We start from the raw sequence: 115343 nt of genomic DNA on the forward strand, positions 1-115343 counted from the left end.
CCGCAGATAGTTTTGAGTGGCTAGATTCAGCGTTCGAGCATCGGGTTTGTTCATACCTCTATGCTAACAATTTCTCTCCTAATCCTGCCCTCTCTTTCCTTGCCGGGTTAATAACTGCACCTTACGCCAGCGAGTATCACGGTTAGTGAGGAAGACGTTGTCGTTTTTTAAGAAATTAGAGAACCATATTGGAGCAATTTGGTACTTTGTTCACCACTACAACGCATCCTTACCGATTTAGCACTGCCTGCAGGAATATTTATGGGGATATCTCAAGCCCTATATTTTAGTCCGTTATTGATTTACGCAACTCGCGCACGAAAGTGGAATTTAGTTAAAGGTGCAGCTTCAGAAGGTATCGTAACTGCGCTGCTAAATGTCGTTCTTCTGCTCATTCTTCCCAAGGGATAACGCTGTTAGCTAGGTAACCTTGTCAGTTAGATGCTGTATGAGGTTCAGTCCTGGTTGCCGCACCCCAACCCTTCATTGCACCGGACTGTTGAGTGCGAATCGGTTAGGATTGAGGGGTTACTGGCAACCGGTGAATATCGCCGTTATGTAGCAGATTCAGATGATAAACGAATTTTAGTAACCGTCTCCGCTTCATTCCTCCTCAAACTTCTGTTCATTGCCAACGTTGCGATCGCATTCCTAGTTCTACAGGCAGTTTTAAGTGAAGCGTTGGTCTTTATTCTTGCCCATCCCATTGGTAGAACGGTTCCCACTGGTTTAAGTTCATATTAATGGCGATATGCATTGCCCAAAACGGTGAATACTAAGCCCGATCGCCTTTATCAGGAGAACAAAGATGGGCTTCATTTCATCGCTGATCACAACATTGGTTGCCATCCTGCTTTTCTTGAACAGCAGCCGAATTTCGCAAAAGCAGGGCCGCACTGCAATTCGGGTTGTGACGGGTCTGATTGCAGGAGTTGCCGCCTTTTCGACGATCGCCAAGAGCCTTGTAGTGATTCCTGCGGGGTCGGTGGGCGTGGTGCAGTTTTTTGGCAAAGTCGATCAGCGTCCGTTGAATCCGGGAGTTCATCTTCTGAATCCGTTTTCAGATGTCGAAAAGCTATCAACTCGTCTCAAAGATGTGAAAGAAACGATCGAATCGACATCCCAAGAAGGGTTGGCATTCACAGTGGATGTGAGTTTGCAATATCAGCTTGATCCGCAGAAGGCATCGGATGTGTTTGCTAAAATCGGCACGGATGAATCTGAAATTTTGATTTCTCAGTTTCGATCGATCGTGCGTGAAGTGACGGCAAGCTATCCCGCAGAAGCCATCTACTCGAATAAACGGCAAGAGGTCGCCAATCGCATTCGGGAGCGGTTGACCGAGCAACTGTCGCCGCTGGGATACACCGTGCAGGATGCATTTTTGCGAGAAATCAAATTACCTGAGACGCTGCAAGCTGCCATTCAGGAAAAACTCAAAGCAGAACAGCAAAGCCGGCAGATGATCTTCACCCTGGAGCAGACCCGGCAAGAGGCAGAACGCAAAAAAGTGGAGGCACGCGGCATCGCTGAGGCGCAGGCAATTATTGCCCGCAGTTTGACCGGTGAAACCCTGCAACTAAAGGCGATCGAGGCAACGCAGCAGCTTGCAAGTTCAGACAATGCCAAAGTGTTGATTTTGAACGGTGGTCAGAGTGGCACGCCCCTAATGTTTCAGCTCGATTCGAGCACTTTACAAAACGCTAGACAATAAACGTTTTAGCCCCTCCAGTGCTACTTTTCTTTAGCGCGGTGTCCTCTCAATTTCTCAGTCGTTTGTCCTGTTTTTAATCCTCTTTTTGGATCGCCCGATCGGGTGAGATGGAATTGCCTAAACGGGCGAGGTGTTAGCGGATTCGTAGCGAATAACCTGGTACACGAACGAGGGTGAAAAACACCTGAAGCCAAGTTAATCAGGGTATTACTTCAGTTTTGATAATTCAGGTGAAGTTAACTTTTATGAATTGATTGAGCTAGCTTTAAGGATCAACACGCCGATCGCTTTGTTAACTCATTAAGGTCAATTCGACGTTTATTCGATCGAATTTTGAATTGGTGAACTTGTCTTTGTATTGAGTCAATAAGCTAGACAAATCCGAAATTCAAATCTTGCAATTCCAATTATCCTTTCCATCCATCAACAAAGGGGAGTTTTTATGACAGCTTCTAAAGCATTTAATCCGGCTCAGGCAAACGCTGCATCCGATCCGATTTTGCGTCGGGGCGATCGAGGAGCGGCAGTCATCGAGCTGCAAAAACTGCTGAACACGAAAGGAGCAACGCTGGCAGTAGACGGAGATTTTGGTTCGGCAACCGATGCGGCAGTTCGTAAGTTTCAGCGCGACAATCAGCTGGTAGCAGACGGAATTGTGGGTCCGAAAACCTGGGTAGCTTTGCGATCGGTTCCGGTGCAGCCGCTTCGCCTGGTGGATGTTGTAACCTACTACGACCCGGCAAAGCATCCGCATCAAAGAGAAGCCTTGTTCTGGCTGCAAACGCAGATTCCGCTGCAAACCCTAGCAGAATTTGCTCGTCGCTGGCGTAATGCTCCGCCCATTAGCGATCCGACCCTTCAGCAAGGCAGCAGTGGCGCGGCCGTCGTCGAACTGCAAAAGCTGCTGAATAAGTTTAATTCTGGTCTGACCGTAGATGGTACATTTGGTCCCGCAACTCGTGCGGCAGTTGTGGCATTTCAAGCAAAGAATGAGCTTGAGGCAGACGGCATTGTCGGTGCTAAAACCTGGATGGTGCTGCGGTTTATCCCGATCATGCTTGTTGATTTGAAAGCGAATTACAACCCGCAACAAAATCCTCATCAGCCTCAGGCATTGAACTGGCTGCAAACCCAGATCTCCGCTGCAACGCTGAATGAATTTACTCGCCAGTGGCGCAATCAAGCCTAGATTCAAACATGAATTGAATGGCTCGATCGATGCCTTAATTAAGACAACTGAATGATGAGAACTGTCCTCTTGCTTATAAAGTGAGGGGACATTTTTTGGGCATTGCTGAATCAGGATATGAAGGGTGCAAATTTAGCTTCTGTATCGCCCCCTAAATCCCCCAATGCTGGAGGACTTTGAATTCTGGTTCCCCCAAAAGTTGGGGGGCTAGGGGGGCGAATCATAAGCTTATTCAGCAACGCCTTTTTTTCTGGGTAATTCAGCTTGGAAGCGACGACCATTCCTGCCTGCATTTCTATTCAACCTGTTCAGGGCAGGCTTCAAATTCAGAACGTATCTAAGTTTCTGTTTCTGGTGCTAGTGGCTCGTCTGAAACGCGCATGGCTTCGATCGTGCTTTTAATTGTGGCGGCGATCGGCATTGCCAGCACCACGCCCACAAATCCGGCGACTCGTCCACCAATGAGCAGGGAAATAATAATCCAAATAGGATTGAGTCCGGTGAAATCACCTCGTAGCCGGGGCGCGACAATGTTGTCGATAATTTGCTGATAAATGACGCTGGCGGCGAGCACCTGAACCGCAGGCACAAAGCCCTGAAGTCCCCAGATCAGCAGGCAAACCAGGCTAATACCGATCGTTGGACCGATCAGCGGAATGACTTCAAATAAGCCCACAATCAGCGTGAACAGCAGGCTGAACTTGATCTGCAAAAACAGCAGGGTTGGGATCAGACAAGCCACCATAATCAGTGCCAGCAAGACCTGACTCAGGAAAAACTGGTGAAACTGTTGCTGAAGCGAGTGGCTAAGTGCATCGCCAAATTTCTCAGGCAGCAGCCGGATCAAGCCTTTCCAGAACCGATCGCCGTACAGCAGCATATAAAACGCCAGCACAATCCAAAACACTGACGCAAACAATTGTCCCAGCGTGTTGAGGGCAAGTTCGGGCAAGCGGGCCAGAATTCCCTGAATCTGGGTGGCAAGCTGATTGGTAATTTGAGCGAGATCTAGCGGCAAATTGTTGCGATTGATCAGCGATTCCAGCCAGGTGATGTTTTGATTGCTTGCCCGTAACAAGTCGGGCAGTCCTTGCAGGAGTTGATTGGTCTGATCGATCAAAATGGGAATCAGCGTCGATGCCAGCACAATCAGCAGCACTATAAACAGCATCAGCACCAGAAAAACTGCCTGGGTTCGGCTGGAGCCAAGTTTCTGAAAGCCCTGCACCAGATAATTGAGAATCAGTGCCAGCACTGCACTCAGAACAACCAGAGTGATCAAGCCCTCAAAATACTGAAAAACCTGCGCCAAAACCCACAGATTCAGCACGATCGCAGGACCGCTCAATCCGTAGAGCAAATAGCGGCGCAGCAGTTCAGAAGTTCGCATCGATCGCTACGAGGTTTCCAGGCTTCAAGACTGCATCACTTCAAGTACCTGCCGAATCACCTCAGCTGTGGGCTGATCGGTCACCGTCACCGAGCCGATCGCCGTCGGTAGCACAAATCGAACGCGCCCATCTTTGACTTTTTTGTCGCTTTGCAGAGCAGTGACGATCGCTTCCAGATCCATTCCGGCAGGTAATCGGGTGGGTAATCCTGTTTTCTGAATCAGCGCATTCTGGCGATCGGCGGACTCCTGATCCCACATTCCCAGGGCCACGGCAATTTGTCCGGCAGCCACCATGCCGATCGCGACTGCTTCGCCGTGATTCACCACTTTGTAGCCTGTTAGACTTTCGACTGCATGACCGATCGTGTGTCCGTAGTTGAGAATGGCACGCAGTCCGGCTTCTTTTTCGTCTTTGCTAACAACGTGTGCCTTTGCCTCACAGGATGCCGAGAGAATTTGGTGCAGCAGTTCCTCGCTGACATAACGCTGCTGATCCAGTCGCTTGGCGGCTTCAAGCTGCTCAAATAGCCCCGCGTCCCAGATGACGCCATATTTGATGACTTCTGCCATGCCTGCCCGAAATTCCCTTGGCGGTAGGGTTTGCAGTACTTGCGGATCGATCATCACCAAGCGCGGCTGATAAAATGCGCCAATCAGATTCTTGCCCTGCGGATGGTTCACGCCCGTTTTGCCTCCGATTGAGGCATCTACCATTGACAGCAAAGACGTGGGAACCTGAACAAAGTGAATTCCCCGCATCCAGGTCGCTGCCGCAAAGCCTGCCATATCGCCAATCACCCCGCCACCCAGGGCGACAATTGTAGACGATCGCTCCAGTCGATCTTCCAGGGCAACGTCATAAATTTTCTGAATCGATGCCAGCGTTTTGTAGCGTTCGCCCGCAGGCAGCATCACCGTCGCTACATCAAACCCGGAAGCGGTGAGGGAGCCGATCGCCTGCTGCCCATACTGCTTAAAAATCATGGGGTTCGATACCAGCAGCACTTTCTGCCCCAGCTTGAGCGGCTGCATCCAGTGTCCTAGCTGTTCCAGTCCGCCCGACGCGATCGCGACTTCGTAAGACTGCTGCGGTAACTCTACTCGAACGATCGACTTCATGACTTGCTTCCACAAATGCCTGTGGGCTGATCTTACTCCACATTGATAGGGACTGTCGGGCAGTTCGGCGAAAGGAGGGGGGCGAAAAATGCTTGAATAGGGATGTGATGTTTACTGCTTTAAAGACGGAGAAAGGTCAATGGGAGCAATTGCATATCTGCTGATTGTGGGTGGTACTACGGGATTTGCACTGGCACTGTATTTTGGACTTCGTGCTGTAAAGCTGATCTAAGCGATCGTTGTCATCGTTTAAGCAGTGGCAGCGATCTGGCATCGCCCCCTAAATCCCCCATGAATGGGGGACTTTGAGTTTTAAAAGGCGGATTCTATTTCATCAATGGCATTGTCAGGTGTTGCTTGAGCGGCAATTCCAAGTCGGCTCACGTTGAAGCTGCATTTTCAGTTCCATTTTCAATCTGTGTTAGTTCCGGTGTTAGTTCCTGGGTTAATTCGATGACGTTTCCATCTGGGTCTTGTGTGAAGGCAGCCGATCGCCCGGAAGCACTCATTTGCAGCAGGTATCCGTGTTGCTGAAGCTGTGCTTTTGCGGCTTCGAGATCTGCGACGGCTAGAGCCAGATGCGAATTTCGCCCCCATTTTTCTGCGTTGGGAATCGTTTGGTTCAGCTCCTCATGCACAATGAGATGAATCTGCACGTCGCCAATCTGATACCAGCGTCCTGGAAATTTAAGCGATCGATCGACCTGAGGCAGTCCCAAAACGGTGCCGTAAAAGAAATCGGCTTTCTCCAGGTCAGAGACAAGAATTGCGGTGTGAAGGTAGCGGCTAATTTGAATCATTGCTTTGCTGAAAGAACTCGGTTGAACTGGCAGATGTGGCGAGCCTCTGCACGTTTATCTTGAAATTCTCTTCTGCCTTCCATCTTAAAGAACAGGGCAAAGCCTGGATCGCTCTAGAGAAGTCCTCTGGCTCTAAAGAACTTGTTAGGATAAAGTCTGAAATCGATCGCGCTACCCTTGCCTGCGAGAGTTCCTGTCAACTTACTCCTTTTCCTGACGCTGTTCATGAATATTTTCACCGATCTCCTGTCCAAGTCTCCCGCGTTGTCCGTTCGTCCTCAAAAGCAGCGACGTACGGTGGAAATCAAAACGCCTCAAGAAATCGAAATTATGCGGCAGGCGGGGGCGATCGTTGCCACAGTTCTCAAAGAAATCTCTGAGCTGGTCGAGCCGGGCATGACAACGGCAGATCTAGATGCCCATGCGGAAAAGCGAATTCGCGAAATGGGCGCAACGCCGAGCTTTAAGGGCTATTACGGGTTTCCAGCTTCCATCTGTGCCTCGATTAACGATGAAGTGGTTCACGGCATTCCCAATCCCAAGAAGGTGATCCGGCGCGGGGATGTGCTGAAGGTCGATACTGGGGCATTTTTTAACGGATTTCACGGGGATTCCTGCATTACGATCGCCGTTGGCAAAGTTACGCCTGCTGCCCAAAAGCTAATTCAGGCGGCGGAAGCAACGCTTTACAAAGGTATTGAGCAAGTGAAAGCCGGGAAGTGTCTCTTAGATATTGCCGGAGCGGTGCAGGATCACGCCGAGGCAAACGGCTTCAAAATCGTAGAGGACTATACGGGGCACGGTGTTGGGCGCAATCTGCACGAAGAACCTTCGGTGTTCAACTTCCGCACCCACGAAATGCCCAATGTCCGCCTTAAACCCGGTATGACGCTGGCGATCGAACCAATCATTAATGCAGGCTCCAAGCACACCCGCACCCTTTCCGATCGCTGGACGGTGGTCACGGTTGATCGCAGCCTTTCTGCCCAGTTTGAACATACGGTGCTGGTCACGGAAGAAGGCTACGAGATTTTAACCGATCGATCGAAGGTGTGATTGCTCGGGGCTTGGATTGAGCGTCGGGTCAGGGGCGGTTTGAGAGCCATTTTGATGATTCAAACTGCCCCTTTGGGAGGGTTTTATTCCTGGTTTGTCTTAATTGCCTGCCCAACTCGCGCTTTTGCGGCTGCAAGTGCCTGTCTCACCTGCTCAAACCCCGTTCCGCCGTAGCTATTGCGCGCTGCAACCACCTGACGCGGAGCGATCGCCTCATAAATGTCCGACTCAAACTTGGGGTGAATGCTCTGCCATTCTTCGAGCGTTAGATCCTTAAGCAGTTTGCCTGCGCTGAGCGAGGTTTTGACGACTTTGCCCACAAGATTGTAGGCTTCGCGGAAGGGAACGCCCTTGGCTGCCAGGTAGTCGGCGACATCGGTGGCGTTGGAGAAGTCTTCATCCACAGCGCTATTGAGGCGATCGACCCGAAACACTAAGCCTTCCTGCATCAGAATGGTCATTGCTTCCAGGCAAGCCTGCACCGTTTTGACCCCATCGAAGAGGGCTTCTTTGTCTTCCTGTAGGTCTTTGTTGTAGGCGAGGGGCAGTCCTTTCATCAGCACGAGCATGGCTTGCAGATGCCCAAACACGCGCCCGGTTTTGCCCCGTACCAGTTCCGGCACGTCGGGGTTTTTCTTTTGCGGCATGATGCTGGAGCCTGTGGCGCAGCTATCGGTGAGGGTGACAAAGCGAAACTCCTCTGATGCCCAAAGAATCACTTCCTCCGACAGACGGGACAGGTGAACCATGATCAGACTCGCTGCCGCCAGAAACTCGATCGCAAAATCTCGATCGCTCACCCCGTCCAGGCTGTTGGCATACACGCGACCAAAGCCTAGCTGTTCTGCTGAGTAGTGGCGATCGATCGCAAAGGTCGTTCCTGCCAGTGCGCCGCAGCCCAGAGGCGAGATATCCACTCGCTTGTAGACATCGCCAAGCCGTTCCCAGTCGCGATCGGTCATTTCTACATACGCCAGCAGGTGATGCGCCAAACTGAGGGGCTGTGCCCGTTGCAGATGGGTATAGCCAGGGATCAAGGTTTCGATATGCTGGTCTGCCAGGGTGAGCAGCACGGTTTGAAACTGGCGAATCTGTTGCCGGATGATCTGGATCTGGTCGCGCAAATACAGCCGGGTGTCAGTTCCGACCTGATCGTTCCGCGATCGAGCCGTGTGCAGCTTTTTGCCCACATCGCCCACCAGCTCGGTCAGCCGTCGCTCGACTGCGAAGTGAACGTCCTCAGCATCCACTCCCGGCTTAAAAAAGCCCTGCCGATGCTCCTGCCGGATTTGCTCTAGCCCTGTGACCAGGGTTTCTCCTTCCTCTGGGGAAATAATGCCTGTTTTTGCCAGCATTCTAGCGTGTGCTTGCGACCCGGTGAGGTCGTACTCGATTAGCTCAAGATCAAAGCTGATACTGGCATTAAAGCGAGCAATTGCCGGATGGAGAGCTGCCTCAAACCGCTGGCTCCAGGTTGCAGGTGGAGAAGATAGATTACTCAAAGCGCGAATCTCCAATCAAGAGCGGGTCAATCATCGCATTCAGGGTGCGTTCAAATCGCGTGCATTGCGAAATCCTAGCGATTGTACCGCGATCGGTTTTGCGAGAACTGTTCGCTGGGAAACGAGCAGATTAGAACCTCGTATTGCGCCCAACTGCGAAAGACAATTTCTTAATGCTGCCCAACCGTAGTTTTGCCTAACCAGAATGCTGCCCAATCGTAGTTTTGCTCAACCTGATGCTGACGAAGTGGAACTTTTAGCCGTAGGTGGTGAGTCCCCGGACGATATAGCCAATCACAAACCCGGCGAGCATTGCCCAGGCTTGACCCGATTTGACAAAGTTATTCAAAGTGGTACGCGTTCCCTTAAACACATCGGTTTCAAACTGCTCCGCCAGGAGTGTCTGCATGGCATCGAAGGGATGGTGGAAATCGATCGAAACCTGTCCGAGCAGGTGATGGCTAGCATCGCTCCACGAAGCATCAGGCAACCAGAGCAGGAGTGGGTCGATCAAATGATCAATCATGTGAATAACGGACATAAGCAGAGATAATCGGGGAATAGAAGGAAATGAAACGAACCTAGTTTGCCACAGTTCTGGAATTGCGGCACAGGAATTTGGGAAAGCGTTGCAGAAGGGGCTGCCTTAACCAGGTCTGTTCCTGATTCTTCCTCATTTCTGCGGATTTCTGCGGAACGGTTCGTGCGATTGAAGGAGTTCGGGTCGATGAGTTTCAAAATGGCAACTCTCAATGGGCGATTTGGGATGGCACTTTAGATAGCCTGGATGATGAGATAGTCTGGATGATGCCGCGAGGTTCTGTTTGCAGCGGTGCGATCGCCTGAGCCCTCAGAGTGAGTCCTGCCGCAATCGATTGGTTAGGGCAATCTTTCTGATGAAATAGGCATCTTTTTTAAGCAGTTGAGTAGACGGTTGAGGACAGCCAACCCTCGATCGCTTGAATCTGCACTTCGTAATTTGTGCCTTACGGAATTGAAACTCCCTATGGTTTCTTTTACACGGTTTTCCTTTATATAGGCTTTATTAAGGAAGGATGAGGTAACGATTCTAGGGAGAAAAAACGTGGAAGCAATCCGTAAAAATCGTTAGAAACGATACATTTAGAACGAAAAAAATTTCACTTTTTCCACATAGTCAAACGAAATTTATAAAGATACTTCTATTCGCTTTCACCTGCTATAGTAAGTGCTCGTTGCTGCCGGATATTTTGAATTCAACTCCGCAACCTATGTAAATTCCGAATAAAAAGATCCGTACTGTGCTGAAGTTACGGATTGTTCTCGTATAAACAAGTAGACCGAGCCGATCGACTGATTCGTTGTTTCTACACGAGTTCACTGAAAATCATGGCTACTTCACGCTCCTTGCTCCTTTCCGTATGTCTATCGGGCTTCGTTTTTTCGGCTGCAACGCTGCCCCTGCTCTTCCTGGGTTCTCGTCCGATTACCGTTGAAGTTGAGGAAAAACCGCTGCTGACGGGTCGAATTCAAGACCTGGCATCCCCTTATCTGGGGCTTGTGGCTGGGCTGAGTGCCGGAGTTGGGCTGCTTGCTCTGTCGCTCACTGAATGGCGAAACACGGCTCGAACGCTGAATCAAACCCGCGATCGGGTATCTGCGCTAGAACAGCAGCTTCGACAGCAGGAACACCAGGTTGAAAGTCTCAAGTTTTCTGAGTCCAGGCTTCAAAGTCAAGGACTCAGCTTTTTTTTAGATCCGGGTGATGCTGTTTTGCCGGGGGCAGCCTCCCTTCATTCTGCATCTACCTTTGCACCGGTTCATGCAAATCCGGCGCACTATGCTGCCTCGCATAACTCGAACTCACACAGCTCCAATTCACACAGCTCGATCGCCCATCAGTCCGGTTTCCACCATCAGGCATCTGCTCAGATCGAGGAATTAAAGACTGCTTTAAAGCAGTTAACGAATCAGGTTGAACAGCTCCAAAACCCTGAATCCAGAGATTCGATCGCTCACTCGATCAATCCTTCGGTCAATGCTTCGGCTCGTGCTTGAGTCAGGAAAAATAATTACTTGTGTTCGTTGAGTTAGGTTTGCGATCGTCAATTTTTGCTGCTTACTTCTGTTGATTTTACTGATAGTCTTCGGTCTACACTCCATTCTGTTCGCAATTGCTATTTAATTCGATTTATTGGATTGGTTTTTGTTTTGCTTCATGTGATTTCACGGTTTCATTCTTCGACTGTTTTGTGGCGAATGTCTAAATCATGTGCTTGAGTTAAGACAACAATAAGTGGAGGCGATCGTCTTGGTCATTGGTCGCTGGTCATTGGTTATTCGTGACTGATAACTGATAATTGATCTGTTGTTGCTCAATAACGATTTCATTCTTTTGGGTTTAATTGGGTTCCCTGCTGGGTGTGCTGCAAAACTTCAGTGATTCAGAATTAATAGATTTCGCACTGATTCGTTGCGTCCATTCAGGAATTGTGTCTTTGGAAATTTATTCCAACTGGAATTAGCCGTATGAATTCCTCTCTTCCCTTTCGTCCGCGACTACCCCGGCAGGGGAACCGCTTCGCCTCAAGTCTGCCCCATCGCCTGTCCTATCACCTCGCCTGGAGTGCGGTTTTGAGTCTGGGACTCTGGAGTATGGGAAGCTCGACCCTTGCTTTGCTCAGTGCCTCTGCCCAAACTGTTCCTTCTTCTGTGCTCAATGCCTATACGCTGCTGGATCAGGGCTTAGTGAATCAGGCAATTGCCCGGTTTGAACAGCTACTTCAGCAAATGCCCCAGTCGCTTGAAGCACGTTTGGGTTTAGCGATCGCCTATCGTCGTGCCGGACGGGATGCTGATGCGTTTCAGGCATACGAGCGAGTCTTGGCGATCGATCCCAATAACCGCTTAGCCCGGCTGAGCCTGGGAACGTTAGGCGGCTATCGTCCTGAATGGCACGAGCGCGGCATCGCTGCCCTGAGCGAACTGATTCAGCGCAATGCAGAAGACGCGGAAGCCCTTGCCCAGCGTGCTTTGCTATATATCTACCAGGGACAGTTTGACGCTGCCGTCGCAGACTACGAAAAAGTGCTGCAAAAAGACCCCACTCCCGAAGTGCTGCTGGGAGCGGCGCAGGCATACGGCTATCAAGGTAACTTTACTCAGAGTCTTACGCTGTTCGATCGTTATCGACAGACGGGTAAACCGCTTCAGGGCGATCCTGCGATTGCCTATGCCAGGGTTTTGCGCTTGACCGGAGAACCGACCGCTGCCGTTCAGGTGCTAGAAAATCAGCTTCGATCGCAGCGCAGGCTCACGCCGGATGCCATTCGTATGCGGGCAGAGCTTGCTTTAACCTATGCCGCCCTGCAACGGTTCGATCGCGCTACAACTGCGCTGGCCCCTCTGCGGGAACGATCGGATTCGCGCATGATACTAGGGCGGACTTTGATGGCGATCGGACAAATCCCGACTGCGCCGATTAGGAATCGAGAAGCGTTCTTGAATGAGGGAATTGCGCTGTTTCAGTCGGTGCTGACAGATCCAGAAGTGTCAGTCCAGACGCAGCGAGAAATTGCGGACGTGCTGGCAGGTGTTCCTCAGTCCCAATCCATTGCCCTTGCGGTTTATCAGCGATTGGGACAAATTCAGCCGGATGATCGCGGCTTGCAAACTCGGCTTGCGGTGCTGGAGTATGAGAGCAGCAAACGTTCCGAGGCGGATCTGCTGACGCGGCTGACTCAGCTATTGCAAACGCTGCCCCCAGAAGCAGACCAACAGCAGACGATCGCTGACGCATTAATCCAGATTAAGCAGCCCAACCCGATGCTGCTGCCGCTTTACGAAAACCTGGTGCGATCGGGCGTGGCTCAGCCAATGCTCTATTTCCGAATTGCTCAGATGTATCTGCGGCAGGGCAAATACGACACGGCGCGATCGGTGCTGGCGACCTATAAGCAGGCATCCCCTGAGCAGCCCAATCTGGTCGCAGAACTGCTGCTGGCGGCGATCGATCAGCGCGAGGGCAATCTGGAAGACAGTATTCGCCGCTATCAAGCCATTATTGATAGCAAACCCCAGAACCCGGACATTCTGGGTGGGGCACTGCAAGGGTTAGCCGGAGTGCGGCAGGCAGAGGGAGCGTACCGGGAGGCACTGCTGCTTTATAACCAGGCGATCGCTCTCAATCCTCAAGACCCAGCCCAGCAGCTTGGACAAGCCAGCCTGCAATATCAGGCAAATATGCTGTCGCGATCGGAGGCAGAAGCGATTCTGCGGAGCTGGTTAACCAGTCAGCCGCTCACGAATACTCCGCCAGAGCTGTATAGTCTGGTTGCCGCGCTGCCCGCGAACCCGGCTTACGAAATGCTCTATCGGGCTTTGGTCCAGGCAGACCCAACCCAAATTGGGATACAGGTGCGGCTGGCGGAAGTCATTGCAAAGCAAAATCAAACGGCGGCAATGGCATACGTCGATCAGCTAATTGCCCGCGACCCTGATGATTTGACCGGTTACTTTCTCAAGGGTCAGATTGCTCAGCAGGTCGATGATTTGAACCAGGCAGCCGCCGCCTATGAGGAGATTCTCAAGCGGGAGCCTCAAAATGTGGACGCTCTGTCTGCCCTGGGCGGCGTGAGATTTCAGCAGCGACGCTATTATGCCGCCGTGGATCTCTACAGTGAAGTGCTGGCAATCCGACCCAATCACACGATCGCCCGCAATGCCCTCTCCAGCCTGGAAGGCGTTTTGAAGCGCAGCATTCCGGCACTCCGGCAGGCTCAGCAAAGGCGTCAGGCAGAAAATCAAATCCCTGTCAGTCCTGTGCCGACTCCGCTACCCTCCGCCGAATTTCAGCCGCAGGAAGATACGCCGCTGCCGTGGGAAAGCCGCTCTTGATTGATCTGTTGATTCGCTGTTGATTGGTCTGTTAATTCACCTGTTACTTCATTGCTGATTCATTTGGCGATTCACGCATGACAAAACTGCTGCTTTTCCTAACAGGAATGACCGCGCTGGTGCTGGGTGGATGTACGCCCGCTGCTCCACCTGTGGCAGCCCCTTCGCCGATTCTGATTGTCTCGCCTGCTGGCGAACCCGATGCGTCTGCGAAACGGGCAGAAATTTTGTCGCAAAGCTGGCAAACCTATAAGCAGCGATTTATTCAGGCAGATGGCAGAGTCATCGATCGCGAAGCAAACGATCGCACGGTGTCTGAAGGACAGGCATATGCCATGCTGCGAGCGGTGATGATGGACGATCGCCCTACGTTTGAGCAAACCCTTGCCTGGGCGGAGTCCAACTTGCAGCGTCGGGATGCTCAGGGTCGTCCCACCGATTCGCTGTGGGCATGGAAATGGGGCAAGACGGATCAGGGCAGCTGGGGGACGATCGACGGAAATTTTGCCAGTGATGCGGATATTGATGCGATTACTGCGCTGATTTTGGCGGCGCGGCGGTGGAACCGTCCTGAATATTTGGGTCTTGCCCGTACCAAGCTAGAGGATTTGTGGGAAGTTTCGACCTTCTACGTGCCTGCGGCTTCTTTCAATCAATCTGGTCGTCGCTATCTGCTGCCGGGACCGATCGCCGCCTTTCTGCGGTCGGATGATCCTACAGGGTCTACTGCGCCCGATCGCTTGGTGCTGAATCCGTCTTATTTTGCTCCGGCTGCGTTTCGGCTATTTGCCGAGATTGACCCGGAACGGGACTGGATGAGTCTGGTAAACAGCAGCTACGAAATTCTCAACGATGGGGCAGCGATCTCGAAACTTGGACTACCGAGCGACTGGATTGTGTTGAACCTGAGTACGCGAAGGCTAGAACCCGCCCCGCCCAATTTTTCCCTGCGATCGCTTTATAGCTTTGATGCCTACCGGGTGTGGTGGCGCGTTGCGCTTGATGCGGTCTGGTATCAGGAGCCGCTTGCCCAAAGATTTCTGCAAACCCATCTAGAACCCTTGAAAAAACAGTGGCAGACCGAGCAAAAAATTCTGGCGCGGATTGATCTTGAGGGACAAGCGATCGTCTCTTATGAATCGACCGCACAGTATGCCATGCTGTATGCCGCTTTTACTGCCATTGATTCATCGATCGCATCCCAGATTGAGCAGCAAAAGCTAATTCCCACTTATCAAAACGGTTTTTGGGATAACGATATCGCTTATTACACGCAGAATCTTGCCTGGTTTGGGCTGGCGTTTCCCTATGGTTTAACGGTCGATTGGCGCAAGGCGCAGCATGGTTTCACTCAGGCTCTGACTTCAGGTGTTTAGTTTTGTTCTTCAGCTTGTTCTCTAGTTTGTAATCCGCTTGTGGTGTGTCGGTTTCTGGTTTTTTCACGACTTTATCAACGAATCGAATGTCAGTTAATTAGTTCAAGCCTGTAGTTGATTTTTGCACTTTCCAAGTCACTGTGCATTTACTGTTTGATTCGATGGTAAGTGCATCATTCATTTACCCTTCCTAAAATCTATGATGTCTGACTGGTTTAATTTGTTTCGATTCTGGTTCTCTCGAAAATCATTCCGGTTTGCAATTTTGCTGCTGTTATTTTGCTGTAGCACGATCGCTGTGAGCTTAGTTGCGGTTGGCGATCGCGCCCAAGCAACTCAGCCACTTCAGCAAGCAGAAGAACAAGTGATTCGCAAATTTGCTCTGCCTGAAGATCCTGCCCCGGCTCCGGTATATCGTCCTGCCCCAGCTCCGGTGTATTCCCCTCGCTACTCACCCGAACCTGCCTATTTCCCGGAACCGCCTGCTCCTGTTTACTCAGCTCCGCGTCGTGCGATGAGTGCGCCTGCTCCGGTTGCCCGGACGGAAAGCAGCGATGTGAAAAAGGCTGACACTTCTGCAAAACCAAATCCGGTGGAATATGTGTGGGAGTTTAACCGTAGCCCGGAAACCGGAAATCGGCTGCGGCTAGAAGGCGTTTATCCTGAAGTGCGGCTGGGCTTTACCCGCGCGCGCAACTGGCAGGTGCAGTCCGCAAAGGCAATTATCGAGTTTCGCCAGTCAGCATCGCTGTTGCCCAAAAAGTCGAATCTGACGGTGCGGATTAACGATACGACGTTGGGCACCGTGCCGCTGAATCGCACAAATAATCAGACGGGAAAGGTTGCCTTTAACATTCCAGTCAATTTAATCCAGAACCAGAATGAGATCTCGATTCTGGCAGAGCAGCAAACCGACGAAAACTGTACCAATCCCAACACGCCCACGCTATGGACAGAGATTTTGCCCACGTCGAAGATTGTGTTCAGCTTTTTGCCGCAGCCCGTCACGCTGGACTTTAGCCGCTATCCTTATCCGATCGCCGATGAGTTCAGTCCTGAGCCAAACCAGATTGCTTATCTGCGTCCAAAAACGATGCAGTCTGACTGGTTGACGGCGATGACTCGCTATCAGGCAGAGCTGGGACGGCTGATAGGCTTTCATCCGCTCAAAACCCGCGTAGTAGACAATATTAGCCAGCTTAAAACCGAGGAACGCCTCGTGATTATGGGCACACCCGCAACCCAACCTTTGCTAGTGACCTTGAAGCTACCTTTTACGCTGAAAGAGGGACGTATGCTCGACGGGGAGCAAAAGCCGCTGCCCGATGATGTGGGCGTGTTGATGCTGACCACGCTGCCCGAAAAGCAGATTCCCGTCCTGGTGGCTGCCGGAAACGGCACTGCTGGAATGAACAAAGCCGTTCAATTTCTGGTACAGACCAAAGATCGTCAGCTCGGAACCGGGCAGGCTCTCTTAGTAAACAATCTAGAGTCGCCCCAATCACCAGAACCAAGGGATTGGGCAGGCTATTTGCCCAACGCCGATCGCTTTAAACTGAGCGATGTCTCGATCGATCGCAACGCATTCTTCGTGGATAAAACCGTACGGGGAACCAGAGCGGCTCCTGTCGAGATTCCTTTTCAGACCTTACCGGGCGATCGGGTGCTGCGCGGCAGTACAGTGACGCTGAATTACAGCTACAGCCCTCAGGTCAACCCCCGCAATTCCACGGTGGAAGTCGCGCTGGACAATATTACGCTGGGCGCAGAGCCGCTTCGCGCTCGAAATGGAGGTCGCCATTCGTTTACGGTGAATCTGCCTGATGATGGGGTGCGTCCTGACTCGAAACTGTATGTCCGGTTTATGCTGCATCCGCAGGACAATCAAGTGTGCGGACTGGAAGCCGATCGCCAGCTTTGGGGTACAGTTCACAGCGATACGGGTGTTCATCTGGTGCGTGATACGGTGATTCGCCTGCCCGATCTGAATTTGGTAAAGGCGGGCTTTCCCCTGGCTGCGCCGCAGGATCTCTCGACCACCGCAGTGGTTTTACCCGATCAACCCTCGGATGCTGAAATGAATTTGCTGCTGGCGCTAAGCCGCAGACTGGGGCGCATTACCCAATCAGAGTCAATCCAGCTTCAAACCTATCTTGCTAAAGATGTGACGCCGGAAGTGAAAGCCGAGAAGAGTTTGGTGGCGATCGGGCTTAGCGATCGGCTCCCAGTTCCCGAAGCTCTCACCAGCAAAGGCTTAAACCTGAATACTGCTTTTCTACGGGAGTTTGGCACAACCCAGGTGCAGGCATTGCCAGACGGCGAAGGCGTGGTGAAATCAGTGGTGTCACCCTGGAACGATCGCCATGTGCTGCTGGCTCTCACGGCTCAGCGTGAACAGGGTTTGCGAGATGTGCAGGATTTGTTTGAAATCGATCGTCTGTTTGGGCAGCTTCAGGGCGATACGGTTCTGATCCACCGCAATCAGCCGAACCCTTCTCCATTCGATCCAGATGGCTACAGTCTGGAGTTTCTTAACCGTGCTCCCCGCGAAAAAGTGGTGACGCAGGCAAGCCTGATGGGACGGATTGTGCTGTTCCTGCAAGACCACTGGCTGCTGCTGCCCCTGGGAATTGTGCTGCTGCCGCTGCTGATGTACGGCTTTTCTCAAATCTTTCTGAATCGCGTTGCTGACCGAGGTGCAGAGTCATGACCCATTCACCCAATTTTGCTGCCGAAGCATTCACCAATTCTCGCTTTCCTTTGCTGAAGCGGCTATTTCTCAACGTTCCCATTGCGATCGATCGCTTATTGCCCAACGCAGGTAAATGGACGCTGTTTGCGATCGTGATCGGGCTGCTGATTGTATCTGTGCCGCTGATTGTCACACCTTTAGCCCCGATTCAGCAAGGCATTATTGCCGCAATTCTAATTGTGATCGGCTGGACGATCGTGCAGTCTGAAGAGCGGCAGATCAATCGGCGGGTCAGTGAGCATCTACACCTGTTCCTCGCCTGGATCAGCGTAATTACAACGCTCCGCTACCTTTATTACCGCAGCAGCTACACCCTGAATCTAGATGGCTGGCTGAACGCGACCTTTAGTATCCTGCTGTATGCCGCCGAACTCTATGCCGCTGGAACGCTGCTGATTTCCTACTTTCAAACGCTGCGATTGCGCGATCGATCTCCTGTAGACCTTTCTGCTTTCCCGGAAGCAGACTGGTTCACCGTGGATGTGTACATCCCGACCTATAACGAAGAAGTGGCGATCGTGCGAAAAACGGCTCTGGCAGCGATGGCACTCGACTATCCAGCAGACAAAAAGCGGGTTTATGTGTTGGACGACGGGCGCAAGTTTCCAGAGCGGCGGCTGAAGCTGCAACGAATGTGTCAGGAACTCGGCTGCACGCTGCTGACTCGCGACAACAACGACCATGCCAAAGCCGGAAACATCAACACGGCACTGCGGCGTACAGCGGGCGAACTGATTTTGATTCTCGACTGCGATCACGTTCCATCGCGCCAGTTTCTCAAGCACACCGTCGGTTTCTTCTATCAGCCCAACGTGTCGCTGGTGCAAACGCCCCACTGGTTTTATAACGCCGACCCTTTCGAGCGCAATTTGCTTACTGGGGGACAGGTTCCGGTTCACAATGAGCTGTTTTACAAAGTGATCCAGAAAGGAAATGACTTCTGGAATGCGGCTTTCTTCTGTGGCTCGGCGGCAGTGATTCGCAAGCAGCACTTGCTGGAAGTGGGCGGCATTGCCGTGGAAACCGTGACCGAAGACTGTCACACCTCGCTGCGGCTGCACGATCGCGGCTATCGATCGGTTTACTACGACAAGATCATGGTGGCAGGTCTGGCTCCCGAAACCTTCTCGGCGTATGTAGGGCAGCAGGTACGCTGGGCGCAGGGCATGGCGCAGATTTTACGGCTAGAGAATCCGCTGCTGAATCCCCGGCTGAATCTCTCGGTTCCGCAAAGACTGTGCTACTTTTCCGCCTGCTCGCACTTCTTTTTTGGCTTTCCGCGCCTGATGTATGCCTTTGCGCCAATTCTGTATTTGCTGTTTGGCATTAGCCTGGTACGCGGCTTGGGTCTGGAAACCCTGGCCTATGCCATGCCCCATGTGGTGCTGGGCCTCTACGCCAACTACATCACCAACAAAACGACCCGCTTCTCGTTCTGGAATGAGGTGTTTGAGAATGCGATGGCGTTCCATGCCGGAATTGTCACCTTCCTAGCACTGCTGAATCCGCGCATGGGGTCGTTCAAAGTCACCGACAAAAGCCTGCAAATGACGAATCGCCGCCATTTTGACTGGCGATCGAGCTGGGTGCCCCTGATGGTTTGTGGCCTGCTGGTGCTATCGCTGCTGGTGGTTCCCTTCTGGCTGATTGACTATCCAGCGGCAAAAGAAGCGATCGTCATCAACGCTTTCTGGGCGTTCTTCAGCCTGACGTTGCTGGGTGCAGCCCTGCTGGTCGGCTTTGAGCAGCCCCAGGTGCGGCGGGCACATCGACTTCAGCGGCAGTTGCGATCGGCGGTTTACTGTGGTGAGCAGCTTACCTGCAACGGCATTACGCTCGATGTCAGTGAAGCGGGAGCAAATCTTCTGCTCGATCGCTGGACGGATCTGCCGGATATTGTTGAGCTGGAGCTATGGGGTGATTTTGAGGCGCGGGTTTCGCTCAGTGCCCACATCACTCGCATCACGCCCATGCCGCAGGATCAGGTCAAGGTTGCCGTGGAGTTTGTCGATCTGAGTCAGGCCCAGGCAGATGCCCTCGTGCGCGTAATTTATTCTGATGTGGCAGAGTGGTACGCCCAGGAGCGAACCATTATTGACCATCCGCTTGCCTCCTTTGGGTTCTTGCTCACTGGACCGCTGCGTGCCCTGACCGATCGCCACCCCGCCGAAAAATCGACCCGATTCAAATCCATTCAAACGCTGGCACAAATCTATTGGGGTGGTCAGTTTTATCCTGCTGTCGCAACCGGAGTCAACTCGCGATCGATTCGCCTGGAACTCCTGCCCGATGCCCCGATCGATTCCAGCCTGCTTCAGCTCAACCAGCCTGCGGTTGGATTGCTGCTTGGTTCTCCCAATCCTGAAGCTCAGCCGATTCGTCTGGTGGCTCAGGTGGAATCAGTCATGTGTAGCGATCGAGCCTTTAACGGAGCGATCGACCCCAGCGGCAACTCGGCAACCCAATGCTTGCAAACCCCCGGACTCCGCCTGGAACTGACCTTTCCCCAGCAACTCGACCTCCAACAGCAGTCCAAAATTCGCCAACTGCTCAGAACGGTCTAGCTGTGAGCGATGCAAAGCACTTTCCTGATTAGGGCGATCGGGATTTTGATATCCATTCCATGAGAAATCAAAGGGGCTACATTGCCCCTTGAATACCCCAGTTTTGGGGAACTTTGCAACCCGCAGGCGAGCTACCTTTCGCTCAGAGAGCGGTAAATTCCCCTTGAATTCAGCCGCCCAAAGCGTGACAGCTTGTGCCTTGCCCCCAGATGCAGATTACCTGCTCATCAGATGCTCGACCACTGCCTGCGCGATCGCCTCATTGCCGTGTTTGGACACCGTTTTTCCGGTGCGGGGCGGGTTCAGCGGCTGGTTGAGAAAATCCCAATTGCTGTTAAAGAATTCTTCGGGCTCTAGAATTCGATGGGTCGCGTAATCCTGGAGTCCATCGAGCAAAATGGGCGATTCGGCAAAGTCTTGTCGCGTGATAGTAACGACGGGCAGCTCCAGGCGGCAGGCTTCTGAGAAGGTGCTGAATCCGGGCTTGGAGACGACGCAGCAGCAGAAGGGCATCAGGTCTACCGGGCGATACTGGTATTCGGTAATGGCAACCAGATTCGGCAGGGCGGGCGCATTGCGATCGAAGGTAATAAACTGCCAATCGGGAAAGCGCGTCAGGCTGTCGTAAGGGAGACGATCGATTCCTAGTCCGCCAAAGGTGAGCATAACGGTGCGTTCTTTGGGGGCAGTCAGGTTAAATTTCTGCCGCAGGTCTTCCAACGGAAAGCGAGGTGAGCCGCCTGTTAATCCGACATCAGTAATGTGCGGAAAAGCGGACATTGGCTCGTGAAACGGTAAGCGAAACAGTCGATCGCACTGGTTAAACTGCTCAGCGATCCAGTCGGCTTCTGCCACAAAGTCGCCGCCCCAGGCACGATAAATAAAATCCCAGCCGAAGTTGCTCATCATCCAGCAGGGTACGTCAGCCGCTTTTGCGATCGCGCTTGCTAAAGGCGGAATATCTGCCAGCACTAAACCAACTCGATTTTGCTTAATGAAATTCACTTCGCCTGCGATCGTCCGGTTTGCCTTTGCCCGGATCTGCCGCAGCTTTTCCAGGGTGGCAACTTTGTCCATTGTCAGGCTGTCGGATTGAATAATGCCAATATCCAGCGCGACAGGACGGTGAATAAAATCCTGCGTGATGTAGCATTCCAGCAGCCAGCGCGGGGCAGTGGTGGCAATCATCACCAGCACGTCTGGGTAAAGGGTTTGAATCGCGGCAATGACAGCAGCGGTGCGGGTAGCGTGTCCAAAGCCGTGATTCGTGATGGCAGCGTAGAGAATGGGCTGAGGCATTGAGCGGCGTTTAGTGTAAATCTTTATCCCACACTGCAATATAAACCCGATCGCGATCGTTGCGCTCTACAATGCCTTCTAAATTGCCGCGCTTGAAGGAATATTGATTAGTTTGTCGATCGCGCACTGACATCAGTCCTGCCGCAATTTCTGAACTCATCTTGCCATCGAGCATGCCATCAAGCGTAGACTCCATGATCTCTGGGTCGATCGACTGGTCAAAAGAAGCTTCGGTCTGGCGAATTCGATCGCTGTCCTGGTCATAGATATACGCCAGCGTGATGCGATCGGGCACGACGGTATAAAGGGCAGTTCGCGTGTTGTCCCAATAGCCCACAGAATTTCGCACGGTGGGTTCTCCCAGTTCACGCACAACCGATCGCTCGTCGGTTCCCACGGGAATGCCGGGAATGTTGCGGGCATCATTGGCGGGTGCGGCGGGTCGATCGCTATTCATCGCATCCCGGTATTCTTGCTCGCGTCTGACACTGTTGGATGCCAGTCGTCTGGGCTGGTCTGCGTTCTGGTCTTGAGCCTCTGAGTCAGAATTTTCTCCAGATTCAAACAAGTCTCGAACCAAGCCGGGCAAGTTAGCCGTGGGCGTGGCACTGGGAGAAGCTTCTGGTGTGGGAGACGGGTCAGGAGCCTCAACCGAAGCAGCAGCTTCAGGCGATTCGGCCGGAGCCGGAGCCGTCGTCACCTCAGTCTCGCTTGCTGGAGGCGTTTGCGGAGAATAGTTCCTTACTGCTATCACCGAGACAAGCGCAATACTGGCGATCGTGACTGAACCCAAAAAGGCAAGCGCTCTGGGATTAAATCGACGGGCAGCCGGACGGACAGGGGTGGAGGAAGGGGCAATGGGAGCCGGAGCGGTTGGCTCGTTGGCATTGAAATAGGTGGGAAAGGGAGGAGCCGTGGGCGCAGCAGGCGGGGTCGGAGTCGCAGGGGTCGGATTCGCAAGATTTGGAGCCGCATAATGAGGGCTGACTGCTAGCGTTGCCGCAGTTGAAGGACTGGGCGGGACTGCCTGCGGAGTCGTTTGAGAATTTGCTTGCGTTACATGGGGCAGCATTGCCAGCCAATCTGCGACCGATGCGGGACGATAGTGAATATCAAGTGCCATGCCGCGCATCACCGCTTGATTGGTCGCCGGACTGATTTCGGGACGCAGATCACGAGGTGCAGGCATCGGCTGACGATCGCGCAACACCGAAGACACCGGAACCTGAGTTGTGAGCAGGGCATAGAGCGTTGCTGCCAAGCCGTAAACATCAGTTGCGGGAGTTCGTTTTGCCTGCGCCATGTATTGCTCGATCGGCGCGAATCCTTCGGTGATAATGCTGGTGTGAACCTGGGTTGCGCCTGGCGTAAATTCTCGCGCAATGCCGAAATCAATCAGCACGACTTGATCGGTTCCTTCCCGCAGAATTATGTTTTGCGGCTTCACGTCTCGATGCAGCAGTCCGTTTTGATGCACGGCTTCCAGGGCGGCTCCCACCTGCCGGATGTAGTTAATGGCGATCGTTTCGGGCAAGGGCTGATTGGGAAGGACGATCGCATCTAGAGTCCGCCCCGGCACGTAGTCCATTACCAGATAGGGCACTTCGTCCTCGATGAAAAAGTCATTCACCCGCACGATATTCGGATGCACACAAAGCGCGAGCCGCCGCCCTTCGTCCTGAAACTGCTTTTCGAGCTTGGCATACTGGGGATGCTGCCGCAGATTGGGGTTCATGGTTTTGATCACCACGACGCGATGCAGGTAGTGGTGGGTTGCCTTGAACGTAATGCCAAACCCGCCCTGTCCTAACGGCTGATCAAGGGTATATTTACCGCCCTGTAAGGCTTGCCCGACTTGGATCGTCATGAGTCTTTAGCCGCTTCTCCAAAACACCAATCTGAAGACACCCATTCGAAGACACTCATTAACTGATCCACTCTAGCCGATTGTGTCGAGCGATGCCCCTTCACCGGGACAGATCGATCGGCTGGATTAGAGCCGTTCTGTTCCTTGTTGTACCATGTTTGTCGAGCAATTCGGCTGTATGGGGATGAGTGCTGCGGTGAGGTTGCTCGCTCTAAAATAAACGCATGAATATCGACTACGATTCGGCTTGATGATGCCGGAATGATGCCGAACTCTGGAGAATCTTAACCATAAAACTTCCAGGTTTGCTGGAACCGATATAGGCATTGCTGCCTCCGCTACCGCATGCTTAAAACAGCAAATCCTTGCCTGTCTTTGACAAAGCGATTGGGAAAACTAAATCTTGGCAGTACACTAGTTCTCAATCTATCTGTAAGGATTCGGGCAATATTAATTTGCTAAATGCTCTGCTCCTTTGCTAAATGCTCTGCTTCACTGTTCATAACCAGAACCCTGCCAAAGTTGCCTTATCCCATTCGATCGCCACTAAGCCGTTTATCTGCCTATGTCGCTTGATTTGAACCCGGCGGGTCTCAATTCTGAATTAGATCCCCAATTAAATCCTCTATCAGATTCCAAGCTCAGTTCCGAACAGCTTCAAACGCTGGCACTGAAACAGCAAATGCTTCAGCGATTGCGATCGGGTCTGCGATCGGGTCAGCAGCGGATGGCGGATTGGAAAAGCGGGTCATTGGCAGTTTCAGCGGTTCCGGGATCGGGAAAGTCTACGGGGATGGCGATCGCAGCGGCGATTTTGCTGGCAGAGCGATATTTAAGGTTGAGCAGCACTGCACCGCTTCAGGCAGGAATTCTACCGACCGAACCGTTACCAAATGGGCAGCCCTTTCCCACCGGACAACTGCTGTTGGTGACGTTTACGCGATCGGCGGTGGCGAATTTGAAGGGTAAGATTCGGCAGTATTTGCGCGAACTGTCTTTGCCGTCGCAGGGGTTTCAGGTTTATACGCTGCACGGATTGGCATTGAATATTGCATCGCGGCATCCTGATTTATCGGGCATCCATCTGGAACGGCTGATGCTAATTTCGCCGAATCAGAGCAATCGTTTGATTCGGATTTGTGTGGATCAGTGGATTGGCGCAAATCCTCAGTTTTATCAGCGGCTTCTGGAAGGCAGACAGTTTGACGGCGAAGAAACCGAGCGGCTGCGGCGGCAGTCTGTGCTGCGAACTGAAGTTTTGCCAGAATTGGCGTTTACGGTGATTCACGAAGCCAAAAGCTCTGGCCTGATGCCTCAGGATTTGCTGAAGCTAAGTCAGCAGGGACGCTCGATCGGGGAAGTTGACGACTACAATGTGCTGGAAATTGCGGCAGGCTTATACGATCGCTATCAAGATCTGCTGCGGCTACGCGGATTTATTGACTACGACGATATGATTCTGGCAGCACTGCGGGTTTTAGAAAATGAAAGTGCCTGTCGGTTCTGGCGATCGCAAATCTATGCGGTGTTTGAGGACGAAGCGCAGGATTCTTCTCCTTTGCAAACGCGCCTGCTGGAGATTTTGGCGGCTGATGCGATCGATCCCCATGCGCCGCTTAATCTAGTGCGGGTGGGCGACCCCAATCAAGCAATCAACTCCACCTTTACGCCCGCTGATCCGCTCTTTTTCCGGGAGTTTTGCGAACGCTGTGGCGCAGAAGGAACGCTGGCAGAAATGGATCAAGCCGGACGCAGTAGTCCGATCATCCTTCGCGCGGCAAACTTTATGCTCGACTGGACGAATCAACGCTACAAAGTTGAGCAGTCCCGCGAACCGAGCCTTCCCTTTCGTCCGCAAAAGATTCAGCCTGTGCCGCCAGATGATCCGCAGCCTGATGCCAATCCTGCCCCGGAAGGGAACGGTCTCGAAATTCGCTTTCCGGCGGACACCTACCACACGGTTGATTTGATCGCGCAGCGCGTCGGCGATTTGCTGACTCAGCATCCAGCGGCAAGAGCGGCAATTCTGGTACGGGAAAATCGACAGGGACGGTTTATTGCAGAACGCTTGCGCTATCCGCAGGAATTTGGCATTGACACCGACCTTCAGCAGCTTGGGATCACGATTTACGATGTGGGCGATCGCGATCGACAGTCTCATATTCCTGCTGAAATTCTGGCGTTGCTGCAATTTCTCGATCGTCCTCACTCGCCGGATTTCCTCAAAGCCGCGTTGCAGGTGTTTGTCGATCGTCAGGTGATTCCCACGCAGGATCTCAATTTGCTGGTGAGTTTGCCGGAACAGTTTCTTTATCCGGGACCGCTCGATTCCCCTCAGCCCGAACCTGTCCTGAAAGCTCGCCGCTACTGTACTGCGCTGCTGCGGGCCCGTCTGGAACTGCCACATTTTCAAATCATTCCGTTTCTGGCGATGACGCTGCAATACGAGCAGGCAGAACTCGCTACCGTCGATAAACTTGCAGAGCGACTGGCACAGCAAACCGCCGCCAATCCTTCGCTGTCTGCCGTGATCGAGGCATTGGGGGAAATTGTGCGATCGGAGCGGTTTGAGCCCGTGGAAACCGATGACCCGGAGGAACGCTACATTCGTGCCAAACAGGTGACCATTATCACAATGCACAAGGCAAAGGGTCTGGACTGGGATTTTGTGTTTATTCCGTTTCTGCATGAGCCGCTCATTCCCGGTAGTATGCGCGTGTTGCCCCAGTCGCAGTTTTTAGGAGATTTTGCCCTGCCTGAAATTGCCAGAGCGCAAATTCGCGCCAGCATCCACGGCGAATATCCTTTGCCGGAAACGATCGCTGCCTGGGAACGGGCAAAACAGCTCAAGGTGGCAGAAGAATTTCGCTTGCTTTATGTGGCAATGACCCGCGCTAAGCGACTGCTGTGGATGTCTGCCGCCCGCAAAGCTCCCTTTACCTGGAGTAAGCCGGATAATTTGCAGGATCAGGTTCCCTGTCCGGTGCTGCCTGCCCTTTGTCGGCAGTTTCCGCAAACGTAATTTCCAGCAATGTTTCCAGTAATATCTTCAGCAATACTTTCAATACTTTCAGCAATGTTTCCAGTAATACTTTCAGTAATGTTTCCAGTAATACTTTCAACAATGTTTCTAACAGTAGTTTCAACTATATCTTCAACAATCGTTTCAGTCCTAAAGTCGCCAGTTTTCTCAGAGTAGAATGATCGATACCTTCTTTAGGAGTGCGAACCGTGAACCCGACCGATCGCGATTACACCCTGCTCATCGACAAAAGCGGCAGTATGTCTACACCCGATCAGCGCGGCGGAAGAACTCGCTGGGAAGAAGCTCAGGAATCGACGCTAGCACTTGCGCGCAAATGCGAACAGTTTGGCCCGGACGGCATCACGGTTTACCTATTTTCGGGGCGGTTTAAGCGATACGACGCTGTTACCTCCAGCAGGGTCTCGCAGGTTTTCTTAGAGAATGACCCGATGGGCACGACGAATCTGGCAGCAGTGCTGTATGATGCGCTGGAAAATTACTTTCAGCGAAAGTCTGCCGGACAAACAAAACCCGGAGGAGAAACAATTCTGGTGATTACTGATGGAGAACCAGACGATCGCAAAGCGGTGATGGAAGTAATCGTTAACGCAACGCGCAAAATGGATCGCGACGAGGAATTAGCCATTTCTTTTGTGCAGGTCGGTGATGATGTGCAGGCAACCCGCTTCCTGAAAGCACTGGATGACCAGTTGCAGGGAGTTGGCGCAAAGTTTGACATCTGCGATACCGTCACGATCGATGAAATGGAAGAGATGACGATCGCAGAAGTGCTGTTGAAGGCGATCGAAGATTAGGAAAAGACAGGGAACTCTCTTGTTTGTAGAGCAGCTTTATAGGGCAGCTTTGTAGAGCAGCTTCAGGGAGCGGCTTCGTGGAGCGGCTGGAACCCTAATCCCTCGAAAATTCCCCCTCTCCTCCAACCCCTTTTCTCACAGTCTTTTCCTTCAAGGGGTTTCTTGTGTAACGACTCCGACACACTGACCCTCAGGGAGGCAAAGTGAAATGTCTATACTGAGGACATTACTGAGGACGTTACTCAGGATATTACTCAGGACGTTACTTAAGGCGTTAAGGCGGCTTTGCCTACTAGCACGGGAAAGGGAATAAGGGTAAGGAAATAACCGTATGGACGACTTTTTTCGGGAACTAGAAGAGCTGGTCGATCAGGGATTTGAAGGATTGCTGGAGTTCGTTCGCGTGATCGAAGGCAGAGCCGAACCGGACGACGTGCGAAACGATCGCAACCCCGATGGCAGCAATGTGCAGGTTCAATCTCGCCCAGACACGCAGACAACCCGCCCCACCGCACCGAGCCAAGTGCCGACTGAACGAACCCCTGTCCCCTTTAGCGACTGGTTTTCTCCGCCTACACAGTCACCGACCGTTTCGCTTTCGGGCATTGGCGGACTCTCTGAAGTGCTACGCGAACTGCGTGAACTGGTCGAACTGCCGCTCAAGCGTCCCGAACTCCTGTCCATGCTGGGCTTAGAACCGACCACAGGCGTACTGCTCGTCGGACCACCGGGCACGGGAAAAACCCTGACGGCTCGTGCCCTGGCAACCGAACTGGGAGTGAACTATATTGCGATCGTTGGTCCTGAAGTAATGGGCAAATACTACGGCGAAGCAGAACAACGGCTGCGAAACATTTTTCAGAAAGCGGCTCGCTCTGCGCCCTGTATTGTGTTTATTGATGAAATTGATAGTCTCGCGCCCGATCGCGCCAGTGTTGAAGGCGAAGTCGAAAAACGAGTCGTGGCTCAGCTCTTGAGCCTGATGGATGGCTTTGGCAAAACCCCTGGTGTGATTGTGCTGGCAGCTACCAATCGTCCCGATCAGCTGGATATGGCATTGCGTCGTCCAGGACGATTCGATCGCGAAGTGCAGTTTCGAGTGCCCGATCGCCGGGGACGCATGGAAATTCTGCAAATTCTGACGAAGTCGATGCCGTTAGACGACACGGTCAACCTGGAAGAGATTGCTGATTTGTCGGTGGGCATGGTGGGCGCGGATTTGAAGGCACTCTGCCAGAAGTCGGCATATTTGGCACTGCGGCGACTTCTGCCAGAGTTTGATAGTCCTGTTCCTGCCTGGATGAAGGTGACCCAGGCTGATTTCATGCTGGCGATCAAGCAAATTAAGCCTGCGGTACTGCGATCGGTTGAAGTGGAAGCACCGAAGACAACCTGGGATGACATCGGCGGGCTAGAAACAATCAAACAAACCCTTCAGGAATCCGTTGAAGGGGCACTGCTTTATCCAGAGCTGTATCGCCATACAAAGGCAAAGGCTCCACGCGGCATTTTGCTCTGGGGTCCGCCGGGAACCGGAAAAACGCTGCTTGCTAAAGCGGTTGCGGCTCAGGCACGGGCAAACTTTATTGCGGTCAATGGTCCTGAACTGCTGAGCAAGTGGGTTGGTGCATCAGAACAGGCAGTGCGAGAGCTGTTTACACGGGCACGTCAGGCGGCTCCCTGCGTTGTGTTTGTCGATGAGATTGATACTCTGGCTCCGGCACGGGGCAGCTTTATCAGCGACTCCGGCGTGAGCGATCGCGTCGTGGGACAACTCCTTACCGAACTCGACGGCTTGCAGGATTGCCCAAATGTGCTGCTCGTTGGCGCAACGAACCGACCAGAGGCACTTGATCCGGCTTTACTGCGATCAGGGCGACTCGATCTGCAAATTAAGGTCGATCTCCCCGATCAAAATAGTCGTCTCTCAATCTTGCAGGTGCATAACGGCGATCGCCCCCTTGCCGAAGAAGTGGATTTAAACCACTGGGCAGCCCATACCGAAGGCTGGAATGGGGCAGATCTCGCGCTGCTGAGCAATCAGGCAGCTCTGGAAGCAGTCCGCCGCTATCGCAACGAGGGACAAACCGATCCCAGCAGTCTGCAAATTACCACCGCAGACTTTACCACTGCCCATCGGCGATTAGCAGATCAGAGAGGTGAGGGGGTTGCTTCGGGAAGTTTGTAGGGCGGAAAGTTTATTGTGAAAGCACGGCAATAAAAAACCCGATCGCCTCAGATCGGGTAAAGCTTGATTTTGCAGACCGCCCTGATTCAAATAGGATGACCTGAATCAATTTCTAGCGGCTCATCGAATCATTTAGCGCATCCGTCGATTCGTCGATTAGTTCAGTTCCACTTTGACGACTTTGTTGCGCTCTTCCTGCTGTTTAGGCAGGGTCAGGTGAAGAATGCCGTCTTTGTATTCGGCTTGAACCTGCGTATTTTGAATTCGTGCAGGCAGCGGAATCACGCGCTGGAATGTTCCATAGTAGAACTCGCTGCGGCTCATTCCTTTATCTTCAGAGCGAATCTCAGACTTGCGCTCACCTTTGATCGAAACTATATCCTCAGTAACTTCAACGTTGAGGTCTTTGGCATCCACACCAGGAACTTCAAGCTTGAGCTGAACTACATCTTCGGTTTCGCTCAGTTCTGCCGCAGGCATTCTGCCAAATGTCTTCCAGTCGTCACCAACTGTGGGAGCGATCGTATCCGCAAAGAGGCGGTCGAACTGACGTTGAAGCGTGTCAATTTCCTGCCAGGGATTCCATCGAATGATTGCCATAGGGTTCTTCCTCTAATCAATTTTTCAATGGTTTAGTGATTGAACAAGCGTTTCACCTGTTCCTTAATTGTTATTCTAGGCAGTGTTTTCATTGAGGGCAGTACGGTCAAACCGATCGTATTCGTTGGGATTGCCGAACTCCTGCATCGCTTCAGGCAAGAGTGGCTGAAAAACAGAGCTGGTCACGATAGGAACTCGGTTTTGATCCATCTCTGTAATTGGCACAGAGCGTGATATTGGTGTATCCACACTCTCGCAGACACATCATAAATTCTTCGCGCCCAAACCAGTGCAGCGGAAGATGCTGTAATTCTGTATCGATCAGCTTTCCATGTTTCCATTTCTCGTATCGAATGAGCGTATGCTCAACTTGCGCTATCCAATCAATCCAGGATGACGTTTGCATGACAATGACTGAGCCATCTAAGCACGTAATGGGCTCTCGCTGTTGCACAATGTTTTCTGTTTTGAAAGAGCCAACAGGTAATTCTAAATCGATAAAGATTTTTCCATTAGGTTCTAAATGCCTAGCAAATGCTTGTAATGCCGCGATCGCTGCTGTGCGATTTCCTAGCAGCATAAACGAACCAAAAGTCACAACAATCGCACTAAACTTACCCGGAAGATCCAGGTTTTCTATCGAACCCTGATAAAGCGCAGGCTTTAAACCTCTGGCTGCGCAATTTCGTTTGCAAGCGGTAAGCATATCGGCTGATGCGTCAATTCCCTCGACATTCAGCCCCGCCTCTAGTAGAGGAATGAGTAAGCGTCCTGTACCAACCATTCCCTCTAAAATTCTTCCGTCAATTTGGGAGAGATGCTGTATGAAATAAGGAACATCAACATATTCCCCAGCAACAGGTTTGGTAAGCTCATACACTTCTGTACAAAGGCTTCCATAGGTAGTTAGCGTCATCCTGCTATCATCCTGTCGCGATCGCCAGAGGGTTGATCCTTCACCGCTTCACTCGTCTCCTTCGTTTTCTTCGTTAACCTTCCACTGTCCAGCAGTTTCCGCAGCGCGGTATGGCGCAACCTCATAGGGCGAGGCTTCGCCGTTCTCCCTCTGGGGTAATCGAGTGGGGACTAGCTCTAGCTGTGTGGGTGGGTTGGGCTGATAGGACGGGGCGGGCGCACGGCGACGGCGAGAAACGTTTTCTTCGGTGGTTTCTTCCGCGACGACTTCATAGAGAATTGCTCGCTTTTGATCCTGTCCTTTTCGCAAAATCCGCCCTAACCGCTGAATATACTCCCGCGCTGAACCCGTTCCCGATAGCAGAATTGCAACGCTCGCTTCAGGAACATCTACGCCTTCGTTCAGCACATGGGAAGCGACCAGCGTTTTATAGGTTCCTTCGCGGAAGTGCTGCAAAATTTCGTGGCGTTCTTTCACAGGCGTTTGGTGCGTAATTGCCGGGATCAGGAATGATTGTGAGATCCGGTAAACCGTCGCGTTGTCGTTCGTAAAAATCAGCGTTTGCTCAGGATAGTGTTGCGCCAGCAAATCGGCTAACACGCGCAGTTTGCCTTCGGTTCCCAGAGCAATCGATCGCGCTTCTCGGTGTGCCAGCATTGCCCGCCGTCCCGCCTGAGATTGGGCACTTACCTGCACAAATCGCTGCCAGCCATCCAGCGACCCCAACCGCACATTCATCCGCTGCAAAAAGCTGTTGCGCGTTTGAATCAGCGTATCGTAGCGGCTGCGCTCCTGCTCCGAAAGTTCCACCTTAATTTGCACAATCTCATGGTGTGCCAAAGCTTTTCCAGCAAGCTCTTCGGCTGTGCGGCGATACACTACCTTTCCCAGTAGCAGATCCAGATCCGCGTGTCTACCGTCTGATCGATCCGGAGTTGCCGTCAGTCCCAGCCGATAGGGAGCGATCGTAAATTCTGCAATCACTCGATTAAAGTCGCTCGGCAAATGGTGGCACTCATCGCAAATTAGCAGTTCGTAGCGGTTTCCCAGTGATTCGGCATGAATTGCAGCACTGTCATAAGTGGCAACGAGGATAGGCGAGCGATCGCGGGAACCGCCCCCCAGCAAGCCGACTTCTGCATCAGGAAACGCCGCTAGCAGATGGGCATACCACTGGTGCATCAAGTCCAGCGTTGGAACTGTGATCAGCGTACTGCAACCCGTCGCCTGCATCGCCATCTGCGCCAGATAGGTTTTTCCCGCCGCTGTGGGCAGCACGACCACTCCTCGCCGCTGAGCCGCAATCCAGGCAGAGAGGGCTTCTTGCTGATGCGGATAGGGCTGACGCTCGAGCTTCGCCGCCAGATTCACCGAAGCAAAATCAGGCACAGAATTATTAAAGGCAACCGCTTCAGCCTTGAGGCGATCGATCAGCTCAGAATACTGAATTGCCGGAATCCGAAACTTCTCAATGCGATCGTCCCAAGTGGCAAAGTCAACCCAGGCTTTTCCGCGGGGTGGCGGATGTAGAATAAGCGTTCCGCGATCGAAGGTCAGGGTAGGAGTGCGCCCCATAGGAAAGGAAAGTTGCTGATGGTTATGAATTCTATAAAGCTAACAGTTTAGAAATTGGAATAACGTTCCGTGGCTCGGTAATCTTTACGGAAGAGATTAATCGGATAAATGTTAGAGACAATTTAGTCTTTGGCAAAGTAGATAAATTGCCGCCAGAAATACAAAAATCTCGGCAAGGAATTCAAACGAACGAAACCGAGGCTCCTTCCCATTTTGCCGATGAACCCCGTTTCATTAGCTGATTCAAGCTTGTTATTTTTCTAGGTGTAATCAAATTTCTTATTTTTCTTCTGAGATAATTGTGAGAAAGCGGAATGACGAGGGGTGCAAGAATGCAGCTTAAAAGTCGGGCAAGTGGTTTGAGCAGGGCTGTCCTGATTGTTTCGATTCTGAGTTTATCGATCGCCGCATTCGTTAACCGCGCCGCCGCCCGTCCCGCAGACCTTTTTTCACCCTATCTAGAGCAAATTCGGCAAGCAATCCCGCCCCGTGCCGAAATGCGTTTACCGTCGCAAATTCTGCTCGGAGGTCTGGGTGGGCTAGATCCAAATACCTTAATTGTGAAAGTGTTGCCCACCGCAACACCGCCTCGCCTCACAATTAGCCTGTTCACCTGCGAGCGGGGACAATTTCCCTGCTTGGTGGGGAGCTTTGCCGCCGAACTGGCTACCTCTGCTAATGCGCAGCGCGAACTCAGCCGACATCAGGCAATGGTAGCCCCGATTACGCTGACGGAAGGTGTGCGTGGATATTTAATGGAAGGAAGCAACCAAGCGCCGCCCTCGGATTTCTCTTCTTTAATGTGGCAGCAGGATGGGATGACTTACACCGTGAGTTTTCTCGCAGCAGAGCGGCAAAATATCCTTGATATGGCGCGTCAGATGGCAACCGCCCCGCCTCTCAAATCGCTTCAAATTCAGTAACATAAAAAAGGCTTATCATTTGAGCTAGCCTTCCTGGTTCACCCACGGCAGAACGGCAGCGAGTATTTTTACCTAAAATTTTTTAAGAGAGCCGATCGCCCCAAAAGCCTTTACCTGCGGTCGATCGCCGATTTTCTCTAGCTCTGATTTATCCTGCTGCCGCATTTTTTACTATTTTTTAGTGATCCCTTGGGTGATAAGCTGAGGTTGGCGAATTTCAAACGTTCAGGCTGTTTTCAACCTTTTATTAAGCTGATCACACGATAGGCGCAAGCATGGTCACCACAGCAGAAAAAACCAACGTTGGTTACATTACACAAATTATTGGTCCCGTAGTCGATGTCCGGTTCCCGGCGGGACAAATGCCCCGGATCTACAACGCGCTGCGCGTGACGGGCAGAAACACCGCAGGCGCAGATGTTGCCGTTACCTGCGAGGTACAGCAGCTTCTGGGCGACAACCAGATTCGTGCAGTGGCAATGAGCACCACCGATGGCTTGGTGCGCGGTATGGAAGCGTACGATACGGGTGCGCCTATTAGTGTGCCCGTGGGTAAAGCCACCCTCGGTCGAATTTTTAACGTGCTGGGCGAACCGGTAGACAATAAAGGTCCGGTCAACGCAGAAGAAACTTCTCCGATTCACCGTGCAGCTCCCAAGCTGACCGACCTGGAAACCAAGCCCTCTGTGTTTGAAACAGGCATCAAAGTGATCGACCTGCTGACCCCCTACCGTCGGGGCGGCAAGATCGGTCTGTTTGGCGGTGCGGGCGTGGGCAAGACCGTCATTATGATGGAGCTGATCAACAACATTGCAACCCAGCACGGTGGTGTGTCTGTGTTTGCAGGGGTAGGTGAGCGGACTCGCGAAGGCAATGACCTTTACAACGAAATGATCGAGTCTGGGGTAATCGACAAAGAAAACCCTGAGAACTCGAAAATTGCGCTGGTCTATGGTCAGATGAACGAACCGCCGGGTGCCAGAATGCGCGTCGGTCTGTCGGGTCTGACGATGGCAGAATACTTCCGCGACGTGAACAAGCAGGACGTACTGCTATTCGTTGACAACATCTTCCGCTTCGTTCAGGCAGGTTCCGAAGTATCAGCTCTGCTCGGACGGATGCCTTCTGCGGTAGGATACCAGCCGACTCTGGGAACGGATGTGGGCGACCTGCAAGAGCGCATCACCTCCACCACCGAGGGTTCGATTACGTCGATTCAGGCCGTTTACGTGCCTGCGGACGACTTGACCGACCCCGCTCCGGCAACCACCTTTGCTCACCTCGACGGAACCACCGTACTCTCTCGTGGTCTGGCAGCAAAAGGAATCTACCCGGCAGTAGACCCGCTCGATTCCACCTCGACCATGCTCCAGCCTGGCATTGTAGGCGATGAGCACTACAACACGGCGCGATCGGTGCAGTCGACGCTTCAGCGTTACAAAGAGCTTCAGGACATCATCGCAATCCTGGGTCTGGATGAGCTGTCAGAAGACGATCGTTTGATTGTGGCCCGTGCCCGCAAGATCGAGCGATTCCTGTCGCAGCCGTTCTTCGTAGCAGAAGTATTTACCGGTGCGCCTGGTAAGTACGTCACCCTGGAAAAAACGATCAAGGGCTTCCAGATGATCCTCTCCGGTCAGTTGGATGATCTGCCAGAGCAGGCATTCTATCTGGTGGGCGACATTGATGAAGCGGTCGCCAAGGGTGAAAAGCTCAAGTCTGAAGGGAAGTAAGGGTGAAACGGTTCGGGCATTGGAACACTAGCTCTGATGCCTGAATCTGCCCGATTGAACGCTGAGGAAAACTATGCCACTAACAGTTCGTGTTGTCGCTCCAGATAAAACGGTTTGGGATTCAACGGCAGAAGAAGTGATTTTGCCCAGTACGACCGGACAGCTTGGAATTCTTCCTGGTCACGCTCCCTTGCTTTCTGCGCTTGATGTTGGCGTAATGCGTGTGCGGGCTGGCAAAGACTGGACTGCGATCGCACTCATGGGCGGATTTGCTGAAGTCGAATCGGATGAAGTCACGATTCTGGTGAATGCTGCAGAGCGGGGGGATGGGATCGATCGTGAGGCTGCCCGGACTGCTTACAGCGAAGCCGAGGCAAAGCTCAATCAGGTGCGCGGTAGCGGTTCCCGCCAGGAGCAATTCCAGGCAGAAAGAAACGTTCGTCGCGCTCGTGCCCGATACCAGGCAGCAGGCGGAATGGTTCAGGTTTAACTTATTCTCAAGTAATCTGAATAACCAATCAGGGCGTAGAGCAATCTGCGCTCTTTTTTGTTTGCATAAAGTAGAGCTATGACTGAGACAAGAGAACGTTTAAAGTTACAGCTTCTTAGCCAGGAGTAGAAATTCATTTTGTTCTGACTCTAGAGACATACTTTACGTCCTCGTGAAGAATTACAAAGCGTCTCTACTTCTTTCATACACTGAAGAAATAAAGAAGCTCCTCTGTCCAGTTTTCGGGGTACATCATATACACAGCTTATGAGGATGAAAGATGAATGACCCAACTCTTGCATTTCTTGTGTCACTGCTGCTGAGTGTAGGTGTTCCGCTTATTCCTCAGCGGCAGGCAAGGTGGATTACTGCTATCATTTTGACGATTATTGTAGGGTACTCAGGATATTCAGTGGGCTACAGGCAGGCTTCTAAAGGTGAGAAGAGCTTTTTTAATCTCATTCAACCAAACTCTCCCCAGACGCCTCAGGAGAAGAGGAATGATGGTGCACTTTCCTTTAGTCCACCTCCTGTCTCTGCTCCTTCCCCCTCTCCTAGTCAAACTGCTAGTCCCTCTGTTAGCCCAACTCCCCCTCCTCCTACCATCCCAACGGCTTCGCCTGAGTCTAAAAATAGGTTTCAGGTAAAGTATGAGAATAGAGAATATCCTCAGAGTCAGTGTGGACGAATTATAGGTGCACCTGTCTACCCTGTATTCATTGCAGGTAGTTGGAGCAATTACCAGAGAGTGAGAAGAGAGTTTTGCAGAGATGCCTACTATGACTATGTAGGAGGTAGAATCCAAGTCGCCTCTTTTAGCGATGAACCAGAAGCAAATGACTTTGTCGTCTTTATGAAGCAGCATTTCAATGAAGCATGGAAGGGCGAACCTCAATAGCGTGCATCACATCATGTAGATGTTGCACAATACTCCAGTATCTAATTTAGAGAGTAGCTCTATGCTAGAGTTACCCGCTTGAAATATTAGTCATTCTCTATATTGCTGTAAACAATACATATCTTTTAGATTTCAATGCATGGATTGACGAAACTGTCTGTGAGCTGCGCGATCGCTGCTGGCATGAGATCGATATTGAGCATTTGATCGACGAGGTTGAAGATTCGGGCAAGTGGGAACGGAGAGGAATAACGAGTCAACTTGTCCGTCTTTTGCTCCACCTACTCAAATGGCAGTATCAGCCGCAGAGACGATCGGATAGCTGGCTCGACTCAATTACCGATGCGCGAACTCAGATTGACTTGACGATTGAGGATAGTCCCAGTCTGAAAAACTATCCAGCAGAGCAGCTTCAGGCAAGCTACGATCGGGCCCGACAACAGGCAGCGAAGCAAACAGGTCTGGCAATTTTCACCTTTCCCGAAGAATGTTCTTATACGATTGAGCGAGTTCTCAATGAGGATTGGTTGCCGGAAGATGAATTGTGACGGCTGCTGATTTAACCGCCTCAATTAACTAGTAACCGCCTATATTAAGATCTGACTTTCATTCAAGATCATCATGAGCATCGCGGCGGAACTTTGGGAAGCTAATCAGGATTTGGCGATCGGCTGTCTCAATAACGCTTTTGTGCAGGGAATTGGCAACGGCAGTTTACCGAGGTCAAACTTTGCCTATTACGTGGGACAGGATGCTTTTTTTCTAGAGGCGTTTGCCCGTGCCTACAGCATTGCGGCGGCGAAAGTGCCCGACTGGAAAGGATTTGGCGTGTTTCACGGTTTGGCAGCAGGCGTATTGCAGGAATTGCAGCTTCACCAGAGCTATGCGACGCAGTGGGGCGTGAATTTACAGGACGTGCAGCCGGGAACTGCGACTCGTCGATATACAGATTTTTTGCTGGCAACAGCCTGGAGCCAGGAAGTGGGAGTGACGATCGCCGCGATGCTGCCCTGCATGAAGCTCTATGCGTTTCTCGGACAAAAGCTAGCCGCGAATGGTATCCCTGACCACGCCTACGCTGACTGGATTCGCATCTACAGTAGCAATGAGTTTGAGCCGCTTGCCGATCAGCTTGCTGCCCTTGCCGATCGCTACACGGTAGACTCTCCGCTTGCCCGATCGACCTATCGCTATGCGATGCAATGTGAGCTGGACTTCTTTCAGGCAGCCTGGGAAGTGGCATGAATCGGGAAAAATCGATGCGTAGCAGCTTCCCTGGGCGTAATCATAACGAGTTTGGTAAGAAATCGCTAATTTTCTGTTGTATGCGTTACCATAACAAGTAAAGGTTACTCATCTGCACAATGGTAGATGAAGAACCAAATTAGCTCATTGAATGGGGTAAAAGAAACGCTCTTCGTTCCTTTTGAAGTGACCTTTTAGGGTGCATTGGTAGCTCTTTAAGCATTAAGATTGCTGGACAAAATCTCGCTTCAAGACGTAGTTCACAATTTTATCGTGCTGCACCTTTTGATGATTGATTGCTATCAAACTTCTCTCCCTTTGAGAAATTAATTCAGGAAATGCTTACTGCTTTTTAATTGGGCTGATTACACTTCAAATATCAGTAGTACTCCACGCAGAAACCGTAATTAACCTTTTCGAAAACTCTTTTTGAAAACTATAGTATTTAGGTTTAGCTCTTGAATTATTACTCAACGATACGGTTAGTAATCAAGGCATGATCTCTTTCAAACGGCACTTGCGAAAATGAATTAGTTTTTACAACTCAAATTTTGGAGTCGATGCGTAAATTGCCTTGTTCAAATCCTTCAGGCTTGCCATCATCCCCCAGTCAAACTTGACCATTATCCACGAAGATAAAAGCTCATTGAGGATCCCTATGTCGCACTCTGTTAACACAATTTCTAAGCAAGAATCTGTTATCAGTGCTGGTCGATCGGCTCAACAGATTAAGGCAGAAATAGAGGCAACATTTGGGTTCATTCCTCCATTTTTTGAGCCAGCAGAGCATGCTCCTCAGGTATTAGAAAACCTTTGGCAGCACACGCTCACTGCTTACGTTTATAATCCTTTACCTGCTCTGTTTAAGGAAAAGCTTTCTGCTTACCTTTCGCGATTTTGTGGCATTCCTTACTGCATGATTTGCCATAGCTGCACTCTGCGTCCGCTGGGGCTGGCAGCACAGCAAGTTTTAGCATTACTGGAGGCACCCCCACCCTCACCAGAGGAGCTAGAAGCTCACCTCAGAAGACTTTCAGCCCAAACTTATCCGCTGTTGGACTGGTCAACCTTAACTCCATTGATGGAAGAGAGCCTGCTACAGGCAGCAATTTTTATTGCCCTCGATAGCGAGCAGTCAGAACATTGTCGAAGTGCTTTACAGGATTTTCTAGGTGCTGCAAATTATAAGCATTTGGTTGCCTTTATTGCTTATGTCAAAACTTGTCATACCTGGATGGAGTTTCATCCGGAGGTGGCGTACGAAGCAGACCAGCGCGTGCAGGACAACCTGAGCGCACTACTCGCAGATGAGCCGAATTTGGCTGACTTCTTTCGCAACTATCGAGAGCGGGTGAAGCAAGAGCGCCAGAGCCGGGCGGAACAGCTTGCCGAGCTTGCAAGGCAGCAATGGCGAGAAAAAATGCTGCGTCAGCAGGTTGAGCGTGAGCGGATGATGACGAAAATTGCTCAGCGCATTCGTCGATCGCTCAATCTAGAAGAGATTTTAAGAACTGCCGTATGTGAGGTTCAGCAGTTTCTGCAAGCGGATCGCGTGTTTATCTACCGCTTTGAACCTGATTGGAGCGGTGAAGTAACGGTCGAATCCGTTGTTCCAGAGTTTTTATCGATCGAGGGAACCAAAGTTACCGATTCTTTCTTTATCCAGCCCGGCAACCGCAAGCTATATCAGCAAGGGCGTATCCAGGCGATCGATGATGTTCGTGCTGCAAATCTCTCCCCATGCCATCTTGAGCTGCTGACTCGGCTCCAGGTGCGGGCAAATTTAGTTGTACCGATTGTGCAGGGCGAACAGCTCTGGGGCTTGCTCGTTGCAAATAGCTGTATCGATGCTCGCCAATGGCAGCCGATCGAGCTTGATTTGCTCAAGCAGCTCTCCACTCAGTTAGCGATCGCCATCCAGCAGTCTGAACTGCATCAACAGGTGCAGACCGAACTGATTGAACGTCAGCGATCGGAGGAGAAAATTCGTGAGCAGGCTGCTCTGCTGGACATTACAACCGATGCAGTTTGGGTATTAAATCTAAACAACCAAATTCTATTTTGGAATCAGGGAGCTGAACAGCTATACGGTTGGCAGAAAGCCGAGGCATTCACCATGAGTGCTAGACATCTTCTTGCTCCGAATAGTTCTCCTCAGCTTGAAGACATCCAAAAAGTAGTGTTTGAAACTGGAAAGTGGCAGGGAGAGCTGCGCCAACTGACCAAAGATGGCAAAGAGATTTTGGTCGAGAGCCGCTGGACTGCGGTGTTTGGAGAGAACCAGCTAAAATCTATCCTCGTCGTTAATACAGACATTACTCAAAAGAAACAGCTTGAAAAACAGCTCCTTCATGCCCAGCGATTAGAGAGCTTGGGAACGTTGGCAGGCGGCATTGCCCATGACCTGAACAACATTTTGACGCCGATTCTCGCGATCGCCCAACTGCTTCAGATGAAACTAACGGACGCGGATGCATCGACTCTTGAATTCCTGAAGATGCAGGAAACGAATACGAAACGCGGAGCCGCATTAATTAACCAAATTCTGGCGTTTGCGCGCGGGTCTGAGGGTCAACGCCAAGTACTTCAATTGCAGAATTTAATTTCAGAGGTGAAGCAGGTTACTGCCGGAACTTTTCCAAAGTCGATCGGAGTTCATACCCATATTGACCCTGATCTTCATCCGATTTCTGCTGATCCAACGCAATTGCACCAAGTGCTGATGAACCTTTGTGTCAATGCTCGTGATGCCATGCCCACAGGAGGTTCCTTAAGCATCTCTGCTGAAAATTTATTCATTGACGAAAGCTATGCCCATGTTCACTTAGATGCCAAAGTTGGTCCTTATGTGCTGACGTCTGTTGTCGATACGGGGATGGGTATCTCGCCTGAAGCGATTGATAAAATCTTTGATCCTTTTTTCACCACGAAAGAATTGGGAAAAGGAACAGGACTCGGACTATCAACGGTGAATAGCATTATCAGAAGTCATGGGGGATTTTTAAACGTTTACAGCGAAGTTGGACAAGGAACCCAATTCAAGGTTTACCTCCCCGCAATTCAGGGAGTGGAAGCCCAATCGGCAGCAGATCTGGAACAACCGCTTGGACATGGAGAACTCGTTCTGGTCGTCGATGATGAAGCCCTGATTCGAGAGGTGACAAAAACGTCCCTAGAAACCTCTGGCTACAAGGTTTTAACTGCCAGTGATGGCATTGATGCTGTTGCTGTCTTTGCGGAACACAAGGATAAGGTAGACATCGTCTTAATGGATATGATGATGCCGAATATGACAGGTTCAGCAGCAATGCAGATCCTCAGAAAAATGAACCCGCTGGTCAAAATTGTTGCGTTGAGTGGGCTACCTTCCAGTGAAAAAGTGAGGGAAGTGATGAATATGGGAGCGACTGAATTTCTCGCAAAACCCTACACAGCGCAGGAATTACTGAAAACAATGCATGTCGTTCTTCAAAAAAATCGATCGCCCGAAACTCCAGATCTAAATTGACTTGTGGCACATTGAGCAGCAGCATTTTTCCTTTATCGTGCGGCCAATGCTTAGACCGATCGTTTTTCTAAATAATCATTTTTCTAAATAATTGTGTTTGCGGGCTTTAGCGTCTAGTAGATGAAAGTGCCTGTAATGCACAATTATTTTTTTGCGGCAATGCTGCTAGCGGGTGCAGGTTAAGACAAACTCTCTGGCATGAAGAAGGTTAATGTCTTGCAGGACTGTTAACAATTTGCCGCACACCCTATAGAACTTGGACATCCTTAGTTTCAAGAATGCTCGGTGAACGAGTATTGATATTCGGATTTCAAAAGCTTTAAGATCGTGCAGGAATCGTAGTGGATAATGCCGGGAACTCTCTGAATCTTATTAAACAACGCTAACAGGTCTTCGTGGGTGCCAAAGCAGGCATCCATAATGATGTTGTAGTGTCCGGTGACGATCGCCACAAACTGCACTTCTGGCAGGGTAGATAGAAAATCTGCAACGGCATCAATGCGATCGCAGGCGACGTTGATTCGCATCGTGACAATATGAGGGACACCGAGCTTGCGGGGGTTAAGCTGGGCACGGATTTGCATTACGCTCGACTGAAGCAATCGCTGCACCCGATAGCGGACGGTGGATTCGGGCAGGGACAACTGCTTGGCAATATCGGTAAATGCCTTGCGTCCATCCTCCTTCAGCAGATTAATAATGTCTTGATCAACCTCATCCAGCGGCACAACTTCTAGCGGAAACGGGGTTTGAGTCATGAGTGCAATCCTACTTGCAATCCGGAATTAGCCAAAGTCGCAAAGTGATTCATAAATGCTTGCGATATCAACAATAAATCAAAGATGAATTAACTTTGTATCAATTAAAACGGTTTTCGGTTACGGTTGTCACTAAGTTGTTGAATGTGACTAAGTTGTTGAATGTCACTCAAATGTCACTCAATCGTAAAAGTGTAAAAGTGACATTTCTCCGAACAGTGGAGCGTTTGCCCCTGCCGTCTTCTTTCTAGAGGCATTCGCTTCGATCCCACCTTCAAAATCAGGAAAACTGCTGTGCCGCGCTACCAGCCTCTTAATGCCCTTGAATTTGCTCGCTTTATCGGGATTCGTACCTTTGCCCGTCTGCCCCACATTCAAACTCTGGATGCAGTGGATGTGGCGATCGTCGGGCTGCCGTTTGATACTGGAGTGACCTACAAGGTCGGAGCACGGTTTGGACCCGAAGCAGTTCGCAGCGCGTCGGCAATTTTACGTCCCTACAATCGGGAACTCAAGGTAGATGTGTTTGACACCCTATCCTGCATTGACTACGGCGATGCGCCTGTCGTGCCGGGTTACATTCACGATAGCTATGCGGCAATCGCAGACACCGTTCGGCCGATCGCTGAAGCAGGTGTGATTCCGCTGGGCATTGGCGGCGATCACAGCATCACCTTAGCAGAACTGCGGGCACTGGCAGCCGTCCACGGACCCCTCTCGCTGGTGCATTTTGACGCCCACTGCGATTTGTGGGACAGCTACTTTGGGCATCGCTACACCCACGGAACTCCCTTTCGGCGCGCGGTGGAAGAAGGCTTGATTGTGCCTGAGCGATCGATTCAGATTGGAATGCGTGGACCCGTTTACGACGAAGACGATGTGCAGTTGTCGACGCAGTTGGGATTCCTGGCTCTGTCTACCACGGAGCTGCTGAGCTACACACCAGCGCAAATTGGGGCGATCGTGCGCGATCGAGTTGGTGATACGAAAGCGTTTCTTTCCTTTGATGTGGATTTCTTTGATCCGGCATTCGCTCCTGGCACAGGCACTCCTGAAGTTGGCGGACCCACTAGCTTTCAGGGACTTGCTTATCTGCGATCGTGCGTTGGCTTAAACTGGGTCGGGGCAGACGTGGTAGAAGTGCTTCCCGCTCAAGATCACGCCCAGATTACCGCTCAGCTTGCCGCTCAGGTCGGCTATGAGTTTCTATCGCTGGTTGCCCTGAATCGACTCAAGCAACAGACCGCCGATCGCCCAACCGTGCTGGCAGAGTTCTAAAAGAACACGATTTTCCGGCGTTGCTGAATCGGAGTATGATACGCCCCACTAGCCACCTAAAGTTGGGGGGAACCAGAATTCAAAGTCCCCCAGCATTGGGGGATTTAGGGGGCGATACAGAAGCTAAATTTGCACCCTTCATATCCCGATTCAGCAATACCAATTTTCCTTATCCCCTCATCTCGTCATCTTTCCATTTCCTGATCTCCCTACCCCCTTATTTATCCACGCACCCACCTACCCCTATGCCCTCTGTTTGCGAAAGCTGGTTCTCGACCCAAAAAATTTCCGATCGCCTTTATCTGATCACCGAGCCGCACTATTACTGGTTTAATCGAGCAAATTTGTGGCTGATTAAGGGACAAAAGCAGGACTTGCTGATTGATACGGGGCTGGGCGTTTCCAGTTTGCGGCAGTACATCGCGTCGCTGATCGATAAGCCGCTGCTGGCGATCGCCTCCCACATTCACTTTGATCACGCAGGCGGAATGCACGAATTCGATCGACGGGCAATCCATGCGGCGGAAGCCTCTGCGCTGCGAACTGGAGATGACTATGAGGCACTCTGTACGCCTAATCAGGGCTGGGTGCGGCAGGAAGATTTTCACTGTTTGCCTCATACCGGATTCACCGTGGAGCAATATACACTACACGGCACTGAGCCGACTGATATTCTAAACGAGGGAGACGTGCTGGATTTGGGCGATCGAGTGTTTGAGGTGCTGCATCTTCCAGGGCATTCTCCGGGTTGCATCGCCCTATACGACCCACAGGCAAAAGAGCTGTTTTCTGGCGATGTGGTCTACGATGGCGAACTGCTCGATCAGCTTCATTGCAGCCATGTGTCCACCTATCTCTCGACTTTTGAGCGGCTGAAAAAGCTGCCGATTGAAACGGTTTATCCGGGGCACTATACGGTCTTCAATCGAGAACGCTATCACCAAATTTTGGATGAATATCTGGCGGCAAAACGTCAGCCCGGATGTCCGTCTGAGGTGCGTCAAATCAGGATGCAGTCGGTTTAGCTGCCATTTTCATCCGTCCTGCGCTTGTGTCTTTGAGGTCAATCAATGCAAAGAAGAAATTTCCTGAAGTGGGTCAGCTTTTTTTCGGCAGGTGCGGCATTGCCCAATTTTCTGGCTGCCTGCAATGCTCAGCCTTCGGTAGGGACGGGTGCAGGTGAAAATGCGGCAAGCAAACCTCTAACTATTGGGGTGCAGCCCTGGGCGGGTTTTCTGGGACAATACATTGCGCTGGACAAAGATTTCTTCAGTGCCGAAGGGGTAACGGTCAATGAGGAATACTTTCAGGTGGCGACGGATACGAATACTGCGCTTGCTGCCGGAAAGGTTGATCTTGCCTGGGTCGGTGTGCCCGATTTGATGACGCTGGTGGCGCAGGCCCCCACACTGAAAATTCTGATGATTTCGGACTACTCGAATGGCGCAGACGGCATTCTGGGACGCAATATCAATCGTGCGGCAGATCTGCGCGGTAAGAAAGTCGCTCGTGAAGATGCGCCCTACGCCAAGATTTTTCTCGGTAGCTATCTGAAGCAGGCGGGACTCAGCGAAAAAGATGTGGAAGTGGTGTCGCTCTCGGCGAGTGATGCAGCGACGGCGTTTGCGGCTGGCAGGGTTGATGCAGCAACCACTTATGAACCGTGGCTAAGCAAGACAGTCGAGGAAGCGAACGGGCAAATTTTGTTCACCTCGAAAGACACTAACGTTATTCCAAATGGTTTGGCGGCAAGCGCAGAAACGATCGCCTCCCGTCGTGACGATATCTTGAAATACATGCGGGCGATTGACAAAGCACTTGCCTTTGCCAAAACCAACCCTGAAGAAGCCAATCAGATTTGCGCCAAAAAGCTGGGCATTACGGCTGCTGAGATTCCGCCGCAGTTATCGGGCATCCGCATCTTTGATGTGAAAGGCAACCAGGAAGGCCCAATGAATCTGTCCAGCCCCTATAGTTTGGTGAAAAGCCTGCAATCGGGAGAGCAGATTATTACTCAACTTGGCTTGATTTCCAAACCCATTGATGCCGCTTCTCTGGTGGATGATTCCCTGGTGAAGTCTCTCTAGTAGCTTGGCCCAGGGCAAAACTTAATGCAGTGATTTGATTCATTCGTACCTCACGATACGGAATCGATCGCTTCATTTCGATTACCACAGCATAAGATTTGAGGTGTCATCAACTCGCTTGCCCCTCTAACCCTTTGCCTATGAATCGTCCTCTTCGATCGCTGGGTGTGCCCCCCAATGCCTGGGCAGTCGATGCTCAAGTCGCCGATATCACTCGTCCGCCGATTCCCCCGCGCCCGATCGAGCTGCCCACCGATAGCAAAACCCTGCGCCTCGATCTCTCAAAAGCTGCGCTGATTGTGGTCGATATGCAAAACGACTTTTGCCATCCTGATGGCTGGTTAGCGCATATTGGTGTGGATGTGACTCCGGCTCGTGAGCCGATCGCCCCGCTGAAAACCCTGATCCCCGAACTGCGATCTGCGGCGGTGCCAATCGTCTGGCTTAACTGGGGCAACCGTCCCGATTTGCTCAACATCAGTGCAGGGCTGCGTCACGTCTATAATCCGACCGGAGAAGGCATCGGCTTAGGCGATGGACTTCCAAAAAACGGTGCGCCCGTGCTGCAAAAAGGAAGTTGGGCGGCGGCGGTCGTTGATGAGCTAATTCAGGAATCGGAAGACATCTCCGTCGATAAATACCGCATGAGCGGCTTCTGGGATACGCCTTTAGACAGTATTCTGCGAAACCTGGGCAGAACTACGTTATTCTTTAGCGGCGTGAATGCCGATCAATGTGTGCTGGCAACGTTGCTTGACGCGAATTTCCTGGGCTACGACTGCATCCTGCTGCGCGACTGCACTGCCACCACTTCGCCAGACTATTGCCTGAAAGCGACTTTTTACAATGTGAACCAGTGTTTTGGCTTTGTGGCTGATTCTGCGGCTTTACTGAGTGCCCTGTAAGTGCTGTTTGAGTGTGATATTTGCCCTTCCCCTGACCTGTGCTTTGCAGTTCCCCAACGGGTAATTACCTATGGACTCCTCCTGCATCATTCCGCTGATCAAAACGCCGAAGGACTATCAGGCTTTTCGCATCAGTCCCCAAGATACGAATCGACTGGCGATCGTCTTTGACCCCTCCAGCGCGAATATGTCGCTAACCTACTGTGTCGAAATCTTTGACGTGGGCGGAAAAACGCCACCCAATCGCCATCAGCTCGCAGTCGAAATGTTTTTTGTGCTCAAGGGCGAAGGCGCGGCAACCTGCGACGGCAAAACCGTTCCGATTCAGGCAGGCGATAGTCTCCTCGTTCCCCCCACCGGAACCCATGTAATTGAGAATACGGGAAGCGATCGGCTCTATGCTCTCTGCATTATGGTTCCCAACGAAGACTTTGCTGAACTCATTCGGAGCGGCATCCCGGTCGAGCTAGACGATCAGGATATGGCGGTTTTGCGGCGAAGCGAAGCAGTTCCCCCGGTGGGGTAAGCAGAATGAGTTGGTGAAAGGGTAGTGATGCTGCTTAATTTACGGGCTGTGACAGTTGCCTAGAATGTAAAAGGAGAAGGAATAACACGAGTGGAGTTTGCTATGCCCGATCTTGCTACCTTTGGTCTCTTCCTGACAGCCGCTTTCATTCTCAGCATTACTCCAGGACCGGGTATTCTTTATACCCTGATGCGTAGCCTCAATGGGGGTAGATCTGAGGGAATTTTGTCTGCTCTCGGTCTATTTGTAGGCGGACTCGTTCATGTTGTTGCTGCTGCGATCGGTATTTCTAGCCTGCTGATGACTTCTGCTGTTGCATTCACAATTGTGAAGTATGTGGGAGCAGCTTATCTCATTTACTTAGGACTACGAACTCTTTTGAGTCACGATGCCTTATCAATCAATACTAATGCAGTAGTACAGCCAAAACGCCGCGAAAGTGCATTTTACCAGGGCGTAATGACCGAGGTTCTCAATCCTAAAACAGCATTGTTTTTTCTTGCGTTTATTCCTCAATTTATTCATGTTGCAAATGGAAACGTTTTAACTCAGTTTTTATTTTTAGGTCTAATTACAGATTTTTTGAATCTTACTGTTGATATTGTTGTTGCTACATTTGCAGGATCGATTGGGCAGAAATTGCGAACAAGCTATAGGTTCAGGCAAGGTCAGCGCATTACTTCAGGCTGCACCATGATTGGGCTTGGTGCGTATGTTGCTGTTGCTGAACAGAAGTAGCGTATTTCAAACAAAAAAGCTGTCGTTTCGCAGCATAGTGTTTCCATCGAGCGGCTGCAGGAATTCCCGATCTTATGTAAGCAGATGTTCTCCCTCAGGACGCTTTTAGAGAGCTTATTGAGTTAGGAATTTGAGAACGCAAGGTCACTAGCGGCAGATGAACCGGAATGTTAAGTAGAAAAACTCATGCTCTACTCAGTTCGTCATAAACAAACCCTGTCGATGCAAACTAGCAATCGGGTTAGACTCGATGCAGATGTGTATTACCCCGACAGCGATGAGTCGTTTCCGGTGCTGCTGATGCGTCAGCCCTATGGACGATCGATCGCCTCCACGGTGGTTTATGCTCATCCGTCCTGGTATGCGGCACAGGGCTACATTGTGGTGATTCAGGATGTGCGGGGGCGCGGTTCTTCAGAGGGCGAGTTTGATCTGTTCGCCAACGAAATTGAGGACGGTTACGAAACGGTGCAGTGGGCGGCGGGCTTACCCCAAAGTTCCGGACAGGTGGGGATGTATGGCTTCTCCTATCAGGGCATGACCCAGCTTTTTGCGGCGGCAAAGCGTCCACCTGTGCTAAAAACAATCTGTCCCAGCATGGCAGCCTCTGACCTATATGCAGACTGGGCCTATGAAGGCGGCGCGTTTTGCTATCAGCTCAACCTGGGCTGGGGGATTCAGCTTGCCTCAGAGACCGTGCGGCGACAGGGCAACGAGGAAGCTTTTCTAACGCTCTACAGCGCGGCACGCAATCCACCGATTTACAATCCGGTCTGTCCCCGATCGGGCATTTTGGAGCAGTTGGCGCCCGACTGTCACTATCACCCCTGGCTGCACGAATCGAACCCCGAAGCGGAATACTGGCAGAAACGATCGCCCTGTACCTACTTACACGAGGTCGATCTGCCGATGCTGCATATTGGCGGCTGGTTTGACACCCACCTGCGCGGCACGATCAAGCTTTATCAAACGATGATCGCGCAAACCGATTTGCCCCAGCACCTCATCATCGGACCGTGGGCACACCTCCCCTGGAGCCGCAAAGGGGGCGCAGTTGATTTTGGCGAAGCGGCACACAGCCCGATCGATCGCCTGCAAATTCGCTGGTTTGATCACTTCCTCAAAGGCATCGACACCGGGTTACTGGAAGAACCGCCGATTACCTGGTTTGAGCTGGGCAGCAATCAGTGGCGCAAGTTCGATCGCTTTCCCACCTCCAATCCCCAAACTTTCTACCTGCAAACCACCGGACTCGCCGCCATGTCTGAGCAGGAAGGCAAGCTGACAATCGATTCCCCTAATTCTCTTCTACCCGATACGCTGATTCACGACCCCTGGCGACCTGTTCCTTCTCTAGGCGGACACGCCGCATTTCCCGCCGGCAGCTTCGATCGCAGTGCAATTGACGGACGATCGGATGTGCTGACCTACACGACTGATCCACTCACAGAAGCCCTGCACTTCGCCGGGGAAATCTTTGTCGAGATCTGCGCGACTGCCGACACCCCCAGTTTTGATCTTTGCGCCGTCCTCTCCGAAATCAAACCCAACGGCTCCGCTTTCAACCTGACTCAGGGCTATCTGCGAATTTCATCCCCCGCGACCTCCCATCGCATCGCCCTCCAGCCCGTCTGTGCCCGCATTGCCGGTGGAAACTCGCTGCGACTCAGCCTCAGTGCCGCCTGTTTTCCCGCCTATGTGATGAACCCTGGAACAGGCACTCTTCCACAAAACAGCCACTTGATCGAGGCACAGGTGATTACGATTACGCTGAAGAGTGATAGTGAGGGACGATCGCAACTCCTCTTGCCCGTAGGTACAGCTAAATCTTTGCCGGAGGCGTAATCCCGAGCTGCACCAGTCCTTCTTCTAGCTCCTTCAGAAACTCAAAATCTTCTGGCAGCAGTCCGCCCTGATGCGGTTGGGGATCGAGAAACGCGAATGCCTGACGAAATTCCTGGGGAGTGGCGGCGATCGGTGCATCAAAATGACAGGGAATAATCTGCTGAAAATCCCATTGGGCAATTTGATCAACCCAGGCAAGGGTTTCCTGTGGAGCACGGTTGAGGATCAGCGTTTGCAAAATCGGCGCGACAAATAAGCGTCCTTCTCCCCAGAGTGCCTCAAACGATCGCTCCCAGTCTGCTTGCCAGGCGAAGGGGAACAGACCAAACAAGGCTTTGCGCGATCGATCCTCTGCCTGCTGTGCTTCACGCCATGCCCGACCTAAGGGAACCGTTTCCAGTGCGCTCGGACGAAAGTAGAAGGCAAACAGGCAAACGCGATGCCAGCCTTTTTGTCTTGTCGCTTCGCTGTCCGTCACGCGATCGAACCCGTTATCTCTGGCATGAAATAAAAGTGGATAGGGATCAAGCTGCACCATATCCGGCGGGTCGTTGGGAATCGACAATACCGAATCTGCGACCAAAAGCGTACCTGTTGCCCGATGGTGCAATGCCACTTCGCCAAACGATCGCTCTTTTAGCGGCACATGCAGCAGCGCATAGTCAAACTCATCGGTAAAGGGAACGTCTGCCGGATTTGCAGACAGAATGTGCGTTCGCCTGACGGGAAAGCCGAGCCAGCTCAGGGGCAAATTGACCGGAAAGCTCCACTGATTAGGCGCAACGTAAACCTGAGCATCGGGAAAGTAACGCGCAAACGGTCCCACAAATACCTTATGTTCCAAGCCAGAGACGGTCGGCAGAATGATGTATTTTACCGCGCCGTGCTGTGCCTCAAGCTCTCTCACCAAGCGAATACATTCCCTGGTCGGCGCAACCGGAGCATACACCAGCAATCCACCTGCCGCTAAACGCACGATCGTCATCCGAATAGGCACCGCGACGTAAATGATTCCCTGAATCTGGTCAAACGTCCAGACTGTGTCTTTCACAATTTCTTTGCGAAGGGTGCGCCGCCGCCGGTAGGGATAAAGCGGCACGGTCCACCAAAACCGCCAGACCCAATCAGCCGGGTCAGCGGAAGACTCTAAAGGGAAATGATTTGATTGCTGCACGACTTGCGACATAACCTTTTACGCCTGCACCAACGAAACACTGCGATCGATAGAAGCGATCGATAACAGTGAGCTAACTCTGAATCTAGTTTAAATAGTTACGGGACAAGTCAAACGAGCCACGCTCACAACCTGCCTCTTGACTCGTTGTTTGTAACATCATCCTGTAGCGGTAATCGTTCTACCTATGGCTGATGTAAACCGATTGCTGCCTCGATAAAACAAACGAAATAAGCCTTAAATAATTGCTCAGGTAACCCGTTTCCTAGACTCGTGAATTTGCGTTACTTTTAATCCGGGAGAAAATGTAATCCCGGAGAAGATGAAATGACGCTTACAAAACGCTGTATTGCTGAATTTATCGGCACTTTCTGGCTCGTGTTTGGCGGGTGCGGCAGTACCGTTTTCGCTGCCACTTTTACCGGAGCTGACCTCGGCAATAATGTGCCGTTTCCGCTTGGAATTGGCTTTGCTGGGGTTTCTCTTGCTTTTGGTTTAACCATGCTAACGATGGCTTATGCGATCGGGCACATTTCGGGCTGTCACCTGAATCCGGCAGTCTCCTTTGGCTTGTGGGCAGGCAAGCGATTCCCCGGCTCTGAACTGCTGCCCTACATCGTGGCTCAAGTGCTGGGTGCAAGCGTTGCTGGAGGCTTGATCTACCTGATTGCTAGCGGTGCGCCAAACTTTGCGCTCACCGGTTCTAATCCGCTAGCGACGAATGGATTTGGTGAGCATTCTCCGGGTGGCTACAGTCTGCTGTCCTGTTTGCTGATTGAAGTGCTGCTGACCTTCATTTTCCTGATGGTGATTCTAGGCGTCACCGATGAGCGTGCGCCCCAAGGGTTTGCTCCGATCGCGATCGGTTTGTGCTTGACCTTGATTCACCTGATCAGCATCCCGGTGACGAATACTTCGGTGAATCCGGCACGCAGCACGGGCGTTGCTCTTTTTGCAGGTGCAGAGCTGTTCAGTCAGGTGTGGTTGTTCTGGCTGGCTCCGATCGTGGGTGCGATTCTGGCAGGGCGGGTGCATAATGCACTCTTTAGCACTCCTGGTCTGGAAGAAGCAAGCCGTCTGCGGGAACCGGTTTAATTTGGTTTAATTTCGAGTTGCTTTAGCTGTTCGCTGTTACTCGATTGCTCCTCATCTCCTCATTCTTCTGCACGGAGCTGCCGCAGGATGGGGATTTTTTTGTACTGTTCAGGACGAATGCTATCCCACACTAACCCGGCTGGGCGCGGGAAAGCAGCATGAGTTTCGATCGCTCCTTCGGGTGTCACAATCCAATTCACTGCCCAATCGTGGGGCTGCATAGGCAACCGATCGTTCTCAACAATTTGTAGCGAGTGAACTGTCGTGACGATCGGCGTACTGTCCTGAACCCGGTTAAATCGTTTCAGCATTGCGAGTTCCAGATCGGCAAACCCTGCTCCTTTTCCCGTGCGTCCCCCCGATCGCGTCACGGCAACACAGCCTACTATCACAAGATCGATCGGCTCCATTTCGTCAAAGCTGACATACTTTCCGCATTTCAAAGCATTTCGCGCGATCGCAGCCTCCGCCAGATCAACCCCACGAGCTTGCAGTGCCTCTGCGGTTAGCTCCACAAAACAGCGACGGTTCGTAAGACGTGGAACTGCCATATAAAGCCGCTTGCCTTCCTCCAGTGCCCGCTGCCTGACCGGGATATGGGGTGCATCGGGATTGCACTTGATTACCTTTGCCTGCTGCCAAGCAGATAAACCTGCAAGCTGTTCTGCTGCTTCGCTCGCCCCCATAAAATTCGGAATATGTCCAGTGGGGTCACGCCGACAGATGCCCTGCTGCTTTAGCCTTGCCCAAATTTCTGCCCGAAGCTGGTCTTTGTCAGGATGGTAGCCGCTCCAGCCCGTTTGTCCTTCAAATTGATTTTCTCCCGTAGCCATCAGATCTCCTGCACCCAAAACTAGCTTTTAATCCATTTTCCCAAGTTTCCAGGAAACGCCACTTTCAAAGTCGCTTGCTCAAAATTAAAAGAGATTTAGAGGGAATTTAGCCAGAGCTACCCCTACGATTAAAAAATCCAGCCCCCACAAGAAACTGGATCACCTCTGAAATATGTGAAATAGCTTGATTATGAAACTGGCAAATTACTGGAGCATCAGCAAACTGACGATCGCCAGCACCGCACCCGCCAGATAAAACCGACCTACAACCTGGGTTTCCGTCCAGCCCGACAGCTCAAAGTGATGGTGCAGCGGAGACATTTTCAGTAGCCGCTTGCCAATTCCGTTTGCGTCTTTGGTTGCCTTGTAATAGCTTACTTGCGCGATCACCGAGAGCGTCTCTGCAAAAAAGACCCCACTGAGCAGGAACAACCCAAACAGTGATTGCGTCAAGATTGCCACTGCTGCCAGGGCACCGCCCAGAGCCAGCGATCCTGTATCACCCATAAACACTCGTGCCGGATGGTGATTATGCACCAGGAAACCCAGACAACCGCCGCTCAAACAGACGCAGAAGGTTGCTAGCTCCGGCGAGTTAGGCGCAACCAGGGCTGCCAATCCCAGAAGGGCGATCGAGCCTGTTCCGCCTGCGAGTCCATCTAAGCCGTCCGTTAGATTAGTCGCGTTGCTTTCTGCTACCAGCACAAACCAGGCGAGCGGAAAGAACAGCAGTCCCAGTGGCAGCATGAAACCCAGGGGCAGTGTCAGAGTCGTGATCGTTGCAGGCTGGGTCAAGGCTGCCCACAAACAAAATAGCCCGCCAAAACCGACTTGCAGTGCCAGCTTCATCCGGGGAGAAATGCCTTTATTCGATTTCTTGCTGAGAATTTGCCAGTCGTCGTACCAGCCGATCGCCGCATAAGCCAGCGTCAGAGCTGAGACTGCCACCACATTTGGCTGAAATCCTGTCCAGACGAGAGCCAGCAGCACCGCAGCCGGAACAAAAAACAGACCGCCCATGGTCGGCGTACCCGCTTTCTTCAGATGCGCCTGCGGACCTTCCTGACGAATAATTTGCCCTGCTTTTAGGGCACGCAGCAAAGGAACAACCCAGTAGCCCAGCGCACCTGCTACCAGCATCGAAACCACCAGCGGCAGAATCAGGCTGTCCTTCGCTAAAAATGCTCGCTCCGCAACGCTATCTAGAATGAGCGCAGCTGCACCCAGCCCTGAACAAAGCGTTAAAAAGGTTCGATAGCCTCCAAGACCCAGTGGTCTATCTGGAATTAATTTCGCGTCCACAGTTTGAATCACTCCACACCACACACTACCGCAGCGTCTCGCCAATTTTCGGAAACAAAGTCAGGAGTTTTTACTCAAGCAATGTCCAATCCAGATTCACACCACACTCCCTGACGCTGCTTCGGAATTCAAGATACCTCGTATCTCTGCATTCTTTTACCGAAAACACACCTGAAAGACATAATTCCCCAGGAAAAAGATAGAAAACTTTATCTTTCTCCTGTGAAGACTATATGAAGGTTAGTCGTCGAGGTCAAGCACATCGTCATCGTCGTCATCTAGGTCAAAGGAATTGTCCTCACCTGCCATGAGCGCGTTAATTTCTTCTTCATCGTCGCGGTAATCGTAGTCAGACCCATCGCGAGACAGCAACCGACCTGAACTTTCCAGCCAGTCGAGAATCGAGGCATCTCGCTGGAGGGGAATCACCGGAGCGGGCTGATCGCGCGGAACTTCGTGCAATGCTGGATTACGCATACCAGAAACCACCAATTAAATTACTAAATAAACTGAACCATTTGCTCAGAAGCAGAGCTTAACGCAGTCGGACGCTTAAACGCGACGAGTAGAGACCCGAATGAGGTTCCACCAGATTTCACACTTCAGGTCACCCCTAAGAATGAAATTCGCCTGAAACTTACTTCGATCGCTATCCCGACTTACAGGATAGTGGTAGCTTAAATCTCACCGTGGGTCAATCCGAGAATCCACTATCGAAAGCATGATTTTTGCCCTGATTGGGGCAATACGACCGAACGACGCAAGCTCAAAAGTTCTCAGCGTTTCATTTCCTAGTGTAAGGTGCGGAGGAATCTGTATGTTTGGCAAAGCGACCCTCCTGGAAACGATCGCCGGAAAAAACCGCGGCATTCTGGCAACGGCAAACGATCAGCAGGCAATTTTGGCAGCGATCGCTCAGCTCGAAGACCGCAACCCCACCCCCGAACCGCTCCAGGCACTCGACCTGCTCGACGGCAACTGGCGGCTGCTCTACACCACTAGCCAGGAGCTACTGCGAATCGACCTGATTCCTTTTTTCAAGCTGGGGCAGATCTATCAGTACATTCGCGCCAGCACTGCCCAGATCTACAACATCGCCGAAATCTACGGCCTGCCTTACCTGGAAGGCTTTGTCAGCGTTGCTGCCCGGTTTGAGCCGCAGTCGCAGCGTCGGGTGAAGGTCAACTTTGAGCGATCGATCCTGGGACTCCAACGCTTGGTTAACTATCAATCTCCCGAAGCTTTTATTCAGCAAGTCGAAGCAGGGCAAAAATTTCCGGCGATCGACTTTCAGATTAACCAGCAGGACCAAAAAGGCTGGCTCGAAATTACTTATCTGGATGAGGATTTGCGGATTGGGCGCGGAAATGAAGGTAATGTATTTGTACTGACCAAGGCGAAATAGAAGTCCTTGTAGTCACGACCCGCCGCATGCCTGAGTCTAAGCCAAATTCTCCTCTTCCAGACAGGAGCCAGCAATGGAGTCAGAAATCGAGCTAGAAGTACAGGAAAGAACTTATTTGCGCCTATCGCAAGGACAGCTTCAGACGCTCTCAACCTGCCCGCGCAAATTTCAGCATCTCTATCTCGATCAGCTTGGTTTTCCGCCTACCCCTGAAGAGCAGGAGCGACTGACCTGGGGAAATCAGTTTCACCTGCTAATGCAGCAGGATCAAATGGGGCTGACCTTAAAGCCTTTGCCTCAAGCAACCCCTAAAACAAGCGAACAGGCAATGCAGCGATCGATCGAAGCATTCCGGCAGGCTGCCCCTGAGCTATTTGATCATCGTCCAGAAATCCTGCGCCTGAGCGAACATCGCCGCACCCTCCAGCTTTCCGATTACCTGCTGACCGTCATTTACGATCTGCTAATTCTGGAAGACGATCGCGCTCAAATCCTCGACTGGAAAACCTATCCGCGCCCGCAAAATGCCCGTTGTCTGGAGCAGCACTGGCAGACCCGCCTCTATCTATTTGTGCTGGCAGAAACTAGCCACTATCCCCCCGATCGGCTTTCGATGACCTATTGGTACGTGCAGGCAGGCGACTTTGAAACGCCTCAACCCCAGTCACTGAATTACGCTTACTCGATCGCCCAACATCGCCGCACTCAGAAAGACTTACTTCACTGGCTTGATCGTTTGGCTCAATGGCTGGCGGCATACGATCGAGGGGAACTGCTGCCCCAAATCGAAGCGAAAAACCCCTGTCAAACCTGCGCCTTTGCCTTACGCTGCCAGCGAGAATCAGACCGCGCTTCAACTCATCCTTTCCCAACCGTAGCTGAGATCGAGGAAGTTAGCCTGCACGGTGACGGATAGCCCGTTGTCGATTTGAGACGACTTTCAGGAGGATGTGCACAAGGGAACAGATGAGAGTTGAGAGTTCCTGGGAGATCCTTCCTAGCCTTCCTTAAAAAGGGGAAAGCGAACCGATGCGGGTGTTCTTTTATAACCGATAAGCTACAACAAACCGATCGCCCTTTGGAATTGCTTCCTCAAAGACGATCGGCTATTTGCTGTGCTGATTTTATTGAAAGGAAATGCCTATGCTTCCCGACCCAGGAAGGTACGTACCTGCTTCAGGGCAGCCGCACCGATATTAAAGGCAGCCCAGCTACCTGCAATCAGCACCGGAGCCAGAACAACTACTACACGCCAATCCATATCGAAAGTCCTCCCTAAAGATTTATCAAAAATCTCTCATGATGAGATCTATTTTGCGGTCAATCGGCTTAATTTTCCAGACCTAACTTAACAAAATCCTAAATCTGTTCCTCGACCTGCGTGAACCAGTGCCAGTTTCTCATATTTGCGGGCGTGTTCAATCAAGTCTTTTGCTTCGGTTTCGGACACTTCGCGCAGCACTTTTCCCGGTATGCCCACAACCAGCGATCGCGGTGGAACATCTTTGGTTACCACCGATCCAGCACCGATAATGCTGCCTGCCCCCACGCGTACCCGATCCAGCACGATCGCTCCAATGCCAATCAAACAGCCGCGCTCAATGTAGGCACTGTGAACCACAGCTCGATGTCCGATCGTGACAAACTCCTCCAGAACGGTCGGTTCACCCGGATCACCGTGTAAGATTGCGCCGTCTTGAATGTTGGTCGATCGCCCGATCGAAATTTGCTCTACGTCTCCTCGCACGACTGCCCCATACCAAATACTGACTCCAGGATGAAGTTCAACGCGACCCATTACGGTAGCATTAGGAGCAATAAAGGCGGCTTGAGACAGGTCAGGGATATCCCAGATTGATGGACTTCCCTGAAAATCATCAGAATTGCTCACTCGTCCCCCTCTCAACAAACCTCTGAGAATACAGGGAGTATAATAGAGCCACTAGAATCGGCTCAAACTGCCCGTCCTAGGCGCATACCCCAAATGATGAATACAGCTTTACAATATCCAATTTTCGGTCCCGAAATTCAGTGTCCCCACTGTCGGCAAACGATTCCGGCACTTACGCTGACGGATACTTATCTCTGTCAGCGACATGGCGCGTTTGAAGCCAATCCCAAAACAAACGAGCTGGTTCATCTCCAGTCTGGACGGCACTGGCGGCAGTGGAACAACGAGTGGTATCGCCAGCATACCCACCCTGACGGCATTCGCTTTGAAATTCATGAGGCGCTCGATCGCCTTTACACTCAGGGCTATCGCGCCACTCGCGTTATTATTGCCCGTCGCTATAAAGATTTAATTAGCACTTACTTGGAGCGCAGCACCCCTTGGCGTGGTCAGCCGGATGCGCCCCGTCCGCGTCTCTATGGGCTGCCCGTCGAATTCAGTCCCGATCCGGCAGAAGAACCCTGTTGGGACGTGATTAACTTCGACCTAGAAAAGGAACCCGGCGCGCCTGTCCGTTATCCCTACTTCCGTCTGTTTGAGTAGGATTCTACGAATCTTGCCCTATGCACCATGCCTCGATTCGCACGGCAAATATCTATCGGGCGATCGCCTTCTACGAGCAGCTTGGCTTTGAGGTCTGTGAACGGTTCACAGCAGGAATCACGCTTGCCTGCTGGATGCAGGGTTTAGGCGGTCGAATCGAGCTGCTGCAAGTTCCCCAACCTCGTCCGGCGGCGGATGCGTTTGGCGACGAGCATTACACAGGCTACTATCACCTGTCGTTTGACCTGACTGGGTTGACCGATGACCTCCCGGTCTGGCTCGACCACTTGAAAGGCCAGTTTGACAAAGCAGTGTGTGATTCCGATCAACTTCAGCCGCTCCAGGTTTTGCTAGAACCGACCCAGCAAATAATTGGCGATCGGGTGTACGAAGTTGCCTTTATTGCGGATTCGGATGGTTTGCCTTTGGAGTTTCTCAGGATGATGTCTCAGCGCACAGGAGTATAGCAAATTTTGCTCCAATGTTTAAAATTGTATTTAGCAGTGCTCCACTCAACCTTTGAGTTGGGCTAGTTTATAGTCATCCGCCAATTGATCTGTTTGCCCATTCACTTTCTCACTTTTTTTATGGAATCTGGTAGTCAAGCAAGTGAACCTCCGGGACGAGCGGCTTTGCGAGTTGCAGATGTTGCTGGTACGCTCATCGCGCTCCTGACCCTTCTCACCCCGATTGTGACCATTGCTTATTTCTCCTCCGTCAATGCTCAGAGCTTACAATCGCCACCCATGACGGTAGAGAGCAAATAGGGTTCACTAGAGTTTATGCTTTGCGTTAGTGACAGCTTGCATTCGCCTGTTCGGACAGGCAATGAAGCGGCTGGGCAAATCGCTCGTGTAAATCTCCTAGAGATCCCCTAGGGGAGATCCTGATGATTGCGGAATCCCCTTCTCCCCTACAATGCTATCGAGGGACTTTTGCGCTTTCCCGGAGCTTAATACGAACTGCCGGAAAAGTGGAATGTCTCTGTACCCGTCGATTTGGAGATACGCTGTGGATTTATCGCGCATTCCCCCTCAGCCCAAGCCTGGACTGCTCAACATTTTGATCGAAATTCCGGGTGGCAGCAAGAACAAGTACGAATTTGACAAAGATCTGAATGCCTTCGCGCTCGATCGCGTCCTTTATGCCTCGGTACAGTACCCTTTTGACTATGGCTTTGTGCCCAATACTCTGGCAGACGATGGCGACCCGCTCGACGGTATGGTGATGATGGATCAGCCAACTTTTCCGGGCTGTATTATTGCGGCGCGTCCGATCGGAATGCTGGAAATGATTGACGGTGGCGATCGCGATGAGAAGATCCTCTGCGTGCCCGATAAAGACCCCCGCTATGCTGGAATCAAATCGCTCAAAGATGTTGCACCCCATCGGCTAGACGAGGTTGCTGAATTCTTTAGAACCTACAAAAATTTGGAGAAGAAAGTGACAGAAATCCTGGGCTGGAAAGACGTTGACCAGGTGATGCCGCTCGTCGAGCAGTGTATTCAGGCAGCAAAGTAGGCTTGAATTGGGTAGACCTTTAAGCAGGTAGACATTGATTAACCGTGGAATGTGCTGGCGTAGAATTGGGTCTAGATCGTCGCAGCGCACCACGCACCGGATTGATGCTCGGTCGTCCTTCTAACTGTTGGGCGGCTGAGCTGTTTTTGATCTAGATAAGCCAATTTTCAAACTGTACTAATCATTCGATTTACGGCGCGATTTCAGCGGATTATTTTTTTCCAGGGTGTTTTAGCAAGCAATTGAAGTATCAGAGGCGATCGAGGGCATACTCTGGAGGAGGTAGCCTACAGGCTGCCCTACTACCGCTCTTGCCTCTGGATTTTTGTCTTAAAAATCTAGAATTGAATGACTCGCCCACGAAATTACTGAACCCTCACCTGCAATGTCAGTCGTTGATCCGTCTGATCGTCGCACGTTACAGCCGCTCGATAGCAAACAGCCCAGTAGTGCCGAAGCGTTAACGGTACGGTTTTGGGGTGTGCGAGGCGAAGTGCCTACACCAGGAAATGACATGGTCGGCTATGGCGGCAACACTGCCTGTGTAGAGCTAAGAGTAGGTCAAGAGCGGCTGATTTTTGATGGAGGTACGGGGCTGCGCGTTTTAGGCAAACAAATTCTTCAGGAGATGCCAGTTCGGGCGCATCTCTTTTTTACGCACACCCACTGGGATAGGATTCAGGGGTTTCCTTTTTTTCAGCCCGCCTATCTGGAAGGCAACGGCTTTGAGATATACGGAGCAGTCGCGCAGAATGGGGCATCGATCAAGCAACGGCTTTCTGATCAGATGCTTCGTCCTAATTTTTCGATTCCGCTGCAAATGATGCGATCGGAACTGCGGTTTCACGACATCTCGCCCGGTCAAGTCATCTCGATCGACAAAGAAATTCAGGTCGAGTCCCTATTTATCAACCGCTCGACGGGTGGCTTAGGCTATCGCGTGACCTGGAGAGGGCGTACCGTGGTCTACGCAACCGATATTGAACCCGACTGCGAGCATATTGAGCAGAGCTTACAATACCTGGCACAGGAAGCCGATTTGCTGATTTTTGATGTAGCAGGCTCAGACTGTACTACCTTGCCTCAGCAGACCCCAGAAAACCGTTTTGCCGATCGGCTCGACGAGCAGCAGATCAAGCTCTGGACAGCAGGAATTCAGGTTGCGATCGCAGTACAGGTCAAACAAGTTGTTCTGTTTCACTATGATCCTGGACATGATGACTCTGTCCTGGCTCAAATCGAGGCATCGATTCAGGCTCAATTTCCTGATGTGCAGCTTGCCCGAGAAGGCATGGTGCTAATCATTGGGAGTTGACCCTGGGTTGACCAGAGGTTGACCGCTCAATGCAGTCTCTTCTGGCAACCCGTCTACGCTTGGAGCGGAGCAAGAATTTTCAGCGCGATCTGGAAGACAAGGATCAGCAGCGGAAAGGCAATTCCTAATAGTCCTAGCCAGCTTAATACTTGAGATGTAAGCTTCAGCCTTCGCTTTCGCTTTCGGGGAGTGCCAGGGGTGGTCGGGGTTAGGGCAATCTGAGTACTACTTGCCATCAAACAGGCACCGCCAAGCCCAAGCAAAATACTCAGCACAAATAATTTCTGAGGCTGAATTGCTACTGGGGTAACTGAAATTGCAGACACGATCGCAAAGCAAACGATTTGGAGAATCAACCAGATTCCCAGGCAAATCACGAAATCGTGCTGAACGGGATTTCGCGGGAGAAATCGCCTCTGACGTGAGAGAAATTGCTTCATAAAAGGTTAAAAGAGCAGATGAATTAACCCTGCTGGCTTCCGTTGATTAATTTAGTCTGTTCCTGCCCACTAAGTAAACTTTAATTGCCGTTTTGTCCTGCTCTCCGATAGACTCTGTTAGCCTGCATAAATAAGCCTTATGTCTTTAATACCTTACGTCTTTAATAGAGGCTAAGCGATTTTTGCGAACTCGTGACGCTTCCTGCGTTCAGTCCATAAGTTTTAATTAGCAAATCTGCTGTCTCTATGACTGTCGGTGTCCCCTGCCCCTATTGCAAGAAATTTTTCATTGTCCTTATGCGGCACTACTGCTATAGCTGGATCGAAAACTGGTGCAAGGAAAACGGTTGGACTGACCTATTTGTGGTGGATCGGAACGAATATTGGGCGTTCCCGCCTTTTGGGGTGATGCCGCTGCCGATCCCAAGTCAAACGCTTCGCACTCTAAAACAGCAGCATGGGTTTAGCCCGGATGAGCGACGCTGGTGCTCGATCGCCGTTGGAGCCACACTACTTGCATCGATCGCGAGCTATTGGTTGCAATGCCCGATGCCGCTTGTAGGTGCTTTTGCGCTGGGGGCGGTCACCGTGGCCCAGCTTGAGGAAGATTAAAATTCAGAGAAAGAATTCAAACGTTGTATGTCGTATTCCTCAGTGTCCCAGTATCGCGATCGTGCGGTAGCCTGGGACATTTACTTTTTTGTGTTTTTGTGACAGGTTTCGTGTGAAACAGGCGGTACGTTCCAGGAAACAGGTTTCAGGAAGCAGGACTGAGGGGCAAATCGGCGGTCTTGTCAAATTCACCTGCTCGGTCTGAAGCAGGCAGCCGATCCAGGTAAACCGCAGCAATATCTTGAGGTAACGCCGCTTCCAGAATTTGATGGCTTTCCTCAATCTGTCGCCGCACTTCAGCCGGAGCAATAATTTGTCCTTCTGCTTGCAGGTAGGCGGCAATCCGAGTTTCGCTCCAGTGAAAAGTCTGCGACAGCAGCAGCATGAGTCGCTGGGCGGGCTGAAGCTGTTCTAATGCCTGCTCCACAAAGCACCAAAGCGGGGGCGAGGCTTCCCGCAGGGAATATTGGATCGACTCTACAGGCGGCAGCTCAACACGATTAATGCAAATTGCCGTAACCTGAATTAGCCAGCTTTGCAGCGTCGGGTTTTCGGCTTCGGGGGAGTTTTGGAAGTGCAAGTTCAAACCACCCAGTTCGTAATAAAGATGTCGCCAGGTAATGGCAAACAGATAATCTGCTTGGGCAGGCGATCGAACCGAGTGATGGATCAGAGAATAGACGATCGGGCTGTAGCGGCAAAAGATTGCCAAAAAATATTTCCCGGCGTCGGGGTGTCGCTGAAACAAAACCAGCAGTTCTTGATCGCTGTGGTGCTCCAGGGAAGTGACGATCGCGTGATTGCATTCAGGAAACTTTGGAATCTGCACAGTTCTTTACCCCACTCTTTACCCCATACAGGCAGGTGACAGCATTTTTTGCACCTTCAGGTTTTTTGCACTTGGTTTTTTGCACTTTTAGAAAAATTACGGCAGCATCCTGCCAGCACATCATAACCAAGTCCGGCAAAATTTAGCGACAATCATGGCGTAAATAATTGATTCTGTCTAGGTGGGTCGGGGGACAACGCACAAAACGTATTAAGGCAAGCTTATCCTAGCCATAGGTATTCTTCTCGATCGCGCTTCAATTTCCATATCCTCACAGCGATATACTGAAGCTGTAGGTTTTGCGAAAAATCTTCATGAAGTTGGCGATGTTTCCCTTTGGAACAGTGGAGGCTGCTGCATCACGGGTTGTCGTATCGAGAGAAGCCCGGTCTAGCCGACTAAATTAGCTGTAGTTGCCCTATTCGTAGCAATTAGCGAAGCCCATGAGTTCAGGAATTGATTTGCAAGCAAGTTTTATCCAGCTAACCACGGATTTCGGTTTGTCTCCCAGTATTGCCAAGCTGCTGTGGATTCCCCTGCCGTCGATCCTGCTGTTAGTTGGTGCCACATTTGGCGTCCTTGTCACCACCTGGCTAGAACGAAAAATTTCCGCCGCTGCCCAACAGCGAATCGGTCCTGAGTTTGCGGGTCCGTTTGGAATGTTGATTCCAGTCGCAGACGGTCTGAAACTGCTGGTGAAGGAAGACATCATCCCCTCCAGGTCTGACTCGATTCTCTTCACGCTTGGACCTGTGCTGGTGGTGGTTCCCGTCTTCCTCTCCTTTTTGATCGTGCCCTTCGGACAAAACCTGCAAATCACCGATTTGGGAATTGGCATTTTTCTCTGGATATCGCTGTCGAGCATTGCGCCGATCGGTCTACTGATGGCAGGCTACGCCTCCAATAACAAATACTCACTGTTGGGTGGGCTGCGGGCGGCCGCGCAATCAATTAGCTATGAACTGCCTCTGGCGCTGTCGGTGCTGGCAGTGGTGCTGATGTCGAATTCGCTTAGCACAATCGACATTGTGCAGCAGCAGGCGGGCTACGGGATTCTCGGCTGGAACGTCTGGCGGCAGCCGCTTGGCTTCATTATCTTCTGGATTGCAGCACTGGCAGAGTGTGAGCGATTGCCCTTTGACCTGCCCGAAGCCGAAGAAGAACTGGTTGCCGGATATCAGACCGAGTATGCAGGCATGAAGTTTGGGCTGTTTTACCTGGGGTCTTACGTCAACTTAGTGCTATCGGCTCTGCTGTTTGCGGTGCTGTATCTAGGCGGTTGGGAGTTCATTATCCCGGTTGGGGTGTTAGCAAACTGGATCGGCGTCAGCGAAACGACTCCTTGGCTGCAAGTTCTGACTGGGACGCTGGGCATTGTGATGACCGTTTTCAAGGCGTATCTGCTGATCTTCCTGGCAATTTTGCTGCGCTGGACAGTTCCCCGTGTGCGAATTGACCAACTCCTTGACTTGGGCTGGAAGTTTCTGCTGCCTGTTTCGCTAGTGAACCTGCTGCTTACGGCTGGGCTAAAGCTGGCATTCCCAATGGCGTTTGGTGGCTAAGCTGGATTGGGGGTTAAGTCTTGCGGGTTCAAGTTCTACCCTGTTTTGATAAACTTCATCCCGATCGCCCCAATTCCCTACCATTGCAATCCCTGAAATTCAGAAATTCAACCTTTATCCAAAACTATGCTGAAGTTTCTTAAGCAAGTTGGCGACTATACAAAAGAAGCGATTCAGGCTGCGAAATATATCGGTCAGGGCTTATCCGTTACCTTTGACCACATGCAGCGTCGCCCAATCACGGTTCAGTATCCCTACGAAAAACTGATTCCCTCAGAGCGGTTTCGGGGGCGGATTCACTTTGAGTTTGATAAGTGTATTTCCTGCGAAGTTTGCGTTCGCGTGTGCCCGATCAACCTGCCCGTGGTGGATTGGGAGTTTAACAAGGAAACCAAGAAGAAGAAGCTCAATCACTACAGCATTGACTTCGGAGTTTGCATTTTCTGTGGCAACTGTGTTGAATACTGCCCAACGAACTGCCTCTCAATGACCGAAGAGTACGAGCTGTGTACTTACGATCGCCACGAACTCAACTTCGACAACGTGGCAATGGGACGACTGCCTGCTAACGTGACCCAGAACCCAATGGTGACGCCGCTGCGAGAGCTGGTCTATCTGCCCCAGGGCGTGATGGATCCCCACGGTCTGCCCGCTAGCTCAAATCGAGCCGGAAAACTGCCTGCGGAAATTCTGGAAGAGGCGGAAGCTAAGTAATCAATCAAGTAACCAATACGGTCAGTGGGCGGCAGTTTCGCGCTAATGAATGGCGATTGCTTCCCCGCTACTATCTTCGATCGAGCTACTGTGACTATGGGAGGTTCATAACGTGACGCTTGCAGATGGAGTTCAACTTGTTTCCTTTGGAATTCTGGCGTTCTTGATGATCGGGGCTGCCCTGGGGGTCGTGCTGCTGCAAAACATCGTATACTCGGCTTTTCTGCTGGGTCTGGTGTTTATCAGCATTTCGGGCTTCTACATTCTCCTGAATGCAGGATTTGTCGCGGCAGCACAGGTCTTGATTTACGTGGGAGCCGTCAACGTGCTGATTTTGTTCGGAATTATGCTGGTGAATAAGCGACAGCCGTTTAGCCCATTGAAAAATGCCTGGGTTGGTCAGGCGTCAACGGCAACCGTTTGTCTCGGTCTGTTTGCACTACTGAGCACGATGATCCTGGCAACGCCGTGGGCAATTTCAACTGCGATTCCGGCAGGCGAACAAGCGATCATTGTGATCGGCAAGCACTTCTTTAGCGACTACTTGCTGCCGTTTGAGCTGGCATCAATTCTGCTGCTAATGGCACTAATTGGGGCGATCGTCCTGGCACGTCGGGATTACTTGCCCGATACGCTGGCGGCACAGGATAGCAGTCAACAGCCTTCGCTTACTTTGCCAGAGCGCCCCCGCGAGCTCATTCCGGGCAGTAATAAGTAAGCGTAAGCGCAGTATTCCTCTCTTCCTTTTTATCCTCTCTGTCTGAACGATCGCTTATTTTTTCAACTCCTATGCAACTGCAATACTTTCTTCTTCTCGCAGCCGCTCTGTTCTGCATTGGTGTTTATGGTTTGGTGACGAGCCGCAACGCAATTCGCGTGCTGATGTCGATCGAGCTAATGCTGAATGCGGTCAACCTGAACATGATGTCATTCTCAAACTACCTCGATCCTCAGGTAATTCGGGGACAGGTGTTCACTGTGTTTATCATTGCGATCGCAGCAGCAGAAGCGGCGGTGGGTTTGGCGATCGTGCTGTCTATCTATCGCAACCGCGGTACAGTGGATATGGAGCAATTTAATTTGCTCAAGTGGTAGCCGATCGAGAATAGTAAACGATTGCAACTCAAGCAAGTTATTGTCGCCTACAAAGCCGGGGATGCTCTGAGCCAACGCACCGCTGAAAAGTGTGCCGATCAGCTTGAGCAACGCGGCTGTTATGTTCTAATTGGACCGAGCGGCCCCAAAGATAATCCCTATCCCGTTTTTCTTGCGTCGGTGCAGCAGCCAATCGATCTAGCGGTTGTCCTGGGCGGTGACGGTACAGCTCTCGCAGCCGCAAGGCATCTTGCCCCAGGTGGTATTCCGATTCTGGCAATCAACATCGGCGGTCATCTGGGCTTTTTAACGGAGTCGGCGGAGGAGCTTCAGCAGTCTGAGAAGATTTGGGACAGGCTGGCAGGCGATCGGTTCGCGGTGCAGCGACGCATGATGCTTCAGGCAATGGTGTTTGAAGGCAATCGTACTAACTTGGAACCGATGAGCGACCGCTATCTGGCTCTCAACGAGATGTGCGTCAAGCCTGCTTCTGCCGATCGCATGATTACTTCGTTTCTTGAAGTAGAAATCGACGGCGAGGTGGTCGATCAGTATCAGGGAGACGGCTTACTAGTGGCAACTCCCACTGGGTCGACCTGCTATACCTTGGCGGCTGCAGGTCCGATCGTTCATCCCGGTATGGAAGCGATGATTATCACGCCGATTTGTCCGCTGAGTTTGTCGAGCCGACCGATCGTGCTGCCGCCAGGTTCTGTCATTAGCATCTGGCCCCTGGCAGATCGCGACTTGAATACAAAGCTATGGATGGATGGAGTTCTAGCAACAGCAATTTGGCCTGGTCAGCGCGTAGACATCCGTATGGCAGACCGCCCGGCTCATTTTATTATCCTGCGTGACAACTATTCCTACTACCAGACGCTCCGGGAAAAGCTGCAATGGGCAGGGGCGATCGTGCGTCACAGCAATAATCATCGGAATTAGGTGCTTTCGCACAAAAGCGTAAGCCCAAATTAGAACATGAGCATGGTTTGAATTTAGCGATCGATTGACTGCCCTGAGCGGTCGGGTGCTGTGCAATCTTGCTTCCTGGAATCACTCCTTTGTGAAAGCAGGACTTGAACATCTCATGAGCCTATGCTAAAGTATTGAGGTTTGCTTGACACAAGGCAAGGGTCGCTAGCTCAGCGGTAGAGCACTCGGCTTTTAACCGATTGGTCCTGGGTTCGAATCCCAGGCGACCCATAAAATTTCTGCAATCCCTGCTTTTGTAGAGTTCGCTAGCTTGTAGCGTAACTCCGGTGCGAATTCAAGTATCTAGCTTCGCATCCATCTTTTGCAGCGTAGAACTCAAAAAAAAGGCTTAGCCGCGCCAAGCCCCCATGTCTGATGCAAAGTCAAATTGAGACAAGCAAGCGGGATTAGACGATCGCGCCTAAGCTTTGTAAAATTCCTTTTGCTGCCCGTTGTGCGGTTTCGCAGGCACCGTTCATGTAGCCTTGAGAACCGACTGAGCAATGTTCTCCGGCGAACCAAAGATTGCCGACTCGCTCTCCTTCTACGCCGCTAAATTTTGTCCACTGTCCCGGCAGATAGCAGGAGTAGGAGCCAAGCGCATAGGGTTCTTGAGACCAGACTGCTCGAACTGCCTTACCACGCTGAACCTGCGAGATCCCAGGGAAAATGCGATCGAGCGAGTCCACCACGGCTTGAGCCTGATCTTCCGGGTTCCCTTCTCCAAGCTTTAAGCCTTGCTGCCCCCCTCGTAAATCGGTAAGCCATCCATTGGGTCCTGGCGAATAGCGGGCACTTTCCCAGGTATTCTGAAACGCTTGATCGGTGTAAACGCTGATCGTGCTGGCATATTGTGTGCGCCAAATCCGCTCTTGCATTGGTAGGGATAGCTTTGCCCCAGACCCATATCCCAACTGATCGATCGCCTGTCGCTTCAATGGAGGAAGATCGATCGCCAGATCTACCTCGCGCAGCACCGTAAATGGAATCGCAAACAAAATGTGCTCATAAATGCGCTCCTGACTAGCATTGCCCTGCCGCAAGCTGACGAAATAGCGTCCTGCCGGGGTCATTCGCACCGATTCCAGAAAGACTCCGGTTTCAATCGCGGCATTGAGGCGATCGGCTAGCCGTTTGGGAATCAAATCATTGCCGCCAATGACGTGCCAGCGTTCGTCGCTTACTCCGTAGGTATTCCATTCGCCGGTATCTGCGCCGATCAAAAACAGCATATTGAGGCAGGTTTGAGACTCAGCATCCCTGGCAAACTCGGTGATGTAAGCGACCCTTACCAGTTCGTTAATTAAAGGAGTTGTCGGAGCCGCTGCTAAATACTCTGCCAGGGACAGGCGATCGAGCTGGATGGCTCTTGGGCTGGGATTGTGATACGTGATATCGCAATTGCCTAGCTTCTTCAAATCTTGAGCAATGTGCTGCGCTAGAGGTTTAAACTCTTCGATTACCTGCGATCGGCGAATCTTTTGTCCCTGAAAGTACAGCACTTCCGGCTCCAATCCGGTATCAGCAGCGTGCAGATCTGCCATTCTCAGACCCAGTTCTGCCGCCAGTGATCGGACGCAGGTATGGCGCGAATCGATAAACTCTCCGCCCAACTCCACTACACCCGGATAACCGGGCTGCTGCGACAGACTTTTTAAGCGTCCACCAATTCGATCGCTTGCCTCAACGATATCTACCGCAACGCCTGCCTGTTTCAGCCGATAGGCGGCGGTAAGTCCGGCAATTCCCGCTCCCACAATCAGGGCTTTCGCGCTCCGCTCCTTAAAGCTAATTGGAGAATTTCTGCCCCCTGCTTGAAACTGTCGGCGCAGATCGATCGCTCCAGGCTGGATTGAGCTTATTGCTCCTGTAAGCACTAATCCCCCTAAAAACTGTCTGCGGTTGCTTCGGAGTTCCCCGAGGCGGCGATCGTCTTGCGTTTGAAGCCAGCCTTCGACTTCATCGGGCGGTATCTGTGTTGTGGTTGAAATGCGGGCAGTCTGATAAGCCCGTCGTAACAATTCAATTAATCCTGTTCTCGGCATACAAGTTTATAGAACTCAGTAAGTCGGCATGGGAAAAACAGCAACCCGTGGGAATCGACCGCACTCCAAGTTTTGATTCGATTCTGATTAACAAGTGACGCTGATGCCTCGAGGTCTGAGGGCTTGTCATTTGGTTAACAATGGGGTGAATTGGCTCGCTGAGTTTCCCGGCTCAATCTCCCTTGATCAATGAAAAAATCGAGCTATCCTGGAGGTTCGATCGAGCGGAGTGAGTGCATGCCTTGGTTTGTCAAAATTGAAAAAGGTGTCGTTGACAAGTCTACCTTTGACCAATTTGTTCCGGCACACAAAGCCTATGTCCGGACGTTAATTAACCAGGGGCATCAAGCAAAAACAGGCTATTGGGGTGATTTGGGGGGCGGCATGATGCTGTTTCAGGCAGCCAGTTTAGAGGAAGCTAAGGCGATCGTCGCTCAAGATCCGCTGATTCAAAACGGCTGCGTTGATTACCAGATTCATGAATGGCGCATCGTCGTCGAGTAGCAGTACCCCATCGCAAACCCCAAAAGCCTTTTTCAGGCAGGCTTCATCCCTGGTCAAACTAGAGCATTCTATAGAAAAGTACAGATAGATAAAGATGAGTGATAGCAGTGACGGTTATAAAGTAGTTGCAGACAATCGAGAAGCTCGGTTTCAGTACGAAATCTTAGAAACTTTTGAGGCAGGCATTGAGCTGCGCGGAACCGAGGTGAAGTCAATTCGCCAGGGCAAAGTGAACCTGAGAGACGGCTTCGCTTTGGTCCGAAATGGAGAAGTCTGGCTGCACAACGTTCACATTTCACCGCACGAAACCACGAACCAGGTGTACAACCATGACCCTCGCCGAACGCGCAGGCTCTTGCTTCACGCTGAGGAAATTCGCCGGCTGATTGGACAGGTCGAACAAAAGGGACTGACGCTGGTACCGCTCAAGATGCACCTGAAGCGCGGCTGGATTAAGCTTTCCCTGGGTCTGGCACGAGGCAAGAAACTGCACGACAAGCGGGAGGATCTGAAGCGTAAGCAGGCGAAACGCGAGATCGAGCGGGTAATCAAAAATTACTAGACTGGCGGGGAGAGGGGTGGCGATTTCTCCCTGGGAAACGGCGGAACGATCGCACCTCAGGCTTCTTGCAAAGGCAAAAAAATAAAGTGTTAAGAAATTTTGCAGTAATTGCTCCGCCTGTGTTAACATTACTTCACAACGCGACCCTGGGGCAGCCAGAAGCGGTTCAGAGCTTGGGGTTTATCTGAACTCTAGTATCAGGATGTGCCGTAGGTATCGGGTTATCTCCTCCCAACACAGCGAGTTTGCCAGCCAAGGGGCTGGCATTTATTTAAATCTTGCTCTTGCCGAATGCCATGATAGAAAGAGCTATTCAGCCAACAGGAATAAATTTGCAGTGAATTCTTTTTTTACGATCGTCGCTGTTCCGTCTGCGTGATAACTTAGTGAATGGCTGTAGGAAAGCCGCTTTGCCCAATCTCCTGCTTATTTGAGATGCTCTTTTATTCAGCAATGTAAAAGTTGTGGTCAATTCGGTCATTTGAAGGATAAACTTTTAGGCTGAAATTAGGATATCGAGCAGGATATTTTGCCGATTATATTGTTAGCATTTATAGGTACATTAATTAGACGCTGGCTAGGTTTGGGTGGAGGGTCAGTTTGTTTCTAGCAGGACGTTGCAAACGTTTATCGCCTCCCATCAGCAGTGGAAGTAAGGGTTTTTAAATTGTTTTGTTTTTGAGCCTTCGGAGGGTTTCATGTCAATTCGGCTATATGTGGGCAATCTGTCCAAAGAGTTGGAGCGTCAGGAGTTAGAAGCCGTTTTTGCTGAGTTCGACGACTCTGTTTCAACCAAGGTGATTACCGATCGCAAAACGGGTAAATGCCGTGGCTTCGGTTTTGTCACGGTGAAGAGCGAAGAACAGGCAGATGAAGTGATTGAAAAATTTAACGGTTATCTGTTGAAGGATAGCCCCATTAAGATCGAGCGGGCGCAGCCTCGTACCAAAGGCAAAGAAGAGACCGCAGAGCAGGCTCCGCAGGGCAATCCGCCCAGCAATCGTCGGAGTGGTGGCAGCAAAGGCAACAATAAGTCTCGCAAAGTGACTTCAACCGAACCGGAAGCAGTTCAGCCCGATCCGCGTTGGGCGCAAGACCTGGAAAAGCTCAAGCAGCTTTTGGCAGCTCAAGCCGCAAATCCCTAGTCTGCCAATCGTTTGCTAAACTCAAGGCTTTTTGATCGATCGCCATGACCATCAGAAGCCATTGTTCTGATCGAGCGGTTGCCTTCCTGAGTTCGGAGATACAAACCCTTAAAGGAACGTGCCAACTCAATCAAACAAAATCGTTGCCTGTGGCATACGGGGTACAGATATCTCGGTTGCGACAGGCAATTTGTTTGGCAATTTTCGCCAGGATGTCCAGCAAAACTTAGGGAGAAATCGGCTCTTTTGCAGCAAGCAGCATGATCATTTGCAGCAGTTGCTCTGGCATAATTGGGTCGTGCAGCAGGTCATTTGCGCCGATCGCCTGCCATGCCTCTCGCTCTTCTATCTCTGGTGCAAGCGCAACAATTTTAATTTGTTTGGTGACAGGATTCCGGCGAAGTGCGTGAATCAGGGTCTCTCCTTTGATGTCTGGCAGATCAACGTCGGCAATGATCGCAAAGGGACGCATTACTTCAATTTGACGCACTGCCGTTGCCCCTTCTAGCATCCAGACGAGCTGGTAGCCTGCTGCGGTCAGGCTGTCACAAATCACTTCCGCAATTTCTTCTCGATGCTCAATCAGAATAATCTTGCCTTTTGGCGGATCGATCAGGCTGCGAGTTTCGATCGGGGGGCTGGCATCGATCGATCGGAGAATGGGTAATTGAACGGTAAAGACTGACCCTACTCCGGCAGTCGATTCAACGGTGACCGAGCCTCCGTGGAGCTCCACAAGCTGCTTGGTGAGTGCTAAACCTATGCCCGTTCCCTGATACTGCCGACTATAACCGCGATCGAGCTGATGAAACTTCTGAAAAAGCTGCGGAATCAGATGTTCAGGGATGCCAATGCCCGTATCTTGAACTTGAAGCATCACGAAATCTTTTTCTGTAAACACCCGCAGCGTCACCCGACCGCCTGCCAGGGTAAATTTGACCGCATTGCTGAGTAGATTATGAAGAATCTGACGCACCCGCTGCGGGTCGGCAATCAGTCGATCGCTTTGTGGGGACAGATGCAAATCAAGTTCAAACTCAACCTGATGCAAAGCCGCGTAACTTTCCAGCATTTTCAGCACCTGCCGCACTAGATGAGACAGTGAAACCTCCCGCAGGTTGAGAACCATTCTGCCTGCTTCCACTTGGGACACAGCGAGAATGTCTTCAATCTGGTTGAGAAGCCGCTCACCACTGTCGTGAATCATCTGAAGAAAATGCTGTTGGCGGTTGTCAAGCACATGGGCGGACCAGCGTTGTAAAGTTCTTGACATTCCGATAATGCAGGCGAGGGGGGTACGAAGTTCGTGGCTCACGGCTGCCAAAAACTCACTTTTTGCCTGGTTTGCCGCCTGCGCTGCCAGCATTGCGTCTTCAAGTGCCTGGGTTCGCTCAATCACGCGCTGTTCCAGAGTGTGTTTTTGCTGCTGAAGTTCGCTGTAAAGCTGGGCTTGATGAATGGCGATCGCCAAATGCTCGGCAATGTGCTGCAAAAATCGCTGTTCCCGGTCTTCCCAGCAGTAGGGCTGGGTGCAATTGTGAGCGATCAGGAGTCCCCAGAGGCGATTGTTTACCCAGATCGGAGCCACAAGCTTTGCCTGCACCTGGGCACGCTGCAAAAATTCCAGCAGGCAGGGAACTGATGTTGCATATCGCACGGTAACATCTTCTACTATCAGCGGAAATTGCCAGGATTCTCGGACATGTCCGCGTAGCTCATCTACAAAGCAATGAGCATCTGAGAAATACAGCACCGAAGGAATTGTGTCACTGGCTCTTGCTTCATAAACGACTGAACCCGCCGCCTGCGAATCGATTACTCCGAAGGGGGAACTGCTCTGCATCGTCCCCTCCTGCCATAAAGCTTGTGAGAAAGATGATTCTGTTTGAGTCACACCCTCAATCTGATAAATCACCAGGCGATCGACCCGTAGACAAGCTCGCACTTGATCGACCGCTGTTTGCAGAATGATTGGCAGCTCTAAACTTTGCCGAATCTGGGTCATGACCTGATTTAGCAGCCGTTCTTGCTCGACTTGCTGTTGTAGCGCAGGCTCACACACTGCAACTAGGGTCGAGTCCAACGGCTCCAGCAGCAAATCGAGAAGTTGACGGGTAAAGTCCGTTTGAATCTGCATATCATTGGGCTGAAGCCGCGATCGAGCTTCCATCCACTCTGGTTGCCAGTTGCGCTCAACCTGGGACAGCAGCCCGTCTAGAAAAGCGGCAATTTTCTCAGGTTCAAAGTTAAGGCTGATTTGATAGGAAACTTCTGTGCCAGACTGCGCTCCGGTCAAAGGTTGAATGCCTGTCAGCAGCTCTGCCTGGAGCAGGGCACTAAATCCGGGAGAGGCAACTAAGCTAAAAAGTTGAGATTGTGCAAGAAGGGGGGATTGCGATCGTTGACCCGCCAGGGCTACCTCGGTTATCTCGATCGCCTCAACCTGGGCTGCAATCTGCTGAAACAATTTTCTTAATCGATCGAACTTTGAAGCAGACCAAGCGCGGCTGAGCGTGAAAGCATCAGAAATATTGATCGTCTCGCCCATCCTCATTTCCATTCCTAAACGATCGGTGCTGCCGGAATTTGGATAGCGACCGTCAGATTGAGCCGTCAGAATTGAACCGTCAAATTTCAGCCAGTGCTAGCGCTATCCTGCGAAGCGGCGCATATTCGCTGCCTTGACTGTGGAAAGTTAGCCTTTTCAACTCTCTATAATGATGCCTGCAAATGCCTGCAATCAGCTAATCCCAATGAAAATCTTTATAGCTGCTGCCTGAAGGATAAGCATCCAACGGTAGACTGTAGTTTGACTGCGGTGAATTTAGATTTATTCTCCATTTGTTTTCTCTGCTTGTTCATTTCGCAATTCATCCTCCTATGACGGCTGCTGTCAAATCTTCTCCTCGAATTACTTCTCAACTAGTCAACGGCATTTTGGCAATCAAGCCTCTGGCGGACCTGGCAAAAAATCGGGCACGCAACATGATGATCAAGCGAGCTGAGTCGATCGGCGTGTACTGGCATGATCAGGTGCAAGCTCTTCGATCGCGCAGCGACAGCGCATCTTCTCAGGTTTCGTCTCAGGTGTCTCCTCAGTGGGAGCAAGAGCTTGCCCAGGTGCAGAGCGCGAATCTGACCTATCCCGACTATTACCTACGAATGTTTCACGCTTACGAGGACGGGAATCTAAGCTGGGATGCAGCAATGGAAGTCGAAGTGGCTGCCCATGCCGTTCATGCTCGGGTTTGGCCGGACTCTGGCGAACAGGGTGATATGCGACTGCGCCAGAGCTATCAAACCGTGCTGCAAGAGCAAATTAACACTGCACCGCAGAACATCTTAGACATTGGCTGTAGCGTTGGCATGAGTACCTTTGCCCTGCAAGCCCTTTACCCGCAAGCGCAAATTACTGGAGTCGATCTCTCGCCCCATTTTTTGACGATCGCCCAGTATCGCACTGAGCAGCGAGAACGCGGGGAAGATTACGCAATTCAGCCTTCGCTTGCGCCCAGCCCAGATCAAGCAGCCCAAATTCCTAGCCCCACCTGGCTTCATGCCGCTGCCGAAGCGACCGGATTACCCGATGCCTCGTTTGATCTTGTGTCTGCCCACCTTCTGTTCCACGAACTGCCTCAGTCGGCGGCGATCGGCATTTTGCAAGAAGCGCGACGGCTCCTGCGTCCAGGTGGTCACATTGCAATTATGGACATGAATCCGCGATCGGAAATCTACGCCAAGATGCCGCCCTACATCCTGACGCTGCTGAAAAGCACAGAGCCTTATTTAGACGAATACTTTGCGCTGAACCTGGAAGAGGCGATCGAGCAGGCAGGTTTCCAGTCTCCCACAGTGGCTTGTAATACGCCACGCCACCGGACGGTGATCGCACGGGTGCGGTAGTCTCCTGTAGGGGCAGTTCGCGAACTCCCCTTACTGATCACCTTACTCAATTACCCTTACCCCCGATCGCCCTTACCCCATGCCAGCCTACCGACCATTGAGGGGCAACTCAAAATTAAACTTCTGCAAAGGCAGGTTGTTGTTGGGGGGTGTTCTCGCTGCGATCGCTACAAAAAACCTCTGCCGAGTTATTAGGGCTTTCGATTAGTTTGACCCTATGAAGCTTTGCACCGATTTGAGCGATCGGGTTTTGCAGCAGGTCGCGGATGTGAACGGCGATGTTTTCCGCAGTTGGGACGACTTCTGCGAAGTAGGGAATGTCTTTGTTCAAGAAGGTGTGGTCGAACGGTTCCACCACATAATCATCGACGGCTTTTTGTAGCGCAACTAAGTCAACCAGCATTCCCGTGCGCGGATCGATTTCGCCTTTGACGGTGACTTCCAGGTGGTAGTTATGCCCGTGTCCGTTCACGCGGGCACATTTGCCGTAGATTTCTGAATTTTGCTCCAGCGTCAGATGGGGGAGTGCCAGACGGTGAGCCGCGCTGAAGTGGGTGCTGATCGTGAGGTAAGCTTCCATATTGTTTCCTTCGTAGTCTGCCCAAAGTTCAGGATGTTCAAAAAGCTGAATGCGGACGATCGGTAAATGGGGAGCGAGTCGCTGCCAGATTACCCGCGCCATACTTTCCGTTGTGGGTAGGGTTTGCTGAAATTCTGCCCAAACGTCATTCAGGTAGGAGAAGTTAAGCTGGCCGGTGACTTCCCGCTTAATCACCTGTTTTACGTCGGACAAATTTAGCACCATACCGTATTCATCCAGGTCGCCCTCCATCGAGACATAGAGGACATAGTTGTGCCCATGTCCCGGAAACCGGGCGCAGCCGCCGAACCGCTCTTGATTTTCTGCGTCGCTCAGTTCGGGTAGCCAGTATCGATGACTTGCCGAGAACTCCGCCCGCCGATTAATGATGCACTTCATGGGAAAATTCTGTTAAGTTCCGTAAAGCCTCTTTTAATACGATAGCAGTTGTGCTGCTGCTGAACCGCCTGATAAAGACAGGAATCCCAGGGTTATAAGGTTATTCATCTAAATTCAAGCCGCACCCAATGTCTTCTAAATAAATGTCTTCTAAATAAATGTCTTCTGAGCAAAATAAAACGACTATTCTTCAGTTCTATCAATTCTTTGACGATCGCCAAATCGATCAAGCTCTAGAACTGCTTGCCCCTGATTTTGTTGCGCATTTAGCTGGAGTGCCTGAACCACTCGACAGGGAAGCATTCAAGCAGTTTGGCATGACGTTCTATCTTGCCTTCAGTCAGGGTCAACATCGATTTGAGCAGGTCCTTGTTGAAGAAGATAAAGTTGTGACGTGCGGCACGTTTACGGCGATTCATTCCGGTGAATTTCAAGGGCTTCCACCCACAGGTAAATCGATTAAGTTAGCGGTGATGCATATTGACCGCATCGAGAACGGCAGGATTATCGAACATTGGGGGCAGGGAGACGCGCTGGGACTGATGCAGCAGCTCGGAATAGTTTTTCTACCCGGACTAACGCTTTTCCCTCACCTGGTTAAGAGTTTTGCGTCCAAGCTGTTAAAAAAATCGTTGGAAATTGGGAAAGCAAGGCTAAGCCAGCGTTAGCACAATCAACAGCAGTACTTCTGTCCATTCCACCACAGCTCCATAGCTATCTCCTGTGTGGCCCCCCAGTTTTGCGGCAAACCAGGCAGGTGTCAGCAGCGCGATTCCAATCCCGCCGATCGCTAACAAACCCGCCAGCATCGGGGAGTACAGCCCAGGGAGCAAACTGAGTCCCACCAGCAGCACCAGGCAGGGAGCAGTGTCTTTGATCGATCGCATCACTTGCTTGTGAAACGCACCTTTGCCTGTGGGCTTGAGATAGGGATAGCGAACGATTGCGATTTGCTGTGCCCAGCGTCCCCAACCAGCAACCAGCGGCAGCACGAGCCATCGGGTTAGGGAATTTTGCAGATCGATCAGCGCAACGGTTTTCAGTAGAATTACGGTTGTTGCCGTTATTGCCCCAAAGGCTCCGGTACGGCTATCTGCCATGACTGCTAATCGTCGCTCTGGGTCGGTGACCGCTAACCCATCGGCAGTATCCATTGCCCCGTCGAGATGAAGTCCGCCCGTGATGGCAATCCACAGGGATACGACGATCGCACTCCGCGTTAGCACAGGCATTCCAATCCCCGTCAGTCCGCTATCCACCCCGCTCAAAATCATTCCAATCAGTAGCCCGACTACAGGCGCAAACCAAGAAACGGTCTCAAACGGCAGGGATGCAATCTGAGGGACAGGCAAACAGGTGTAAAAGGCAATGGCAGCCGCAAGCTGGCGCAAAAAAAACATTCAGATATTACCCGATTAGAACAGCCAGAATCACCCGCTTGATCCTGCGATCGCCTATCTTAGCGAAGTGAATCGCAAAGCGTTGCAGTCATAATAGAGTGGAACCTTCATTGACCTGCCTTTGGGAACCTCCTTGCTAAGACAAGTTCCGTATATTCCGCAAAGGGCGAGTTCTGGATCCTGAGATAAGATTAGAGTACGGACCGATTACGGAACCTCTATGATTCATATAAATGACTGAGCTAGGTGGCTGAGCAGTTCGCTATGCCATTCTGCTTCTATGGGGTGCGCTGTTCCGGCTTTTTCGATGTGTTCTTCGCTCTGGGATTCGGCTTGATTGTTGCGCTTGGCGTTCTCTTGCAGACGGTGAGCACTGTTGCAGAACTGAAGTAACCCCAAACTCTGGGGTGGAGCTAAATTTGCAATCAGCTTACCCAGGTCAGACAAATTAATAACGGTTGATCTCATTATTTGAGTCATACGATCAGACGCGATTAGTGGTGGGTCATCGCTGGTGTGCTAATCGTCTCCTCGGTCTGTAGGTCAACCCTGTTCTCTCGTTAAGGCTACGGACTTTTTGTATGAGTCACGATCAACGCTCTGGTAACACGAAACTTCCTGCTCCCTGTATTGTTGAGGCGGGCATCATTGTCAACAAGCAAGATATGCAGCGGCTTCTGGCAGATTTGGGGCGAGTTCGCTACTGCTACACGCAGAACGATGACCTCGAAGGGGGAAGAACTTCGCAACGTCTGCTGGCAGAGGATGAAGGCTATGTACTGGAGGTCTTTGCCGACCCCACGAGTTCGACGATCGTTGCTAACCGCACCCTTTATATTAATGTCCAAAGCTTCGACTACTTGGAGCTAAGCCACTCTCCAGAGCATGAACCCTGCTTTGATTTGGTGCAGGACAGTTTGCGGTTGCGGTTGATTCCGCTTAGCAACCCGATTCAGGATCAAAAAGCAAGAACGCTCAGCGCAGCCGCCCTGGAAGCTGTGGTTGCCGAAGTGCTTTCTGCTGGCTGGGATGTGGAGATTGACGGCGACGAGAATTCGATTTAGCTCCTGCTGGCAGTCTTGTTTTAAGGCGAGCTTTATTTTTGGGTTTGTGAATTAGTTTGTGATCGAGATCGAATATTGTGGGATTTGAGTTTCAGTGTCAGGCGAACTGTCGCCATACCCATGCCCGTGCCGGAATCTTTACCACGCCTCATGGCAATGTCGAAACGCCCCGGTTTATGCCGGTGGGAACGCTGGCCAACGTGAAAACGGTAACGCCTGCTCAGCTTCGAGAAACGGGCGCACAGATGATTTTGTCGAACACCTATCATCTGCACTTACAGCCTGGAGAAGACATCGTAGCGGCGGCAGGCGGGCTGCATCAGTTTATGCGCTGGGATGGTCCAATCCTGACGGATTCTGGCGGCTTCCAGGTCTTCAGCCTCAGCGAAATGCGATCGATTTCCGAAGAAGGGGTGAAATTTCGATCGCCGCGAGACGGGCAGATTATCAACCTCACGCCTGAAAAATCAATTCAGATTCAGAATGCGCTGGGGGCGGATGTCATTATGGCGTTCGACGAGTGTCCACCCTATCCCGCAAGCTATGAGGCAGTTCAGGCGGCAACCGATCGCACGGCACGCTGGCTAGAGCGATGTATTGCGGCGCATCAGCGATCGGATCAGGCCTTGTTTGGGATTGTTCAGGGTGGGGTTTATGAAGATCTCCGGCAGCAGTGCGCGAAAACCTTGACGCAGTTCGATTTGCCCGGCTATGCGATCGGGGGAGTGAGCGTGGGTGAGCCTGCGGAATTTATCGAACCGATCGTGAAAGCAACTGCGCCTCTGCTGCCGGAACACAAACCGCGCTATCTGATGGGCGTGGGTTCCTATCGCGAGATGGTGCAGGCGATCGCAGCAGGGGTCGATTTATTTGACTGTGTGATTCCGACCCGCTTGGCGCGACATGGCAGTGCGCTGGTCAAAGGCGATCGCTGGAATCTGAAAAATGCCCGCTATAAAACCGACTTCACACCGCTGGATGCCGGCTGTCCTTGCTATACTTGCCAGAATTTTACCCGCGCCTACATCAGCCATTTGTTGAGGTCGCAGGAATTGCTTGGCTACACGCTGCTGTCGATCCACAATATTACCGAGCTGGTGCAGTTTACCCAGCGAATTCGGGCGGCGATTTTGAGCGATCGATTTGTGGAGCTGTTTGGCGATTGGCTAACTCCTGAAGCCGCTACCAAAGCTGAGGTTTAACTGTCCGGTAAAGTGTGACTGTCGTTTCTCTCGTTTCTTTTGCGATCGAATTTATCTATGACTGCTGATTCCCCGATTGAGGAAACTGCTTTGCCGCTTGTTGAGACTGCCGATGCGCTCCAGCCCTGCATTCAGGCACTTGGCTTACCGCAGATCGATCGTCATCTCTTCATCTGTGCTGATCAGACCTTGCCCAAATGCTGCGACAAAGCAGAGAGCCTGGTTGCTTGGGACTATCTGAAGCGTCGCCTTAAGGAATTAAAGCTTGACCAGCCGACCAGTGACCGTCAAAGCTGCATTTTTCGCACAAAGGCAAACTGCTTGCGCGTCTGTCAGCAGGGACCTATTCTGCTGGTTTATCCGGATGGAGTGTGGTACCACAGTGCAACGCCAGAAGTCATCGAGCGGATTATTCAAGAACACCTGATTCAGGGGCAGGTTGTCCAGGACTACGCATTTCTCGTTCATCCTCTGCCGCAGCCGGGCACTACTGTCCTGTCCTCGCCGCTCTAGCAAGTGTCCTGAAAAGCACGGAAAATCCTGGAAAGTACGGGCAAGATAACGGGCAATACAAAGGATTTTTCCAGTATGTTCAACATTCTGTAAATATACTGGGTATCATGATCGGCAGAATGGACTGTCCACTTTGAGGTCGCGAGTACTAGAGCATGAGTAAGGAAAGCAGTGTCGGAGAAAATAAACGGCTTCTCCTGATTGATGACGACCCGAACCTGATTCTGCTGGTGAAGGATTATCTTGAATTCCGGGGATACGAAGTCATCACCGCTGAGAATGGCCAGGAGGCGTTGGATATTTTAGAGAGCGAGACACCAGACATGATCATTTGCGATGTTATGATGCCGCAAATGGATGGTTATGCCCTGGTCGAGCAAGTTCGCAAAAATCCTCGCACAAGCTGGATTCCGGTTCTGTTCCTCTCTGCTAAGGGACAAAGCCAGGATCGGGTAAAGGGACTGAACATTGGTGCTGATGTGTACATGGTGAAGCCCTTTGAACCTGAAGAACTGGTGGCTCAGGTTGAGGCTTCGCTGAAACACAACTCGCGCCTGATGCAGCGGCAGGACAAAAACTCGGATTCGGCTCCGAAAATTCAGGTTCCGTTTGATGTAGAGCTAACCCCCACGGAACTGCGGGTGGTTCAGTTTGTGGCGCGAGGCATGGCAAACCGAGAAATTGCCGAAGAACTGAACGTGAGCCAGCGCACGATCGAAAGCCATGTTAGCAATATGCTGGGCAAAACTGGGCTGCACAATCGCACTGAACTGGCACGATGGGCGATCGAAAACAGCATGGCGTAGGTGGATGAAGCTTAACGCTCGATCGCCTACAACACAATCAGGCAGAAATGACTTCATAAATAAAGCTAAACGCTGCCCACTGGTTGACATCGAATGCATAAACATCCGCTGGGGCGTCGGTCTGATGCAAATCCTGTAAAATTGCCTGAACCAGAGCCAGGAACTGCGTAAAGTTGCTCATTCTCTGGGGGCTGCTAACTCGCAGTTTATTGTTCAGCAGTTCAGCCGTCTGGGCGAAGGGAGAACGGCTCAAGATCAAATGAGTTTCTGTGATGCCGCTTGAAGGCTGAATCAGGGAATCTGCATCGGTTTGGAGCAGGGTATGGGTTGCTCCTGGCGCGATCGAACTGGGTGTTTGCGAGGCAGGTGAGGAGTCATTTGCGAATCCGGGGGGATATACCACCGGAATACCCTCTGCATCTAGCCCCAAGCCAATCCAATAAAGGGGACGATCGCTGTAGTTTAGGATTTGATACTGAATCCGACTACCGATCGCGACCTCCGGCAACCCAGTGGTCTGTAAGTCAGCGTAGGGCTGCGGCGGAGCCCAGGGGGCACGAGCGGTTTCCTGCTGAGAAATAATTTGCTCCTGGGGGGCAGTCGTAAGCAGCGTTGCCCGCACTCCCAAACGGGAAGACCCCTGATTTTCCAGTAGCCGCAGCAGCTTATTGGCAAACAATGCCTGTAACTGAGGAGTCATGCGATGAATTGCTGTTTTTACCGCTTCGTCGTCCTGGTTCAGAGAAGTGTAGATTGCGCTGCGATCGAGGAAAAACAAGGCATAGCCGCGCTTGCTGCTGGGCGGCTCGAGGGTTAAAGCTGGAGTTGCTGAGCCTGGAGAGTTCGGTGACGTGGGTGGCAGAGCAGCAGTCAGCGTCGCAGTTTTAAGCTGGGTTTTCCCAAATAGCAAATCGGCAGACTGTTCGCCTGCAATCACTGAGGAAACCTGCGGAATTGTAGCAAAGGCACTGGTCGCATCGACTCGCTCAACCCGCTCCAGGCTTGCATCTAAGCCAACGGTCAGGTTCAGATTGCGCGGCAAAAACCGCATGACCTCCTGCACAACTTGCCCAACCTCGATTCCCCCCAAGGGAGAACTGCTTCGCATTGACTCTGCTTCATTGCCGCCCTGATGCTTGGCTTTCGCCATCAGTCCTTCCCGCGATCGAAGCTGAAGCAGCCTGGGTGATTGATTTTCTGAGTCAGCAGGCATCACGGCGAACAGCGAAGCCCCTACGTTTTCCAGCACGATCGCAGGCAGTCCCCCCAGCCAAAGCTGCACCTTTCCCTCTTCGTCGATCGATCGAACAACGCCATCTGCGCTGAATGCAAAATTAGAATCAAGAACTGCCGTGAGGTTGAGCCGTTTTTGGTTGCTGCTGTTGAACTGCTGTTTGTGTTCCGCCGCCTGCTTCGCTTTGCCGATTGCCCCCGAGGGGGTGGTGGTTCGCATCGCCTGTCCTAAACCAACATTTAGCATCGTGGTGGACGTACTGCACCAAAGCTGTTGCGTCAGCGCATAGGTGAGTAATCCGGCGTGAAAGCCACTCCACTGTGCCTCGGTCGAAACTTGATCGCCGCCTGAGCCGGTGAGCAGGACACCTGGAGGAGATGCCCAATGCAGCGTTGCGCGAGATAACTGCAGCCGTTCTAGCAACTGCGATTGCAGGGTTTGTTCTGCTTCGAGGAGTTGACCACTAGGCGCACTGGGACGCGATCGAATTCGCAAACTGCCCTGGGTGACTCGTCCCAGATGAGTAAAGCCTGTATCCAGGACGGTGATTATCTGCTGAGTCGGCAGTGATCGCAATAGCAGCTCCAGCGTCTCCAGCATTAGGTCATTCACGATCGGATTGTCTGCGGTGGGCAAAACGCCATCGATCGGCACAAGGCTCTGCTGCTCGGTAGGAGCTTGATCTAGCAAAACCTGGCTGCCCAAGCCGCTAAAGTGAAACAGCACCACATCACCCGATCGCGCTTGGTCAATCAGATGAGCCTGAAACGCCGATTCGATCGCTGATCGCGTGGCCTGATGATCGGTCAGCGTCAGAATATCGGCAGGCTGAAAGCCAAAGCGATGCAGCAGCAGTTCTCGTTGCAGTTCCACATCGGTCAGGCAGCCGTTAAGAGCAGTTCCTTTGGGCGGCACAAAATCACCCACGGCTTCTGGATATTGATTAATGCCAATCAACAGGGCGAGTTTGCGGCGCGTTGGCTGTGCTAAAACCTGCTGCGATCGATCCGTCAAAGCAAACCATCCGGCTTCACTCAACCCTAGTGCTGCCAGAATGCTGCCGAACCGCTGTAGAAATTCTCGTCGATTTACCCTCATGCTTTTGTAGCGATCGCTATCTAGAATTGGACAGGCAGGTTGAATACCGCTGTGGAGCGGTAGCTCCCTGTACCTCATCCTCAATTCACTGGCTCTAGCTATATTTGAGCATTAAAAGCCTGAAAAATGCCCTTTTCTACTGGCGATTCTTGAACCCTGCTGTTTTCTGATCAAGCGGAAGGGATAGAGTCAGGCTCTCTGCCGCTCCCATCAGTCATCTCAGCAAATTGGATAGAATGCTCCAGTAGGAAGGGCAATACAACTTCCTCTCTGGAAAACTGATTTAGATTTCTAATTGCAGCTAGCCGGAAATCTGCATCGCACGGGCAAGTTCGGCGGCAACCAGAGGGCGCGAAAATTCGGGCGGTGGTAGCTCACCTTGACGCAGCATTTCCCGCACTTTGGTTCCAGAGAGGTGAATCCGCTCTTCGGGTTTGCTAGGGCTGGTTTTAGTGGTTGCCATTGCCTGCGTCCGCTTGCAGTAAAAAGCGTGTTCAAACTTCATCGGCAGGATGCCTAACGCCTGCGGATCAAACTCGTTAAAGATGTACTGCGCGTCATAGGTTCCATAATAGTCCCCGACACCAGCGTGATCGCGTCCCACGATGAAGTGAGTGCAGCCGTAGTTTTTCCGCACCAGTGCGTGGAAAATGGCTTCACGGGGTCCGGCATAGCGCATTGCAGCAGGGTTGATTGCCAGAATGACGCGATCGTTCGGGAAATAATGTTCCAGCATGATCTCGTAGCAGCGCATCCGCACATCGGCTGCAATGTCGTCTTCCTTAGTCGCGCCCACCAGGGGATGCAGAAATAGCCCGTCTACGGTTTCCATCGCACATTTAATAATGTATTCGTGAGCGCGGTGGATCGGGTTGCGGGTTTGAAAACCTACGACCGTCTTCCAGCCCTTTTCCTGAAACATCTGGCGCGAGACTGCCGGATCAATTTGGTAGGCGGGGAAGAGCGGATGGGCATCGCGCTCTAGCAGCCAGACAGAACCAGCCAAATTGATATTGCCCTGCTGATAAACGACTTTCACGCCGGGGTGCTTTTCGTCGTCGGTGCGGTAGACGTTGACGGCTTCCTTCACTTTGTCATAGGTGTATTTGTGCGTTAGCTCCAGAACCCCTACAAAGCGACCATTCGGGTCATCCAGGCGAATCAGTGTGCCTTCACACAGCGGCTCTGCAACTTCCTCGCTCACCGATAGCGTAATCGGAATCGACCAGGGCAATCCATTCGATAGATACATACTACTGACCACCGATTCGTAGTCTTCTCGCTCCAAGAATCCAGTGAGCGGGCTAAATCCACCGATCGCAATCATGACCAGGTCAGAAGTTGTCCGCACATCCATTTGCACTCGCTGCAATGAATCTGCCATTGCCAGAAATTCTTGTCGCTGGTCAGGGGTTGCAATGCGATTAATAAGCTGTCCGCCATGTGGCGCGATTCCTGCGGCTTGTTGAGTCAACGTCTTGCCCTCTCTACAACAATAATGACTGAACTAAAATGACGAAACTAAAGGTACGAAACTAGAAGCACTAAGCCAGAATGAACGACTCTGGCCGCAATTCTTAAGTAATGTTGAAGCTCATCCTAGTATATCTATCGAGGTAGCATCTCTCGACAGCAGACCTACAGACAGCTTTTCCCAGGTCAAGCGGTTGCCTCAAGTGCTAGGAATTGAATGAACAGTTTTCCGATCGAATTACTCAAAAATTAAGTTTTATCTTACCTCGATCGCTTCCACCAGGAGCCACTGTCCCGATCGGTTTAATCTTGCGGTTACGGTCAGCGTTTGTCCTGTTTGATAGGTCTGAAACTGGCGATCAACTGTGGCATCGAGGGTCACCAGGCTCAAGGCTTCCAGACAGGAATCGATCGGACGATCGAGATAAAGCTGATAGTCCTGATCGCCTCGGCGTTCAAAGGTTCCCTGATATGATTTGCTGAATTTTGTGGCAACGCTCTTATGCAAAGAGGATGGCTGCACTAGTCGTTGAGCAATGCCATCGATCGGATAGTCCTGAGGATGGGCAAGAAAATGCTGCTGGCAGTCGAGCCAGTCCGGGTCATGCGGAGTCACGTTAAACAGCGGAATGACCGCAGCGGGGGCGATCGGATCTTGCAGCAGGGCGTTTTGCAGGTTGCGCACAGAGAGTTCTCGCGGCTGACAGCGACGCTGTACACAGAGGGCTGCTGCTGCTCCTGCGGCTTGTCCAATGCCTAGTACAACAGGCTGAAGTCGGGTTGCTCCGTTGGCAATATGAGACACAGAAATATTTTTCTCGCAAACCAGCAGACCCTCGATCGCTGCCGGAACCAAACAGCGATAAGGCAGCGAAAAAGGCGTTCCCGTCCAGCGTCCACCCCAGCGCAGCGACTTCGGTTTCAGGGGCAGGGTGTCGCCCGGATAGTGATGATCATTGGCATAGTTGCCGATCGCGATCGAGTCCACTAATCCCTCTGGATTCAAGGGCAGAGCCGCAACCTGTCCGCCAGTAACAGGCAAAATATCTGGTTCGCAGACTGTTGCCAACCCGCGTAGTCGCCGACTTTCCCGGTAATAGGGATGCAGGGCAAAAGCTCCTCCGCCAATCTGTCCTGACCCAGCAGAGGGAAAACTGTCTGTCGCTAAGCCATATCGACTTCCCAACTCTCTTTGCAGGAAATGAGCATAGCCCTGTGCGTGCCACAACGCGTCCTGGAGCCATTCTTGCCGTGCTGCCGCAGATTCTACCAGCCGATCGAGCCGTATACCGTAATCGTTGCCCTGCTGCGGAAAGTTGAGCATAAAGCGATTTCCCGGCAGACGACCGTAGTTGAGAAACATTGCTGCACCGTAGCCTTCCCAGGTTCCCTGAAAGCGATCGGCACTGTAGCTAGGTGGAGCCGGAATGATTTCTGAGCAGTCTGTGCCAAAGTCCTGCATGAGAAAGACCCAGGTAGGAGCTTGAATCGGAAAGCGATCAGTTAAGGGGGTTGCAGCGACGGGTGCGCTGGGTTCACCGAATTCGCTTTGCCACTCCCAGCCCCACCGATAAGGGACTTCTGCCAGTGCCAGCAAATCGCCTAGCTCTGTACCGTCAATTATGATGTCTGCTGCGATCGTCCAATTGTCAAACTGAACTTCTGTAATGCGATTCTCCTGTCGAATCACGGTGCGAGGTGTTTGACCCGTAATCCAGTGAAGGTTAGGCAACTGCCGCACCCAGTCGGCAAAAATGGTGGCTCCAATGCGCGGCTCATAGGTAAAAAAGCTGACCCAGGCATGATCGAGTCCTTCGGGCTGACGCTGTTCCAGTTCATGCAAGAACGCGCCCCATAGCCCCGTTTGAAACGACAGCAGCTCATTACCATCAGGTGCAGCGACCCCGGCAGCGGTCAGCATTCCTCCCAGCCACTCAAACTCACTCACTAACACCGTTTGCGCTCCGGTTCTTGCCGCCTGAATTGCCGCCGCAATGCCGCCAGTACCGCCGCCAACAACCAACACTTCAGTTTTGTGCTGCTGCATACTTTATCGATAAACTCGTCTTGCCCTCCCAACAGTAAAGCAAAACGCAAAAGCAAAACGCCAGCCATTATGGAACTGGGCTGACGCTTTACCTTAGGTATTCACAGGGATTTATCGTTAAGGTCTTTATCCGGGCTGACCTCATTTGAATCATCATTAGTGTGACAGGAGTTCTCCTACTTTTGGTAGATTTTAAGGTTTCCTTAATTTCAAGATTTTGACTTGCGGGTAGCCCGCTGCTCCAGCCGATACAGCCAGACCATCAAGGCAATGATGCCCACCTGAAGCGCAAAATTAGGAAACGCCGCCGCCACGTCTCGTCCGGCAAGTAACTGTGTCAGAAAGATAAATGCGCCAATAAAGCCAGAAGCTCCACAGCCAACATAGATAAACTGTCTTAGTCCGCGATAAGGAGTTTGCAGCTCTGCTTTGAGCTGAGCATATTTTTCAGGATCAAGGTTAGAAGGCTGGGAGCGAGTTGTTCGCTTCGGAGAAGATGATTTTGGAGAAGGGGAATCAGGCATGGTTGAAGCAAGAATAGGCAGGACAGGCGAGCCAGTGACAGAACATCGACAGCAATGGATGCTGTAAAGGGTTGTCAGTGAAGTAAAAGGTTGTCAATGAAAAAGGAAGGCTTTTCTGCCAACCTATCATTTTTCTAGCGATCTACCACAAGCCGCGTTTACCGCTGGGGTGAATTGTTGCCCAATTCGTGCGTGCGGTTGCCAACTGCTCATCTGTAATTTTTGCGCCTGTCAGGTCTGCTCCACATAGATTGGCTCCCCGCAGGTTGGCATTGCTGAGATAGGCATAGCTCAAATCTGTGCCGCGCAGGTCTGCCCCACCCAAATCTGCATGGCTCATGTATGCCCGTGCGAAGTTTGCGTTGCGGCAGGTTGCCTGGGTCAGGCTGGCATAGCCAAAATCTGCGTTAAAGAGATTTGCGCCCTGTAGATTGGTCTTACACAGCTTCGCGTTATGAAAGTTTGCGCCAGACAGCTCAGCTTTGGGCAGATGCAGCAGACTCAGATCATACGAAGTAAAGTCTCGCTTGCCCTTCGCGTAGGCGATCGCCAAATCCTCAGCATTGAGCTTTTGCACAATCCCCGCGGGCCGATCTTCTGCTGCCCTGCCGCCTGATTTCGAATGAGGAATGCCATCGGTTCGATTGGATGCTCCTCGACGTATCGGAGAACCGGGCTGAAGCTGAGTCAAGTCTGAGCGAGAATTTTCAGACTTTGCCTGTCTTGCCCGAATCGCAGCTGCCATCCGTGCCGAAGGCGAAGAGGGAGAGGAATGCATTATCGCCTCATCTGCGCCCCTGCCGTCTGTCCGGTTCCCGGAAAATTGCCAGTCTCCCGAACCTGATCCGGTCGAACGCGTGCGGTTGGGCTGGCTGACCATGCCCCGCGCCAGACTGTCCAGATAGGGCTCCAAATCTAATGCCCGTAAAACTTCGGTTGCATTTTGATAGCGATGACGTACCGACACGTCCAGCATTTTTTGCAGCACTTCGGCAAAGTGTTCGCTGACGTGAACAAGCTGCCGCCACATAATTTCGCCCGTTGCCGGGTCGTATTCCATGTCCTTAGGAGATTTACTGGTAAGCAGATAGAGGCAAGTCACCCCCAGCGCATAGATATCGCTGGCATAAACCGGGCGCATTGCCATTTGCTCTGGTGGCGCATAGCCAGGAGTGCCGATCGCATACTGAGTCAGAGCCGTATTTTCTGAAGCGTTTGCGCTGGCTGGATTCACCTGATCTTTCACTGCGCCAAAGTCGATCAGCACCAGTTTTTTGTCCTGCGATCGGCGAATCAAGTTAGCGGGCTTGATATCCCGGTGAATGACCTGCTGACTGTGGATATATTGCAGCATGGGCAGCACTTCGCTGAGAAATTGCTTTACCCCTGCCTCACTAAACGGACCCGATCGTTTGACTTCTTGCTGGAGCGTGGAGCCGCTAATGTATTCCTGAACTAGATAAAACTCTTGATTTGCCTCGAAGTAGTCGAGCAGACGCGGCACTTGAGGATGACTGCCGACTTTCCCCAGTGTGCTAGCTTCCCGTTGAAACAGCACCCGCGCCATCTGCATTACCTGCACTGAGGTCGAAGCGGGTCGAAGCTGCTTAATCACGCAGTAGGGATTGCCTGGGAGCGACTCGTCTTTTGCCAGAAACGTTGCGCCAAACCCACCCTGCCCCAGCGCATGTACGACTCGATAGCGATCGCGCAGAAGCAGCTTTGCACCACACGCCTGACATAGCTCCGTATGGGTTAAGTTTTCGGGATGAGGACAGGCTGAATTTAAGCAGTAGCTCATGCGGCATCACTCGCTGTATCAATCGCCAGGTGTCGCGGTCATAACGATGAGACTCGGTTTACACCCTAGTATCATTATCTTTCTAACGGGTTTTGGAAAGAGTGACAGACTTGCGGAAAACAATTTAAGAGTTACTAAAGTTACAATGCCTCATCTTAAAGTCCCCGTGAACCCCCTGCCATACTTGAGGGGTCAGACCCATCAGCATCAGTTCGGTTTGCTGCGGCAGATAGGGCAGCCTCAAATCGTCTTCTCTGTTGTTGCCCCTTCCCCTTGAGCTTCCCCCTTTGGTTTCTGGCGAAGCCTCATTCCCAACCATTTATTCTTTGTTGTTCTCCTTGTGTCTTTGATGATTGTTCCCTCAATTCAGGGGTAGGCAACAGGGTTAGAGAACCGTGAATTCAGGCGAAGCCAAAAAATCAAATCCGTTGAATCTGCCGGGATTAGCTGATGCCTGTGTTTGTACCGCCGCATACTGATAGCCTCCTCCTACCCTTCTGTTGCTTCTGTTGCTATAGCCGCATTTCAAGGGCGGCAGTCCCGCCGGCATCCTCGGATTAGAAATCGATCGCGCTGCACTAAAGGCAATCGCCAATCGATCGCCAGTCGATCGCCTCGCAGTTTCCCGCAGAAGGAATCGCCTTGATGCGAGTTCCCTTTCGCCAGTGCATCTACCGATCAGTTTTACCAGAGATGGGAACGGTATCCGGATCAGTTCGAGGGGTTCTTCAGCAAGGAATCATGGACTGATGAATCAGAAATGAAGCAATGATGATCGCTCCGCCGGGCACTGCTTTGCATTACAGGAGACGGATTGGAAAAGGGGCAACTGAATCTTGCTGGCTTTCAGGCAACAAGTTCAAACAGGCACAAACAAACGCTGATCAGAAGAATTCTGCTCTGGAGATCATTGTTTGCATGCTGGTCGTACCGCATTCTGGCGCGATGTTTCCGCTATTTTATTGGGGTGGCAGAACAGGCTGAACAAAAGGTCAACATAACCCAAGAGCCGCTTCTGTTTTTTTAATCTGTAAGTGTTTTTGTGCCAGTAGGAGCGTGTTCTTTTGGTTAATCAATTCAGCGCGTTTAATTTGGCAATTAATCCTTGTGCTTATTTTGAAATTTGGGAATAGTATTGTGTACAGAAGTATGGTTTAGGAACAATACAAATGCCAAGATCAAAGAAAACCACAGCCTCGGCGATCGTCACAAAATCTGCCATTGATTATGCAACCTCTACACTGGAGGAGTTGCCCGAAAAGCCAAAGGAAAATTGGTCTTTGCGCGAAGCTGTTGCCTATCTTCAAGTGCAGATCTCATCTGCTTTGAGTAAGGGCTATAGCTATGAGGAAGTTGCCGGAATGCTGACTGAACGGGGAATTGAGATTTCAGCTTCTTCGCTCAAGAGCTATCTCTCAGCTGCAAAACGGCAAAAAGAAACGGCTGCTCCCAAAACTGGAAGAACAGGTCGGAGAAGCCGCAAAGCTCTGGGCGAAAACTTGATGGTAATTGAAGCGGTTCCTTCGCAATCTTCTTCAAATGGAACTGCTGAAAAAGCCAGCAAGAGTTTGAATGAAGCAAAACCGGAAGCAATTGCTTCGCAGTTTCCCGAAGGAGTAATCGCAGATTCCGAACCCGCAAACGACACTGCTCCCACCAAACGGCGAACGCGATCGTCAGCAAAATCGTCAGCTAATTCAACCCAGAAGAGTACTGCATCAAAGACGGCTGCTAAATCAAAATCAGCTCCTCGGACGCAATCCACCACTGAAGGAACGAAAGGAACGCGAAGCAAGCGGCAGCGACAAGCATAGGAACTGTTCGGGCATGACATTACCAGTGCTTGTGTCACTACTTCTGTAACTATCTGTAACGAGTAACTATCTATAACTATTTGTGTAGCCCCTGATGGGATTGCGCTTCGTGCAACTGTGCTCTGGATAGATCTCACTCGTCCATAATCACCCGAATGGATCAGTTCAATGGGGGACGCGCCAAGCTTCCGGTCGGCTTTATGCTAGGCGCAGCAAGCTAGGCAACCAAGATTTCCGAAACAACAAAGCAGAGTTTAAGAAAATTTTGAGTTTGTTTCTGGAATGAATAGGCGAGGTCTTGTGGTTGTCTCTAGCGCGACACTCTTGAAAAAACTGGTTCTTCCTGACCGTCCGTGAAGTTTTGCTAGCCGCCTGACTTGGGCATTTAATCTTCCCGGTAGAGTAGAAGAACAAAGTGTTTCAGATTTCGTCCGTTAGGTATCTGTTGAACACTGTTGAGGGGAAGAGGAGGAAACTGCGGTGGTCTATCAATCAAAGCACACATCTCAACCGTGGCGTACTCTGGTTGAGCGGCTGGAGAAGCCTCTAACAGGTTTATTTGTCACGCTAGGGCTCGCGGTAGTGAGTTTGCCGAATGGCTCTGTGCAGGGGTCGGAACTTTCTGAAACGCATCTGACTGCAAATCATGAGGTAGCTCAGCAACTGGTTGGACAAACCCGTGGGCAGCTTCCTGGACGATCGGTTGAGCAATCGGGGCAGAGGTTAGATCCTCGCTCGTTGACAGATGGCGTTTATTTATATGGGCAGTCGCCGGAGCCTGAGCAATTAGGTGCTGCTTATATGGTTTTTGAAGTGAAGCAGGGCGATGTAGTGGGTGCGTTTTATATGCCCCGATCGTCATTTGACTGTTTCTTTGGGAATTTTGAAGCCGATCGGCTGGCGTTGACGGTAGTGGATAGCTATGAGCAGACTCAGCACCCCTACGCGATTGCGCTAGATACCTCCAGCTCGGTTGCAATGGCTGGCGGAGAGACGATCGCACCCGTCGGGCTGGAAGGATTTCAGCGAATTGACGAGCTAAGCGCAAACGATCAGCGAATCTTGTCTACCTGTAAAACCGATCATTCCAATTAGTCGTTTGCAAAGTGAGTTTCTGCAAGCTCTTTGCAAGCTGATTTCATAAAACAAACGTTGCTTCCGTTACCGCCCGAACGCCGATCTTAACTGGATAGGGCCACCTGTTTGGAGAACTGTGAAGCAACTGAGTAAAGCAAAGATGAGAAAGCTGAATTGAATGCTGAACTTAAGATAACTTGGCTGCAACTGAATCAGGAGAAATACTCTTTCCAATTCAGTTAAGCCTTTTAAGCCTGATATCTCGGTTCAGCATTTGTGTGTGAATACGCACGATGCCGATTCTTTGAAAGGTGCATTGCAAATTCTGTAGAGCGGTTCAGAAGCCTTCTAATCCGAGAGTTGCGATTGGGTTCAGATTTCGGAAAATTGGAATTAGCAATCCGCCAGGATGTCAATTGTTAAGCCGCAATGAATCAATTGGAACTGCAGGTTGTTACATTCGCAAATGCGGTGGACGCGATCGAACAGGTTCGCCGAAAAGTGTTTCAGGAGGAACAAAGCGTTGCGGTAGATCTTGATTTTGATGGTCTGGATGAAGGTGCAACTCAGCTTATGGCGTACTGGAACGGTGAGCCTGTCGGCACTGCACGAATTCGGTACTTGGGTGAGCAGCTTGCCAAAATAGAGCGCGTTGCAGTTCTAAAATCGTTTCGTGGACTAGGCATTGGTCAGGCTTTGATGCAAAAGGCGATCGATCACCTCAGCGGTCAAAAGATTGCAGAAGTAAAAGTGAATGCTCAAATTCAAGTAAAGAATTTTTATGAGCGTTTAGGTTTTCAGCAGCAGGGTGAACCTTTTTATGAAGCAGGTATCCTGCATATTGAGATGAGAAGAAAACTGATGGTATAGATCCATCTCAATCTGCTAGATAAGTTTATCTCTGAGCTCTAATTTCAAGATTCTTTAGAATGTTATTTGGAAAACAGTTTTTTGCTTTCGTAATTCGTTATTGTTGGAGCAAACAGCCCTTTCACTCTTCAGGAGTACATTACAAAACTTAAAGCAAAATTTAATTTTTCTAGTCTGAATCGGCCTTAGGGCAGATCCCTGCCACTTCTTTTCTATATTATTCTTATTTCTATAGGATTAATTAGTCCTTGGCGGTTCAAACCCTTTTTCATCAACGATTTAAGCTGAACTCTGTGATAAAAAATTAATCATTTACTTCCTTATTGATCAAACGAATTTTGTGAAAACTTGCTAGTTCAGTTTGCATTCCTTGTTGAGTCAAATTGCGTTTCTCATTTTCTAAATCAAACTTTTAGCCTCACGGCTGAGTCAGCAACTCATAACGGGATTAACCCGTCTCGTGTCTTCGGTTCTGTTTCTCTGCTGTGCTATTTATTGATAAAACTTTATGAACACCTCCACTCTTTGTCCCTGCTGCTCTGAACCATTGCTGCGTCATGCTCGTCGAGGTGGCGTCTACTGGTTCTGCCCCCACTGCCATCAAGAAATGCCGAATTTAGCTTTAACGCTAACGGCTGCCCACAAGATGCAACGATTAGTCGATCGCCTGTCTCCCGACTTGGCAAGGCTGGCTTGATTCTAAATCTCTAAACCTGACCATCCTCGATCCACTGATACAGAGTGTCACGCTGCTTGGCAGGTCTACCGATCGACTCGATTGCCGATCGCAGGTCTGAGACTTCCATGCAGGTTCCACCCTGTGCGCCTGCCATCGTGGTGATGTGTTCTTCCATGAGCGTACCGCCAATATCGTTGCAGCCCCAGGTGAGTGCCTCGGTTGCGCCGTGGAGTCCGAGCTTGACCCAGCTTGGCTGATGGTTGGCGATCCAGTTGCCGAGAAAAATGCGGGCAACTGCCATCAGCAGCAATGAATCTGCCAGAACGGGCTGGTCGCGTCCGACTCGCCGCCGAAGCGGTTTAGGAGCTTCCTGGCCGACAAACGGCAACAGGATAAATTCTGAAATGCGCTGATTGCCATAATCGATCGATCGTTGCTGAATCGATCGAAGCTGATCCAGATGGTGCATTTGCTGCTCTGGAGTTTCAATGTGTCCAGAGAGCAGTGTGCTGGTGGTTGGCATTCCCAAGCGATGCGCAGTTTCTACGATTTCAAGCCAGGTGGTGGAATTGATTTTTTCAGGACAGAGAATCTTGCGAACTGAATCATCTAGCACTTCAGCCGCCGTTCCCGGCATTGAGCCAACGCCTGCTTCCTGGAGTGCAGCAATGACCTGAGCATAGGTTGAGCCGTCTTCTCGGGCAATAAACTGGACTTCCTGCGGCGAAAAGGCATGCAGGTGAAGCTGCGGAAACGCTTCTTTGATCAGGCGAATCAGGCGCACGTAGTAGGCGATCGAGGTTCCCTGATGTTTTGCCTCAAGGTTCAATCCGCCCTGCATACAAATTTCGGTCGCGCCTCGCTGCACCGCATCTGCTGTTTTTTCGAGAATTGCTGCCTCGTTTAGCCAGTATGCTCCCTCTTCCCCTGCATCGCGCCGAAATGCACAAAAGCTGCAATGCTGCTCGCAGATATTAGTGAAGTTAATATTGCGGTTCACTACATAGGTCACCGTTTCGCCGGCCTGTTGCTGCCTAAGGCGATCGGCAGTTTCTCGAATGGCTCTCAGCGGGGTTGGCTCAGTTTGTTGCAGTAACACGACTCCCTCAGCCACGGTTAAATCCTGTCCGGCAAGGGCGCGATCGAGAATCGAGTCAACTGATGGAAAAGAAATCAGCATAGGGGGTAAGAAGGGATAGGCGGGATGCGGATGTTGGGGGAGGGTGAGCGGTGGTACATTGCCCCCTAAATTCCCTAATCCTGAGGAACTTTGAATTCTGGGACAGGCCTTCCCTGGAATTTGGAAACGGCTCTGGGCCAGAACCGGACGCTTAAAGCATTTTCAAAGCATTTCTAAGAAGGCGGGATAGCTGGCGCGCTTTCAGCGGGGTTTCCTGATGGTAGCTCTGGCGCGGGCGGGGGGCAGGCATCAGCGGTAGGCGGCTGCGTCTCGATCGTCACCTGGCGATATCCGGTTGTCGATAAAAGTTGGCTAATGGCGAGGCGAGCGCGATCGTTTGCAGTCTGGAGTAAACCCTGGCTACAGGCAGACTGAATCAGTCGTTCGAGGGTTTTGCGCTGAGCAAGATCTTGCAGTTCGGGGGCAACGTCGGGTCCCATGCCCATGAAGCCGCGATCGTAGTCATAGACCTTCGACCGGTTAACATCAATTTTGCTATCGAGAATTCTGGGGGGCGGCAGGCGCAGCAGCAGGCTATCTCCTTGGGTTTGCACGGCATCGGCAGTCAGGGAAGAGAGATCGAGTCCGGCACGCACTTCCCCATAACCGATATAAAGCAGCGTAGTTTTACCGACGACCAAGCCACTAATCGTCCGCTCCCGGCTGGTAGGAACTACCGTTTCCATTACAAATATGGCAGTGGTGAGTTCGCTCACGCCCCGTACCTGCTGCACGACCGCCGATCGCACGTCTACCTGGGGAGCAGGCTGAGGCGCAGTCACCACCCCAAAGATCTTGCCAAGAAAACCAGTCCCCGATCGCACCATGTTCAATAGCAACAGCACCGTCACCAGGCTCAAACTGCTAGCAGTTAGAAACGACAAACTTTTCAGAAGGTCTACCCAGCTTCCCGGCTGCTCCGCAGTTCCCCGAAGGGATAATCGTCGCTGACGCTGCCAGTAGTTGCCCTTTCGGGGCTTGTACGGCTTGCTCTGCGACTGCTCTTGGGATTGGACTTGGGGTTGAGCAGGAAGCTCGATCCGGGATTGATTTTGCGACTCGTCGCGCTGCATCACTTTCTCGGTAAGGTTTAACTGTCTTGTAGCCTTCAATTTGGGTAGAAGTCTTCAAGTTGTTGTTGCGATAAACACCCTTGCCTATTCTAATGTCCGGCTGCGGGAAATGCTTCTTACTCGGTATCAGTGAGGCGAGGGCAAGGGCAATTCGGCGATCGTTCCGGCTACCCTGTAAGATATCGTTATAAATTCCTGTGGACTGAGTTTTATGCTGCTTAAGTGTACAACCCGCCATGTCCGTATTTTTACGGCTGAAGTTGAGAACGACAGATTGGTCGAGTCGGAGGACAAGCTGACTCTGGACATCGATCCAGATAACGAACTGGAATGGAACGACGCTGCCCTTCAGGAAGTGTATCAGCGGTTCGAGAGTTTGGTTGCGGCTTACGAAAGTCAGGATTTAACGAACTATAACCTGCGCCGGATTGGGTCAGACCTGGAACACTTTATTCGATCGCTGCTAATGGCGGGAAAAGTGTCCTACAACCTGAATAGCCGCGTTAAAAACTTTAGTCTGGGACTGCCACGCTACTCCGACGAAGAGGCGGACAATCACCTCGCAATCAAATAGTGCTCATTTCCGTAGAGCTTGTTTGAAGCTGCAAATCTCCTATGCTGCTCCCTAAATTCCTCGTGAACAGGGGACTTTCAAACCACTGGCTCTCAAATCAATAGGAGGGCTAGATTTAATAGGAGGGCTAGATTTCACTCCACGATCGGCTACTGTGTTCCCACTAGCGGCTCTTGTGCATGTTTCCAGTTTTGCAGCCCCTTAAATTCTCATGTGGGGAACTTTGAACACCGAGTTAGGTTGTACACCCAACTAGGCTCGGTTTCCTCCAAAATTGAGGGCAAGGGGAAGCGGTAGCAATTTGAACCGGGGTAGCGGGATGGGGGGTATATAGTAGCCTTTCAAGGAGGCTAGGGAGACGGTTTGGAGCAATCAAAGCGATGAATGCTCAAATATTCTGATGAACTAGGAAGAATAGGCGCAGTAGTGAATCTGCTATATCCGCACATTTCTATATTGGTCTATATCTGCATCGGTCTATGTCTGCACACTTAAGGGACAGGTATGGGACAGGCTACTGTGAAAATTCGTTGTGCAAATCGCGAATGCCCTGGTCTAAGCTCTGAGTAATGCTAAAAAAACACCTGAAACTCGTCAATCGTGCAGGGGGCTAAGCTATCCTGAGAGGACTGCTGAATTTCTGGCTTTTCTTACCCTGCCGCAGCAATGCTCTACTGCTCTAATCCGATCTGTCAGACCCCCAATCCAGAAACCCATCGATTTTGCCAGAAGTGCCGGACTCCTTTGATTCGTCGCTATCTCTGGGCAGTTGGGGCAATGGCATCTGCGTATCGGTCAGGAGATGTGCTGAGCGATCGGTTTTTGTGTAAGGGATCTCGCATCTTTCTGGATAGCAAGCCTGGCTTGCCACCTATGAGCTATGGTGAGGTTCCCGAACCGCTACTGCCCTATTTGCGGCTGTCTTCCTGTCAGCTTCATGTGCCGCAGATTTATGACTGGCTTCAGTTTGAGTCAGAGACGACTCACTACACCCCCGAAAATACGCTGCTGCTGCTCGATCAGGCTCCGATCTACCGACCCGATAGCATTGCAGAACAGAGTTTATCGGCTGCTTCGCAGTTCTCTCTAGGGGGAATTGATTTACCGCAGTCCAATCAGTCCGACTCTGAGGTACTGCTTTTTCCCAGCTTGCCGCAAATGTGGCAATCGGCGACGCCCTTTCGACAGCTTCACTGGCTCTGGCAAATCGCCCAGCTCTGGCAGCCGCTTAGTGAGGAAAGGTGCGCCGCAACAGTTTTGGATTCAGAACGATTGCGCGTCGAAGGCGGACTACTGCGACTCTTGGAGCTTCAAACCAGCCGCTCACCGTCGATGCTGTCCCAGTTAGGACAAAGCTGGCTGGATTGGGCTGCTACAGCGCGATCGGAGATTCAGGGATTTCTCCAACAGCTCTGTCAACAGCTGATTGAAGGCAGGATTCAGAATGCTGAGCAGTTAGTCGATCAGCTTGATTGGGCGATTGCTCAGGTGGTGCAGTCGCAGACCTACCAGATTCAAATAGCCACTCGCACTGATCAGGGGCCAACCCGCCCGCGCAATGAAGATGCTTGCTATCCCGCAAGCGGCACTGAGCAGTCGGATGTGCCTTTGCCGCTGGTCATCGTTTGTGACGGCATTGGGGGGCATCAGGGGGGCGATGTGGCTTCGCACCTCGCGATCGAAGCTGTCGCACAGCGAGTCTTGTCGCTTCAGGTTGAAACGCTCGATTCCGCAAGTTTGATGGTCGAACTTGAAAAGGCTGCCTGTCTTGCCAACGATTTAATCAGCCAGCGCAACGACAGCGAACAGCGATTCGATCGCCAACGCATGGGGACGACGATCGTAATGGCACTGGTTCGCAAGCATGAACTGTACATCGCCCATCTCGGAGATAGCCGCGCTTACTGGGTCACGCCTTGGGGCTGTCATCAAATTACTGTGGATGACGATATTGCGTCGCGGGAAGTGCGGTTGGGCTACAGCACCTATCGGCAGGCACTTCAGCAGCCAAGCGCGGGGGCACTGGTGCAGGCGTTGGGCATGGTCGGTTCGTCGATGCTTTATCCCACGGTGCAACGGTTTTTGCTGGATGAAGACAGCGTTTTTCTGCTCTGCTCCGATGGGCTATGCGATAACGATCGCGTGGAAGAGATCTGGGACACAGAAATTCTCCCGGTGCTGGCCGGCAAGCTCGATCTGCTCACCCTTACCCGGAACCTAATCGATATCGGCAATACTCGCAATGGCTACGACAATGTGACAGTCGGTTTGCTCTCCTGCCAAATTGTCAGAAGACAGCCCACTGCCGTCCTGCCCTTTGCTCTTTCGGGGGAAAGTGCGACCTCTCGTTCAGTCGAGCGCTCCTCCCTGGTTGAAACGGGTTTATCGGGTACTCCAACTCAGGTTGCTGCTCCGGTTCAGCTCTTTCCCTCGCCTCAAACCCGCCCTCTCGCGGAGCCTGCTGCTGCCACTGCAAAAACCCGAATTATTCCTCGCAAAGCATCCTCCTTTCGCTGGCTGCCCTGGATGCTGTTGATTTCGGTTCTGTCAGGGCTTGCTGTCACTTTATATCTCGTTCGTCAGAAGCAGCTAAGCGGCAGTCAGGCGGCTGTGAACCGCGAACTCCTGCCTGCACCTTCGACTTCTGCATCGATCGCCCCAACTTCGCTAGATGTCAATGCCCTGCTGCGGATCCTTCCTGCTGAAACTGATCCAACGCCAACCGCCTCTCCAACCGCAACGTCATCGAATGCGCTGATTTTGCAGTCTCGCCCTGCCGCATCAACCGTTCCCGCACCTGTTCCGTCGCTGCTTCCCTCGCCGACCGCATCGCCCACTCCTTTGCCTGTAGACCCGGAAGTGTCTCCAGACAATTCATCGTCGCAAGCGGCACAAAGCAGTTCTCCCGATGGGGTAGTCGGCTCTATTCCTGCCGGAAGCATTGTGGAAGTATTGAGCAAACAGGGCGCAACGGCGCAGGATCAGTGGGTGAAGCTGCGAGTTTGCTCTGTCCCGATCGTGGCACCGCCCACCAGTTCACCAACGGCTGAATCCCCGTCTGCTGCTTCACCGCCTGCTGAGCAGTCTGTGGTAGCTTCGCAGTCTCCTGCAGGGGAGATCGCGGCTAAAATTGCGCCAGTGCAGCCCGGACAGGAAGGCTGGCTCCGGGAAGCCGATTTGCTGCCGATCGTCGCACGCGATGTGCCCACTGACCGGGCGAGTTGTCCTCCGCTGGAACCCCAGGCTAGCCCCAGCCCCTAGAGACTCAACGGGCAGAACAAAGGAGACACCGTTTTCACTGCACCCTTACCGCCGCTGACGAATGCCGAAATCTGCTTCAACGGAACAGACCAGACCAGATAGACTGGTAAAGATAAGTTGTGTGTCTTCGATTTGGGTCTTGAATTCCGTCCTTTTCAATGCCTGACAACCCTTGCCTTAGTCTAGCGATCGCCCGGTCTACGGCTGCCGACCCTGAGCATTTTGCCATCTGGGTTTGGCAAGCTCCCTATCCGGGGGGATTTGTGCATCACGATCGGCTCTGGTCGCAGCCGCTGACCGAAATTTGGCAAGCGTGGCAAAACTTTTTCCCGTCTCGATCGCTGTCCAATTTTCCCTACACGCCCCAGCTTTTTGATCTACCGTCGCTGCCGGAGTTCACTCCCGAAGTCACCGCCCCGCCCGCTGCAGGTCAGGCAACGCCCTATTCTGCCCGACTGATGCAAAGCTTGGGAGTCAGTTTGTGGCAATGGGTGCTCGACGGCTCGATTCAGAGCAGCTTTGACCAGAGCCAGGGCATCGCCAGAGGGCAAAGTCGTCCGCTGCGCTTGCGGCTGGATATCCGCGATCCCAACCTAATTTCGCTGCCCTGGGAGATCATGCAGCCCCAGCCAGGACGACAGGCAGTGTCGCTTAGCCAGCAGCTTTTGTTTAGCCGCACCACGAGCGATGTTGATCCCCTGCCGCTATTGCGATCGGAACAGTCCCTCAGAATTTTGCTGGTGCTAGGGCAGGATTCGGACGTGGGCGACTATGACCCTTCCCTGATGCCGCAGGCAAAGCTGGCACTGAAGCAAGAAGCGGCGGCACTGTCCAAAGTGCTGGAAACGGCTGCGGAAGTTGATCCCTTCAGCGGTACAGCGTCCTGTCAGGTCAAAACGCTTGTGCAGCCCACCCCTGCCGAGCTAATTCAGGAGCTGGAGGCAGGCAGCTATAACGTTTTGTTTTATTCGGGGCATGGTGCGCCAGCAGCAGATGGTGGCTTGCTGTTTTTGTGTCCTGATGCGGCAATTAACGGTACAGAGCTGGCGCAAGTTCTGGTGCGCTGTCAAGTCAAACTGGCAGTGTTCAATGCCTGCTGGGGAGCATTGCCTGATCAGCGAAATCAGCAAACCATTCCGCGCAGCAGTTTGGCTGAAGTGCTGATTCATCATGGCGTTCCGGCGGTGCTGGCAATGCGCGACACGATTACCGACCAGGAAGCGTTGAACTTTATTCAGGCATTTGCCCAAGCCCTGGCACACCGATCGCCGATTGACGAAGCGGTGGCGATCGCCCGTCAACATCTGTTGATGCTGTTTAAGTTCAACCATCCTGCCTGGACGCTGCCGATTCTCTATATGCACCCAGAGTTTAACGGCGAGCTGATTCGTCCGTTTACCGAAGGCGTCACTGAAATTCCTGACCAGACAGCAAGCTGGCTCGGTCGGCAGGTTCCGCAGGCGTATCTGCGATCGGTGGTAGCTCCCAATCAAACCTGGTCGTTGCGGGGCGGCATGATGCGCGTGGGGCGGGGCGAAGGCAACGATGTCGTTTTGCAGCACATTGGCGTTTCCCGTGAACACGCAGAAATCTTTTGCCGCAATTCGTCTGACGAGGAAGAGGAACCCATTTATCTGCTGCGCGATCGATCGCGCTACGGTACTTGGATTTTGAATAATGGAGACGGCTGGCGCAAAGTGCATCACGAAGAAATTCCCCTCCGATCGCGAACTCAGCTCAAATTTGGTAATCCGCGCAGTCAGGCGTTAGAGTTTGTGATTGATGATTGAGGAATCGGTTCAGGTAGCAGACTGCCCTAAAACGCCCACACAAGACACTCGACCAGAGACACCAGAAATGGCTTTATTTGTTCCGGCTGAATTGTCCAATTCCTTGATTGTCCTCCTCACCCGATCGGCGATCGCAGTCTCGCCCAGAGGAAGGACTGTTTTTTTCTAAAAACTTTTCAGTCCACTTGCGGAACTGGCTGACTCGCTGCTGTAGCCCTATGTAACGAAAACGATAACGTACAGAGTTTTCATTCAGTTGTCTTTAGGAGCAGACCTATGAACCAAGATCACAATCCTTCCCTGGCATCCTCGCTTCGCCCTCAGTCCGAAATTGAACTTCTGGAGCTAATCCTGGAGGAAACCGCGAGCTATCCCTGGAATCCTGCCCAGCCCGAAGCCGAAGCGTATTTTGCAATGCTGGAGCAGGAAGTGATCAAGGCAGGCTTTACGGAGTCAGAATTGACCGAAGCCGGACAACGCTTGGGCGCGACGATCGATCAACTCTGGGCAACTGCACCTCAAACGACGCAGGTTTCCCGCTTTGCAGGTCTGCTTCAGCAACTCACCGCCCAAATGCCGCAACAGCTCATGAACAATATCACCAGCCATGCTCGTCAGGTTGTTTCCTCTGGCGATAGTCTGGCGGATCAGCTTGTGCAGTGTGTTCAACAGTGTTTACCTGCCTGGGCAGAAGAAGATTTGCAGGTGCTTGCCCGTCCTTATGCCTTTGCGATGCGGAGCGGCCAGGATGGCGAAGTGCTGGAAACCTCAGTGCGGACACTGGAACAGGTTACCTGGGAACAGCTTTCGAGCATTGAGCAAGCCAGAGTTGCCCTTGCCGCTGCCCGGTGTGCGATCGCAGAAGCTAGCGAAAAATAATTTGGAATTCGTAATTGCGAAATCTAGAATTCTCAATTGTGCTAAGGCTTTTACTGGGTCGCCTTGATTCACCTGTCACGTTGTTTGATAAACGATACGAAACCCACTGACCTTTGATAGCTGCGGAATTCCGAATTTCGACTTCCGACTTCCGAATTCCCTTAGCAGGCTGGAGTTCCTTTAACGCGATCGAAAAAAGCGAGTTGCAAAATTCTGGGATCGAGTGGGCGAAAGAAGCCTGGCTTTCAGAATCGCTGCCCCCAGAAACGCATAAGAAACCACCCCAACCACGGCAAGCACCAGTAAATTAATCATGCCGGAAGCATTCCAGAGCGCGTGCAGCCCTGCCGCAGTGAGATAGCCAATTCCCAAAATCTGCCAGCGTTGCGTTGGTTTTAACACGCTTAAGCCAATAAAGTATCCCAAATAGCCGCTATACGCCATGTGTCCGGCGATCGACCCCAGCAGTCGCGGAATCAGAAGCTGAAGCCCCACTAGCTCACCGTATTCTGCCCCTGCCTGAAGCGTCACGTCGTTGATAATTCCTGGCACGTATTGTCCCAGCGTTTCCAGCAGCGTAAAGCCAATGGCTGAGGCAGTGCCCAGCAAGATGCCGTCAAGCGGTTCCCAGATGCCGATCTGTTCGCGATAGGGCGATCGAAGCTTTGTCCCTAGCCAGAGTGCTATCAGAACGGGGAGTGCCTTCAAAAGCTCTTCCATTAAGCCTGCCCCAAACAGCATTCTCATCAGAACGAACGGTAGACTGATTGCCTCTCCAGGACGGGGAATTTGCCCTGGCAATAGCTCTCGAAAGAGCCATAAAAAGAGCGGCAGCACCGGACTAAGCAGCAGAATTGTACTGGTTAGAGCAGCACCTAGCAGCACCCACCAGGGCTTTTGTTTGCCACAGAGCTGATAGACAAAAAAGTAGGCGATGCCCGCAATGTAGGCGGCTAGCAGCAAATTAAACAGCCCAGACTGACCGATCGACACAAACATCAGCACCACAAAGGCAACGGTCATCACGCCGGGGATGAGATATGCCTTGTGGCGCAAGTCTTGTCCGGTCGAAAGAATCGGAAAAAGCTGGCTCATCGTCACGGTATCTGGTACGGGAGGCGGTACTCCGGCTGAGGACGACGAGGGTAGAGTCGGCAGGGCTAATTTTCCGTCGGGAGATTTTCCTTCGACTAGCGGTAGCGCAAATAGAAATTGCACTCCATCTTTTGCCAGCGTAATGCGATCGCCATCCCGTAGAAAGCGGCATCCCTGAAGCCGTTGCCCGTTGATGTAGGTTCCGTTTGCGCTATTGAGGTCGCAAATTTCCCAGCCAGAGGGCGAAAACGCAGAGGGGCAAATCCGAACGTGCTGACGCGACACGCCACCGTAGATTTGAGAGTCCAGCACAATTTGGCAGCGTGGGTCTCGCCCGATCAGCACACTCGAAGGAGTCACCAAAACAAAGATGATTGGTGAACTGGTTTGATCCAGAGGATGAACTTGTCGAAGGAAAGCCGAAGCAGGGCGAGATCCAGTCATGCTGGAAATGGGACAGGGTGGATAAATCCGGCTAGCCGCTCACGCGATTGATTGGCTGATTATATTTGCTTCTTGTTTGCTGTTTAAATTTGGTTCTACTGATTGGCTCTAGCATCCTGCACTGCCGCTACAAAGAAAATTGCGGTGAGCGGCACAGCAAACGTCAAAATAATGCTGGTTGTCACAGTTCCAAGCTGAGGCATTCCAGAAGAGAGTTCAAAGACTGAACCAACGGCTGCGATCGCCGCCACACAGGAACCTGCTAACAGCACACCACTTTTTGGAGTCACTCGAGATCCTACCTTTTATGAATCAGTGCAAATTTTAATATTCTTATACAAAAAGGGGCGGCATGAAATCACTTTCCGCCGCCAGTTCGTTCAATTTAGAATTGCTGGAGTGAAACGCTCACCAGGCTATTTAATCCGCCGCACATCTTTGACGGAAAAGCCGTGCTTCACGAGTTCCTGGTTCATGGCGATCGCATTGTCAACTCGATCAACAAACAAAATGCCATTCAGGTGGTCAATCTCATGGAGAATGACTCGCGCGAGTAGTCCGTCTGCCCGCAGTTTCTGGGGTCGCCCGGTGTCGTCTTTGTAGGACACTTCGATGACTTTCGAGCGAGTCACGTCCATAAACACGCCGGGAATACTAAGACAGCCTTCCTGAATGACGGACAAATCATCGCTTTCAGCCATAATCACCGGATTGATGAGGACGATCGGCGGATTTGCTGCCTCGTCGGGCTGGGGATCGACCACAATCATTTGCTTATTAATGCCAGCTTGAGGCGCAGCTAACCCGATGCCGTCTTCGGTGTACATCGTTTGCAGCATTTGGCGCGCTAGCCGCCGCACTTCATCGTCAATTTTGGTAAACCGCTTGGTAGGCTGCCGCAGGACACGATCGCCCATATAGCGCAGCGAAAGGGGGGCTTTGTCTAATTTCTTCTTCTCAACTGGAATTTGAGCTGTCATGACCTCGTGCCTGGCGGGATGAATGTAAATCTTAGTCGCTATTTCTTTCTATCTTAGTGAATCACGGGTTTTGGCGGTAGGGGGGATTTTGGGGTACGGGGTGAAGGGGGTGGGTCGGTGGGGGATGAGGGGATAGGGTGGGAAGTGCTGGGGGATGTTGATTGACGGGGTTTGATTGGTTGGGAGAAGGATTTTTCTGCTTGTGAACTAAAGCAAAGCACGCCGATAGAATAAAAGACGATCGCTTCAATTTGCTTACCGTTCATGCTGCTGTCGCCGTTTTTGGGTGTATTGCTGATTCTGGTTGTCTGTCCGATTTTAGGCGGGTTGCCGTTGATTCGCTGGATTGTCTGGGGGATGACGGGGCAGCGGCTCGATCGCCTGGGGACGGGAAATGTGAGCGTTTCGGCGGCGTTTTATCATGGCGGAAAGTCGGCGGGCATTCTGGCGGTTGGTTCTGAGGCGTTGAAGGGCATTCTGGCGGTTTTGCTCGCGCGGATTTGTTTTCCCAATAGTCCTGCTTGGGAAGTGGTTGCGCTGATTGCGCTGGTGATTGGGCGTTATGGGATTGGGCGCGGGGCAGGAACGACCAATGTAACCTGGGGCTGGGTTGTGCATGATCCGATCGCTGCTGGGCTGATATTTTTGCTAAGCGGCATTAGCTTCACGCTGTTTCGGGAGAAGAAAACCGGGCGGCTAAGTGCACTGGTGTGGCTGGTGATTATTGCGATTTTGCGCCATTCTCAAGATCGCGGACGAATTGCAGCGACAGTGCTGTTGGCTTTGATCATTGCCTGGATTTATCAGCAGATGCCCGATGATCTAGATTTGTCTGCGGATACTGCTCATTCGGAAGCTCAGCCTATGTTTCGGTTTTTTCGCGGCAACCGTGCCCTGCTTTCTCTTTCCCAGTCGCTTGATGCTCAGCAAGTGGGACAAAAGGCGGCAACGCTGGCTCAGCTTCATCGCTGGGGCTATCCGATTCCGATCGGCTGGGTGCTGCCTGCGGGAGATGATTCGGCTCCATTGATCAATTCGATCGAACCCAGTCCCGAACAGCCTGTGATCGTGCGATCGTCTGCCATTGGCGAAGATACAGCAACGGCATCGGCGGCAGGACAGTATGAGTCGATCGCGAATGTCACCAGTCGGGCAGCGCTAGAGCAGGCGATTTTGCGCTGTCAGGCATCCTACAGTTTGCCCGGTGCAGTGCAGTACCGCAGCGATCGCGAGATTGCGGAAAGTGGCATGGCGATCATTGTGCAGCAGCAGATCCGGGGCGTGTTTTCGGGGGTGGCATTTAGTCGCGATCCGGTGGCACGTCAGGGAGATGCGATCGTGATTGAGGCGTTGCCGGGCGGGGCGGATCAAATCGTGTCGGGTCAGGTAACGCCGGAGCAATATCGCGTTTGGCTTGAGGATGGGGAAAGCCCGATCGGAAAGTTACCCCAAAGCTGGCAGTTGCCGGAGGAAGTCAAGCTCAACATGACGGGCGAAGGAGACGTGCCACCCCGACTGATTCAGCAGGTGGCTTATCTCGCAAGGCATCTCGAAGCCTGCTTTCATGGGATTCCACAGGATATCGAGTGGACATTTGACGGTCAGCAACTCTGGCTGTTGCAAGCCCGTCCGATCACAACGCTGATTCCCCTCTGGACGCGCAAAATTGCGGCTGAAGTGATTCCTGGCTTTATTCGTCCGCTCACCTGGTCGATTAATCAGCCGTTGACCTGTGGCGTGTGGGGTGAGATTTTTACGATCGTCCTGGGCAACCGAGCGAAAGGATTAGACTTCACTGAAACCGCCACCCTGCACAATTCCGCCGCCTATTTCAATGCTTCTTTGCTGGGCGAAATCTTTCTGCGGATGGGGCTGCCGCCGGAAAGTCTAGAATTTCTGACGCGAGGGGCAAAATTTAGCAAACCACCGATCGCCTCCACGCTGCGAAACCTGCCCGGGCTGGGGCGACTGGCAAAACGTGAGTTTCAGCTTGAGCAAGACTTTCAGCGCGACTGGCAGCAGCAGTTTCAGCCCGGATTGACGGCACTGGATCAGCAATCCGTAAACGAACTGAGCCCTGAAGCACTGCTCGATCGGATCGATCGCATCCTCAATCTGTTGCGACGTGCCACCTACTACAGCATTTTTGCGCCCCTGAGTACGGCTCTGCGGCAGGCAATTTTTAAAGTTGATCCGGCAGCTCTGGATAACCGTTTGACGCCCGAAACCGCATCTCTGCGATCGCTTCAGTCCCTTGCCGATCAGACTCGTCCGCTGCTCACAACCCTACCGACTGACAGCGAAACCCTGTTTGCTCACTTATCCACTCTGCCGGAAGGACAGCCCATCCTGGCGGAATTCGATCGCCTGCTCAACGAATACGGCTACCTCAGCGAAGTCGGAACTGATATCGCTGTGCCGACCTGGAGAGAAGACCCCCACCCGGTGCGCGAGCTGCTTGCTGCTTTGGTACAGCAACCTTCCGCAAGTTTCTCCACTCAACCCAGCAAACCTGCAACCGGAAAGCTGCGGAAAGTCCAGCCACGAATTGATCTGAAAGGACGAGTGACAGAAGTGTATAGCAAGCTGCTGGCGGAACTGCGCTGGAGCTTTGTCGCGTTAGAGCAGCAATGGCTCCCCCAAAAATGGCTAGAGCAACCGGGCGATATTTTCTTTCTCACGTTCGAGGAAATCCGGCGATCGATCCAGGATGCCCCGTTCACCGCTCAACTGCCGCGCCAAATTGCCGATCGCAAAGCCCAGCTTGAGCGCGATCGTCAGCTTACTCCACCCCTTCTGGTCTACGGCAACGATCCACCCCTGCCGCAATTCCAGCCCACCTGGGGCGACAGGACAACCGCTCAGACGCTTCAAGGCATTGGAGCCAGTGCCGGACGCGCAGAAGGAACCGTATTAGTGTTGCAGGACTGGCGCAATCTGCCGCCGATCGATCGATCGACAATTCTGGTTGTTCCCTATACAGATTCGGGCTGGGCACCGCTCCTGGCAAGAGCAGGCGGACTGATTGCCGAAACGGGCGGGCAGCTATCTCATGGGGCGATCGTAGCGCGAGAATACGGCATTCCCGCAGTAATGAATGTCAGCCATGCGACACAGCGATTTCAGAACGGACAGCAGGTGCGAATTGATGGGCAGCAAGGCACAGTAGAAGTTTTAGATTAGCGATAATCTGGTTAAAAATTCCACGACTAGAGCAGTCTATTGTCACTCAATCCTTCTGCTAAAGAACTGACTCAACGACGAGTTAAACGACTGATCTGGTTGAGGGAGTTCGCAGCAGGCTCCTAATCAATTGCTTGACCGGATGCAAGAGTTTGCGAACTCGATAGTTCAGGTAATTCCAGGTGTTAATGAGAAAGCAGCGAGTGAATGGAAACAGACACAAAAACTTTTCCCAAGGACTGAGCGACGATTTTTCCACCGCTGCCCAGAATGCCGCCATAACATCCAAGTAGCCCTGTTTTTTCACCTGAGTGGCTTGGTTCTGATAGCACTTCTCCAAAAATTCATCAAAAGGCGTTTTGAAATGGAATTTGCCGCGATGGGCGAGACAAATTGGAAGGTGAACAAAAGGTCCAGCTAAGCTCAGCTCAACGGCTAAAACTTGATCCGCAGCCAAGATATCTAATCGATGCCCACCAATCTTTTGGAGTACATCGCGCCGAATCATGCTGTAGATAGGATCAAAGAGACGGTAATCAGAATTTAAGAACCACAGTACTCTTTCGTATCGCTTAACGGCAGCAGGAAAATCGAGTCGCCGTCCTTGATATTCGAGGAAGTCTCTTGTTCCGTCTTCGTCAAAGAAATCCTGGTTTGTTGTTACGGCGATCGCATCGGGTCGAGATTCCAGTGTTTCAATGCAGAGTTTGGCATAGTTGGGTTCAAGCCAGTCATCCCAACCAATCCAGCGAATATATTTGCCCCGGCTCAAATCAATGAGACGATTGAAGTTCCCTAAGATGCCAATATCTTTTGGGTTTCGGAAGTAGCGAATGCGATCATCTTTCTGAGCATAACGCTGGCAAATATCGGCTGTCGCATCAGTCGAATCATTATCACTGATCACAATTTCAAAGTTTTGAAAGTCTTGTGCCAGTAGAGAATCAAGTAACCTGGGTAGAAGCTGTTCGCCGTTACGAACCGGCAAGGCAAAGCTAAGAAGCGGTGAGCCAGGGCTTTGAGTAGTCATAGGACAATCAACTGAGTTTATACGTTTTTTACAGTGAGTAATGCTTTACGGTGAGTAATGCAAATATGCTCTAAATTGTTTCATTCCAATTTCGTCAGAAGGAAAACGCTGTGCTCCTGACAAAACCAAATCATTTTTTGGTTTAGGGAATTATTAAGGTTATAAGGCAAACGTAAACCCGAAATCGGCTCAGGGCCAGCAAATTTACGGTTGCTTTATTGCTTGCTAATCAATTCATGAAGGAATCAGGTACTTATGCAGTAATCGCACATCTTGGTATCTTTTGCTACCCTAGGGCTGTTCGATACGCCTGGTGTAATCGCTGCACGTACTTTTCCATGCTGAAGTTACGGGAATTCTGCTGTCCGGCTTTTGCCAGACGATCGCGTAAAGGTCGATCGCTCAAAACCTGCTCCAGCTTCCGACGAATATCTTTCACGTCATACGGATCTACGTACAGCGCAGCGTTGCCGCATACTTCTGGTAGACAAGAAGCGTTTGAGGTAATCACCGGGCAGCCAAAAGTCATTGCTTCTACGGGCGGCAAGCCAAAGCCTTCATAAAGCGAAGGAAAAACAAAGCAGTAGGCTCCCCGATACAGGTAGCGCAGCGCGTTGGTCGAGACGTATTCTAAGAGCCTCACCTGTTTTTTCGATCGCTTCTGGTCAAATAAATAAGCGGTCTTGCCTAGTTCTTCTTCCCAAAGCCAGCCTTTTTTGCCTGCAATAATCAGAGGCATTTCGGTGTCTAGCGTGGCGTAGGCATCAAGCAGGCGACCTACATTTTTCTTCGGTTCGATCGCCCCAACAAATAGCAAATAATTCTGCGGTTCTAAGCCATATTGCTGCAAGAAAAACTCGACTTCTTCATCGGTGTCGCCATCGTCTAAGGGTTTGAGAGCGATCGGCTGATAGGTGACAATAATGCGATCGGGATCGACCTCAAAGTAAGTCAAGATGTCCTGTTTAGTATGCTCTGAAACGGCAATAATCGCAGCAGATTCCTTTAGAGCAGCTTCAGTTTTGTAATAAAAACTCTCTTTGTCATCCAGCGTGGCATAAGGTAAACGCAGCGGAATCAGATCGTGAATCGTGGTGATTTTCTTTGCGCCTCGTACCTGAATGGGCAGTGGATAAGTCGCGTGCCAAATATCGATTTTCTCAGGCACGGTAATTTGTGTACTAATCTTCAGTTTCTTGTATAAAACATTTGCCAGGTCGTAGCACTGCGGCAAGTTAAATGAAGCGGCATATTTCAAAAAATCATCGCTGTATTGCCCTCGCTTCACCACTAAATTACTGCTGGTGTCGCGTCGTCTGGCTCGATAAAGTGGTCCTGATAAGCTTTTGAGCAATCCCTTTAGAACAAACAACAAATTTCGATCTTTGTCTTGATTGTCAAAGAAATACACTTCATCCAGCACCGCATTCTTTTTATAGGCACTGCGGCTTAACAACACATCAATTTCGGCTCCCAGTTCGGTGAGTGCCTGGATTAGGCTAAGTCCATAGGTTTTAATGCCCGTCCCCTTAGTGAGCTGTAGGTTATAGCCGTCGATCAGCACTCGGACTCCCGCTAAACTGTTGGAGTCGTCTGTATGGGATGCCGCGATCGGTTGAATTTTCGGCTGACTTTTGGGCTGACTTCTGGGCTGAACGGTGAGCGTGGTTGATTCCGAAGCATTCACCAATCCGGGCACACAGACCACATAGCCTCCCCGCTTGACGATCGACCGAGGCGACCAGGTAGTAATCCAGCCATTCTCATCCGTTGCAGTCAGGGTTTCCTCTTCGTCTCCGGGTGGGGTCGAGACAGGAATTGGTAGCAGCGATGCCCAGTAATCTCGATGGGCATGAAAGTGAACCCCAGAACTAGAAAGCTTCAGCTTCACCGGAATGCCATTAACGCTGTCTGATCGTACTGTCGCATGATCCGGATCATCGTCACCCACTAGCAAAGGACGCTCTTGTGGATCTTGCACTTTCTGAAGTAACGCGATCGTCTCTGGCCTTACTTCCGCTGTGTCCTGAAAGCAAGAAATCCAGCGAATCGACGGATCGTTGAGCCAGTAGCTAACTCCTGCACTGAGCGCGGCGGCTGGACGAAACTGGGGAAGCTTCAGGAGTTGTACCTGATGGCGATCGGCAAGGGCTTGGTTTTGCGCTGCCTTCTCCCCCTCTGAGCCGTTATCCACCACCACTACGGGAATGCCTAATGCCAGAATTTGGGGCAGCGATCGATCGAGGGCAGCGGGTCTGTTGTGGGTAAGCACTACTGCCGCCGCAGGCTGAATGTTGCCCTCCAGGTCATAAAAGCGATCGACGGCATCCATCCGCTCAAATAACGCTTTCAGATCGTTCTCATCCGTGGCAAGGAATTCGGTAATGGGCGATCGGGCGTAGACGACAAATACGGCATTCGCGTACACCGGATGGAATTTGTGGACAATTTCGGCTCCCAAGGGCGCGTAAATCTCGGCGATTTGTCCTTTATGAATGACCGCAAACGCAAGCTGCTCTAGCGATAGGGCAGGAGAAACGCTGTAGGGATAGGTTCCTGGAAACGGCTCAAAAAACTCACCGGGTGCAAGGATGGCATCGAGGGGCTGAGCGTGCTGCTGAAGAAAATCACGTACTTGCAGCCAGTACAAATCGTCGATCGGAAATGCCATTGCTCTGCCTCACTGGTCGCCAATTTCCCATTTAATCACTTGATTGGTCAATTGCCTGCTTCAGCAGCCTGAGCGGTGCAAAGTGAACGTTTTAGCGGAAAAGCGGCTTGAATCGTCTGGCTTACTTCATCTTTCGTAAAGGTATCGATCGGCATGATACTATCTCTGCATAATCTGCTGGGGCTTTGGCAAGGCTTCGAGAATGTTCTACTGCTGGGAAATTGTTAGAGCGAACAATGGCAAGCAACCGTGGGATTAGCAGGAATACCGCAGAGTGTAAAAGATGATTGCTGAGGATAATGATTTGATACGGTGCATCGATGCCTCCTGGTCAACGGATTCTCTTGTTGTCCTGAAAGGATGGGTATTGAGCAAAACTGAGCCAATTCATGGGATGGAAATTTGCATTGATGGGGTGCAAATGCCTGTCAGTTGGCATCCTCGACCTGATGTTCTGGCTACCTATCCAGGCTATGACGGCGCAGATTGTGGCTTTGTGGTTGAAATTCCCAAAATTACCCGTCACGATGCCACCTTTAAGCTCGCAACCAACGGCAGCACGCTGCTGCGAACCCTGAGTATCGAGGGAGCAAATCCTACGGTGGCTCCCGGCTTTTCAGACGCCAGCACTCTATTCAACGAGTTTGTGCAAAAGGTGAACGCTGAGCGACTTCGGGTTTTAGAAATTGGGTCGCGAGTGGTGGTACGGGGCAGCAGCAGTAAGCGATCGCTTTTTCCCAATGCAGCGTCCTACACGGGATTTGACTATTATCCGGATGAGAATACAGACGTTGTGGGAGATGCCCATCACCTTTCTCAATACTTCGGTGAGCAAAAATTTGATGCTGTTTTTTCATGCTTTGTTTTTGAGCATCTAGCTATGCCTTGGCTCGTTGCTAGAGAGATCAACAAAGTGCTGAAAGTGGGAGGGCTAACCTTTCATACTACCCACAACGCCTGGCCCATTCATGAGGAGCCGTGGGATTTTTGGCGTTTCTCAGATGAAGCCCTCAAAGTCTTATTTTCGCCTGCTCTTGGCTTTCAGGTGATTAAAGCGGGCTATTTTGAACCAGTGAGAATGCACTTTGCAGAGTCAAATCCCGGAAGAGGCATAGAAGGATTGTCGATGGGAAATGCGTTTAGTGGCGTTGCTATTCTTGCAAGCAAGGCAGCAGAGTGTGAACAGGAGCGGTTTCACTGGAGGATTAGCGTAGAAGAAGCTTTGGGCAGAGAGAGTCAGTATCCCCGCCCTGCTGAGGTGCTGCCTAAAGAAACAGCCGCACTCCTGACAGCCCCGGTTTTAGCTCTGGAAGATCATCAGCTCGACCCCTGGGGAAACGTTCAATCGCCAGAGCCTCGATCGCAGGAACATCAAGAGACCGTTCAGCGTTTACGAAAAAGGATTAAAACACTGAGGGCAAAGCTGGAAGCTTCTGAGAACGAGATTGCTGCGATGAAAACCAGTAAGTTTTGGCAAATCCGTTCTTACTGGATGAAATTGAAAGCAAGATTTGTAGGGAATTCCTAAACTGCTTTATTAGTTTGCTTTATCAACAGTTCTATTGGCATCAGCGTTATCGACATCAGTATGAGTCAGGAAGTCAATTAACTCATGAATGATCTACAGCTTTACTTCGAGTCCAACGACAAGCGATTGATTCACAAGTGGACGCACTACTTTGAAATCTACGATCGTCATTTCTCCAGGTTTCGGAACACCAACGTTTGCATTCTGGAAATTGGCGTTTATCACGGTGGTTCGCTCCAGATGTGGAGAAACTACTTTGGACCCAGCGCGAAGATTATTGGAGTTGATATTGACCCTCGCTGCAAAGAATTGGAAGAAGAAGGGATTGAAATCATTATTGGCGATCAGGAAGATCGCGAGTTTCTTGCCTCTCTTCGATCGCAGCTTCCGCCTGTCGATGTTTTGATTGATGATGGCGGTCATACGATGGCTCAGCAGATCATCACCTTTGAGGAACTTTTTCCCCTCGTGAAAGAGGACGGTGTTTATCTCTGCGAAGACCTGCACACGAGCTACTGGCAGGAATACGGCGGTGGATTTCGCAATCCTAATAGCTTTATTGAATACAGTAAGGCATTCATCGATCAGATCAATGCGTGGCACTCCTGCGATCCGGGCAGCTTTAGAGTGACAAACTTTACCCGCTCTGCCTACGCGCTGCACTTCTACACCAGTGTTCTGGTCATCGATAAAAGATCGATCCCAGCCCCAGTCGATCGCATGACCGGACAACCTTCCTTTTTGGATAATGACGCTGAGCGATTTATAGAATCTGTGGGGGCTGGACGACCGCAGTTAAGAGCCGAAATCCACAAGCCACCTGAATCGCTACACAGTATGGTGGCAGAGCTAAACGCGAAATACTTTGAGGCTTTAGACCTTCAGCAGAAGACCCAAACTCATGCTAACAATTTAGCAGTCGCGCTTCAGCAAACCCAGACCCATGCTAACAATTTAGAAGTTGCGCTCCAACAAACCCAGACCCATGCTAACAATTTAGCAGCCGCGCTTCAGCAAACCCAGCCTGCGCTAGAACACTCTCAGGCTCAATTACGGCAAGCAGAAACTGATCTAGAACATCTGAAGCAGGAGCGAGATCAACAGAGCGATAAGCTGCGGCAAGCTCAAAAGAAACTGCAACAGACGCAGCAAGAATTACAACAGATGCAGGAAGAACTGCAAAACACTCGATCGCACGCCGAACACATCCAGGCGGAACTGCACCACACCCAAAGTCAGCTTGGCCAGAAGCAGAAGCGAATTCAATCTTTGCGAAAGGGTCTGGAAACCAGAGAAATCGAAGTTTTGCGGGCACAAGACCGTATTAGTGCAATGGAAACCAGCAAATTCTGGCAGTTTCGCCTGAACTGGTTCCGCTTCAAGAAGGCACTGAGACTGGGAGCTGAAGATATTTCCCCGTTCAAGGTGACGCAAAACCTGCCCCAACTGCCGCAAGCCCGGACTCAGCCTCAAGAAGTCAAGCTTGTTCCGGTGCAACCAGCCGTTGCTGAAGCGATCGTTGCACCCGTGTTGACGCCCTACGAGCGGTGGATGCAGAAGCATACGCCCCAGGCAGAAGAACTGAAACGAATGAAGCAGATTGCCTCTGTGCTGGCGTATAAGCCGCTAATCAGCCTTGTCGTTCCGGTCTACAACACCCCAGAAGAATTTTTGCGGGAGGCGATCGAATCTGTCATTGCCCAGATCTATCCCCACTGGGAACTGTGTTTAGCAGACGATGCCTCTCCTGATCCTCATGTGAAGGATGTTCTGAAGGAATATGCCGAGAAAGACGATCGAATTAAGGTGGTCTTCCGGGAGGAAAACGGGCATATCTCGCGCTGTTCAAACTCGGCTCTGGAACTGGCAACAGGCGAATATATTGCCCTGCTCGATCACGATGACACGCTTGCACCCGAAGCCCTGTTTGAAGTCGCATTCCTGCTGAATCAGCATCCCGAAGCCGATATGGTGTATTCGGATGAGGACAAGA

Annotated in this window: 97 protein-coding genes, 1 tRNA gene and 1 pseudogene (1 of these 99 running past the window's edge); 63 read left to right on the forward strand and 36 right to left on the reverse strand. The window is 51.5% G+C overall.

Annotated features, from left to right (window positions below; all coding sequences use genetic code 11):
• Positions 1 to 112: 112 nt before the first annotated feature.
• The 4 genes and pseudogenes from NDI45_RS13750 to NDI45_RS13765 form a co-directional block, all read left to right on the forward strand.
• Positions 113 to 241 (forward strand): annotated as a pseudogene (locus NDI45_RS13750) (IS1 family transposase); the annotation flags it as partial.
• A gap of 200 nt (positions 242 to 441) precedes the next feature.
• On the forward strand, positions 442 to 744 hold the full coding sequence (locus NDI45_RS13755) for a hypothetical protein (RefSeq protein WP_348247669.1): 303 nt from the start codon (positions 442 to 444) through the stop codon (positions 742 to 744).
• Between the two features lie 64 nt (positions 745 to 808).
• On the forward strand, positions 809 to 1714 hold the full coding sequence (locus NDI45_RS13760; RefSeq protein ID WP_348247670.1) for a prohibitin family protein: 906 nt from the start codon (positions 809 to 811) through the stop codon (positions 1712 to 1714).
• Positions 1715 to 2156: 442 nt separating this feature from the next.
• Positions 2157 to 2903, forward strand: a complete 747-nt coding sequence (locus NDI45_RS13765; RefSeq protein ID WP_348247671.1) for a peptidoglycan-binding protein — start codon at positions 2157 to 2159, stop codon at positions 2901 to 2903.
• A gap of 337 nt (positions 2904 to 3240) precedes the next feature.
• Here NDI45_RS13765 and NDI45_RS13770 read toward each other — a convergent pair whose 3' ends face one another.
• A complete protein-coding gene (locus tag NDI45_RS13770) occupies positions 3241 to 4293 on the reverse strand; it encodes an AI-2E family transporter (RefSeq protein WP_348247672.1) in 1053 nt (350 codons plus the stop codon).
• Positions 4294 to 4317: 24 nt separating this feature from the next.
• Positions 4318 to 5415, reverse strand: coding sequence for a 3-dehydroquinate synthase (aroB, locus tag NDI45_RS13775; RefSeq protein ID WP_348247673.1), 1098 nt, complete (start codon positions 5413 to 5415; stop codon positions 4318 to 4320).
• A 139-nt stretch (positions 5416 to 5554) separates the two neighbouring features.
• Between aroB and NDI45_RS13780 the strand changes: the two genes are divergently transcribed.
• Positions 5555 to 5647 carry a cytochrome b6-f complex subunit PetL gene (locus tag NDI45_RS13780; protein WP_190792883.1) on the forward strand — a complete coding sequence of 31 codons (93 nt, stop codon included), beginning with the start codon at positions 5555 to 5557 and terminating at the stop codon, positions 5645 to 5647.
• 148 nt (positions 5648 to 5795) lie between these two features.
• Here NDI45_RS13780 and NDI45_RS13785 read toward each other — a convergent pair whose 3' ends face one another.
• Positions 5796 to 6212, reverse strand: a complete 417-nt coding sequence (locus tag NDI45_RS13785; protein WP_348247735.1) for a VOC family protein — start codon at positions 6210 to 6212, stop codon at positions 5796 to 5798.
• A 228-nt stretch (positions 6213 to 6440) separates the two neighbouring features.
• Here NDI45_RS13785 and map point away from each other — a divergent pair, with 228 nt between their 5' ends.
• Positions 6441 to 7271 (forward strand): type I methionyl aminopeptidase, encoded by an 831-nt coding sequence (gene map / locus NDI45_RS13790; protein WP_190792882.1) that lies wholly within the window; start codon positions 6441 to 6443, stop codon positions 7269 to 7271.
• Between the two features lie 83 nt (positions 7272 to 7354).
• On the opposite strand, the gene argH is transcribed toward map, so the two are convergent.
• Entirely contained in the window at positions 7355 to 8773 is a 1419-nt protein-coding gene (gene argH, locus NDI45_RS13795) for an argininosuccinate lyase (protein ID WP_348247674.1), read from the reverse strand.
• 256 nt (positions 8774 to 9029) lie between these two features.
• Positions 9030 to 9314: a hypothetical protein gene (locus NDI45_RS13800; protein ID WP_190792880.1), complete on the reverse strand. Its 285-nt coding sequence runs from the start codon at positions 9312 to 9314 to the stop codon at positions 9030 to 9032.
• Between the two features lie 827 nt (positions 9315 to 10141).
• Here NDI45_RS13800 and NDI45_RS13805 point away from each other — a divergent pair.
• The 5 genes from NDI45_RS13805 (at position 10142) to bcsA (ending at position 20340) form a co-directional block, all read left to right on the forward strand.
• Complete coding sequence (locus NDI45_RS13805; RefSeq protein ID WP_190792879.1) at positions 10142 to 10810, forward strand: hypothetical protein; 669 nt, start codon at positions 10142 to 10144, stop codon at positions 10808 to 10810.
• A 471-nt stretch (positions 10811 to 11281) separates the two neighbouring features.
• Complete coding sequence (locus NDI45_RS13810; RefSeq protein ID WP_348247675.1) at positions 11282 to 13648, forward strand: tetratricopeptide repeat protein; 2367 nt, start codon at positions 11282 to 11284, stop codon at positions 13646 to 13648.
• Positions 13649 to 13725: 77 nt separating this feature from the next.
• Entirely contained in the window at positions 13726 to 15024 is a 1299-nt protein-coding gene (locus NDI45_RS13815) for a glycosyl hydrolase family 8 (protein ID WP_348247676.1), read from the forward strand.
• Positions 15025 to 15223: 199 nt separating this feature from the next.
• On the forward strand, positions 15224 to 17734 hold the full coding sequence (locus NDI45_RS13820; protein WP_348247677.1) for a cellulose biosynthesis cyclic di-GMP-binding regulatory protein BcsB: 2511 nt from the start codon (positions 15224 to 15226) through the stop codon (positions 17732 to 17734).
• A complete protein-coding gene (gene bcsA / locus NDI45_RS13825; protein WP_348247678.1) occupies positions 17731 to 20340 on the forward strand; it encodes a UDP-forming cellulose synthase catalytic subunit in 2610 nt (869 codons plus the stop codon). The genes NDI45_RS13820 and bcsA overlap by 4 nt, the downstream gene beginning before the upstream one ends.
• A 216-nt stretch (positions 20341 to 20556) precedes the next feature.
• On the opposite strand, the gene NDI45_RS13830 is transcribed toward bcsA, so the two are convergent.
• Positions 20557 to 21639: a glycosyl transferase gene (locus NDI45_RS13830; RefSeq protein WP_348247679.1), complete on the reverse strand. Its 1083-nt coding sequence runs from the start codon at positions 21637 to 21639 to the stop codon at positions 20557 to 20559.
• Positions 21640 to 21649: 10 nt separating this feature from the next.
• Positions 21650 to 23506, reverse strand: a complete 1857-nt coding sequence (locus tag NDI45_RS13835; protein WP_190791688.1) for a serine/threonine-protein kinase — start codon at positions 23504 to 23506, stop codon at positions 21650 to 21652.
• Positions 23507 to 24188: 682 nt separating this feature from the next.
• On the opposite strand from NDI45_RS13835, the gene NDI45_RS13840 reads away from it, so the two are divergent.
• From NDI45_RS13840 to NDI45_RS13850, 3 genes are all read left to right on the forward strand, one after another.
• Positions 24189 to 26528: an ATP-dependent helicase gene (locus tag NDI45_RS13840; RefSeq protein ID WP_242067302.1), complete on the forward strand. Its 2340-nt coding sequence runs from the start codon at positions 24189 to 24191 to the stop codon at positions 26526 to 26528.
• A 209-nt stretch (positions 26529 to 26737) separates the two neighbouring features.
• Complete coding sequence (locus tag NDI45_RS13845) at positions 26738 to 27346, forward strand: VWA domain-containing protein (protein WP_347277866.1); 609 nt, start codon at positions 26738 to 26740, stop codon at positions 27344 to 27346.
• A 331-nt stretch (positions 27347 to 27677) separates the two neighbouring features.
• The gene (locus NDI45_RS13850) at positions 27678 to 29534 is read left to right on the forward strand and encodes an AAA family ATPase (protein WP_348247680.1); all 1857 of its coding nucleotides are present in this window, start codon (positions 27678 to 27680) and stop codon (positions 29532 to 29534) included.
• 156 nt (positions 29535 to 29690) lie between these two features.
• On the opposite strand, the gene NDI45_RS13855 is transcribed toward NDI45_RS13850, so the two are convergent.
• The 3 genes from NDI45_RS13855 to NDI45_RS13865 all read right to left on the reverse strand — a co-directional run bounded on the left by NDI45_RS13855 (position 29691) and on the right by NDI45_RS13865 (position 32625).
• Positions 29691 to 30134: an Hsp20/alpha crystallin family protein gene (locus NDI45_RS13855; RefSeq protein ID WP_348247681.1), complete on the reverse strand. Its 444-nt coding sequence runs from the start codon at positions 30132 to 30134 to the stop codon at positions 29691 to 29693.
• 151 nt (positions 30135 to 30285) lie between these two features.
• Complete coding sequence (locus NDI45_RS13860; protein WP_348247682.1) at positions 30286 to 31014, reverse strand: class I SAM-dependent methyltransferase; 729 nt, start codon at positions 31012 to 31014, stop codon at positions 30286 to 30288.
• An 84-nt stretch (positions 31015 to 31098) separates the two neighbouring features.
• A complete protein-coding gene (locus NDI45_RS13865; RefSeq protein ID WP_190789616.1) occupies positions 31099 to 32625 on the reverse strand; it encodes a DEAD/DEAH box helicase family protein in 1527 nt (508 codons plus the stop codon).
• 332 nt (positions 32626 to 32957) lie between these two features.
• On the opposite strand from NDI45_RS13865, the gene NDI45_RS13870 reads away from it, so the two are divergent.
• The 7 genes from NDI45_RS13870 to NDI45_RS13900 all read left to right on the forward strand — a co-directional run bounded on the left by NDI45_RS13870 (position 32958) and on the right by NDI45_RS13900 (position 41422).
• Positions 32958 to 33548, forward strand: a complete 591-nt coding sequence (locus NDI45_RS13870) for a hypothetical protein (protein WP_348247683.1) — start codon at positions 32958 to 32960, stop codon at positions 33546 to 33548.
• Positions 33549 to 33823: 275 nt separating this feature from the next.
• A complete protein-coding gene (gene atpD / locus NDI45_RS13875; protein WP_190793967.1) occupies positions 33824 to 35281 on the forward strand; it encodes a F0F1 ATP synthase subunit beta in 1458 nt (485 codons plus the stop codon).
• A gap of 73 nt (positions 35282 to 35354) precedes the next feature.
• Positions 35355 to 35771: an ATP synthase F1 subunit epsilon gene (atpC, locus tag NDI45_RS13880; protein ID WP_190793968.1), complete on the forward strand. Its 417-nt coding sequence runs from the start codon at positions 35355 to 35357 to the stop codon at positions 35769 to 35771.
• Between the two features lie 280 nt (positions 35772 to 36051).
• Positions 36052 to 36669: a hypothetical protein gene (locus tag NDI45_RS13885; protein ID WP_348247684.1), complete on the forward strand. Its 618-nt coding sequence runs from the start codon at positions 36052 to 36054 to the stop codon at positions 36667 to 36669.
• A gap of 101 nt (positions 36670 to 36770) precedes the next feature.
• Positions 36771 to 37217, forward strand: a complete 447-nt coding sequence (locus tag NDI45_RS13890) for a DUF29 domain-containing protein (protein ID WP_348247736.1) — start codon at positions 36771 to 36773, stop codon at positions 37215 to 37217.
• 73 nt (positions 37218 to 37290) lie between these two features.
• Entirely contained in the window at positions 37291 to 37914 is a 624-nt protein-coding gene (locus NDI45_RS13895) for a TenA family protein (protein ID WP_348247685.1), read from the forward strand.
• A 658-nt stretch (positions 37915 to 38572) separates the two neighbouring features.
• Positions 38573 to 41422 carry a response regulator gene (locus NDI45_RS13900; RefSeq protein WP_348247686.1) on the forward strand — a complete coding sequence of 950 codons (2850 nt, stop codon included), beginning with the start codon at positions 38573 to 38575 and terminating at the stop codon, positions 41420 to 41422.
• A 272-nt stretch (positions 41423 to 41694) separates the two neighbouring features.
• Here NDI45_RS13900 and NDI45_RS13905 read toward each other — a convergent pair whose 3' ends face one another.
• Positions 41695 to 42180 (reverse strand): Lrp/AsnC family transcriptional regulator, encoded by a 486-nt coding sequence (locus NDI45_RS13905; protein ID WP_190793972.1) that lies wholly within the window; start codon positions 42178 to 42180, stop codon positions 41695 to 41697.
• A 294-nt stretch (positions 42181 to 42474) separates the two neighbouring features.
• Between NDI45_RS13905 and speB the strand changes: the two genes are divergently transcribed.
• From speB to NDI45_RS13940, 7 genes are all read left to right on the forward strand, one after another.
• Entirely contained in the window at positions 42475 to 43458 is a 984-nt protein-coding gene (gene speB / locus NDI45_RS13910; RefSeq protein ID WP_190793973.1) for an agmatinase, read from the forward strand.
• A 245-nt stretch (positions 43459 to 43703) separates the two neighbouring features.
• Positions 43704 to 44483 (forward strand): MBL fold metallo-hydrolase, encoded by a 780-nt coding sequence (locus NDI45_RS13915; RefSeq protein ID WP_190793974.1) that lies wholly within the window; start codon positions 43704 to 43706, stop codon positions 44481 to 44483.
• A 45-nt stretch (positions 44484 to 44528) separates the two neighbouring features.
• Positions 44529 to 45545, forward strand: a complete 1017-nt coding sequence (locus tag NDI45_RS13920; RefSeq protein WP_348247687.1) for an ABC transporter substrate-binding protein — start codon at positions 44529 to 44531, stop codon at positions 45543 to 45545.
• A 140-nt stretch (positions 45546 to 45685) separates the two neighbouring features.
• Complete coding sequence (locus tag NDI45_RS13925) at positions 45686 to 46450, forward strand: isochorismatase family cysteine hydrolase (protein WP_190793976.1); 765 nt, start codon at positions 45686 to 45688, stop codon at positions 46448 to 46450.
• 70 nt (positions 46451 to 46520) lie between these two features.
• A complete protein-coding gene (locus tag NDI45_RS13930; RefSeq protein WP_190793977.1) occupies positions 46521 to 46976 on the forward strand; it encodes a cupin domain-containing protein in 456 nt (151 codons plus the stop codon).
• 102 nt (positions 46977 to 47078) lie between these two features.
• Entirely contained in the window at positions 47079 to 47714 is a 636-nt protein-coding gene (locus NDI45_RS13935) for a LysE family translocator (protein ID WP_190793978.1), read from the forward strand.
• A gap of 186 nt (positions 47715 to 47900) precedes the next feature.
• Positions 47901 to 49559 carry a CocE/NonD family hydrolase gene (locus NDI45_RS13940; protein ID WP_348247688.1) on the forward strand — a complete coding sequence of 553 codons (1659 nt, stop codon included), beginning with the start codon at positions 47901 to 47903 and terminating at the stop codon, positions 49557 to 49559.
• Here the strand turns inward: NDI45_RS13940 and NDI45_RS13945 are convergent.
• Positions 49537 to 50745 carry a DUF4336 domain-containing protein gene (locus NDI45_RS13945; protein ID WP_348247689.1) on the reverse strand — a complete coding sequence of 403 codons (1209 nt, stop codon included), beginning with the start codon at positions 50743 to 50745 and terminating at the stop codon, positions 49537 to 49539. The genes NDI45_RS13940 and NDI45_RS13945 overlap by 23 nt on opposite strands.
• A 315-nt stretch (positions 50746 to 51060) precedes the next feature.
• Here NDI45_RS13945 and aqpZ point away from each other — a divergent pair, with 315 nt between their 5' ends.
• Complete coding sequence (gene aqpZ / locus NDI45_RS13950; RefSeq protein WP_348247690.1) at positions 51061 to 51828, forward strand: aquaporin Z; 768 nt, start codon at positions 51061 to 51063, stop codon at positions 51826 to 51828.
• A gap of 59 nt (positions 51829 to 51887) precedes the next feature.
• Here aqpZ and NDI45_RS13955 read toward each other — a convergent pair whose 3' ends face one another.
• From NDI45_RS13955 to NDI45_RS13965, 3 genes are all read right to left on the reverse strand, one after another.
• Positions 51888 to 52661 (reverse strand): 5-formyltetrahydrofolate cyclo-ligase, encoded by a 774-nt coding sequence (locus NDI45_RS13955; protein WP_348247691.1) that lies wholly within the window; start codon positions 52659 to 52661, stop codon positions 51888 to 51890.
• A 204-nt stretch (positions 52662 to 52865) separates the two neighbouring features.
• On the reverse strand, positions 52866 to 53963 hold the full coding sequence (gene mraY, locus NDI45_RS13960; protein WP_190793982.1) for a phospho-N-acetylmuramoyl-pentapeptide-transferase: 1098 nt from the start codon (positions 53961 to 53963) through the stop codon (positions 52866 to 52868).
• Between the two features lie 240 nt (positions 53964 to 54203).
• Complete coding sequence (locus NDI45_RS13965) at positions 54204 to 54440, reverse strand: DUF3134 domain-containing protein (RefSeq protein ID WP_190793983.1); 237 nt, start codon at positions 54438 to 54440, stop codon at positions 54204 to 54206.
• Positions 54441 to 54780: 340 nt separating this feature from the next.
• On the opposite strand from NDI45_RS13965, the gene NDI45_RS13970 reads away from it, so the two are divergent.
• Both NDI45_RS13970 and NDI45_RS13975 read left to right on the forward strand, forming a co-directional pair.
• A complete protein-coding gene (locus NDI45_RS13970; RefSeq protein WP_190793984.1) occupies positions 54781 to 55368 on the forward strand; it encodes a PAP/fibrillin family protein in 588 nt (195 codons plus the stop codon).
• A gap of 73 nt (positions 55369 to 55441) precedes the next feature.
• Positions 55442 to 56284: a PD-(D/E)XK nuclease family protein gene (locus NDI45_RS13975; RefSeq protein WP_348247692.1), complete on the forward strand. Its 843-nt coding sequence runs from the start codon at positions 55442 to 55444 to the stop codon at positions 56282 to 56284.
• A gap of 225 nt (positions 56285 to 56509) precedes the next feature.
• On the opposite strand, the gene NDI45_RS13980 is transcribed toward NDI45_RS13975, so the two are convergent.
• Together NDI45_RS13980 and NDI45_RS13985 are read right to left on the reverse strand one after the other, a co-directional pair.
• Positions 56510 to 56629, reverse strand: a complete 120-nt coding sequence (locus NDI45_RS13980) for a photosystem II protein Y (RefSeq protein ID WP_190793986.1) — start codon at positions 56627 to 56629, stop codon at positions 56510 to 56512.
• Between the two features lie 87 nt (positions 56630 to 56716).
• Complete coding sequence (locus NDI45_RS13985; RefSeq protein ID WP_347277916.1) at positions 56717 to 57259, reverse strand: gamma carbonic anhydrase family protein; 543 nt, start codon at positions 57257 to 57259, stop codon at positions 56717 to 56719.
• 93 nt (positions 57260 to 57352) lie between these two features.
• On the opposite strand from NDI45_RS13985, the gene NDI45_RS13990 reads away from it, so the two are divergent.
• The 5 genes from NDI45_RS13990 to NDI45_RS14010 all read left to right on the forward strand — a co-directional run bounded on the left by NDI45_RS13990 (position 57353) and on the right by NDI45_RS14010 (position 60698).
• The gene (locus NDI45_RS13990; RefSeq protein WP_190793987.1) at positions 57353 to 57862 is read left to right on the forward strand and encodes a TIGR02652 family protein; all 510 of its coding nucleotides are present in this window, start codon (positions 57353 to 57355) and stop codon (positions 57860 to 57862) included.
• Positions 57863 to 57882: 20 nt separating this feature from the next.
• Entirely contained in the window at positions 57883 to 58329 is a 447-nt protein-coding gene (locus tag NDI45_RS13995) for a VOC family protein (protein WP_190793988.1), read from the forward strand.
• A gap of 120 nt (positions 58330 to 58449) precedes the next feature.
• The gene (locus NDI45_RS14000) at positions 58450 to 58629 is read left to right on the forward strand and encodes a hypothetical protein (RefSeq protein ID WP_190793989.1); all 180 of its coding nucleotides are present in this window, start codon (positions 58450 to 58452) and stop codon (positions 58627 to 58629) included.
• 244 nt (positions 58630 to 58873) lie between these two features.
• Positions 58874 to 59383 (forward strand): inorganic diphosphatase, encoded by a 510-nt coding sequence (locus NDI45_RS14005; protein ID WP_190794002.1) that lies wholly within the window; start codon positions 58874 to 58876, stop codon positions 59381 to 59383.
• Between the two features lie 385 nt (positions 59384 to 59768).
• Positions 59769 to 60698, forward strand: coding sequence for an MBL fold metallo-hydrolase (locus NDI45_RS14010; RefSeq protein WP_348247693.1), 930 nt, complete (start codon positions 59769 to 59771; stop codon positions 60696 to 60698).
• 53 nt (positions 60699 to 60751) lie between these two features.
• Here NDI45_RS14010 and NDI45_RS14015 read toward each other — a convergent pair whose 3' ends face one another.
• Positions 60752 to 61138, reverse strand: a complete 387-nt coding sequence (locus NDI45_RS14015) for a hypothetical protein (RefSeq protein ID WP_190793991.1) — start codon at positions 61136 to 61138, stop codon at positions 60752 to 60754.
• 297 nt (positions 61139 to 61435) lie between these two features.
• On the opposite strand from NDI45_RS14015, the gene NDI45_RS14020 reads away from it, so the two are divergent.
• Positions 61436 to 61750, forward strand: coding sequence for a hypothetical protein (locus tag NDI45_RS14020; RefSeq protein ID WP_190793992.1), 315 nt, complete (start codon positions 61436 to 61438; stop codon positions 61748 to 61750).
• 145 nt (positions 61751 to 61895) lie between these two features.
• Here the strand turns inward: NDI45_RS14020 and NDI45_RS14025 are convergent, their stop codons facing one another.
• Entirely contained in the window at positions 61896 to 62579 is a 684-nt protein-coding gene (locus NDI45_RS14025; RefSeq protein ID WP_190793993.1) for a sigma-70 family RNA polymerase sigma factor, read from the reverse strand.
• Between the two features lie 443 nt (positions 62580 to 63022).
• Between NDI45_RS14025 and nuoH the strand changes: the two genes are divergently transcribed.
• The 6 genes from nuoH to NDI45_RS14055 all read left to right on the forward strand — a co-directional run bounded on the left by nuoH (position 63023) and on the right by NDI45_RS14055 (position 67153).
• The gene (gene nuoH, locus NDI45_RS14030) at positions 63023 to 64141 is read left to right on the forward strand and encodes an NADH-quinone oxidoreductase subunit NuoH (RefSeq protein ID WP_190793994.1); all 1119 of its coding nucleotides are present in this window, start codon (positions 63023 to 63025) and stop codon (positions 64139 to 64141) included.
• Positions 64142 to 64270: 129 nt separating this feature from the next.
• The gene (ndhI, locus tag NDI45_RS14035; protein ID WP_348247737.1) at positions 64271 to 64855 is read left to right on the forward strand and encodes an NAD(P)H-quinone oxidoreductase subunit I; all 585 of its coding nucleotides are present in this window, start codon (positions 64271 to 64273) and stop codon (positions 64853 to 64855) included.
• A 112-nt stretch (positions 64856 to 64967) separates the two neighbouring features.
• Positions 64968 to 65573: an NADH-quinone oxidoreductase subunit J gene (locus NDI45_RS14040; RefSeq protein WP_348247694.1), complete on the forward strand. Its 606-nt coding sequence runs from the start codon at positions 64968 to 64970 to the stop codon at positions 65571 to 65573.
• A 71-nt stretch (positions 65574 to 65644) separates the two neighbouring features.
• The gene (gene nuoK, locus NDI45_RS14045) at positions 65645 to 65950 is read left to right on the forward strand and encodes an NADH-quinone oxidoreductase subunit NuoK (RefSeq protein ID WP_190793996.1); all 306 of its coding nucleotides are present in this window, start codon (positions 65645 to 65647) and stop codon (positions 65948 to 65950) included.
• Positions 65951 to 65971: 21 nt separating this feature from the next.
• On the forward strand, positions 65972 to 66892 hold the full coding sequence (locus tag NDI45_RS14050; RefSeq protein ID WP_348247695.1) for an NAD(+) kinase: 921 nt from the start codon (positions 65972 to 65974) through the stop codon (positions 66890 to 66892).
• A 189-nt stretch (positions 66893 to 67081) separates the two neighbouring features.
• A tRNA-Lys gene (locus NDI45_RS14055) sits at positions 67082 to 67153 on the forward strand.
• 176 nt (positions 67154 to 67329) lie between these two features.
• Here NDI45_RS14055 and NDI45_RS14060 read toward each other — a convergent pair.
• Complete coding sequence (locus tag NDI45_RS14060) at positions 67330 to 68967, reverse strand: FAD-dependent oxidoreductase (protein ID WP_348247696.1); 1638 nt, start codon at positions 68965 to 68967, stop codon at positions 67330 to 67332.
• Between the two features lie 237 nt (positions 68968 to 69204).
• On the opposite strand from NDI45_RS14060, the gene NDI45_RS14065 reads away from it, so the two are divergent.
• From NDI45_RS14065 to NDI45_RS14075, 3 genes are all read left to right on the forward strand, one after another.
• Positions 69205 to 69471, forward strand: a complete 267-nt coding sequence (locus NDI45_RS14065; RefSeq protein WP_190790332.1) for a YciI family protein — start codon at positions 69205 to 69207, stop codon at positions 69469 to 69471.
• A gap of 94 nt (positions 69472 to 69565) precedes the next feature.
• A complete protein-coding gene (gene smpB, locus NDI45_RS14070) occupies positions 69566 to 70033 on the forward strand; it encodes an SsrA-binding protein SmpB (protein WP_190790333.1) in 468 nt (155 codons plus the stop codon).
• A 698-nt stretch (positions 70034 to 70731) separates the two neighbouring features.
• Positions 70732 to 71178: an RNA-binding protein gene (locus NDI45_RS14075; protein ID WP_190790334.1), complete on the forward strand. Its 447-nt coding sequence runs from the start codon at positions 70732 to 70734 to the stop codon at positions 71176 to 71178.
• Between the two features lie 226 nt (positions 71179 to 71404).
• On the opposite strand, the gene NDI45_RS14080 is transcribed toward NDI45_RS14075, so the two are convergent.
• On the reverse strand, positions 71405 to 73726 hold the full coding sequence (locus NDI45_RS14080) for an ATP-binding protein (protein WP_348247697.1): 2322 nt from the start codon (positions 73724 to 73726) through the stop codon (positions 71405 to 71407).
• A gap of 332 nt (positions 73727 to 74058) precedes the next feature.
• Here NDI45_RS14080 and NDI45_RS14085 point away from each other — a divergent pair, with 332 nt between their 5' ends.
• Positions 74059 to 75081, forward strand: coding sequence for a class I SAM-dependent methyltransferase (locus NDI45_RS14085; RefSeq protein ID WP_348247698.1), 1023 nt, complete (start codon positions 74059 to 74061; stop codon positions 75079 to 75081).
• Positions 75082 to 75196: 115 nt separating this feature from the next.
• Here the strand turns inward: NDI45_RS14085 and NDI45_RS14090 are convergent, their stop codons facing one another.
• Positions 75197 to 76060, reverse strand: a complete 864-nt coding sequence (locus tag NDI45_RS14090; protein WP_348247699.1) for a 6-carboxytetrahydropterin synthase — start codon at positions 76058 to 76060, stop codon at positions 75197 to 75199.
• A gap of 158 nt (positions 76061 to 76218) precedes the next feature.
• Between NDI45_RS14090 and NDI45_RS14095 the strand changes: the two genes are divergently transcribed.
• Positions 76219 to 76728, forward strand: a complete 510-nt coding sequence (locus NDI45_RS14095; RefSeq protein ID WP_190793888.1) for an ester cyclase — start codon at positions 76219 to 76221, stop codon at positions 76726 to 76728.
• Here the strand turns inward: NDI45_RS14095 and cobS are convergent.
• Both cobS and NDI45_RS14105 read right to left on the reverse strand, forming a co-directional pair.
• Positions 76714 to 77460 (reverse strand): adenosylcobinamide-GDP ribazoletransferase, encoded by a 747-nt coding sequence (gene cobS, locus NDI45_RS14100; protein ID WP_190793887.1) that lies wholly within the window; start codon positions 77458 to 77460, stop codon positions 76714 to 76716. The two genes, NDI45_RS14095 and cobS, sit on opposite strands and share 15 nt — an antisense overlap.
• A 225-nt stretch (positions 77461 to 77685) precedes the next feature.
• Positions 77686 to 77928 carry a hypothetical protein gene (locus tag NDI45_RS14105; RefSeq protein ID WP_348247700.1) on the reverse strand — a complete coding sequence of 81 codons (243 nt, stop codon included), beginning with the start codon at positions 77926 to 77928 and terminating at the stop codon, positions 77686 to 77688.
• Between the two features lie 113 nt (positions 77929 to 78041).
• Here NDI45_RS14105 and NDI45_RS14110 point away from each other — a divergent pair, with 113 nt between their 5' ends.
• From NDI45_RS14110 to NDI45_RS14125, 4 genes are all read left to right on the forward strand, one after another.
• Positions 78042 to 78524 carry a hypothetical protein gene (locus NDI45_RS14110; protein ID WP_348247701.1) on the forward strand — a complete coding sequence of 161 codons (483 nt, stop codon included), beginning with the start codon at positions 78042 to 78044 and terminating at the stop codon, positions 78522 to 78524.
• A 74-nt stretch (positions 78525 to 78598) separates the two neighbouring features.
• Positions 78599 to 79726 carry a tRNA guanosine(34) transglycosylase Tgt gene (gene tgt / locus NDI45_RS14115; protein ID WP_190793891.1) on the forward strand — a complete coding sequence of 376 codons (1128 nt, stop codon included), beginning with the start codon at positions 78599 to 78601 and terminating at the stop codon, positions 79724 to 79726.
• A gap of 57 nt (positions 79727 to 79783) precedes the next feature.
• Positions 79784 to 80239: a ferredoxin gene (locus NDI45_RS14120; RefSeq protein WP_190793884.1), complete on the forward strand. Its 456-nt coding sequence runs from the start codon at positions 79784 to 79786 to the stop codon at positions 80237 to 80239.
• Positions 80240 to 80394: 155 nt separating this feature from the next.
• Positions 80395 to 81045 (forward strand): response regulator transcription factor, encoded by a 651-nt coding sequence (locus tag NDI45_RS14125; protein WP_190793883.1) that lies wholly within the window; start codon positions 80395 to 80397, stop codon positions 81043 to 81045.
• Positions 81046 to 81082: 37 nt separating this feature from the next.
• Here the strand turns inward: NDI45_RS14125 and NDI45_RS14130 are convergent, their stop codons facing one another.
• From NDI45_RS14130 to NDI45_RS14150, 5 genes are all read right to left on the reverse strand, one after another.
• A complete protein-coding gene (locus tag NDI45_RS14130) occupies positions 81083 to 83455 on the reverse strand; it encodes a caspase family protein (RefSeq protein ID WP_348247702.1) in 2373 nt (790 codons plus the stop codon).
• Positions 83456 to 83678: 223 nt separating this feature from the next.
• Entirely contained in the window at positions 83679 to 84851 is a 1173-nt protein-coding gene (gene sat, locus NDI45_RS14135; RefSeq protein ID WP_348247703.1) for a sulfate adenylyltransferase, read from the reverse strand.
• Between the two features lie 255 nt (positions 84852 to 85106).
• Positions 85107 to 86897: an FAD-dependent oxidoreductase gene (locus NDI45_RS14140; RefSeq protein ID WP_348247704.1), complete on the reverse strand. Its 1791-nt coding sequence runs from the start codon at positions 86895 to 86897 to the stop codon at positions 85107 to 85109.
• A gap of 209 nt (positions 86898 to 87106) precedes the next feature.
• The gene (locus NDI45_RS14145) at positions 87107 to 87421 is read right to left on the reverse strand and encodes a DUF3493 domain-containing protein (RefSeq protein WP_190793130.1); all 315 of its coding nucleotides are present in this window, start codon (positions 87419 to 87421) and stop codon (positions 87107 to 87109) included.
• 142 nt (positions 87422 to 87563) lie between these two features.
• Positions 87564 to 89222 carry a serine/threonine-protein kinase gene (locus NDI45_RS14150; RefSeq protein WP_190793131.1) on the reverse strand — a complete coding sequence of 553 codons (1659 nt, stop codon included), beginning with the start codon at positions 89220 to 89222 and terminating at the stop codon, positions 87564 to 87566.
• 1169 nt (positions 89223 to 90391) lie between these two features.
• On the opposite strand from NDI45_RS14150, the gene NDI45_RS14155 reads away from it, so the two are divergent.
• From NDI45_RS14155 to NDI45_RS14170, 4 genes are all read left to right on the forward strand, one after another.
• Entirely contained in the window at positions 90392 to 91036 is a 645-nt protein-coding gene (locus NDI45_RS14155) for a hypothetical protein (RefSeq protein ID WP_190789601.1), read from the forward strand.
• 480 nt (positions 91037 to 91516) lie between these two features.
• Positions 91517 to 92131: a hypothetical protein gene (locus tag NDI45_RS14160; protein ID WP_348247705.1), complete on the forward strand. Its 615-nt coding sequence runs from the start codon at positions 91517 to 91519 to the stop codon at positions 92129 to 92131.
• Between the two features lie 411 nt (positions 92132 to 92542).
• Positions 92543 to 92983: a GNAT family N-acetyltransferase gene (locus NDI45_RS14165; RefSeq protein ID WP_190790118.1), complete on the forward strand. Its 441-nt coding sequence runs from the start codon at positions 92543 to 92545 to the stop codon at positions 92981 to 92983.
• 508 nt (positions 92984 to 93491) lie between these two features.
• Positions 93492 to 93680, forward strand: a complete 189-nt coding sequence (locus NDI45_RS14170; RefSeq protein WP_190790119.1) for a hypothetical protein — start codon at positions 93492 to 93494, stop codon at positions 93678 to 93680.
• A gap of 10 nt (positions 93681 to 93690) precedes the next feature.
• Here NDI45_RS14170 and cofH read toward each other — a convergent pair whose 3' ends face one another.
• Both cofH and NDI45_RS14180 read right to left on the reverse strand, forming a co-directional pair.
• A complete protein-coding gene (cofH, locus tag NDI45_RS14175; protein ID WP_190790128.1) occupies positions 93691 to 94836 on the reverse strand; it encodes a 7,8-didemethyl-8-hydroxy-5-deazariboflavin synthase subunit CofH in 1146 nt (381 codons plus the stop codon).
• A 179-nt stretch (positions 94837 to 95015) separates the two neighbouring features.
• Positions 95016 to 95915, reverse strand: a complete 900-nt coding sequence (locus tag NDI45_RS14180) for a DUF4230 domain-containing protein (protein ID WP_348247706.1) — start codon at positions 95913 to 95915, stop codon at positions 95016 to 95018.
• Positions 95916 to 96126: 211 nt separating this feature from the next.
• Here NDI45_RS14180 and NDI45_RS14185 point away from each other — a divergent pair, with 211 nt between their 5' ends.
• The 4 genes from NDI45_RS14185 (at position 96127) to NDI45_RS14200 (ending at position 102419) form a co-directional block, all read left to right on the forward strand.
• Positions 96127 to 96489, forward strand: coding sequence for an NAD(P)H-quinone oxidoreductase subunit M (locus tag NDI45_RS14185; protein WP_190790121.1), 363 nt, complete (start codon positions 96127 to 96129; stop codon positions 96487 to 96489).
• 666 nt (positions 96490 to 97155) lie between these two features.
• Positions 97156 to 99750 (forward strand): protein phosphatase 2C domain-containing protein, encoded by a 2595-nt coding sequence (locus NDI45_RS14190; RefSeq protein WP_348247707.1) that lies wholly within the window; start codon positions 97156 to 97158, stop codon positions 99748 to 99750.
• A gap of 158 nt (positions 99751 to 99908) precedes the next feature.
• Entirely contained in the window at positions 99909 to 101540 is a 1632-nt protein-coding gene (locus tag NDI45_RS14195; RefSeq protein ID WP_190790123.1) for a CHAT domain-containing protein, read from the forward strand.
• Between the two features lie 276 nt (positions 101541 to 101816).
• Positions 101817 to 102419: a hypothetical protein gene (locus NDI45_RS14200; protein WP_348247708.1), complete on the forward strand. Its 603-nt coding sequence runs from the start codon at positions 101817 to 101819 to the stop codon at positions 102417 to 102419.
• Between the two features lie 180 nt (positions 102420 to 102599).
• Here NDI45_RS14200 and NDI45_RS14205 read toward each other — a convergent pair whose 3' ends face one another.
• From NDI45_RS14205 to def, 3 genes are all read right to left on the reverse strand, one after another.
• Complete coding sequence (locus NDI45_RS14205; protein ID WP_190790125.1) at positions 102600 to 103958, reverse strand: PrsW family glutamic-type intramembrane protease; 1359 nt, start codon at positions 103956 to 103958, stop codon at positions 102600 to 102602.
• Positions 103959 to 104053: 95 nt separating this feature from the next.
• Positions 104054 to 104248 (reverse strand): hypothetical protein, encoded by a 195-nt coding sequence (locus NDI45_RS14210; RefSeq protein ID WP_190790126.1) that lies wholly within the window; start codon positions 104246 to 104248, stop codon positions 104054 to 104056.
• A 126-nt stretch (positions 104249 to 104374) separates the two neighbouring features.
• Positions 104375 to 104938: a peptide deformylase gene (def, locus tag NDI45_RS14215; RefSeq protein ID WP_348247709.1), complete on the reverse strand. Its 564-nt coding sequence runs from the start codon at positions 104936 to 104938 to the stop codon at positions 104375 to 104377.
• Positions 104939 to 105202: 264 nt separating this feature from the next.
• On the opposite strand from def, the gene NDI45_RS14220 reads away from it, so the two are divergent.
• Complete coding sequence (locus NDI45_RS14220) at positions 105203 to 108121, forward strand: glycerol-3-phosphate acyltransferase (RefSeq protein ID WP_348247710.1); 2919 nt, start codon at positions 105203 to 105205, stop codon at positions 108119 to 108121.
• 82 nt (positions 108122 to 108203) lie between these two features.
• Here NDI45_RS14220 and NDI45_RS14225 read toward each other — a convergent pair whose 3' ends face one another.
• On the reverse strand, positions 108204 to 109151 hold the full coding sequence (locus tag NDI45_RS14225; protein WP_348247711.1) for a glycosyltransferase family 2 protein: 948 nt from the start codon (positions 109149 to 109151) through the stop codon (positions 108204 to 108206).
• A gap of 286 nt (positions 109152 to 109437) precedes the next feature.
• Positions 109438 to 111822: a glycosyltransferase gene (locus NDI45_RS14230; protein WP_348247712.1), complete on the reverse strand. Its 2385-nt coding sequence runs from the start codon at positions 111820 to 111822 to the stop codon at positions 109438 to 109440.
• Positions 111823 to 112105: 283 nt separating this feature from the next.
• Here NDI45_RS14230 and NDI45_RS14235 point away from each other — a divergent pair, with 283 nt between their 5' ends.
• Entirely contained in the window at positions 112106 to 113350 is a 1245-nt protein-coding gene (locus tag NDI45_RS14235; protein WP_348247713.1) for a class I SAM-dependent methyltransferase, read from the forward strand.
• A gap of 84 nt (positions 113351 to 113434) precedes the next feature.
• Positions 113435 to 115343, forward strand: the 5' portion of a protein-coding gene (locus NDI45_RS14240) for a glycosyltransferase (protein ID WP_348247714.1). It continues 1229 nt past the right edge of the window; only the first 1909 of its 3138 coding nucleotides appear in the window; its start codon is at positions 113435 to 113437; its stop codon lies beyond the right edge, outside the window.

It is taken from the genome of Leptolyngbya sp. GB1-A1 (assembly GCF_039962475.1).
In the GTDB taxonomy this organism is placed as follows: domain Bacteria; phylum Cyanobacteriota; class Cyanobacteriia; order Elainellales; family Elainellaceae; genus Leptolyngbya_A.

What these genes read in the sequence shown, in the direction of transcription:
- NDI45_RS13755 (WP_348247669.1), top strand. Translation starts at nt 442, where the DNA reads ATGCTGTATGAGGTTCAGTCCTGGTTGCCGCACCCCAACCCTTCATTG.
- NDI45_RS13760 (WP_348247670.1), top strand. Translation starts at nt 809, where the DNA reads ATGGGCTTCATTTCATCGCTGATCACAACATTGGTTGCCATCCTGCTT.
- NDI45_RS13765 (WP_348247671.1), top strand. Translation starts at nt 2,157, where the DNA reads ATGACAGCTTCTAAAGCATTTAATCCGGCTCAGGCAAACGCTGCATCC.
- NDI45_RS13770 (WP_348247672.1), bottom strand. Translation starts at nt 4,293, where the DNA reads ATGCGAACTTCTGAACTGCTGCGCCGCTATTTGCTCTACGGATTGAGC.
- aroB (WP_348247673.1), bottom strand. Translation starts at nt 5,415, where the DNA reads ATGAAGTCGATCGTTCGAGTAGAGTTACCGCAGCAGTCTTACGAAGTC.
- NDI45_RS13780 (WP_190792883.1), top strand. Translation starts at nt 5,555, where the DNA reads ATGGGAGCAATTGCATATCTGCTGATTGTGGGTGGTACTACGGGATTT.
- map (WP_190792882.1), top strand. Translation starts at nt 6,441, where the DNA reads ATGAATATTTTCACCGATCTCCTGTCCAAGTCTCCCGCGTTGTCCGTT.
- NDI45_RS13800 (WP_190792880.1), bottom strand. Translation starts at nt 9,314, where the DNA reads ATGTCCGTTATTCACATGATTGATCATTTGATCGACCCACTCCTGCTC.
- NDI45_RS13805 (WP_190792879.1), top strand. Translation starts at nt 10,142, where the DNA reads ATGGCTACTTCACGCTCCTTGCTCCTTTCCGTATGTCTATCGGGCTTC.
- NDI45_RS13810 (WP_348247675.1), top strand. Translation starts at nt 11,282, where the DNA reads ATGAATTCCTCTCTTCCCTTTCGTCCGCGACTACCCCGGCAGGGGAAC.
- NDI45_RS13815 (WP_348247676.1), top strand. Translation starts at nt 13,726, where the DNA reads ATGACAAAACTGCTGCTTTTCCTAACAGGAATGACCGCGCTGGTGCTG.
- NDI45_RS13820 (WP_348247677.1), top strand. Translation starts at nt 15,224, where the DNA reads ATGATGTCTGACTGGTTTAATTTGTTTCGATTCTGGTTCTCTCGAAAA.
- bcsA (WP_348247678.1), top strand. Translation starts at nt 17,731, where the DNA reads ATGACCCATTCACCCAATTTTGCTGCCGAAGCATTCACCAATTCTCGC.
- NDI45_RS13830 (WP_348247679.1), bottom strand. Translation starts at nt 21,639, where the DNA reads ATGCCTCAGCCCATTCTCTACGCTGCCATCACGAATCACGGCTTTGGA.
- NDI45_RS13835 (WP_190791688.1), bottom strand. Translation starts at nt 23,506, where the DNA reads ATGACGATCCAAGTCGGGCAAGCCTTACAGGGCGGTAAATATACCCTT.
- NDI45_RS13840 (WP_242067302.1), top strand. Translation starts at nt 24,189, where the DNA reads ATGCTTCAGCGATTGCGATCGGGTCTGCGATCGGGTCAGCAGCGGATG.
- NDI45_RS13850 (WP_348247680.1), top strand. Translation starts at nt 27,678, where the DNA reads ATGGACGACTTTTTTCGGGAACTAGAAGAGCTGGTCGATCAGGGATTT.
- NDI45_RS13855 (WP_348247681.1), bottom strand. Translation starts at nt 30,134, where the DNA reads ATGGCAATCATTCGATGGAATCCCTGGCAGGAAATTGACACGCTTCAA.
- NDI45_RS13865 (WP_190789616.1), bottom strand. Translation starts at nt 32,625, where the DNA reads ATGGGGCGCACTCCTACCCTGACCTTCGATCGCGGAACGCTTATTCTA.
- NDI45_RS13870 (WP_348247683.1), top strand. Translation starts at nt 32,958, where the DNA reads ATGCAGCTTAAAAGTCGGGCAAGTGGTTTGAGCAGGGCTGTCCTGATT.
- atpD (WP_190793967.1), top strand. Translation starts at nt 33,824, where the DNA reads ATGGTCACCACAGCAGAAAAAACCAACGTTGGTTACATTACACAAATT.
- atpC (WP_190793968.1), top strand. Translation starts at nt 35,355, where the DNA reads ATGCCACTAACAGTTCGTGTTGTCGCTCCAGATAAAACGGTTTGGGAT.
- NDI45_RS13885 (WP_348247684.1), top strand. Translation starts at nt 36,052, where the DNA reads ATGAATGACCCAACTCTTGCATTTCTTGTGTCACTGCTGCTGAGTGTA.
- NDI45_RS13895 (WP_348247685.1), top strand. Translation starts at nt 37,291, where the DNA reads ATGAGCATCGCGGCGGAACTTTGGGAAGCTAATCAGGATTTGGCGATC.
- NDI45_RS13900 (WP_348247686.1), top strand. Translation starts at nt 38,573, where the DNA reads ATGTCGCACTCTGTTAACACAATTTCTAAGCAAGAATCTGTTATCAGT.
- NDI45_RS13905 (WP_190793972.1), bottom strand. Translation starts at nt 42,180, where the DNA reads ATGACTCAAACCCCGTTTCCGCTAGAAGTTGTGCCGCTGGATGAGGTT.
- NDI45_RS13915 (WP_190793974.1), top strand. Translation starts at nt 43,704, where the DNA reads ATGCCCTCTGTTTGCGAAAGCTGGTTCTCGACCCAAAAAATTTCCGAT.
- NDI45_RS13920 (WP_348247687.1), top strand. Translation starts at nt 44,529, where the DNA reads ATGCAAAGAAGAAATTTCCTGAAGTGGGTCAGCTTTTTTTCGGCAGGT.
- NDI45_RS13925 (WP_190793976.1), top strand. Translation starts at nt 45,686, where the DNA reads ATGAATCGTCCTCTTCGATCGCTGGGTGTGCCCCCCAATGCCTGGGCA.
- NDI45_RS13930 (WP_190793977.1), top strand. Translation starts at nt 46,521, where the DNA reads ATGGACTCCTCCTGCATCATTCCGCTGATCAAAACGCCGAAGGACTAT.
- NDI45_RS13935 (WP_190793978.1), top strand. Translation starts at nt 47,079, where the DNA reads ATGCCCGATCTTGCTACCTTTGGTCTCTTCCTGACAGCCGCTTTCATT.
- NDI45_RS13940 (WP_348247688.1), top strand. Translation starts at nt 47,901, where the DNA reads ATGCTCTACTCAGTTCGTCATAAACAAACCCTGTCGATGCAAACTAGC.
- NDI45_RS13945 (WP_348247689.1), bottom strand. Translation starts at nt 50,745, where the DNA reads ATGTCGCAAGTCGTGCAGCAATCAAATCATTTCCCTTTAGAGTCTTCC.
- aqpZ (WP_348247690.1), top strand. Translation starts at nt 51,061, where the DNA reads ATGACGCTTACAAAACGCTGTATTGCTGAATTTATCGGCACTTTCTGG.
- NDI45_RS13955 (WP_348247691.1), bottom strand. Translation starts at nt 52,661, where the DNA reads ATGGCTACGGGAGAAAATCAATTTGAAGGACAAACGGGCTGGAGCGGC.
- NDI45_RS13965 (WP_190793983.1), bottom strand. Translation starts at nt 54,440, where the DNA reads ATGCGTAATCCAGCATTGCACGAAGTTCCGCGCGATCAGCCCGCTCCG.
- NDI45_RS13970 (WP_190793984.1), top strand. Translation starts at nt 54,781, where the DNA reads ATGTTTGGCAAAGCGACCCTCCTGGAAACGATCGCCGGAAAAAACCGC.
- NDI45_RS13975 (WP_348247692.1), top strand. Translation starts at nt 55,442, where the DNA reads ATGGAGTCAGAAATCGAGCTAGAAGTACAGGAAAGAACTTATTTGCGC.
- NDI45_RS13980 (WP_190793986.1), bottom strand. Translation starts at nt 56,629, where the DNA reads ATGGATTGGCGTGTAGTAGTTGTTCTGGCTCCGGTGCTGATTGCAGGT.
- NDI45_RS13990 (WP_190793987.1), top strand. Translation starts at nt 57,353, where the DNA reads ATGATGAATACAGCTTTACAATATCCAATTTTCGGTCCCGAAATTCAG.
- NDI45_RS13995 (WP_190793988.1), top strand. Translation starts at nt 57,883, where the DNA reads ATGCACCATGCCTCGATTCGCACGGCAAATATCTATCGGGCGATCGCC.
- NDI45_RS14000 (WP_190793989.1), top strand. Translation starts at nt 58,450, where the DNA reads ATGGAATCTGGTAGTCAAGCAAGTGAACCTCCGGGACGAGCGGCTTTG.
- NDI45_RS14010 (WP_348247693.1), top strand. Translation starts at nt 59,769, where the DNA reads ATGTCAGTCGTTGATCCGTCTGATCGTCGCACGTTACAGCCGCTCGAT.
- NDI45_RS14015 (WP_190793991.1), bottom strand. Translation starts at nt 61,138, where the DNA reads ATGAAGCAATTTCTCTCACGTCAGAGGCGATTTCTCCCGCGAAATCCC.
- NDI45_RS14020 (WP_190793992.1), top strand. Translation starts at nt 61,436, where the DNA reads ATGCGGCACTACTGCTATAGCTGGATCGAAAACTGGTGCAAGGAAAAC.
- nuoH (WP_190793994.1), top strand. Translation starts at nt 63,023, where the DNA reads ATGAGTTCAGGAATTGATTTGCAAGCAAGTTTTATCCAGCTAACCACG.
- nuoK (WP_190793996.1), top strand. Translation starts at nt 65,645, where the DNA reads ATGCAACTGCAATACTTTCTTCTTCTCGCAGCCGCTCTGTTCTGCATT.
- NDI45_RS14060 (WP_348247696.1), bottom strand. Translation starts at nt 68,967, where the DNA reads ATGCCGAGAACAGGATTAATTGAATTGTTACGACGGGCTTATCAGACT.
- NDI45_RS14065 (WP_190790332.1), top strand. Translation starts at nt 69,205, where the DNA reads ATGCCTTGGTTTGTCAAAATTGAAAAAGGTGTCGTTGACAAGTCTACC.
- smpB (WP_190790333.1), top strand. Translation starts at nt 69,566, where the DNA reads ATGAGTGATAGCAGTGACGGTTATAAAGTAGTTGCAGACAATCGAGAA.
- NDI45_RS14075 (WP_190790334.1), top strand. Translation starts at nt 70,732, where the DNA reads ATGTCAATTCGGCTATATGTGGGCAATCTGTCCAAAGAGTTGGAGCGT.
- NDI45_RS14080 (WP_348247697.1), bottom strand. Translation starts at nt 73,726, where the DNA reads ATGGGCGAGACGATCAATATTTCTGATGCTTTCACGCTCAGCCGCGCT.
- NDI45_RS14085 (WP_348247698.1), top strand. Translation starts at nt 74,059, where the DNA reads ATGACGGCTGCTGTCAAATCTTCTCCTCGAATTACTTCTCAACTAGTC.
- NDI45_RS14090 (WP_348247699.1), bottom strand. Translation starts at nt 76,060, where the DNA reads ATGAAGTGCATCATTAATCGGCGGGCGGAGTTCTCGGCAAGTCATCGA.
- NDI45_RS14095 (WP_190793888.1), top strand. Translation starts at nt 76,219, where the DNA reads ATGTCTTCTGAGCAAAATAAAACGACTATTCTTCAGTTCTATCAATTC.
- cobS (WP_190793887.1), bottom strand. Translation starts at nt 77,460, where the DNA reads ATGTTTTTTTTGCGCCAGCTTGCGGCTGCCATTGCCTTTTACACCTGT.
- NDI45_RS14105 (WP_348247700.1), bottom strand. Translation starts at nt 77,928, where the DNA reads ATGAGATCAACCGTTATTAATTTGTCTGACCTGGGTAAGCTGATTGCA.
- NDI45_RS14110 (WP_348247701.1), top strand. Translation starts at nt 78,042, where the DNA reads ATGAGTCACGATCAACGCTCTGGTAACACGAAACTTCCTGCTCCCTGT.
- NDI45_RS14120 (WP_190793884.1), top strand. Translation starts at nt 79,784, where the DNA reads ATGACTGCTGATTCCCCGATTGAGGAAACTGCTTTGCCGCTTGTTGAG.
- NDI45_RS14125 (WP_190793883.1), top strand. Translation starts at nt 80,395, where the DNA reads ATGAGTAAGGAAAGCAGTGTCGGAGAAAATAAACGGCTTCTCCTGATT.
- NDI45_RS14130 (WP_348247702.1), bottom strand. Translation starts at nt 83,455, where the DNA reads ATGAGGTACAGGGAGCTACCGCTCCACAGCGGTATTCAACCTGCCTGT.
- NDI45_RS14140 (WP_348247704.1), bottom strand. Translation starts at nt 86,897, where the DNA reads ATGCAGCAGCACAAAACTGAAGTGTTGGTTGTTGGCGGCGGTACTGGC.
- NDI45_RS14145 (WP_190793130.1), bottom strand. Translation starts at nt 87,421, where the DNA reads ATGCCTGATTCCCCTTCTCCAAAATCATCTTCTCCGAAGCGAACAACT.
- NDI45_RS14150 (WP_190793131.1), bottom strand. Translation starts at nt 89,222, where the DNA reads ATGAGCTACTGCTTAAATTCAGCCTGTCCTCATCCCGAAAACTTAACC.
- NDI45_RS14155 (WP_190789601.1), top strand. Translation starts at nt 90,392, where the DNA reads ATGCCAAGATCAAAGAAAACCACAGCCTCGGCGATCGTCACAAAATCT.
- NDI45_RS14165 (WP_190790118.1), top strand. Translation starts at nt 92,543, where the DNA reads ATGAATCAATTGGAACTGCAGGTTGTTACATTCGCAAATGCGGTGGAC.
- NDI45_RS14170 (WP_190790119.1), top strand. Translation starts at nt 93,492, where the DNA reads ATGAACACCTCCACTCTTTGTCCCTGCTGCTCTGAACCATTGCTGCGT.
- NDI45_RS14180 (WP_348247706.1), bottom strand. Translation starts at nt 95,915, where the DNA reads ATGCAGCGCGACGAGTCGCAAAATCAATCCCGGATCGAGCTTCCTGCT.
- NDI45_RS14185 (WP_190790121.1), top strand. Translation starts at nt 96,127, where the DNA reads ATGCTGCTTAAGTGTACAACCCGCCATGTCCGTATTTTTACGGCTGAA.
- NDI45_RS14190 (WP_348247707.1), top strand. Translation starts at nt 97,156, where the DNA reads ATGCTCTACTGCTCTAATCCGATCTGTCAGACCCCCAATCCAGAAACC.
- NDI45_RS14195 (WP_190790123.1), top strand. Translation starts at nt 99,909, where the DNA reads ATGCCTGACAACCCTTGCCTTAGTCTAGCGATCGCCCGGTCTACGGCT.
- NDI45_RS14200 (WP_348247708.1), top strand. Translation starts at nt 101,817, where the DNA reads ATGAACCAAGATCACAATCCTTCCCTGGCATCCTCGCTTCGCCCTCAG.
- NDI45_RS14205 (WP_190790125.1), bottom strand. Translation starts at nt 103,958, where the DNA reads ATGACTGGATCTCGCCCTGCTTCGGCTTTCCTTCGACAAGTTCATCCT.
- def (WP_348247709.1), bottom strand. Translation starts at nt 104,938, where the DNA reads ATGACAGCTCAAATTCCAGTTGAGAAGAAGAAATTAGACAAAGCCCCC.
- NDI45_RS14220 (WP_348247710.1), top strand. Translation starts at nt 105,203, where the DNA reads ATGCTGCTGTCGCCGTTTTTGGGTGTATTGCTGATTCTGGTTGTCTGT.
- NDI45_RS14225 (WP_348247711.1), bottom strand. Translation starts at nt 109,151, where the DNA reads ATGACTACTCAAAGCCCTGGCTCACCGCTTCTTAGCTTTGCCTTGCCG.
- NDI45_RS14230 (WP_348247712.1), bottom strand. Translation starts at nt 111,822, where the DNA reads ATGGCATTTCCGATCGACGATTTGTACTGGCTGCAAGTACGTGATTTT.
- NDI45_RS14235 (WP_348247713.1), top strand. Translation starts at nt 112,106, where the DNA reads ATGATTGCTGAGGATAATGATTTGATACGGTGCATCGATGCCTCCTGG.